The sequence below is a fragment of the Mucilaginibacter endophyticus genome (assembly GCF_003351025.1).
Classification (GTDB): Bacteria; Bacteroidota; Bacteroidia; order Sphingobacteriales; family Sphingobacteriaceae; genus Mucilaginibacter; species Mucilaginibacter endophyticus.
The window spans coordinates 517,598-632,940 of record NZ_QPCG01000003.1 but is presented as its reverse complement, the minus strand read 5'-3'; the positions used below and the strand labels follow the sequence as shown (position 1 = coordinate 632,940).

The window sequence follows — 115,343 nt, the reverse complement described above, 5'->3', positions numbered from 1 at the left end:
AAATAAATGCGCCATAGCCGTAATCGGCCGCGCCAATGACCTGGTAGGCCTGGGCCATGGTAGGCACAAAATTATCTTTGCCAATCACAACTGCCAGATGCTGGGCAATAAAAGGTAATACCCGGCTGCCCATATCCTTTTCGGTAAGCCAAAGCGCGCCGTTTTCAGCAACGCCAAGTTGGGTGCGAAGTACCGTTAGTTCCACATCGGCAAAGTTGTGGCCGTCTTCGTGTTTAACGGTTTCGGCATAAATGTAATCGCTCAGCTCATCAAGGGCCGATATGATCTTTACGCCTGGCTTAAATTCATTATTGATGATGGCTTTGATCTCATCAAAACCATTCACCTCGTAAACGAAACTGCCGCCTGCTGTAGCTATGGTTTTGTATTTTGATACCAGGTCGGTTCTGACATCGGTTAGCGTATTCAATACTTCCATATCAGGCAATGGCAGTGCTGCCGGCTGATTGAATTTTACAGCGGCTAATATTTTTTCGCGGCTCATGAGTTTTTTGCTCCTTTCCTTTTGGCATACCACTCGCCAAATGATTCATCGGGTGCTTTAGGCATTTCCCTTTGGTTATACCAGGGGTTTAATTTATTGTTTACCGCGAATGGGGCATATTTAAATACCAGTCGACCGGTTTTGCCGCCCATGCGGTATAAAGCTGGCGAAGCCAGTGTTAAAGCCATAGCCTTCATGGCCATAGTTTTTGCTTTAGGCGAATATCCTTCTTTGACAATTACCTGCCGCCATTTATACAATTGGTCATGAATATCTATTTTAACCGGGCACACGTTACTGCACGAGCCGCATAGGGTAGAAGCAAAGGGCAGGTCGGCATATTTTTTCATATCCAGGTTAGGGGCCAGGATAGAACCAATTGGCCCGGCAACGGCTGTATGATAACTATGCCCACCACTTTTGCGGTAAACCGGGCAGGTGTTCATACATGCCCCGCATCGAATACACTTTAATGAGTTGCGGAATTCCTCACGACCCAACTGAATGCTACGCCCGTTATCAACAATAACAATATGGATTTCGCTGCCATCCTGCGGCTTGCTGAAATGGCTTGAATAGGTAGTGATCGGCTGCCCGGTGGCGCTGCGGGTAAGCAGGCGTAAAAACACACCCAGGTGCTTCCTTTCAGGAATGAGCTTTTCAATACCCATCGAGGCAATATGGATCTCGGCCAGGTGCGCGCCCATATCGGCATTGCCCTCATTGGTGCAAATCACAAATTCACCGGTTTCGGCAACAGCGAAGTTAACACCAGTAAGTGCCGCGCGACGTGTTAAAAAAACCTCACGCAAATGCTGACGGGCGGTTTCAGTCAATATTTTGGGATCCGATTCGCCTTTGGCCGAACCTAAATGTTCGTGGAAAATATCACCTATTTCTTCTTTCTTTTTATGGATACAAGGCAGTACGATGTGGCTTGGTGGTTCGTTGGCCAGCTGTACAATGCGCTCGCCAAGGTCGGAGTCAATTACGTCGATGCCCTGGTCCTTTAGGTAGTCGTTCAAATGGCACTCCTCGGTAAGCATCGATTTGCTTTTTACCATTTTGGTAATGCCACGTTGCTCAAGCAGGCTGTGTACAATCTGGTTATGTTCAGCTGCATCTGCCGCCCAGTGTACTATGATGCCATTTTTAGTGGCATTGGCCTCAAACTGCTCCAGATAGGTACTCAGATTTGAAAGCACGTTAAACTTTATTTGCGATGCCGTTTCACGCAGCAATTCCCATTCGGGGAGTTTATGCGCGGCAATATCCCTTTTGGCGCGTACCCACCACAGGGTTTCGTCGTGCCAATTTACACGCGGTTCATCGCGGTTAAAATCGGCAGCTAAATGCGGGTGATCTTTGGTGGTGGTAGTACTCATTGCATGCTGTGGTTTAAAATTTCGGCCACGTGAATTACTTTAACATCGCTGTTTTGGCGGCGTAAAATACCTTCGAGGTGCATAAGGCATGAAAGATCGGCCGAGGTGATGTATTGTGCCCCGTGTGATACGTGATCGGCTACGCGGTCTTTACCCATTTTTGCCGATACCGCTTCTTCAACCACACAGAATGTTCCACCAAAACCGCAGCAATCGTCCTGGCGGTTTAATGGTACCAGCTCAAGCCCGTTTACCATATCAAGCAGTTGGGCAGGTTTGCTGAAGGGCTCTGCAACCAACTCGCTCATCTGTGCTATGCGTAAACCACGCAGGCCGTGGCAGCTTTGGTGCAAGCCAACCCGGTAAGGGAAACTGGCCGACAGTTGTTTCACCCGTAATATATCAACCAAAAATTCGGTAAGCTCATAAACCCTTTTGCGGATCTCGGTTGCCTGCTCTTCTTTTCCATCGGCATGTAAATGCTCTTTGATATGCAGGGTACAACTTCCCGATGGACAAACGATATAATCGTATCCCGAAAAATTATCGACAAATAAATTATTGCAACCGCCGGTTAAATGCTCATAGCCCGAATTGGCCATAGGCTGTCCGCAGCAGGTTTGATTTTTAGGGTAGTGGACCTCACAGCCAAGTTTCTCCAGCAACTCCAGCGTGGCAATGGCCGCTTTGGGATAAAACTGGTCAACATAGCAAGGAACAAACAAGGCAACTCTCATCGTTTACACGTTTACTTTATTGGTTAAAGCAATATTAGCGTTTATAATTTGCACAACTATCCTTTGGTATCCTGTAAGCAAATTAAACGGCTATACACTAAACACCGAAAGTACAGCTAAGTGTGATACGAGTTTTCAATTTTATTTGCAAAATGTTGACGTTTATTTGCAGAAAAGGGACATTGTCTGAACCAGGATTTGGGGAGATTTATCGGAGTACAGGATTTTATTTTTGTCTGAACTCGAATTTTATGGAATTAAGGAATTGGCAGAATCTTTTATGTTCTGAACTAAAATGCAAATTCAATAAATTCTTTAATTCGCTTAATTCGAGTTCAGAAAAAAAGACTGCAAACTGCCTACTCAAAACTGCAAACTGAATTAGGGGGCAGGCGATCACTGCACATATGACAACTTCACATCCTTATAAGCAGGTTTCTGAAGTTGTTTTTTTAAGCCTTTAAAGCTTTCTGTAGGGCCTTGCGCGGCAAACATATTGATGAGCCAGGCAGGTACAGAACCTCCAGGATCAAGGTGCAGGGTGTAAACAATGCTTACATGGGCGCTGTCAACAGGTGTAATAACCCACCTGCCGGTCGAGTTTTCAACCCTTACAATGCCATCTTTGGCAGGTACCATGTTTGATATAACCGGCGCATCGATGGTAACCACTTTGGTTTTAGGATCTTGCGTAACTTTTAAATGCGCTACAAAATCGCGGTTATGTACCGGCCATGGTATGTTTACCTCCGAGTAATAATATATATCTGCGGGAGATACTTCTTTAATAACAGTGGCCGATTTGGTATGATAAACCCATTCGCTGCAGGTTTTAATATCCATTAGTACAGCCACCAACTGGGCCGCGGTAGCATTAAATGTGCATTCTACTTTAATGGCTTTGATCTTTGAATCGGGAATGTGACGGGTATAAACCCTGATGCCTTCCTTGTCGGTGCTTAGCGACCATGGCTCTTCAGGTCCTGCCACGGCGAATTTGGCAATAAATAATAAAACGATGATAGATAATATCCTGCGCATGGTATCGGTGACTGTAAATAAGGTGTGACAAATTTATATACAAAAACAGGCCGGGGTTGCCCCGGCCTGTCAGTAAATGGTCATTTGATATGTGCAGATATTAAAATATGAAAATGCTATGGCATTTGTGGTGATATTATTTTACCTGGAATACATAACTGCCCGCATTTATCTTGTACAACGCAGGGTTGTTAATTGCCTTGCCTGCAAGATAAACTTTACCAGCAGGGAAAGAGATAGTGGCACTTGAGTTTGCAGGTACGGTTACTTTATAAGTTACCCCGTTGCTGCTGCGCTGCCATGATGAAACAATATTACCATAAGGCCCTTTGTGGGTAGCGGTAAACTCATTTAAGCCCGGCACAAAGTGCGGTTGCAGCAGTACGTTTTTGAAACCCGGATGTTCAGGATCCGGATGGATACCTGCAATGCCTTTGTACAGCCATGCGCCAATTTCGCCAAACATGATGTGGTTAAGTGAGATATCCGATTTAGCATCTATCTGCCAATTCTCATACAGGGTGGTAGCGCCATTCACCATCCACCAACCCCATGACGGGAAGGTTTCCTGCGATGCTATTTTGTAAGCCACATCCGGATAACCGTTATCGCTTAGTGCGCTCAAAATGGCTTTAGCACCCAATATGCCTACGTCTAAATGAAAATTATCTGCCTCAACACGCTTGGCCAGGTTGGCTGCAACCTTGCTTTTCATGTTTTCGGGTACAACTCCCCAGTAAAGTGGTACGCTTAGTTCTGTTTGTAAGCCTTTGCCGTAAATACCGGTTGTGGTATCTAAATATTTAGCATTGATAGCGTTTTTAATCTTATTGGCCAGCGCCGAATATTTTACATAATCGGTCTGTTTGCCTAATATTTTGGCTGCTTTGGCCAGGATGCTGGCATCGGTGTAGTAATAAACAGATGAAGTTAACTCAACCGGCGAAACTGATTTTACCGGAACCCAATCGCCCAGGCCCCAGGTAGTAAGGCCGGTTGGATAAAGCTCATCAATGTGGTTTACGTATTTCTCGATGGCGTTATAGCTATCGGCCAGTAGCTTACTATCGCCATAAAACAAATAAATATTATACGGAATAATGGCGATGGTGCTTGTCCAATCGGGGCCGTTACCCCATTCGTAGCCCCAGCCACCGGTTGGGATAATAGATGGCAATACGCCGTTGGGCTGCTGTTCGTCGCGATGATCGGCAAGCCATTTTTCGTAAACGGTGATGCCATCAAAATTGTACAGGCCGGTTTCGCTGGCTATGTGCGCATCGCCTGTCCAGCCATTCTTTTCGCGCTGTGGACAGTCGGTTGGGTAACCAAACAAGTTACTTAAATAACTATTGTTAGTGGCAGTCCAGATTTGGTTAATAGTTTGGTTAGATGCTTTAACGGTACCAATAGGCTCCACATCGCTGTGCATAAAAAACGCTTTGATGTTGTCCTTACCAATCTGGATAGGTTTGCTGGCGCTTACCTCGATATATTGAAAACCTTTATAGTTAAAGCGCGGCGAAAAGGTTTCCTGGCCTTTGCCGCCTAAAATGAAAATATCTGTTTGGAAAGGGTCTTTATCATCGGTAGGGCGGTAGTGCAGGTCTATATTTGACTGATCGACATGCCCGTTCTTATTCAATCTTTCAGCATGTTTCAGACGGATCACCGTACCCGAATCACCTTTAACCGTAATCTGGCTTACACCCGAAATATTTCGGCCCATATCAAATACCCAAACGTCGCCGTCAAGTTTGGTAACACTTTTGGTGCTGATGGTATCAACCGCGCGGATAGGCTGCATAGCCTGCGACACGATGTTCATGGATGGGGCCGAACGGTTAATGACCGGCTTCCATTTACTATCGTCAAAGTTGGCGGTGTTCCAACCTGGTTGTTCCAGCCTGCCGTCATAATGCTCGGCAGTGTAAATACTGTTGAAAACGACAGGGCTAAGTGATGTTTTCCAGTCGGTACCTGATTTTACAGTTTCAACGGTACCATCGGTATAGGTGATCCGCAAATCCATACAAAACGCCGGGCGACCGCGCCATGGTGCCTGGTGAAAGAACCAAACGGCTGTACTCTGGTGGTTATACCAGCCGTTACCCAGTAAAACACCAACTGCGTTTTTGCCGTTTTGTAATTGTGCTGTAACGTCATAAGATACGTAAAGCGTACGCCTGTCAAACCGGGTATACATTGGATCAAGCCTGTGGTTGCCTATCTTTTTGCCGTTTAGATAAAGTTCATATAAACCCGCGACGGCGATATAGGCCCGTGCCGAGCGGATAGGTTTAGCTACCTTAAATGTATTGCGGAAATAGGGCGCAGGGTTAACCGCTATCCCTTTATTATCGCTTATCCATGAGCCCTTCCAGTTTTGCATGCTCATCATGCCGGTTTCAAAACTGGCTACCGGCGATAATGTAAGCTTTTTACCTGCCTTGTCCCAAAGCTGAACCCGCCAGTAATATTTAGTAAAAGGTTTTAGTTGCTGGCCACTATAAGTAGCAAGGTTATTTGATGAAGCTATTTTGGTGGTGGTCCACGCGTTGCCTTTGCCTGTTGAAACAGCAACTGAATCGGTACCTACATAAAGCTGATAAGCACTTTGGGCTGCACCCTGTGCTTTATCGTTCATTAACCAGGTTAAGCGGGGATGTACATTGTCGATACCTATGGGGTTTACAAGATATTCGGATTTAAGACCTGCAGCCCCCGGCGTTTGGGCTTGTGTTACTAAAAAAGAGCAGCATAATAAGGCAATGCAAAGCAATGGCTTACGTAAAGGGTGTTTCATGTGGTTAAGATAGCGGTTTATACAATATTGGCCAAAGGCTATGAAATGTTGTCGCAATCAACAATGTTAACCGGATAGATCGGGATTGGCATCCTGAACTGTCTTATTGTCTGAACTCGAATTAAACGAATTTTTTGAATTTATCGAATCATCCATTTTGCTGTAATTCTGAGAATTCAATTAATCTCAAAAATTCCGGTTCAGACAAATTCACGCTGCCAGTTTGTTGGTGCCGAGCGGTGGTGACATTAAATAATACACAATAACGCACATAAATACACAAATTTATACATTTGCACCATGAGCAAGCTTTGGCAAAAAACTACTAACGTTAACGAACTGGTTGAAAACTTTACTGTTGGTCGCGACCGCGAATTTGATGAGCAAATGGCGGCGTTTGATGTTTTAGGATCGTTGGCCCACACCCGTATGCTGCAAAGCGTAGGGCTGATGGATAGCTCCGATCTGGAGCTTGTTCAGCGTGAGTTAAAAAATATTTATGCCGATATCGCAAAAGGCGGGTTCAAAATTGATGAAAATGTTGAAGACGTGCACTCGCAGGTTGAGTTATTACTGACGCAACGCATTGGCGATGCCGGCAAAAAGATCCATAGCGGCCGTTCCCGTAACGACCAGGTTTTGGTGGACCTTAAACTATTTTTCCGCAGCCAGTTACAGGAAGTTGTTGAAAGCGCAGAAACTTTGTTTCGCCAGCTTATTGAACTAAGTGATCAATACAAAGATGTTTTATTGCCGGGTTACACACACTTGCAGGTAGCCATGCCATCATCATTCGGCCTGTGGTTTGGCGCTTATGCCGAAAGTTTGGTTGATGATCTGGAATTGGTTTTGGCTGCTTACCGCATCACCAATAAAAATCCGCTGGGCTCGGCGGCCGGTTATGGGTCGTCATTCCCGCTTAATCGTACTTTAACTACACAGCTTTTAGGTTTCGATAACCTGAATTATAACGTTGTTTACGCGCAAATGGGCCGCGGTAAAACTGAGCGTATCATAGCGCAGGCCATTTCAACCATCGCGGCAACGCTTGCTAAGATGGCTATGGATCAAACCCTGTACCTGAGCCAGAATTTCTCGTTCGTAAGCTATCCGGATGCTTTGACCACCGGAAGCAGCATCATGCCGCATAAAAAGAACCCGGATGTTTGGGAAATTATGCGCGGCAAATGTAACCGCTTGCAGGCATTGCCTACCGATGTAGCCATGATGACCACTAACCTGCCATCCGGCTACCACCGCGAACTTCAGTTGCTAAAAGAGTTGCTGTTCCCGGCCTTTGCCGATTTGAAACACTGCCTGCAAATGGCAACCTTCATGCTGCAAAATATCACAGTGAAAACAGATATCCTGGATGATGCTAAATATGCTTATCTGTTCAGCGTGGAAGAAGTGAACCGTTTAACCTTAAGCGGCACACCGTTCCGCGATGCTTACAAACAGGTTGGCCTGGCTATTGAAGCAGGCAATTTTAACCCTGATAAAACGGTGAACCATACCCACGAGGGCAGCATTGGTAACTTGGGTAATGAGCAGATCTCGGCTTCGTTTGATAAACTGATCAATAATTTTGACTTCGCAAAAGTAGAACAGGCAATAAAAGGGTTGGTAGATTAGTTATCTTAGTGTCAGGTTAATGCTTAATACCCTGATACTAAACCAATGAAAAAACCTTATTACATCATCCTGCTGATGCTCATCGGCCTGTTTTCCTGTAAACAAGATAATACAGTTACTATCAGAGGCAACATCAAAGGCCTTAAAAGCAAGTGGGTTTATTATAAACCTACATTTCCTATTGGAGGCAAATCCATCGATTCGGCCAAAGTCACTGATGGGAAATTTGAATTTAACTTTCGGCCTGATACCGCCTTCTTCGCTGATATTGTTTCTTTAAGTTATAAAGATGAAAAGGGGAAAAGAGAGTATATAGCTGTTGGTAATCCAAATGAACCCGCCAAAAATCATTCCCGGTACGTTGATTTTGTTGTAGGGACGGGAGTGACAACAATAACCGGTGATCTTTCTAATACTGAGGGAGCAATCCTGAACGGTGGATCGCAATCTGAGTCGTATTTAAAGAATATAACGTTGCCTTATATCCGCATAAGTAAAGACAGCGTTAGGAGAGCTGCCCAGATAGAAAGGGTGAAAAAAATTATTAATGAAAACCCCGACTCATATTGGAGTTTATCAGCATTGCATAATTTTAGATTTTACGTAGAACATGCCCAATTAATAGAATTATACAACTCTTTTGGCGATGCCGCAAGAACATCTTACTATGGTAGAAAACTGAAGCAGTTTATAGACAATCAACCTGCAAATAAAAGTCAGTTTGAGAACAGCATTTTCAATGATGTTGATGAAAAACCGGTAAACCTGGTAGATAACACTAAAAAACTAAATATGGTGATATTCTGGGCGAGCTGGTGCGGGCCGTGCCGTCAGGAAATCCCTTCCTTAAAGCGAATAGTATCTCAATTTAAGTCAGATAACATCAGATTTGTTAGCATATCGGTAGATGCAAAAAAAGAGAATTGGCTGCAGGCAATGAAAGCAGAAAATATGCCATGGCAGCAACTCATCATACCTCGACAAATTTTTCTCAAAGCACAGGCGCAATACAATTTAGGTTTGATACCACAAATTTATTTAGTTAATAATAAAAACGTGGTTGTGAAAAAAATTGAAGGTTTTTACGATGGTAACGAAGAACGTGTTAAAACTTTTATAGCCGATTATCTTGCGAAAAATTGATATTTGCCTGGTTGGTTAACAAGCCAGGCAAATCAAAACAAATCAACGGTCATGAACGGACAAAACAGAAGCGATATATACCCAGGCCTTGAGGTTGACATTATACTTAAAAAAGATCAGCGTACCGGTACGCTTACACGCGGCTTTGTGAAGCGATTGCTTACCAGCGCGGCTTACCACTCGCGCGGGATAAAAGTGCAGCTGGATGACGGACAGGTAGGCCGTGTGGCCTGGATTGTTGAGGAAGACGATTTTTAGTATCTTCATTTATTCTACACTAATCATCCGCATATTTACAGTGTAGCCTAAATGATATGTCTCAAAAAGCCAGAACAAAAACAAAAGTATTTTTCAGTCTTGATGCTCATCACCGCCTCCTGATCTCATTGGGAGCTGCAGCGATAACTTTATTTCTTTCTTGGGGGCATTTTTCGGCACCGGTAATTGCTTTGGTAACCTGGATAGCGTTTGGCATGTGCATCATCATTATGGATTGGATCATTATCCTGACCGCCAAACCGGCCGAGATCCGAAGGATAGCGAGTATCGAAGACTCGAGCCGTACGCTGATATTTTTGTTTGTGATCGTGGCTTCAATGGCAAGCTTGCTGGCAATAGTGTTTTTGCTGATATCTACTAAAAATCAATCGGACGAGGTAGTGACCGCCCGGGTTTTACTGGCTATGGGCTCGGTTATTGTATCCTGGTGGCTGGTGCATACCATCTTTACCCTGCGATACGCGCATATGTACTACGCTACCGATCCTGATGACGATAAAAAAATAAAGCCATTGGGTGGCCTTGATTTTCCGGGCGATCTGCAAGAGCCTGATTATCTCGATTTTGTTTACTTCTCATTCGTTATCGGCATGACGTTCCAGGTATCTGATGTCGAGATTTCTGCCCGTTCTATCCGCCGCCTGGCCTGGTTGCATGGCTTAATTTCTTTCGCTTTTAACACGGCTATTGTGGCGCTGAGTATTAATGTGATATCGGGGATGATATCGAAGTAGAGGCAGACGGCGGATTACCCATAAAGGCCTCCGGAGCAATTAACTTAATAACTAATGGAAAAATAGCTTGAGAAACTTTCCTCTTGAAAGTAATAGCCCATCATTGGACGGGAACGGAAAATGAAAGGCCGTATAGTTAACTCACCCGGTCTACGCTACGCTGGACCACCCTCTCTCCGGCTTCGCCGCAAAGAGGGAAAAGAAAATAAAAACAAATTCTCCTCTTTACGCTTGCGTAGAGAGGGGTGACAAGCGCAGCGATGTCGGGGTGAGTAGATATGCGCACTGATGTTAACGACTATGCCTTTTGATGGGCTATTCTCTCAAGAGAGGAATCGCGCAATTCTTCGCCTTTATGCTTTTGCGCAAGAGCTCCTGTGCATAAATTGTAACATTTAACTATCTCCACCCTCCACAATTTTCAAAGTAGTTAAATATTTTGTTACTTGTAATGCCTTTTATTTTAAACATTTATGCATAGAAGAAATTTCCTCAAAACCGGTTCATTGGCCGGACTAACGATATCTACTTTGGTAGCTGCTTCCTGCAATCAGCCATCTGCTACGAGCAAAGCAGATGATACTGTTGCTGCCGAAAACAGTAAGGACGATATATTTGAACTGAGCGAAATAACGATAACTGATCTGCAACAAAAAATGCAGAGCAAGCAGTTTACTTCAAGGCTCATCACCGAGCTGTACCTGAAACGTATAGATCAGATTGATAAAAAAGGCATTATGCTCAACTCCGTGATCGAGCTAAATAAAGATGCCTTGAATATGGCTGATGCAATGGATAGGGAACGCGAAAAAGGTAAAGTACGCGGTCCGCTGCATGGCATACCTGTACTCATCAAGGACAATATTAATACGGGCGATAACATGCATACCACGGCAGGTTCATTGGCTTTGGCCGATAATTTTGCTAAACAGGATGCTTTTATAGTGCATAAGCTTCGCGAGGCAGGAGCGGTGATATTGGGTAAAACCAATTTAAGCGAATGGGCAAATTTTCGGTCTACACATTCAACCAGCGCCTGGAGCAGCAGGGGAGGGCAAACTAAAAACCCTTATATTTTAGACAGGAACCCCAGCGGTTCAAGTGCCGGTACGGGAACGGCCGTTGCAGCTAACCTTTGTGTTATAGGCATCGGTACCGAAACTAATGGTTCTATTGTTTCGCCGGCGTCGGTTAATGGTTTGGTGGGCATTAAACCAACGGTAGGTTTATGGAGCCGGTCGGGAATAATTCCTATTTCTAAAACTCAGGATACCGCTGGCCCAATGACGCGTACGGTTAAAGATGCCGCCATATTGCTTGGGGCACTTACCGGGATAGATACGCTTGACCTGGCAACCCTTGGAAGCAAAGACAAAGTAGAGGCCGACTATACCAAATTTTTAGATGCCAACGGTTTACAAGGCAAACGGCTTGGTATCGAAAAATCGGCATTAAATGATAATCCGGCTGTTGTAGCACTATTGCAGGAAGCTATCAAAACCTTGAAAAGCAAGGGTGCTGAGGTGGTGGAGATAGAATTGAACAAAGAGTTGAAAACCATCAACAGTAATGAGTTTACAGTACTGCTTTATGAATTTAAAGACGGCCTTAACCAATACTTTGTTAATGCTAATAGCAAAATAAAAACGCTGGCCGATGTGATTGCCTTTAACAAGCAGAACGAGGCCAAAGCCATGCCATTTTTTAAACAAGAGATTCTGGAGCAGGCCCAGACCAAAGGCGATTTGAACAGCAAGGAATATCTTGACGCGGTTAAGCAAACCTTTACTGGTACCCGTAAAGTTATTGATGACATGCTGGCCAAATACAAGCTCGATGCTATTATCGGCACAACCAACGGTCCGGCAGTATGTATCGACCTGGTAAATGGTGATTATGATAATGGCTTCAGCTTTTCCGGGCCGGCTGCTATGGCCGGGTATCCGCACATTACCGTGCCTATGGGGCTGGCGCATGGGTTGCCAATTGGCCTATCGTTTTTTAGCACGGCATATACAGAAGGGGAGATCATTAAATTAGGATATGCCTATGAGCAGGCATCTAAAAAGCGGGTAGCACCTTTGTTTAAGCCCGATCTGTTTGCTTAATTTTGCGTTATGGAAGCAACGCTTACCGTTCCGAAGAAAATACTGGCCCGGCAGCATGAAATTACTGCAGACTATCTAAAGGCCATTGACAAACATCTTGACGATGTGCTGAACAACCGCGTATTGGATATGTACGAGATCCGTGATTTTGCCGATGAGATGCATATCCATCCTACACATTTGAGCAATACCATTAAGCTCACTACCGGCAAGCATCCTTGTTTCTTTTTCGAAGAAAAGATCATGGAAATTGCCAAAGCTTTGCTACAGGAAAACAGGGTAAGTGTAGCCGAAATAGCAGGCAGGCTTACTTTCGATCCATCAAATTTTACTAAATTCTTTAAACGTTTTGAAGGGGTAACCCCCAAACAATACCGTGAGCAATGGCTGATTGCTAAGCTTGAACCGTAAACGTGGGATGTGAAAACGTAAATCTAATTCTCTAACACAGCCCTTCTGCAATATTTGCTGCGATAATCCTGTGGGGTTAAGCCTGTTATCCTTTTAAATATCTTTCGGAAAGTCTTTAAGTCGTTATAGCCTACTTTATACATCAGCTCGCTGATGTTATGGTTGGTTTTCTCCAACCCTTTTTTTACCGATTCTATCTTTACCTTTTGCAGGTATTCCATAGGGGTGTTTTGGGTAGCGCTTTTAAAACGGCGGATAAAATTGCGCTTGCTCATATTGGTTTGCCCGGCAATTTCCTCTACCGAAATAGGCAGATGGTAATTGTTTTCAATAAATAATTGCGAGCGCATAATTTCCTGGTCTTCATGCTGATGCTGCCCTTCAAATACCTTGAAATGTGCCTGGCTGGTACGGTCAATGTCCAGCGAAAACATTTTACTGGCCCAGATGCCGGTATCCCGGCCGCAGTACTTTTCAATAAGGTATAGTACCAGGTTCATGCTTGAAAAGGCTCCGCCGCTGGTGTAGGTACCATCTTTATCGGTAGTCACCATATCGGGTAAAATATCTACCTGGGGGTAGCGGCGTTTCATATCGTCAACCGCAACCCAGTGGGTGGTGCAGGGTTTGCCGTTAAGTACCCCTGCTTCGGCTAAAAAATAGCTGCCAAAACACAGGCTGGCTACTTCGGCACCTTTATCATACATATTTTTGATAAAATCTATCAGGTTTTTGTTTTTACGCATCACCAAATCAGGCGGACCGTAAAATGCCGGGGCAATAACCAGGTCGATATTCTCGATCTCATCAATGGTTTTGAAACCGGTAAACTGGGCCGGAAAATAAAGCAGGTTATTGTTTATTTTTTCGCCTACAAGCATCACGCTGAAAGCTTCGGTTTTGCCGCTTTCTACCAAAAAACGGTTGGTATGCCTCACCATATCCAATACCCCGGAAATGGTTGAAAGATTGATGTCTTCGTGAATAAGCAGCGCTATTTCTCTCATTTGTTATAATTCAGGTTATTACAAATATATAAAAGCACCCGACACAAAAACATGCGATAAGCTTTAAAAAACGCTTATTAACTATAAAAAGCTATCATTTAATTAGTTTAAAATTAAGCGTTTAAACATTAACTAAGGATGTCGGCTATTTCTTCAAAGCCTTTTTCGCGGGCCAGATCGGCAGGGAGTTTACCGCCTTCCATGCGGGTAAAAACTTCGGCGCCGCTTTCAAGTAACAGGATAATGAGCTCGAGGTTGCCATTTTGTGCGGCCGAATGCAGCGGGGTAGCACCTGCTTGTTGTACAACGTTCACTTTAGCGCCGTTTTCAATCAGCATCCGGGCAATTTCGGTGTAATTACCGGCGGCAGCCGAATGAATGGGAAAAACGTTGAACCCATTATTTGATTGCAGATTTACGCTTGCACCCTTCAGCACCAGGTACCGCGCCACATCAAACTGGCCAAAATAGCAGGCCAATCCAAGGGCGGTAAAGCCGTCGTCAGCATAATCATCCAGCGTATTCGGGTTGCTGCTTACAAGTTGGGCAACAATATCAAATTTACCGGCGGCAGCGGCTTCAAATAAACTGATATCGCTTACGTAATTTAGCAGCAAATTGGTAACCTCGGGCTTTTTATAATAGCACGAAAGCATAAGCGGAGATACCCTAAGGCTCGTTTTTTGGGTAGCCAATGCCCGGTCGCGGCCAAGCAGGGTATTGATACTATCTAAATCGGCAGATGCAATGTATTCTTCCAGTCTTTCTATGCTCATTACTCGGTTAAGTAAAGCGTGACTATTAAGCCCGCTGTATATTTACTTGATTAAAGTTGCTTTTTATGTTAGAGGTAAATGTTGTTTTTCAATTATACTAAAAAATTAAAAATGTTACCAATAAGTTATATAATCTGTTAACTTTATATTCATTCGGCCTGTAATTTTGGGCAGGTTAATGAATCTTATATAAAATATTTACCGGGTGTAGCCGCAAAGTTTACATAGGTGAAATTTTACGTAAGTTTGCACATAAACGATTGTTACATCAGGATGCCGGCAAAAGGAAACCAGTTTAGAACTAATAATTTCAAGGGAGAAAATCAGCCACGCCAAACCGGTAAAGCTGAAAAGGAACGTGTGACAGGCAGGAGATTACCTAAGCTGCCCAGCTTTGATTTTGACTATGAAAATGGCAAAGCTGTTAAAATTGCGGGTTTGTTTTCGCTGCTTTTATCTGTTTTTTTCCTGATTGCTTTTACCTCGTACCTGTTTACCTGGCAGGAAGACCAAAGCTATATTTCCAAAACAAATGGTGGCTGGCATAACCTTTCAACTGGTACCACTATTCATGAAATAGCAGACCTCAACGATCAAACCGTCAGGGCACAAAATTGGCTGGGTAAGTTTGGAGCGTTGTTATCAAACCAGTTTATTTATGAATGGTTTGGTGTGGCTTCGTTCATATTTGTTTTTGTGTTTTTTGTCGCGGGATACCGTTTGCTTTTTAAGGCGAGGTTGTTTTCTATCCGTAAAACACTGGCATACTCATTATTCAGCATTGTTTTTATTTCGGTAGCGATAGCTTATTTTCACTCATTTATTATTGATTATCCGCACTACCTTGAAGGCGGTTTCGGTTTTTGGAGCAACCGTTTACTTGCAGCGCAGATAGGCGAGGCGGGCACCGGAGGCTTGCTGGTGTTTTTGGCGCTCACCGTATTGGTAATAGCCTATAACATCGACTTTAAAATACCTAAACGCAAAGACCGTCCGGTAGCACCAATGGAGGTTGAAGAAGTAGCGCCTGAACCGGTTGAATTGATTGATGAAGAACCATCGGAACCTCTTGAATGGCCTCGGGGAAATAATAAAATTCGTGAAACCCATGTAAGCAGTATTATGCCTGAACCAATGGTACAGGAACCGCTTACCCCTCCATCGCAATTCAGGCAGCCTCCTATGGAGCAGGTGCCCGAATATCATGAGCCTGTTGTATTACGTCCGGAAAATACCCTTAAACACGAACCGGAAGAAGAGGATGAGATCCCACTTACTATTGATACCAACAGGCCTCTGCCCGAACTGAGTGTTGAGCAGGCCGATGAAGCTAAAAAGGATGATTTGCTAAGCAAGTTTGGTGTTTATGACCACAAGCTTGACCTGGCTTCTTATAAACTACCACACATCGAGCTGTTAGAGAATCACGGTTCAAACAAGATCTCGGTTAACGCCGAAGAACTGGAGGCCAACAAAAACAAAATTGTTGAGACCCTGAACCACTACAACATCGAGATTGATAAGATCAAGGCGACCATCGGGCCAACAGTTACTTTGTATGAGATAATCCCGGCTCCGGGTGTAAGGATCAGCAAGATCAAGAACCTGGAAGATGATATCGCGCTAAGTTTGGCGGCTTTGGGTATCCGTATCATTGCTCCTATGCCGGGTAAAGGTACTATCGGTATCGAGGTACCAAACCAGAATCCGGAAATGGTTTCGATGCGCTCGATACTATCGACAGAAAAATACCAGAACACTACGATGGACCTGCCTATCGCTTTAGGTAAAACCATATCAAACGAGGTGTTTATTGCCGATTTGGCCAAAATGCCTCACTTACTGGTGGCAGGTGCCACCGGGCAGGGTAAATCGGTTGGTATTAACGCTATCCTGGTATCACTGCTGTACAAAAAACACCCGGCCGAACTGAAGTTTGTATTAGTTGACCCTAAAAAGGTGGAGCTTACGCTTTTCCGCAAAATAGAAAGGCACTTTTTAGCGAAACTACCTGATGATGGCGATGCTATCATCACCGATACCAAAAAGGTAGTAAACACGCTTAATTCGCTTTGTATTGAGATGGATCAGCGTTATGATCTGTTGAAAGACGCACAGGTACGTAACCTGAAAGAGTATAACGCCAAATTTGTGAACCGTAAGATCAGCGATCCGGAAAAACACCGTTACCTGCCATTTATAGTATTGGTAATTGACGAGTTTGCCGATTTGATGATGACCGCCGGTAAAGAGGTGGAAATGCCTATTGCCCGTATAGCGCAGCTGGCTCGTGCGGTGGGCATCCATTTGGTTATCGCTACGCAGCGCCCTTCGGTAAATATTATTACGGGTACTATTAAAGCCAACTTCCCGTCGAGGCTGGCATTTAGGGTACTTTCTAAGATAGACTCACGTACCATTTTGGATGCGGGTGGCGCCGATCAGCTGATCGGTCGCGGGGATATGTTGTTCTCAACCGGCAGCGATTTGATCCGTTTACAGTGCGCTTTTGTAGATACGCCTGAAGTTGAGGCTATCTCCGACTTTATTGGTAACCAAAAAGGTTATCCATCGGCCATGTACCTGCCTGAATACGTTGGCGAAGGTGAAGCCAGCAGCGGTGCCAAAGAATATGATCCCGATGACCGCGACCCAATGTTTGAGGATGCCGCGCGTTTAATTGTACTGCATCAGCAGGGTTCAACATCACTTATTCAGCGTAAAATGAAACTGGGCTATAACCGCGCCGGCCGTATCATTGACCAGCTGGAAGCAGCAGGAATTGTTGGTCCGTTTGAAGGCAGCAAGGCCCGCGACGTACTATACCCTGACGAGTACAGCCTTGAGCGTTACCTGGAAACGCTGCAAAAACCTATTAAAGATTAAACCAAGCAAAATTTAATTACTCTAATCCAATAACTATTAATGATTATAGTTGTTGTTGAATAAAACTTAATGAAAAAGATCATAGCATATACCATTTTAGCAATAAGTACATACAGCACGGCTTTTGCGCAAAAAGACAGCCAGGCAAAAGCGATTTTAGGTGAGGTTAGTCAAAAGTATCGTTCATACGATGTTATAAAAACTGATTTTACCCTGAGCCTCAATAACCAGCAAGCCAACATCAAAGAAACACAAACTGGTACATTGGTATCAAAAGCAAAATCCGGAAAATACAGGGTTACGCTGTATAACTCGGCAGCAAAACCCGAAGTTGATAAGGAAATACTAAGCGATGGCAAAAGCCAGTGGACATACCTGAAAAAAGATAAAGAAGTACAGGTAAGCGACGCCGATAAAAACGGCGACGGACTAAGCAATCCGGCCCAGATTTTTACCATGTATGAAAAAGGTTTCAAATACCTGTACACCGGCGAACAGAAGATAGCAGGTAAAACCTATCAAACTATTGAGCTTACTCCGGAAGATGATAAAAAAGCTATTTACAAAGTGAAGCTTACTATCGATAAGGTAAAAAAACAAATTTACAGTGCTTTACTGTTCGATAAGAACGGAAACAGGTATACTTATACCGTGCGCACCTTTACCCCAAATGTACCTGCAGCCGATGCAACTTTTGCATGGGATGCCAAAGGTCACCCTGGTGTTGAACTTGTGGACTTGAGGTAAGTTTGCTTAGATGTGAGATTTGAGACGTGAGATATTTCAAAGGGGAAGGTAAAACCTTCCCCTTTTTTGTTTCTTTTAATTTTTCGCCGCCGCTCGTCTCCTGGCTATAAATTGAAAAATTGTCATTTCGAACGAGGAACGAGGAGAAATCTTATACAAGATGCTGAGCGAACTATTCGGGCTGAATTTGCGTGGCGTATAAGATTTCTCTTTCGCCCCGACGCACGATCCCTGCCCTCTGCTCATTCGAAATGACAATTTTGGAGATAACGCCAATAACGGCCTATTGGGGTGCTAAGGCGGTAGCTGTTTTAAATTGCCTTTAACTTCCCTAACACAGCTTCAACTCTTTCCTCCACAGTAGTGTCACCTTCAATAACCAACAAGGGCGTTTTTAAGTTCTTCATCCAGTTTTTGTGCGAATGCAGGCTGCGATTGTTGGTGATAAGTTCATCATAGCCTCGTGCCCATTCAATAAATTCATTATAGAGCCTGTTCCGCTCTCTGTCGGTATGGATGATATCGCCGTAGCGTTCAAACTCCCTTTCCTGCAAACGCCGGATCCTGATGGCAGGCGGGATATATAAGAATACCGACAGGTCAAATTGCCAATTATTGTTCCAGTTGATAACCGAGCCGCCGAGGATCCAGTTTTTGTCATCGGCCATTTGATTGTTGATCATGGCGTTTCTCTCTTCGGGCGGTCGCCGGTTAGTAAAAGGAGGATTGGAAGGGAACCAGAAATAGTGGTCACTATCGAAATAAGGGTAGCTGAGTTTTTCGCTCAAAGCATTACCAAGCGTAGTTACTCCTGAGCCTGATGCTCCAAAGATGTTGATGTGCATAAAAGCAGATAGAATGTTCGGCAAGTAACTAAAATTCCGCCAAAGATGTGATGTGGAGTAGATTGAAAATAAGCTATAAATCAATTGATTATAGTTGGGTTATTATTTTACTCAATACATTGAGTAAAATAACTCAGTGTATTGAGTAATTTCAGATAGTTAATATTGATGCTCTTCTGATAAACATGATTCAGCATAACCTATAATATCCTGCTGTTTTAATTCTTCTAAGCGGGCTTTGACTAAAACGTAATTGACCGAAACGGGGACGTCTATGGCAAAATATTTATTGCCCATCCCTTCCCAGTTACATCCCAGTTCTTCAAATGGTTTACCAATGTTTTTGAGCTCTGCGGTATCATCCATCAAAATTACGTGGATAGTTGAATTGCCCGAATACTCCCGGGTTTCACGGTAAGTGAGCATTTTTTCATCTTCATCAAACTCAGCAAATATGATATCGCCCGATGCTGTAATGGGTATATAAAAAGGAATGTTATTTAACTCGTAGAGTCCTTGAACCTCGTCAATTACTTTAGTCCACATGGTTTCTACAGTAATCTCTTCTAATATATCGCTATAAACCCTGAATAGTACTTTAACGTATTTATCATCACTCATAAAACAAACTTACTCATTTCCCATCTTAACCCGCCGTTCCATTACCTCTTTCCAAGTAGTTAAAATAAACCCTTTTTGTTTCAGGTAAGCTTTCAGCCGTGGATCAGTCATGGCCAGCAGGTCGCCTTTGCGTTTCTGGCCTTCGTTGCAGATGTTTTTAAATTCGGGTGATGGATTGGTGCAATGCATCAACACCATGGTTAAGCCAGGTGAAAATCGGTCGAAGTTTTCGATATAATGGTCGGTGTACCATTTTTGTAACTCCTTATCGGTAATCTTGTCAATATCGGGCATAACCCAGTCGTAGCTTGAATTATCAAGATCATCCAATACCGGGAGACCACCTTTCCAGGCCAGCTCGCCAAGCTCACGTACTTTAGCCAGTTCTGCCGGTTCGGGAATGGTCATGCCCTCGGTATATTTACCATCTTTTTTGAGCTGGGCAATGATAGCGTTTTTAGCTTCAGCACGGTAAAATGCATCTTCGCCGCCCGGCAGCATTACCGGTATTTTTTTTTCGATGCCCAGGTTTATATATTTTTCGAGGAAAGCGGGTTTAGCAAATAGTGTTCCCATGTGCGAGTCGAGATGTGTTGGCGTAAAGCCCATGGTTAAGGCACGGTCAAGCTGGGCGCGTATTTCGTTATCAATTTCATCTGCGGTAGCACGGAAATATACGGCGGCAACTCCCGGCCAGAAAGCCCCCTCTTTATCCACCAGTCCAGGCACCGCGGCTTTACCGGAAAGTGGTCCCCAGCGGTAATTTTGCCATTCGGAAGTTAGGGTTAAATGCAGGCCGGCATCTATGCCGGGGTGTTGATCCATATAATGTTTAAAATCGGGCACCCAGGGGCAGGGCATCATCACACTGGTTGATGTGGCTACACCTTCACCAATGGCTTTTTCAACGCCCTCATTTGATTCATGCGACATTCCTGCATCATCAACATGCAAAATAATTACACGGGCGCCTTTGGGCCAGCCAAGCTTTTCGGCATAGGTTTTTGTTTGCTGGGCGCAAACGGCAATGCTAAAAACAATACCGGCTGTGGTGAGCAGTAAGTTCTTCATTTGGATAGTTTTAGGATATAAAAGGTAAATAAAAATAGAAATTTATTTAACAAATGTGACATGCAAATGCCAATTTGGGTACTTTAAATACCCCTGTTTTTACTACTTTTGAAATTAATGCTCCCCGCAACAAACCATACGCTCGAGAAACTGGAAATGCTGTTAAAAACGGCAGGTTACAAGGTACGCTATGAAAAAGGTAACTTTAAAACCGGGGCATGTTTGCTGCTCAGCAGTAAAATGATCGTAGTGAACCGTTTCTCTAACCTGGAAAGTAAGATCCTTGCTTTAACAGAACTGTTACGCGAACTTGAGGTTGACTACAAGCTGCTTGATGATAAACAGATTGCATTTTTGCAGGAAATTAAACAAACAAAACTGCAGCTGTGACCATAACATTTTTAGGAACCGGAACATCGCAGGGCGTACCTGTTATAGCGTGTAATTGTGAGGTATGCCTCTCTACGGATAAGCATGATAAACGCCTGCGCAGCTCTGTTTTAATTGAAGTCGAAGACAAGGTTATTTCAATTGATTCGGGTCCCGATTTCAGATACCAAATGCTACGCGCCAATGTACAGCATCTGGACGCTATAGTTTTTACCCACGAACATAAAGACCATGTTGCCGGGATGGACGATATCCGGGCGTTTAACTATAAGCAAAACGCACCAATTGATATTTACGCGGATGAACGGGTTCAAAAAGCTTTGGCGCGCGAGTTTCCTTACATTTTTGATGGCACAGGTTATCCCGGTATTCCGCAGGTAAAAATGCATACTATCGCGCTTGATCCGTTTATGATAGGTAACGTTGAGCTTATCCCTATCGAGGTATTTCATTACAAGCTCCCTATAAAAGGTTTCAGGATTAAAGATTTTACCTATCTCACCGATGCCAAAACTATCCCGGATACCGAAAGGGAAAAAATAAAGGGCACAAAAACGCTGGTGATAAACGCCCTGCAAAAGGAAACCCATATCTCGCATTTTACACTTAGCGAGGCCATTGCTTTTGCAAATGATATCGGTGCTGAAACAACCTATTTTACACATATCAGCCACAGGCTGGGCAAGCATGCAGATGTATCCAAAGAACTGCCTGCGGGTATCGAACTGGCGTATGACGGGTTAAAATTGACTTTTTAACATCGGCACAAAACCATCGCCCCTTTTTCTTCGTAGTTATGAAAATAAAATAGCCCCTAATTTTATTTCTATATGGAATATCTTGTATTTATTAGCACCGCTAAAAAGCTAATGAGCGATGCTGAACTATTGGACCTGCTGCAATCGGCCAGGTCAAAAAACTCCGAAAACAACATTACCGGAATGCTTCTTTATGGCGAGGGCACCTTTTTGCAGGTTCTTGAAGGTGAAAAGGACGATCTGCACAGGGTTTATAACGCCATCCAGGCCGATTTCAGGCACCGTAATATCATTGTGATGATAAGCGGGATACTTAACGAACGGATTTTTCCAAAATGGTCGATGTCTTTCGCGTCAGTAAATGCGGATGTGCTTGAAGTGGTTGAAGGTTATTTAAACCCGGCAAAGATGAGTTTTGCAGCTGATGTTAATAATCACCCCACGGTTAATATGGTAAAGACTTTTGCAGACAGTAACAGGTTGGCGACACCCGTTTTTACCCTGTTTAATTAGTTGTTTAGGTTAGAAACCGGATTGATACATTAACATTTTTGTGCTTTTTTTGTATTAACTCTTCGTATATTGAGGAGGTAATATTGACCCTAATGTCATGGAATACCTTGTTTATGTCAGCACCGCTAAAAAATTCATGAGCGATGCAGAACTGTTGGATCTGTTACAGGCAGCACGGATAAAAAATGCCGAACATAATGTGACAGGTATGCTCCTTTATAGCGAAGGCACTTTTATTCAAGCCCTTGAGGGTGAAAGGGAAAATCTTTACGCTATCTATAATGCTATTACGCTTGACTCCCGCCATCGTAATATTATCCTGATGGTATCCGGGAGTGTTGAAGAAAGGATTTTCCCTAATTGGTCAATGGGGTTTGCTTCAGTAAATGCGGATGTACTGGAATTAATAGAAGGCTATTTAAATCCATCAAACAAAAACTTTATTGGTGATAGCAATCATGCTACCATTTTGATGCTCAAAACTTTTGTGAAAATCAACAAGTTATCCTTATCATTTTAAAGATTAATTGTTTAAGCCACGACCGGTTTTATGCTGAAGATCATCTATCCGTTTAGATGCTTCGGCTTTGGTTAGTGATTCATCAAATTCTTCGCCGGCTTCATCTGATAACGTTTTGAGATAGGAGTGTTGTGCACCTGTCATGGGCTCATCGCCGGTAGTCCATTCATCGGGATCTTTGATGGTATTTGAACCTTTGGCTTTATTTTGGTTGATTATCTCTTCATCATCCGACTCATCAAAAAAGCCGTTATCAGGGATATCATTAGGATTAACAGTCATAACTATTGTTTTATAATAACAACCGCCGCGGTATCGCATTGTTTTATTGAATGTCTGTAGGAGTTTATAACTCAATAAAGCTCACCCTGTCAATAGTGCCCTTATATTGTTTTAAATGGCCTTTGTCTCCCGCATCAACTACGCCACGAATGGTTACCTTACGTTTATTCATTTGGGTAAACTGACCATCGTTATAGGTAAATAAACCGATATGTGTACCGGGAAGATAAAGCGGACAATCCTGGCTGAAATCAATCCATAACGCATTCTCCAGGTTATGACTTGAAAAAAGACTGTCGTTAAAAAGTGCCGATTGCTCATTTCCTTCCTTGTACTTGCCGCTCACCTCAACATATTGCTTGTCATATTTTTCAATGTGATTGACCAATTCGGTGAAAGAAACCTTCTTATAATCTTTGGAGATATTACAATCGCTTTGAAAGATTTTTTTTTGTTTGGCGCATGCTCCAAGCAAAATTATCAGCGGAAAAATCCGAAGTAGATTTTTGATATGGATAAACGCCGCAGTCATATAAATCAGGAGTGTTTAAGATAGCGAAAATATCTGTCACTAAACCTTATAACAGATATTTTACAGCAAGGTTACAGATACGGTGACTAATATGGAATTTATATTTGCTAAAACGTTTCGGCATCTTGCTTATTAGCTTTATGCTGTTATTTTTGTACATCAACATTAACCTGAATTAAACCTCCCATGAAATTAAAACTGATAGGCTCCTTACTCCTGTTAGCGTGTCTTGGTGCGCAAGCCCAGCAAAAAGTTATCCCGTTGTATCCCGGCGCTGCCCCCGGATCCGAAAGTTGGAACTGGAACGAAGCCGAAAGCGAAAACAATGCTTTTAACACCAAAGTAGTTTACAATGTTACCCATCCGTCGTTAAGCGTTTTCCTGCCCGATTCAACTATTGCCACCGGTACCGCCGTGGTTATTTGTCCGGGCGGTGGTTTTCATACCCTTTCTATCAATAGCGAAGGGTATGATGTTGCCAAATGGCTCAACAAGCAAGGTGTAGCTTGTTTTGTACTCAAATACCGGCTGGCGCACAGTTTAACCAACGACCCGGTAAAAGAACTGATGGCCAAGATGAGCCAGAAAGATTTCCCGAAACAGGTAGCACCAATTATCCCTCTGGCTGTAGCCGATGCGCGTACGGCGATTGCCTATGTGCGGGAACATGCTGCAGAATATCATGTTTCGCCGCAACGCATCGGGATCATGGGCTTTTCGGCAGGTGGTACGCTGGCTGGTGCAGCCGCATTTAATTATACAGCCTCCAATAAACCCGATTTTGATGCGCCCATTTATGCCTACGTGCCGCCCGAATTGCTTTCAAAGATCCCTGACGACGCGCCGCCGATGTTTATTGCCGCTGCTACCGACGATCAACTTGGTCTTGCGCCACACAGTGTTGAGCTGTACAGCAAGTGGCAGGCATCAAAACATAGTGCCGAATTGCACATGTACCAAAAAGGCGGTCACGGTTTTGGCATGCGTAAACAAAACCTGCCTACCGACAATTGGATAGAACGCTTTAGCGACTGGCTGGAACTAAACGGCTTGCTAAAACCGGTTGACCCTAAAATAAAATCGGTAAAAGAAAGGAACGAGCAATGGGAAGCCTACCATAAGCAATGGGAAGACGCTTTTCATAAAGACTGGGCAAATATGGGCCGTTACAAGGCTGATAATGATAAAATAAAGGCATTGGCCCCTAACCCTAAAAGTGTAGTTTACATGGGCGATTCCATTACCGATTTCTGGCTCAACAGGGACTCGACGTTTTGGAATGGTAAGCCCTATTATAACCGTGGCATCAGCGGGCAAACCACTACTCAAATGCTGGTGCGTTTCCGTGAGGATGTAATTGATCTGAAACCTGGCGCGGTAGTGATATTGGCGGGGATTAATGATATTGCTCAAAACAACGGGCCAATAGCTATTGAAGACGTTTTTGGCAATATTCAATCCATGGCCTTGCTGGCAAAAGCCGCCAATATTAAAGTTGTAATATGTTCGGTATTGCCTGCTTATGCTTTCCCATGGCGTCCGGGTATGGAGCCTGCTCAGAAAGTTATCCAGCTTAATACCATGCTTAAAACCTTTGCTGATGCCCAGAAAATGGTTTATGTAGATTACCACAGCGCCATGGCCGACGAACGTAAAGGTTTGCCGAAAAACCTTGCTGCCGATGGTGTGCACCCTACGTTAGAAGGTTACCGGATAATGGGGCCGCTGGTAGAGAAGGGTATAACGGAAGCGTTGAAAAAGAAGTAAGTTCATTATCACAATTACTTCGTTGTTCGTTATGGTAATTAAAAACAATTGTTATTCTGAGAGATTTAAATCCGTTGGTCTGTGGAGGTAAAATGACAAAAGGTGGGCTGAATAGGTTATCGACTGTTTCAGGGTTGCCACTCCAGAGAAAAACCAAAGTTTATCAACGATCTTTCCCGGTCGTTGATAAACTTTGGTTTTATAATTTATAGCCTTTAATTCGTTAAGTTGTTTGTATACAAGAATAGTATCGCTGCTATCATTGTTGCATACGACGTTACTTTAAGTGCTTAGGGATAAAATATCCTTTCTATTTATTCAATTTCTCTCCTTCTTTAATCACCGCCTGGTTTACTTCCCTCACCCTTTCTATTTCCATTTTTTCAATGGCCCTGTCATAGGTTAAAACACCGTTTACCTCATGTTCAACGTCGGTGGTTTGGGTGTATATGGCTACGCTTAATCCTTTATATTTCATAAGTTGCTCTACTTCATCCAGCAAAAACACGTACCGGTCAGTAAGTCGGGCTTTGGTTGGTTCATAATCATAGGCATTGTTGTGTACCGGCCACATGTGCCCACGTACAAACAAACCAACACCTCCAAATTCGCCCAGCGAGGCAGCCCTGTGATCATCAGGGACAGACGCGCCATACGGCCCGACGTAAATGTGTGTATCTACATAATCGCCGTTGCCAGGGTCGCCATAAGGCTTTTGATAATCGGGATTATTATTAAAGCCAGAGTTTCCATTAACCAGGCGTGACGGATCGTACTGCTTAACCCAATTGGTGATATTCTTTACATCAAACGCGCCCCAGTTTTCGTTAAAAGGTATCCAGGTAATAATAGATGGCGAGTTATAATGATCGTCGATAATAGCTTTTAACTCTTTACGATAAACTTTTCTGTTTTGCGTGGTATCTTCATTTTGGTACCATATGGCAGGCATATCCTGCCAAACCAGCAAGCCCATTTTATCGGCCCAATAGTAAAAACGCTGCGGCTCGGTTTTCATGTGTTTGCGGATCAGGTTGTAGCCAGCCTTTTTAGTATACTCCATGTCAAACTTCAGCGCCTCTTCCGTTGGCGCGGTTAAAACACCATCGGGCCAGTAACCCTGATCCAGCAGGCCAAGCTGCATAATGAATTTGCCATTAATTAGCGGACGGATCACACCGTCGAGCTTGCCCAATTTAATATCGCGCATACCGAAATAGCTTTTGACCTCATCGGCCTCGCTGCCATCGGCATTGTAAAGCGTAAGCTTCAGATCATATAAAAAAGGAGAATCAGGCGACCATAAAACAGGGTTTTCGATGGGAAGATAAAAATAGGTTCCCCCGGTCGCGCTAACCTGCGAAACCTCTTTGCCGTTGTTAAAGGCAACGGCCTTGAGTTTACCTGTGCCAACAGTATTAACATACACCTTTAGGCGTTTGCCCTCCAAATCGGGCAAAAGGCGGATGTTTTTTATGTACGATTTGCTCACCGGCTCAAGCCAAACGGTTTGCCATATGCCAGATGAAAAAGTATAGTCGCCACGCGGTCCGTTTTTACCTGAGGGCGTTTTGCCGTCGTTAGGGTCATTAGCAGCAACAATAAGGGTATTACTGCCTTTCTTCAAATATGGGGTGATATCAAAGCTGAATGAATCATAACCGCCCGAGTGTGAGCCAGCCTTTTTACCGTTCACAAAAACGGTAGCATCGTGATCAACCGCGCCAAAATGGACAATAACCTGCTTGTTTTGCCATTTTGAAGGGATTTCAAAGCTGCGGCGGTACCACATGTTGATCTCTTGTTTGCGCTGAACACCAGATAGCACTGATTCTGGGCAATAGGGTACCAATATTTTATCCGCTTTACCCTCAAATGATGCCGGCGTTTCGGGATTTAAAGCATTGGGAGCGTCTTGGCCACCACGATAGTCCCATTTGCCATTGAGACAAAGCCAATCGGTACGTTGCAGCTGAGGCCTTGGATATTCTGCTAAAGGGATCTCGGCCTGCATGGCGGCGTTTGTCCACTGGGTAGGCAGTTTTGCTTCCTGGGCAGATGTGATGCAGCTGCCTGCTATCAGCATGGAAACCAGCATAATTGCTTTGCTGTAAATTTTCATGAGTAAAATGTTATAATTGATGAGGTTATGCCGCCCAAAATAGGGAATAAATAACTGTTATCATAACATTAAAAAACGTTTGTCATGCTGAGGAACGAAGCATCTTCTTCGCTCTGAGTAGCGGCGCTGTATATAGCAAAGAATCCTTCGCTGCCATAACCTGTGATATAATTAAAAACGGGTGTCATGCTGAGCCAGTCGAAGCATGGTGGGTAGGGCCTCTGCGCGCGTGCTTCGACTGGCTCAGCATGACAGCCCCTCCATACCTAATGTTGTTTCAGCTTCGCAAAGATCGTCAAGATGACGATCTTATTTATCTACCCCTTAACATACACCGGCAACTCTTCAATAAACTGATAGGTGCAGTTTTCATGGTCGATGGTGCAGTAATAATGCTGCAGGCCGTTGCTTACTGCCAGCAGGGATACCTTATGCACCATATTATACCGGGCTATCTGGTCGAAGGTTTTTTGATCGATAGTTACTGAAGGTGCTTTACATTCCACCATTAAGATGCGTTGCCCATCGGGATTGAATACTACAATATCAGTGCGCTTTTGCAGGGTATTAAGCTTAAGGCCGCCTTCCAGTTTGATGAGTGAGCGGGGGTAGTTTTTTTGTTTAATGAGATATTGTACAAAATGCTGGCGTACCCATTCTTCGGGTGTAATGATGATGGTTTTCTTACGGATCTCGTCAAAAAGGGTTAATGTGCCGTTATCGTCGCTTATTTTGAAAGGGTGAGGGGGCAGATTAAGCGGTTGGAGCATTTTGAAAAGTCTGAAGTATTAAGTTATTAGTCTTAAGCTGGGGTTCAAAATTAACAAATATATCGTTGGGCATTCTTCTAAATAAAAATACATTCCACTTTTGGCTCGGTACTTAGTACTTTTGAAGTTCAAAATATGACTGCTGCCGAGATATTAAAGGACCTTAAGAACCGTAAGTTTAAACCGCTGTACCTGTTGCATGGTGAGGAGCCTTATTTTATCGACCTGGTAAGCAATTATGTTGAACATCATCTGCTTCCGGAGCACGAGCGTGGTTTTAACCAAACCGTGGTTTATGGCAAGGATACCGATATCATGACCGTACTTAACGCCGCCAAGCGTTACCCCATGATGGCCGATTACCAGGTTGTGCTGGTAAAGGAAGCCCAGGATATGAAATGGGGCAAGGAAGATGATAACAAAAAAAGTATCGACCCGGTATTAAGTTATCTCGAAAATCCGCTGCCGAGTACCATACTTGTTTTCTGCTACAAATACGGCAAGTTTGACAAGCGTAAGAAAACCTACAAAGCCATCGAAAAAAAGGGGCTCATCTTTGAATCGGCCACTTTGTATGATAATAAAGTACCGGCCTGGGTTGAAGGTTATGTAAGCGAAAAAGGCTATAAAATGAACCAGCAGGGATCGGCCATGATTGCCGAGTACCTGGGAAACGACCTCGCCAAAATTGCCAATGAACTTGAAAAGCTGATGCTAAACGTTAGTGCCGGACAGGAAATCACACTGAAGCATATTCAGGATAACATTGGCATCAGCAAGGAGTATAATGTGTTTGAGCTGCAAACCGCGCTTACCAAAAAGGATGCCTACAAGGTAAACCAGATCATCAACTATTTTGAAGCCAATCCCAAATCAAACCCCATTGTGCTGGTATTAGGTAACCTGAACAACTTTTTCAGTAAAGTACTGGTTTATCATTATGTAAAAGATAAAACCCCGCAAAACCTTGCTAAAGAGATGGGGGTGAATCCATATTTCATAAAAGATTATGAACAGGCTGCCCGCAACTATCCGCTTGGTAAAGTTTTCCAGGTGATCAGTTACCTGCGCGAATATGATCTGAAAAGCAAAGGTGTTGAATCAAACGCCCCGCATGGCGAGTTGATGAAGGAACTGATGTTTAAGATTTTGCATTAACACCTACTCATTTAACCGTTATGACCCTATCTTCACTATCAAGAGCCAATACAGCATCCACCCTTATTCGTATTTCAGCGGCTTTATATTTGGTTTATTACTATTTAAGCGGTAGCAGATCGGCTTCTTTTAATCTTGCCTTAGCTACCTGTATTGCACTGGGGATATTACTGCTGCTTGCGCTTTTTATCAGGCAGGGACACAAATGGGCTAAATGGGTATTACTGGGTTTATTGCTTTTAACCATAACGCCCGATGTTATCAATCTTCCCGCTACGTTTAAGACAAACATTATTGCAGGTTGCATAGCTATCATTATTGATGTGTTGCAAATAAGCGCGCTTGTTTTGCTTTTTAAAAAGGATAAAGAGAGGCCGGCGGCCGAAGATACCGGGGCGTTATAAAAAGTTCTCCAAAATCATTTCTAATTAATTAAATCCCGTAACATTTTTGTTAAGTGTAGCGCTACTTAGTGTTTGACCGTATACACGTATTTATTCATGAAAACTTCATTTTGGGCCGGTACACACCGTTTTTTGGCCTGACTTTCTATTATCCTGACTTTCATGTAATTGATTATTTACAATGTAACAAAAATATTCAGCCTATTAATCTCTAAGTTCACTTGTCCTAAGCGCTTTTTGGGGCTAATTAACAAGCTTAACTAACTTAGAAATTACGGTCATGATACTTTTATTTTGCGGATTATCGGGTGCGGGCAAAACAACTTTAGCAAAAAGTGTAGCCGCCGAATTAAAGAGTCTGAATATTAAAATTGAGATCATTGACGGTGATGAATACCGGGCGGCGCTTTGCCGCGATCTGGGCTTTAGCAAAGAAGACCGTAATGAAAACATTCGCCGCCTGGGGTTTGTTGCCAGCCGCTTTAGCGCGCAGGGCATAGTTACTATTGTTAGCGCCATAAACCCTTATGATGAGATCAGGCAGGAACTTGGCGAAAAATATGATCATGTAAACATTGTTCATGTAGACTGCCCGGTTAATAAGCTTATAGACCGCGATACCAAAGGCTTGTATAAACGAGCGCTCCTTCCCGATGGGCACCCCGATAAATTGAATAACCTGACAGGGATTAATGATACGTTTGAAATACCTGTTAACCCCGACCTGTATATTGATACCTGCAATTATACCATACAACAAAGTACCTCTTCACTGCTATATTATATTATAAACAATCTGCATCCTGTTAAAAAGCAGACCAACAAGATACCGAGCTATACCTCATAAAAAAGGACGCTTATAACTGATTTATGCAAAAAAGAGTACTGATCATTACCGGAATGCACCGTTCCGGTACCTCGCTTATTACCCAGTGGTTAAGTAAATGCGGCCTGCAAACCGGCGAAAAACTTGTGCCCGGCAGTTACGGCAATGTAGAAGGGCATTTTGAAGATATCGAGTTTTTGAAAATGCACGAAGAGATCCTGGCCGATCATAACCTGCCATCATCGGGGCTTACGGTAGAGCATGTGGCCGAGTTTACCATTTACGAAAAAGAAAAGCTTAAAAGCATTATTAAGGTAAAACAGCAGCTGTATGATCAGTGGGGATGGAAAGATCCGCGTACTTGTTTGTTTTTGGATGTATACAAAGAGTTACTGCCGGATGCCTGTTACCTGGTGATCCTGCGCGATTATCAATCGGTAGTAAGTTCGCTTTTAAGACGCGAATTTAAATGGGTAGATAACAAATACATGGCGCGCAAATATTTTTCAAGATTGGTGTGGACGAAGTTCAGGCGGGCCCGCCGCATGGTTCAGTTTTGCAATGATCATGCTACCGAATATCTAAAAGTCTGGATAGCCTACAACCAGGATATCCTGAAATGTATTGAGACTTTACCTCGCGATGCTTTTGTTGTGGTTAACTACTCCATGCTGAAAGATGAGGACGAGCAGGTTTTTGAATACCTGAAAAACAAGTGGAACCTGGCTTTAAAATACTCCAGGTTCAGGGATATTTTTAAAGAAAACCTTATTGGTCCGGATATCGATTTAAATCAATTTATTACCGATAAGGCCCTCGTATCCCAGGCCATAGCATTACAGGGTAAACTTAAAGGATATATGCTTGCCGATTGACAGGTAAAAATCCTTTGCATTTAATTATACACATTGGTGAAAAATTGAAATGATACCTGTGTAATAAATTGTGAAAGCAATCCAATTTCTTGTACAATCGTTCTTGTGATTTGATAATCAGCTGATTATTTCTTCAAATTCGTTTTACGCAACATTTTTAAGCGCTGGTTGCGGCGCTTAGTTTAACCAACGTAAAACTGGGAGGGGGATATGAAAGCTAAGTTTCTTTGCTACTTGCCCTACAGGGTAGTCACAGGGCTTTTGATCATCATGTGTTTACACTCGCCGGGCTTTTCTCAGGCCGGAAAGGCTGGGTCGTTGACTTATTTGAAGGCCCGCAACGGTATTGGCGGCTTTACTTTGGGCGGGGTATTAACCGGCGAGCAGGAGCAGAGCCTGGCCTATCTTGACGGAGAGGGCAGTAAGCCGGATGCGGATAGCTGTATCACCTATGAATATCATTCCGAAAAACCAATAGAGTTGGAAGGTGGCTTAACTGCAAGCCATATTTGCGTACGCACCTATGACCACAAAGTGGTGAATATTTATGTTTTTTTTAACCGCGACCAGGGATACAAAATGCTCAGCAAGTTTTTGCACTGGTATGGTACCTTCACGGCAAAGCCCAATGATTACCAGGACGTTTATATGTGGGAGTCGCGCACGGTAAAACTACTGCTAAGCTTTCATCCCGATGATGAACAGGGGATAGCGGTTTATACCTCGGTTCCGCTAACCAATACTTTAAATGCCAGGAATGCCAAAAGGTTATCCCAGTTGTTGACGAGTAATCAGTAAATACTCCCCCCTACATCACCACTCCAACCCGTAATATAATTGTAACAATGCCCTGATCACTTGCCGGGCATTTTAGTTTCTGCCTCCTTTTTTACATTTTTACGTAACAATAAATTTATACCGTACAAATGCAACATTGGTTAGTTAAGAGTGAGCCCTTTAAATACAGCTGGGAGAAATTTAATAAGGATGGTCGTACTTTTTGGGATGGTGTGCGCAATTACCAGGCACGCAACAATCTCAGGGAAATGAAAGAGGGCGACCTTGTTTTATTTTATCACAGTAACGAAGGAAAAGAGATAGTAGGCATAGCCAAAGTAGTAAAAGAAGCTTACCAGGACCCTACAACCGATGATACCAATTGGGTGGTTGTTGACCTGTCGCCGGTTGAGGCCCTGAAAACCCCGGTAACCCTCGAGCAGATCAAAGCCGATCCTCAATTGCAGGATATTGGTTTGGTTAGGCAGGGACGCCTGTCGGTAATGGGCGTTAAGCGCGAAGAGTTTGATCATATCTTAGCGCTGGGCAGTAAATGAAATCACCAGGCAATTGTCTTAATCGTTTTGTTAAACCTGGCCTAACCGCCGCATTATTGATATTACCCGGACTTGTAAGCGCACAGGAGGCTTTTAAGGAGTTTCCGGATTTATTTACTGTTCCGTACAGTTATGTTGCAAAGCATGTAAAACAGCCGCCGGTAATTGATGGCGATGTGGAAGACGCGGTATGGCAGCAAGCTCAATGGACGCAGGATTTTCAGGATATTGAAGGCAGGCTTAAACCGGCACCGCCATTGCAAACCAATGTTAAAATGCTTTGGGATGATAGTTACCTGTACGTTGCCGCGCGAATTAAAGATCCGCATGTGTGGGCTACGCTTACCCATCATGATGATATTATTTACCTGGATAACGATTTTGAACTGTTTATTGATCCCAATAACAGCACACATAAATACTTTGAAATTGAGGTAAATGCCCTCAATACCATATTCGATCTGTTTTTGACCAAGCCTTACCGTAATGGAGGCGCTGCTGTAACCGGATGGGATACACACGGCCTGCGTTCGGCAGTAAAAGTTCAGGGCACATTGAATAGCCCTTCGGATACTGACAAGGGCTGGACGGTTGAAATGGCTATCCCTTTTAAGGCTATAGCCGGTGGGTTTAACAGGGCGAAAATAAAGGACGGTACCATGTGGCGGATCAATTTTTCGCGGGTGGAGTATGATACCAAGGTGCAGAACGGTAAATATGTAAAGCTGCAGGATAACAATGGCAAGGATTTACCCGAGCATAATTGGGTGTGGAGCAACCAGGGGCTGATTAACATGCATTACCCCGAGCGTTGGGGCTACCTGCTGTTTACCGAGCGTGATGATGCGAAGTTTGAGATGCCTTATAGTGAAGAGCAAAAGAAGCACCTCTGGCTGGTTTACTACAAACAGAAACAGTGGTTTAAAGATCATCACGAATACCTTTCTTCATTAAAAGATTTGGGCATCGAAAATAAAGTAACGGTAACGGGCAATGCCAACGAGCTTAAACTGGAAGCTACCCCTCACCAGTTTATAGCTTATATTACCGATACTAAAACCAATGCTACCTATTCAATTGACCAGGATGGCCTGGTACAGCAGCTGATAAATCCCTAAACTCCATGAATAAGCGCGAATTTTTAAAAGCCGGTTTACTGGCGGGTGTGGCCGCCCAGTTACCTTTAGTAAGCAATGCCGCTGTTGAAGCCGCCAAAAGCAGCAAGAAAAAGGCTATGAAAAACTGGGTATGGATCAATCCAAACCCAAAAGATACCGATGATGAACTGGCTACCCGCTATGCATCATACAAGGCATCGGGCATAACAGGCATATTTTTTGAAAACGACAGCGAGCGTCATTTTCGCGCTGCCAAAGCTAAGGGATTAGAAGCCCACCGTTGGATGTGGACCTTTAACCGTGCCGAACTGGTTAACGAGAAACCAGAATGGTACAGTAAAAACCGCAAAGGCGAATCATGTGCCGATCATCCGCCTTATGTACAGTATTACCGCTGGCTTTGCCCGTCGCGCCCAGAAGTGCAGGAGTATTTAACCAAAACCGTTGATGATATTTTGGCTAAAGATTATATCGATGGTATCCACCTGGATTATGTGCGTTATTGCGATGTAATACTGCCGGTAAACCTTTGGGATCATTACAAAATTGACCAAACCAAAGAGCTGCCCGAATATGATTTTTGCTACTGCGACGTCTGCAAAGCCAAATTCAAAGAAGAGTATAACCAGGACCTTGATCAGATTCAATATCCTGAGGCCAGCCTTTCATGGCGATTGTTCAGGTATAACAATATTACCCGCGTAGTTAACGGCATCTCGACTGTTGCGCATCAGCATAAAAAACAAATAACCGCGGCTGTATTCCCAACACCTGAAGTGGCCCGCCGTAACGTAAGGCAGGACTGGACAAATTGGAACATGGATGGTATTTGCCCTATGATATATCATGGCTTTTATAAAGAAGGTGTTAGCTGGATAGGCAACGCCGTAGCCGAGGGCGTTCATTTCCTTGCCGGCAGGTTCCCGCTGTATGCAGGTTTATATTTATCCGATTTTAAGAGTGATGACGAGATCCGCACCGGTATCCAGGTGGCATTGAAGAATGGTGCTATGGGGGTGTCTTTCTTCGGTAATGTAAGGCCTGAGGTACTGGCGATACTGAAGGATGAAGTAGCGGCGTTTAAGGCATCGTAAAATCAAAGTATAAACGAAAGAAAAAGATATGTCATTGCGAGCGAAGCGTGGCAATCTCGTAGCCAATGTATGGCCTATTTGCATAGCTACGAGATTGCTTCGTCGTTCCTCCTCGCAATGACATTTTTTGTTCTTTTTAGCTTGGGCAGTAAATCTTTCACCCTTAACCTTTTCCCGTTCGCCTTGAAAGCTTATCCCCGCATTTTGTCCAATAGGTCACTTAACGTAGTCGCTTCGGCTTCGGTAAGATTATTACTCAGGATTTCTTTTGTTTTAAACTCAGCATCCATTTTTGAGAGCGTTGCGAGGCCTTCGTCGCTGATACGGATATCAACGGCACGCCTGTCTTTATTGTTGGTGCAGCGCGAAACCAGGCCTTTTTGAACAAGGCGGTCAACAATGCGCGACGCGTCCGACATCTTATCAATCATCCGCTCCTTTAGCAAATTGATCGTAGCAGGCTTGGGGTACTGGCCGCGTAATATCCTCAGTATATTAAACTGTTGTTGGGTAATATTATGTTTCTCAAAGTGACAACGGAAGTAATTAGCCAACCAACCCTGCGTATATGCCACGTTAATAGCTACTTTATGGTAAGCATCTTCAAAATTTGTACTTTGTATTTCGTCTTCTATCCGCATAGTAGTAGTAATGAATGGGATACAAATATGTTTAAATATTTTTAATTTAACATCGATTTATTTATCGTTGTCGCCTGATTCTGTGTTGTTTCCGGCTAATTTGACCTTGCCGTAACCCCAGGGACAATGCTTGCATTTGTTTTTACAGCAGTAACCACGTTTTAAATGATAGGCTTCGGTAAAAACAAAATTGCCATCTTCGTTAATATAGTAATCAACACCCTCCTGCAACATCAGTTCAGAATTTTTACAAAGATATCATCTTTAAAATAAGCTTTCAGATGATCGCCTTTACCGTGAAGTGTCCAAACCTGTTTAGGCTTGGTATTGGCGATGGTCTGCAGAATATCATTCCAATCCACATGGTCGGATATAAAGAGGGTATCCTGATTATTCACCTGCAGATTTTTCCAGCCTGAGGCAAAAAGACGTTTAACACCTGTCGCCCGGATATAGCTATCAAAGGTAAAAGGAGGGACTATGTATACGAACTCGTCCTGTACTTTCATCAATTTACGCCCGTAGATCTGGTACTTGCCGGGCGCGAACCCCATTTTTTCATAAATGGCATTAATGGGCATTATTTTATGGTGTACCAGGATCTTTTTTTGCGGCGCATGTTCGGTGATCAAATTGATGAGCCGCTGACTTTTACCGAGCGCGTAAGCCCCCAGTAAGATATTGCTTTTGATATCATTGATCTTGCGGATCTCGGCAACAGGATCGGGGTGGATAATTTCCGGATTAGCAAAGGTACTTTCGGTGATCAGCACATCAGTTGTAACCCATTCAATAGGCTCGCAGGTGGCGTCAGGTTGTAGTTTGTAATCGCCGGTGTATAAATAGTTAGCGCCGTCGTATTCCATCAGTATCTGCGCCGAGCCAAGCATGTGCCCGGCGGGGATCAACGTTACAGTAACCTTGCCTATTTTAAAAGGCTCGTTAAAAGCCGCGATATTAAAAACTTTGGCTGCCGTGCGGTCATACCTCAGCTGCATGATGCTTGCTGTGGCACGGGTGCAGTAAACATTGCTGTTGCCGCTTATGGCATGATCTGCATGGGCATGGGATATTACGGCCGTTGTTGCAGGCAACTGCGGGTCGATGTAAAAGTCGCCGTATTTGCAGTACAGCCCTTTTTCGTCAAAAGAAACAAAATCGTCGAGTATCATTGTTGCTGAGCGAGCGATAAATACAGTTCATGCAGGGCTATTACCTGGGGTATAACCAGCTGTTTACCGTCGTTAATAATTATATCATTGGCCAGCTTAATTTTTTCATCCTGCGATAGCTGGCGGGCTTCCCGGCTTTCAACATCGGTACGACTGATGCCATCGCGCTCTATAACACGGTTAATGCGGGTTTCAAGGGGCGCGGTGATCATGATGGCCCTGTCGCACATTTTATAGGAGCCGCTTTCAAATAAGATAGCCGCCTCGCGGATCACGTAAGGTGCGTCTTTATACTTGTTATCAAAGCTGTCAAATGCCCTGAATACAGCAGGATGTACCAGCGCGTTTAGTTTTTCCAGTTCGGTTTTGTTATTAAAAACAATGGCTGATATGTACTTGCGGTTAAGGCTGCCATCTTCAAAATAGGCTTCGGCTCCAAAAGTTTGTTTGATGCCTTCAATAAGTACCTGATCGGTAACCATTACTTTTTTGGCTTCGTCATCGGCATAAAAAACAGGGATGCCAAGTAATTCAAATACTTTGGCTACGGTTGTTTTACCGCTGCCTATGTTACCCGTTAAACCTATTTTGAGCATTATTTTTTTATGTAGAAATCAATGTTTGATGGGAAGATCTTCACCACCCGGCAAAATGGGGGAGTATGAATGAGTTTTACTGGCAGGTTGCTGTAGCCTTTATCGCGCCACAAATCAAGATCAGCAACTGCCTCAAACAAATCCTCATCCATATCGGCGTAGCGGCTCAATGAGGTGGTGAAAGTCACCTTTATCTTCTGCGGAAATACCTTTACGTTATAATAGCTATTGTTATTGATGAGCTTTACCGGGATCTCAAGCGTTTTCTCGGTGAACTCATCAACAGGGATAATAGCCTGTACCGACCGTGGATAAACATTCAGGTTACCTTCGTTACTGGGTTTTAAATTAACCCGGGTATTGATGGTTTCGTTAACGTTATTGAATTTAAGCGAGTCGGTTTTCCACGAGGTTATGTCCTTTAAGCGTTCGATAGGGCCGCTTACCGTTACATAAGCCGGTCGCACGGTAATATTCCCCGACACCGCAAATTGCTTTTGATAACTGATACCCATAGTAAGCTGAACAGGCACCTTTTTTACCAGGCGGTTGCTGAAATCAAAGTAGAGGGTATCCGGATCAATGGATGAAACACGGTTGGCAGGGTCTTTTCCTTTGTTAATCTGCTTAAGCTGCATGCTGTCGATAACCACGTAGTTACGGGTTTCGAGCGAGCGGAGATCGACAACTAATGGTTTATTATCGCTGTTGATTTTTGAAAACAGCATTTGCCATCCATTACCTTGTATGGTAGCATCAACCGTATCAGGCTGCAGCGAGTGAAAGGCGCGTTTCTGCGGGGCGTTTTTAAAGGTTAAAACCTTTTTTACCTTGTAAGGAAGAGGGTCGGATAGCGTAGTAAAAATCCAGGCAACAATAGCCAGCGACAAACAGGTAAAAAATACCGAGAGCCGTCTGCGTTCTGTTGCCGATAATTTTACTATTGCCATGTTTTTAGGTTAAAGGCGAAAGGTTAAAGGTGAAAGGTCATGCACTTTCGTGTATTCCTTTTCCTTTAACCTTTCATCCTGTTTATTCATTTGAGTGAAGTTTAGGGTATCAGAACGAGCGGCTTCTGCCTTTCGCCTTTAACCTTTTTCCTTTCACCTCAACTATGCTTTCTTTTCAACCGCTGGTGTATTCAAAGCTTTTGAAGCTTCGAGTGATATAGCCGATTTGTCAAAACGGATTTTACCGTTTTCAACCTCAACTAAAAAAGTGGTATCGTTTAAGTCGACGATGCGGCCGTGAATACCGGCTGTGGTTATAACCCTGTCGCCTTTTTTCAACTCTTCAACGTATTTCTTCTGATCTTTTTGCTTTTTAACCTGCGGGCGGATCATGAAAAAATAAAACACTACAATGATCAGTACCATTGGTACCAATTGCGTGTAGCTGCCCAAACCGCCTGAGGCTTGTAATAAAATAGTAGCTATCATTTGTTTAAATTAATTGTTATTTTTTTAAAACCTCGCCAATTAAATGTACCATAGTTTCGGCAGGCTGAGTGTTGGCTGTAATGGTTATTTGTTTATCCTGTAAGCCACTTTTGCCGGCACTGTTAAAGGTAACCCCAATAACGGCGCTTTCGCCGGGTTTAACGGGGGCTTTTGGCCAGGTAGGAGTAGTGCAACCGCAAGTAGCACGGGCGTTGGTAATAATCAATGGCGATTTACCGGTGTTGGTAAACTTAAAATCATATGATACCTTATCGCCCTCTTTGATCTTGCCAAAATCATGGCTTTCTTTTTCAAATTTAGCTACGGGCGCGTTGGCTGCTGTTGCAGCGCTATCCGCATTAGTTGCCGACGCGTTATCAGCTGTGCTGCCATTGCTGCTGTTGCAGGCTGATAATAACATGCCTGCTGCTACTAAGCTTAAAAATAGTTTTTTCATTTTTTAATATTATTCTATTAAGCCGCGGCCTATCTTTTTGATCTTGTTTTCGGCTTTAAGCTCTATTAAAATCTTGTCCAAGATACCGTTTATAAATGAATTACTCTTAGGCGTACTAAACTCTTTTGATATTTCAAGATACTCGTTTATGGTAACCTTAACCGGGATCGAGTTAAAATTAATAAACTCGGTAATAGCCATTTTCATCAGCAAGGTATCCATCATGGCAATACGCTCCGGCTCCCAGTTTTGGGTTTTGGCGGCTATAAGCTCATGGTAAGCGGCATCGTACCTGATGCTTTGCTGAAACAGGTTTACAACAAACTCACGGTCTTCAACCCAGTTGCCGGTAATTTCGGCAAGCTGGTTAAGCTTGTAATCATCGTGCGAAAAGTTTTTGAACGTTTTTGCAATAAGCGCCTGAAGCACATCTTTATCAACAGGCCAAAAAATAAACCTGTCTTCAAAAACCTGCTCGGCCAGTGATGATTTAAGAATAACTTTTTTGAAAATGAATTTGATGATATCCTTGTCTGTTTGCAGGGTATCGCCTGTTTTGGCAAGATACTCGGCATACTCAGGCGAGTTTTTAAGGATAATAAAAAGTGATTTAGCAAGTTCTGGCTCAAAGGTCCAGTCAACTTTGTACTTTTTCCAGGCTGTAATGTATTCCTTATTGTCATTCAGGCTCAGGATGAACCTGTTGGTGAGGATTTTAAGGTTTGCATTTAAGTCTTCGGCGGTTGGGAGGTGTTTGTTGGCGCGTTCTTCTGCGTCATTAGCGGCAAAACTTACCACTTCATTAATTAATGATAGCATCCAGATATACATTTCGTAAACCTGGTCTATGCTGCTCAGCATATTTTTTTCAAATAGCTTAACGTCTTTGGTATCTGACTGATGATACGCGTACAGTGCCTGTAATACCTTTACCCGGAGGTGCCTTCTGTTTAACATTTTTGTAAGAACGATTTGGTTTGCTTAGTGCAAACGGTTTATATAAAATTTAATTGTTTTAATAGGATGATTTTACTTTCCTGATATCCTCAATGCGTTTTTCGGCTATTTTATTAGCCGCGTTAATGGTTGGAATATTTTCGGCCTTTGAAAGTTTTAGCACATTACGCGTGGCCTCGTAAATGTTTTCGGTAAGCTGTAATGTGCGCTTTTTATTAAAATTCATCAACTCCGAATACCCGGTGATGATACCACCCGCATTGATCACGTAATCGGGTGCAAAAAGTACACCTTTATCAAGCAACATTTTACCGTGAACAGCTTCATCAAGTAACTGGTTATTTGCCGATCCTGCTATAATGCCACACTTTAATTTAGCAATGGTTTGCGTATTTACGGTACCACCCATAGCACACGGAGCGTAAATATCGGCATCAATATCAAAAATGTTATTATTTGATACCGCCTGCGCGCCATATTTCTTGGAGATCTGGATAACCCGCTCCTCGTTGATATCGCTGGCATAAACCTTTACGTTTTCGTCCCTTAACAAGCGTACCAGGTTTTCGCCCACATGGCCAATACCCTGAACTATTACCGATTTACCAGTTAAGCTATCGCTGCCATACATTTCACGCACGCAAGCTTTGATACCCATCAGCACGCCCAAAGCAGTAATAGGAGATGGATCGCCGCTGCCACCAATGTTTTCCGGCGCGCCGGTAACATGGCTGGTTTCCATTTTAATGTACTCCATGTCGCGCGGGTTGGTACCCATATCTTCAGCAGCAATAAATTCGCCATTAAGGTTTTTTATAAACCTGCCGAATTTGCGCAATAAAGCTTCGGTTTTATCCTGACGAGAGTCGCCGATGATAACCGAATAGCCGCCACCGAGATTAAGCCCCGCGATAGATGCTTTATAGGTCATGCTTTTGGCTAAACGCAATACATCATTAAGTGCGTCGCCTTCGGTTTTGTAAGCCCACATGCGCACGCCACCAAAAGCCGGGCCCAACGTTGTGTTGTGGATAGCGATAATAGCTTTCAGATTGGTGTCAGGATCGGTACAAAAAACAACTTTTTTATGCCCAAAAGCGTCAAGCTGGCTAAATATGGATTCCGTTGGATGTTGTTCAGGCATTAGTACGCAAAGTAAATGTCTATAAGCGCACAAAAGTAGAGGTTTTTTTTAATACTGGCAAAGATATTAAGTTACAGTATGTATGAAAACGCTATTAAATACAAAATATGGGCCTTTTATGGGATATTAAAATTTATGATTTCAAGTGGGTTATAAAATAAATTTTGAAAACAGGACATTTGTCTGTATATTGGTGGTCATTATGGCAGAAGTGGCTAATCGTTCCAAAAAATTAAGTATAGCGGATCTTAAAATAGCATCGCCTGATGAAGGGTATGTTTTTTCTTTTCTTTTTCCTGAGGATTATGTTAAAAATAAGCTGAATTGTGATGGGGATAGCAATATAATTGATTGTATCAGAGGCGGTATACCAAGACTGGCAATTGATAATATTTTGGAAAAAACCAATGTTTCAAAAACTCAACTTTCTAACATACTCCATATTAGCGCCAGGCAGCTTAACCGTTATGGGAAAGATGATCTTTTATCGCCCGAACAATCAAACTTTCTGTATGAGTTTACGCGTATTTATGTTCGGGGAATCGATATTTTAGGAGATACCGCAACTGTTGATAAATGGCTTGTGCGTCCAAATATGGCATTGGGAGATAAACAACCGTTAGAGTTGCTTGATACGAGTGAGGGTTTAAGGATGGTTAACGACGTGCTTTCGCAAATAGAATATGGTTTTTATTCATGATCCTTTACCGTATTACAAGAGAAAAGTATGCTCATGACCTTTCGGGCAGGGGAGGAGTATTATCGTCCGCTCGCTGGCACGACCATATCCCGGTTGTATATTCGTCAGTTAATTCATCAACAGCTATACTGGAGGTATTGGTACATTTGCAGCCCGAGGAAATTCACAATGATCTTGTGATCATGAGCATTTCTGTACCGGATACAGTCAGTAGTGAAGAATTAGACCCAACCGAATTACCCGTTGGCTGGAACAGCTATCCGGCACCTGTAATCCTAAAAAGGATAGGGAATGCCTGGCTTACATCAAAAAGCGCGCTGTTGCTTTATATTCCAAGTGTGATAGACCCTTTGGCTAAGAATGTATTGATAAACCCCATGCACCCCGACGCTTCTATGTTGAAAATTGAGGAAGTGCAGCCTTTTACCTTCGACAAGCGATTGGTCAAAAAGGGATGATCGTACTGACAGTGTTATGTCAGTGTTCAACTTTGTAAAAAACGGGTGTTCAACTTTTTGTTTTGTAATTTTATAAGTGTTTGATTATTAGAGCGTGCGTGTTTGATTAGGGTTTTAAGGCGCTTTGCTGTATTTGTAATTTGTTGATTATCAAAAGTGTCTGTTTTTGAAAAATCTGCAAGCGTTCATACTTTTAAAATTGAACATGGATAAGATTGTAACAGAAACATCAATGTAACATTCTTACATCCTCCCGACTTTTCCATCCAATCACTCTCCTCAAATTTTAATACTTTTGAATTATCGGATTTGCTGAGCGTTTAAAGACTTAAGACTTCCTGCTTCAGACTTTCGACTTACAATAAATGAAAGACCTCGCATACCTTAATAAATTCTTTTACAAATACCGCTGGCGACTCATCCCCGGTGTGATGTTTGTGATTATATCTAATATTTTTGGTGTATTGCCTGCGCAGGTTGTTCGAGTGGCCTTTGATCTGGTTACCGAAAATATCGGAGCTTATCAGCTTTTTTCGGGCTTCGACAGGCAAAGTTTTATCTATGATATTTTTGGTACCAGCCTGTTTTTGTTTGGCACGCTGGTATTGGTGCTGGCATTGTTGCGGGGCTTGTTCCTGTTTTTTATGCGGCAAACCATCATCCTGATGTCGCGACATATCGAATATGATTTAAAGAACGAGATCTACAGTCACTACCAGGAATTATCACTTGCCTTTTACCGCCGCCATAACACCGGCGACCTTATGAACCGTGTAACCGAGGATGTGAGCCGGGTGCGCATGTATCTTGGGCCGGGTATTATGTACACCATCAATACGGTGGTATTATTTGTTATGGTAATATATGCCATGCTTACGGTTAATGTGCAGCTGGCTATTTTTTCGGTATTGCCGCTTCCCATTTTGGCTGGAGTAATATACTACGTAAACAACGTGATCAACCATCGCAGCGAGATGATCCAGGAACGCTTATCGGCCTTGTCCAGTTTTGTACAGGAAAACTTTTCAGGCATCAGGGTAATCAAATCATATGTACGTGAAAGCTTTGTGCGCGAAAGTTTTGCCAAAGAGAGCGAAGACTATAAAGTGCATTCCATGGAGCTTGCTAAAGTGCAGGCCATGTTTTTCCCGATCATGCTGTTATTGGTAGGCCTGGCCAACGTGATAACCATGTATGTTGGCGGTGTAGAAGTCATAAAAGGTAATATCACCTCGGGCAATATCGCCGAGTTTATTGTGTACCTCAACATGCTCTCGTTCCCGGTTATTTCACTGGGCTGGGTAACCTCATTGGTGCAACGCGCCGCGGCGTCACAAAAACGCATCAATGAGTTTTTGCATGAAAAACCGGAGATCATTTCGCCGGTTGCGGACAACCATCATGTAGAGGGATTGATTAAGTTTGATGACGTATCGTTCGTTTATCCTGATACCGGTATTCAGGCCTTAAAAAATGTTTCTTTTACGGTAGAGCCGGGTCATATGCTGGCTATTATAGGTCGTACAGGCTCGGGTAAATCAACTATTGCCAATTTGGTAATGCGTATGTATGATACTACCGGTGGGGAGATCACAGTTGATACTAAGTCGATAAAATCACTTGGCCTCGAAAATTACCGCTCGCAGATCGGCTTTGTACCGCAGGAGGTTTTCCTGTTTTCGGATACCATAGCTAACAATATAGCCTTTAGCGCCGATGTGCTGGATATGCCGGTTGTTGAACAAGCTGCCAGAGATGCCGCGGTATACAATAATATCATTGAACTGGAAGAAGGTTTCACAACCCTGATTGGAGAGCGTGGGGTTACCTTATCAGGCGGACAAAAGCAGCGTGTATCTATTGCCCGGGCTATATTTAAACATCCCCAGATTTTGATTTTTGACGATTGCCTTTCGGCAGTTGATACCCGTACCGAAGAAGAGATCCTAAATAACCTTGGCCGGGTAATGCAGGGTAAAACCAGTATTATTATAGCCCACCGCATTTCAACCATTAAAAATGCCGATAAGATCCTGGTGATGGATAACGGCGAAATAGTTGAACAAGGTAACCACGAATACCTAATGCAGCTTAAAGGTACCTACTTTGAGCTTTACGAAAAGCAACTGCTGGAAGAAGAACAGGATGCGTAATGGCTTACAACAACAGTATTTTTTAAAACATAAAACGCGATGTCATTTGGGGCTGTAGGGGAGGAGTGAGGAGAAATTTTATACGCCCTGCATACTTTGCAGGCATGATGTATAAGATTTCTCTTTCGCCCCAACGCACATTCCTCCAATTGTTCTATCGAAATGACATGGTTTTTTTAAAGTTGTTCTGCGAAATATCCCCCAATAACCTTTCTCTTTTTTCCAACGCTGTCTCTAAATGACCACCCACACAAAAAAATGACACTTTTGTTTCAAAAAATTCAATAATAACGAATAAAATACTTGCACTTTGAAATTTTATTTATATTTATGCCAACCAAAACTAATTACAGGTAAATATATATGGGAGATTTTGACAATAGAGAGCGTGAAGAGGTTTATTCAAAGAAGGTGAGAGCTGGGAAGCGGACCTATTTTTTTGATGTAAAAGCAACCCGTTCAAACGATTATTATGTTACTATTACTGAAAGCAAAAAGCGTTTGGAAGATGGGGTGTTTGTGAAACACAAGATCTTTTTATATAAAGAAGACTTCGAAAAGTTTGCTGAAGGTTTGAAGGATACCATCGACTACATTAAATCAAACCAGGAAGTAGTTGAAAAACGCTATGAGTACAGCGAAAACCCTGAAATTGCCAGGGCTTCGGCCGATGAGGATTTTTCTTTCGAGATCTAATACAGAACAATACTAAACTAAAATAAAATTAAAGCCCCGCTCCTGATTAGGAAGCGGGGCTTTTTTATAAGCTTAATATTTAGAAAATGTTATTGGTGCATAGCGGCTCCCATGCTGGCCGCAAAAGCAATAACACATATAATACCCAGTACATACAGCGCTATAATAACTATGGTTACAATACCCCAAAGTTTAAAAAATGACTTCAATTTTTTCAAACCTGCTGTAAGGTGAATCGAATCGCTGAAGTTGATGGCCGCTTTTACCTTAGTTGCAAACTGATAAAGATACAATGCAAAGAAAAAGTAAAGCAGATCAAGTAAAACGTAAACTACTGTTATTCCTCCGCCCATGCCTGCCATCATTGCCGTTGCCGGGTTATACGGCTGCATTGAGGCAACTTTGCTCATTATAGTACCCATTGAAAGGGCAAGTAACAAAAATAAGCCACAAAATATAAAGCCAAGGATTCCCAGGAAGGTAGCCCATTTGCCTGATGTTAGTAAATAGCTTTGCGCCTCTGGCGTTAAAATAAGTTCGTTTTTTGGTGTAAGTGGGGCTTCGTAGGTTTCTACCGGAGTTTCCATTTTAGTGTTAAGGTTTTTAATTATTTTAACACTAAGATAAATATTATAACCAAATACTCAAATCTGCTGTTATTTAATTCTAAAATCCTGTTTTTATAAAAGGATTCCCCGCATAAATAATACCGCTATGGTAAAATAAATGATCAATCCGGTAACATCTACCAGTGTCGCCACAAACGGAGCTGATGATGTGGCCGGATCGGCACCGAGTTTTTTAAGCAAAAGCGGCAGCATTGATCCGGATAATGATCCCCATAAAACAATACCAATAAGCGATGCTCCAACTGTAAAACCTACCAGCATCCAGTGCGGGCCGTAAATATTGCTGAACATGCTCCATGCGGCTATTCGTAAAAAGCCTATTAAACCCAGGCAAACACCAAGCATCAGGCCGGATAAGATTTCCCGGCGCATTACCCGCCACCAATCGGCAACGGTTACCTCGCCAAGGGCCATGGCTTGTATGATTAGGGTTGAGGCCTGTGAACCGCTGTTACCGCCGCTGGAAATAATGAGCGGGATAAAATAGGCCAATACTACTACTTTGGATATCTCATCACCGAAATAACCCATGGCAGTGGCCGTAAGCATTTCACCTAAAAACAAAATGATAAGCCAGCCAACACGTTTTTTTACGAGTTTAAATAAATTGATATCAAGGTATGGTTCATCCAGGGCTTCGGTACCACCTATTTTCTGGATGTCTTCGGTGTATTCTTCATTAGCTATCCATAGGATATCATCAACGGTTACAATGCCAAGCAGCACATCGTTATTGTCAACAACGGGAAGGGCCGTGCGGTTATTCATCCTGAAAACGTTGATGGCTTCTTCCTGCGGATCGCTGGCGCTAAGAGAAATCAGGCGACCGTCCATCAGTTCGCTTACTTTGGTTTCTGGTTTTACCAATAATATCTCACGGATCCGGATATCATCCAGTAAAACACCGTGCTCATCAATTACATAGATAACATCAATGGTTTCGGAATTTTTACCGTAACGGCGGATGTGCGAAAGTACGCGGCTTACATCCCAGGTACGTTTAACGGCGATGTAATCGGGCGTCATCAGGCGGCCAACGCTTTCTTCTTCGTAACCTAAGAGGATCAGCGCTTCTTTCCTGTTTTCGGGCGAAAGTTTCTGGATGAGTTTTTGAACCGCGTCGCCATGAAGCTCGCTGAAAAGTGCGGTACGGTCATCCGGTGGAAGTTCATTGATCAGATCTTCAACCTTTTGGCCCGAAAGTTTTTTGATGATACGTTCCTGTACCGGGAACTCGAGGATCCGGAATACGTTGATCGCCCGGTTAAGCGAAAGGATTTCGATGAATTTGGGGCCATGTTCAGGAAGTTCGCCAATCAGTTCTTCAACATCCGATATGTTGAGGTTGTTCAAATATTCCTGTAATTGGGTGTCGTCTTGTTTTTCCAGTAACAATTCTACTTGCTCAACCATTTCTTCCATATATAGGCCCTCCTTTTTTACATCGGTTATAAAATATTTTATCCTGTTTTTTCCGAGCGCAAAAGTCGTTTATTTTTTCAAATTATAAGGCAAAATTTTCTGTTATCTTTGCAGCCGAATTTTGAGGTGAGTGGTTGACTGGGTGAATGGTTGATTAAGTTGGTTTTACGCCTGCTTTTTCAGTCTTAAAGCCACCAACTTAATCATCGCAATCAACTTAATTAACTACAAAAAATGGGTTTACAATGTGGTATAGTAGGTTTGCCGAATGTGGGTAAATCGACACTTTTTAATTGCTTATCAAATGCTAAGGCACAGGCGGCTAACTTTCCGTTTTGTACTATTGAGCCAAATGTGGGTGTAATTACAGTGCCGGATGAGCGCTTAACAAAGCTTACCGAAATAGTTAACCCGAAAAGTATAGTGCCAAACACTATAGAGATAGTTGATATTGCCGGTTTGGTTAAAGGTGCCAGCAAAGGCGAAGGTTTGGGTAACCAGTTTTTGGCCAACATCCGCGCTACCAATGCCATTATACATGTATTGCGTTGCTTTGATAACGATAACGTGATCCACGTTGATGGTTCTGTCGACCCGATTCGCGATAAAGAAATTATTGATACCGAATTGCAACTGAAAGATCTTGAATCTATTGAGAAAAAGATCCAGAAGGTTGAAAAGATGGCTAAAACCGGTGGCGACAAAGAGGCTAAGAAAACCTTTGATGTTTTAACCGTTTACAAAAATCACTTGCTTGAAGGTAAATCAGCCCGTACCGCTGCCGTTGAGGAAGAAGACAAAGAATACGTAGCTGATCTTTGGTTGCTTACCGCTAAACCTGTGTTGTATGTTTGTAATGTTGATGAAGGTTCTGTTAGTAATGGTAATGCTTATGTTGAGAAAGTAAAAGCAGCCGTTAAAGATGAAAATGCTGAAGTACTGATCATCTCAGCCCAGATAGAATCTGAAATTTCACAATTGGAAACTTACGAAGAGCGCCAGATGTTTTTGGATGATCTTGGTTTAACGGAGTCAGGTGTTAACAAACTGATCAAAGCGGCTTACAGGTTATTAAACCTGGCTACTTACTTTACCGCAGGTGTGCAGGAAGTACGTGCATGGACTATCACCCAAGGCTTTACCGCGCCACAGGCAGCAGGTGTTATCCACACCGATTTTGAAAAAGGCTTTATCCGTGCGGAAGTAATTAAATACGACGATTTTGTAAAATTCAACGGCGTTGAGGCTACTATAAAAGAAAACGGTAAATTGGGTGTTGAAGGTAAAACTTACATTGTGCAGGATGGTGACATTATGCACTTCAGGTTTAACGTTTAGTTTTAAGTCATAAGTGCAAAGTCGAAAGTCTTAAGTCGGAGTTCAAAATGGAACCTAACTTAAGACTTTCTGCTTTTACGAAGTTTGTGACTTGCGACTATTGACTTAACACTTCTGACTTCAAACCGCCGATGGCGCTACCCCATAAGTCTTTTTAAAAGCGAAAGAAAAATGAGAGAGATCTTTAAAACCCACGTCCATGTACACGTCTGATACTTTGTGTTTCTTTTCCTTGATCAGGAAGTAGGCATCTTTTAGTCGCTGGTTTTGGATCCAGCGGTTAGGTGATGTATTAAAGATCCGTTCGAAATCACGCTTAAATGTTGCCAGGCTGCGACCGGTTAAGTAGGCGAAGCGGTTAAGATCAACATTGAAACGATAGTTTTGGGTCATAAAGGCCTCAAGGTCTATTTTGCCTGGCTCACTAAAATCAAAAAGGATATTTTTCAACTCAGGATTGGTTTCCAGCAATATCATTACGGCTTCTTTAACCTTGTGCAGCGTAAGTGCCGGGCTGATCTCGTCGCTGGTTTTATCCATATAAGGGCTTAATGATCTGATGTAATTGTTGAACAGGTCATTAGGTTTCAGCAATAATGCGCTTTCGCCGGTATAAGGGCCATCTGCTTGTAAGTCAAGCTCGGCGCTCATACTTTGCAGGGTAGCCTGATCCATACCAATGGTGATGGTTTTAAACTCACCACCCTGAGGAGGGTGTTTTACAAATTTGGCCAGTTCGTTCCGTTTCAGAAAACGGTAATCGCCCTGTTTAAAATAATAGTTTTTACCATTAACGTAAATCTCAGAATCGCCCGAGAGAATATAGCCGAATACATGGTCGGCAATGAATTGCTCGCCGGCCCTGCTCACCTGTGAGTAGCAGGAGTAAAGTATGCGTGGTGATGTTTTTGGATTTGACAAAGGCATGTTGCTCAAATTTATATAATATTTCTATATACCCCAAGGTAGTGTTATCGCGCCTGTTTTTGTGATTGGTAGTAGATGTCGTATGTACGATAAAATAGCGGCCGTGAGGACACTACAAGTGTTGAGTTGATGAAAGTTGCCTGGAAAAACAAATAACAACCATGTCATTGCGAGCGAAGCGTGGCAATCTCGTAGCCAATGCATGTCCGATCTGCATAGCTACGAGATTGCTTCGTCGTTCCTCCTCGCAATGACATAGCTTTTTATGTTAATATTCCTGGCAATCCCTCATCTTCACAATACCTATAATGAGGACACGACCGCTGGAAAATGTTGATTTGCTGATGGCCGTGAGGACACGACCATTGGCGGATATATTAGCTTTTTTGAGCAGCTATTGCCTTACCATAATCGGTATTCATAAAATCACCTGCTTCGTCATGATCTGTTGATTTGGTAACCGGCAACCATTTCTCAAACTCAGCTTTGCGTGCTTCGTCGGCAAGGGTTAGCAAGGCGGCAGCTTCACTACCCAATACCAGGTGCATTGGCGGCTCCGGATGTTCAACCAGGTCGATCATCACTTTGGCTGCCTTTTCAGGATCGCCAACCGGAACAAATTTACCGCTCGACATGTAATCCGCGCGTGCATCAACAGTTTGCTCATAGCCTTCAACCTTTGGCGCATAGCTCATCGAGTCGCCGGCCCAATCGGTACGGAAGCCGCCCGGCTCAACACTGGTAACCATGATGCCAAGCGGTTTTACCTCTTTATACAAAACCTCACTGAAGCCACTCAACCCAAATTTTGCAGCCTGGTACATACTTAAACCGGCATTGCCTATACGACCTCCAACCGAGCTGATCTGCAAAATACGGCCCGAACGCTGTTTGCGCATATAAGGCAATACCGCACGGGTGATCTCGATAGGAGCGTAAAGGTTTGTTTCGAGTTGGCTGCGTACCTGCTCATCGGTAAAGGCTTCAGTTGCACCAATGATGCCGAAACCGGCATTGTTTACCAATACATCAATTTTGCCAAAGTGTGCTACTGTATCGGCAACTGCTTTATGAACTGCCGGGTAATCGGTAACATCTAATTTTATAGGATAAACCTGACCAGGATATTTATCTGCCAGATCTTTTAATTGTTCGGGGTTACGTGCTGTAGCGGCAACATTATCGCCGGCTGCTAAAACTGCTTCTGTAAGGTTGCGACCTAATCCACGGGCGCTGCCTGTTATAAACCATACTTTTTTCATAGTCTTATCTTTATTTTGATAACACAAAGTTAGGCTGATATGCAGCGCGGCGTTTTGTTAGAAAGCTCAAGTTGCTTTGTTAAAAAGGTCATGAACCATGATTAACTTGATTGAAGGATTTCTTGATGTTCGTGTTGGAAACGCCTTTTAATTCCCTCCCAAGGGAGGGGCGCGTTGGGATGTGTAGTGGCTGGGAGGGGTTTACACGCAATTAAAACAAATGGACTGGCGATAAAACCCCTCCCTACACCCTCCCAAGGGAGGGAATCGCACAAGCCCTCCCATTTTTTTCGTCCAAACATTGGTTACACTTAAAGTTAGGTATCAGGAAATCCTTCAATCAAGCGAATCATGGTTCTTTAAAAGAAGCTGATCATCTTATCCATGTATTCTTCAATAGGCATGGTGCCGCGCATATTCATGAGCATGTTACCCATGTTGCCTATTACTGTGCGGAACTTGTTGCTTTTGCCGGTGGCAAGATCATCTATGGCATTAACAATCTCCATTGGGTCGTCCAGCTGTGATTCATCCCTTGAGCCCATCAGGTTTTGAAGCTTGTTGGTAAGCCCGTCGTAAGCGGTTATATCCGGATTTTGGTTCCAGACAACGCTGTCAACAAAGTTATTACCTTTTGAACCGCCCTGTTCAATCAGCCTTAAATGGATGTTAAGTGGTTTTAGTTCATAATAAAGTCCTTCGGTAAGGCCTTCAAGCGCAAATTTCGACATGTTGTATAATGAACCAAGCGGCACGGCGGTAGTGATCCCCATAAATGAACTGATATTAATGAACGTACCGCCTCCGTTTGCCCTGAAATGAGGCAGGAACGCACGGATAACGTTGATTGGTCCACGGGTGTTAACCGCGAATTGCCAGTCGATATCTTCTTCCTTAGCAAGCTCCAGCGCACCATAAGTGCCCATACCGGCATTGTTCACCACAACATCAATTTTGCCAAAAGCGGCAACGGCTTCTTCGGTAGCGGTTTTTACCTGCTCCAAATTGGTTACATCCAGTTTAAATATTTTGATGTTAGGGTATTGAGTTAGCTCGGTTTCCTTTTCAGGAGTGCGCATGGTAGCGGCTACGTTCCAGCCCTGTTTTGCAAAATGTTTAGCGGTTAATTTGCCCAGCCCGCTGCTGGTTCCGGTTATAAAAACTGTTTTTGACATGGTATTTTACTTTTTTATGCAAAAGTATAATGGAATTGGTATAATTTTGTAACCAGTTACACAGAGTATACCAGTATGGAAGCGGGAATAACGTCACACCAACGTAATCATGCCGATGAGCGGCAGGCATTACAAGACACCATGTATGTTATTGGCGGTAAATGGACGCTGCCAATCATTAATTCTATTTGCAATGGAAACAAGCGTTTCAGGGAAATTGAGCGGAGTATCCCTGGTATTACTACGCGCATGCTATCGCGCGAGCTAAAAACCATGGAAATGAACAAGCTCGTTAAGCGTACTGTAACCCCAACGTCGCCGGTTTTAATTGAATATGAATCTACCGAGTACTGCCGTAGTTTTGGTAATATCATTTTGGAGATGATAAAATGGGGCAAAGAGCACCGGGAGATGTTGCGCAATACCGATAAGCAGTAATTGGTGATTTTATTACAAATTGTAACAGTTAAGTTATCTTTAACCGTCATCTGCAATAAAAAACTATTTTCACCGGGTAATGAAACATCTCTCCAAATTAACCTGCAAAGGCCTTTTCTTTTTGGCTTTTATATTTTTAATTACACCGGTATCGGCACAAAAAAAGCAATTGCCTAATATCATTTTTGTACTGGCCGATGATATGGGATACTCTGATTTAAGCTGTTATGGCAACCCGGTGATTCGTACGCCATTTTTAGATAAGATGGCACAAAAGGGGGTGAGAGCAACTAATTACGTGGTAAGCAGTCCAACCTGTACACCATCACGTGCTTCATTACTTACAGGACGTTATGCTTCAAGGATGAATTTGCCTTACCCAATCGGGCCGGGCTCGTCATTGGGTATTCCGGATCAGGAAGTTACCATTGCCGAAATGCTGAAGCAGGCAGGCTACAAAACAGCCATGATTGGTAAATGGCACCTTGGTGACCATGCAGCCTATAACCATCCGATGGCCCAGGGTTTTGATTCATATTATGGTTTGCTGTATAGCCACGATTACCGCTCGCCTTATATTAAAACTGATACAACCATCAAAGTATTTCGTAATCATAAACCAGAGATTTTGAAACCGGCAGATTCATCGCTGATTGAATTATACCAGCGTGAGGCCATTCGCTTTATTAAATCACAGAAAAAGGGAGATAAGCCATTTTTCTTATACCTTGCACACAACATGCCGCATTTGCCGGTAGCCTTTGCATCATCTGCAAAAAATAAAAACCGCAGCGATGGCGGCCGTTTGGGTGATGTGGTTGAGCAACTGGACGAAAGCCTTGGCCAGGTTTGGGCCGAGCTTGAAAAACAGGGCTTGGCCGATAATACTATATTTATGTTTTCGAGCGATAATGGTCCGTGGATAGATTTTCCTGACCGCATGCTGGGCGATAGTGCTACCAGGCACTGGGATGCAGGTACCGCGGGTGTTTTTCGTGGTAGCAAGGGATTAACATACGAGGGCGGTGTTCGTGAGCCGTTCATTGTATACTGGAAAAACCATACCCCGGTTGGCGCAAATATAACCAGTATGATGAGTAATTTGGACGTGTTGCCTACGCTTGCCAAATGGACAGGCGCTTCATTGCCTAAAGGCCGTACACTGGATGGCCAGTCAATAGCCGATGTGTTAACAGGCCAGGCACCTAAGCATCCCGAACACCGGCCTATTTACTACTACAATAATAGTGTTTGCGAAGCTGTACGCATGGGCGACTGGAAGTATCGTGAAGTAAAGGCCAACAATAATGTTGGTGGTGTGGCAGGCTCACCGCTACCTGCAAAAACCGAGCTGTTTAACCTGGCCTATGATCCCAGTGAACGTACCAACGTAATCAACGAATATCCTGAAATTGCCCAAAAACTAAAAGTTCTTTTTGATCAGTATCCCGGGATGAAAGAAAATTAAGACAGAGAACGAATTGTATACTTAATAGCATGGTATGATGTAATGATACTTACTATTAAGTATGCCTTGTTTTGGGCAGCAAAATGTCCTTTCCTTATTAATGCCGGTTAATAGAATGCCTGCCACGCTCCTTATACATAGCTGAAAAATTTGCAATGCCTGTATCTCATACAGGGCCTCCGGCAATTCATCAATAATTGCATATTGCCGCTGTGTTTTACCTTAACTGGGCATAACTCCATTTTGAAATGTTGACAGGACTGACATTTTAGTGAAAAATCCTGCCACCCGGCAGTAAAAACCTAATAGTATCGTAAAAAATAGCTTCTTTTGAATTTGCCTTTTCACAACCTGTAGCTATTGTTGTTGACCATTAAGTGTTGACATACCCCTGCAAGCAGAAACAGAAATTTATATGGAAAGTATAAACGAGATTTTTGATTTGGAATGTTTCTTTCACCTGTCGCCCGATTGGTTGTGCGTGGCCGGATTTGACGGGTATTTTAAAAAGATCAACCCTGCCGTTTCAAAAACTTTGGGCTACACCGAAAGTGAACTGTTTGCAAAGCCTATTGATTCGTTTGTTTTTGTTGATGACAGGCGCATTACTGCCAGCAAGCGGGAGAGTATAATTAAGAATAATCCGCTGTATGATTTTGAAAACAGGTATGTAACCAAAAGCGGAGAAATTATTTGGCTTTCGTGGACATCGATGCCGGTACAAAGCCAGCAACTGGTTTTTGCCATTGCCAGGAATATTACTGATAAGAAGAAACTGGAAGAATTTAGCCGGACATCTGTAATATTTAATGACAGGGAAGAAAGAAAATCAGCTTCGGTTCAAAATAGGGATGCAATAGATGGGGTTAATAATTCTGCCTTTTTTGCTAATTTAAAGCCAATCAGCCAGCTTTCCATTGCCGATCAGTTATGGCTTTATGAGCTTGAAACATTGGTAAGGAAATATATTGGCAAAGTTGATTTGAGCATTGTATTGCTAAGCAACGAAATGGGTTTAAGCGAAAGGCAGCTGCACCGCCGCATAAAAAATACCACAGGTATTACGCCCAATAATTACATCCGCAGAATCCGTTTACACATGTCTATGGAAGCGATAAATAGCGGCAAGTACCGTACTGTGGCCGAGATATCTTATGTTGCCGGCTTTGAAACACCTGCATATTTCAGAAAGCTGTTCAAAGAGTTTTACGGCCGCGATGTTGCTGAACTACTGCAATAATTTAAACTGCGCAGTTATTATTTAACCCTTTTCATGGGGAATGGTATAGCTTTTTGCTTACCCTTCCGTATGCCTGATATTTCGGCTACTAATGAGTCCTTACTGATTTGCGTATAAGTTATTTTTTGCGGAAAGTCGTGCTCCGGATTTTCAAAAACGAGGTGTTTACTATCTACCGAAGTGAGTGTAAACGTTACCGCTTTGCCATCGTTTTGATTTTTTACCGTTGGGATATAATATAGTTTACCGGAATGCTGTTCTAACCTGATATGCTCGGATGATACCGTGTCTGCGCCTGCTAACGAATAACTCCGGCCAAGAAAGATGGAATCATTTAGCTTTTTCCATGTTTCGATATCCAGTGTTTTTGCCGATTGGTTTTTCCAGCTACCGATAAGCCATTTGGCTTGCCTGATAGGCGCTGTTTTTTTCTGCCCAAAAGCGTTATGGGAAAATACCATGCAGGCTATAACAAATAACTGTATTTTAAAATGACGAAGCAGGATCATTGAGTTAGTGGCTAAACGATTGAAGTTACAAATTAAAGCGTGTAAAACAAAGATAAGCCTGTATATGGCAAATCAGGTTTGATTGTCGCAAATGCCCCTGATGGTTGTCGCGTACATAGCCTTACTATTATGCTTCTTTTCAAGATATTTGACAGAAACCAACAAAACATAGTCATGGAAAACCAGGCAGCCAGTAACACGGAAATTATCAGTATAAAAGAAACTCAAAAGATACTTGATGTTAAATGTGCCATGCTAAATGGCTCAACCCTTGAACAGGTGATGATGAATAATGCAAGTTTTAAGGATGTATGCATTACCGGGCTTAAAATTGAAGATGCCAACCTGAGCGATCTGGAAATAAAATACGCGCAGCTTGGCGGAGCTTATATCCACGACATAGGTATGCCGCCCGAAGGTCACCCGGCTTATGACCCTGACGCGAAGCAACGCCCGCTTAAATTTGAAAATTGCGATTTGCAGGGCAGTACCATAACTGATTGTAACCTGAGTAATGTCAGCATCTCTGATTGTAACCTAAGCGGCATGAAAATTAATGGTATCGAAGTTGCTGACCTGCTGAAAGCATATCAACAGAAATAGATTTACGAATAAATAAAAAGCCCTGCTAAGTTTTTAAACTTAGCAGGGATAAAAGCTTTGGGCTTTATGCTTTCAGCTTTAAGCTCTTAATTAGTGCTTGTCCACACGTTATCCTTCTTATTACTATCAGGATCATAAGTGGTACCCAATACTATTTTTTTAACCGCTTTTTTTGCGGTGAAGTTGACAGTTGTTGATTTATTGCCGCTTGCCCAAACAGCTATGCTTTTATGTACCAGTTCGGTAGTGCCGTCGGCATAGGTAAGGGCTAAATTAACCGGGATAGGTTTGCTACCAATTTGGGTAATGGTAGCGGTATATTTTAAGCCGGTGTTAGTCACTTTGCTTAGGGCCAGGTCGGTTACGCCATTATCAAAAAACCAGGCTTTCCAAAACCAGTTAAGGTTCATGCCCGAGCCGGTGTTCATGCAGTTAAAAAAATCGTAAGGCATAGGGTGCTTACCGTGCCATTGTGCTATATAGTAATGCAAGGCTTTGGTAAACAATTCGTCGCCAAGCATATCCTTTACATATAAATAACCCAGCCCTGGTTTCGGATAGCTGTCGGTAAAGCTGGCTGTTCCGGTGAGCATAGGAGTAAGGGTCATTACAGGAACATCAACTTCATGGCCGGCGCTTTGTTCAACTGCAGCTACACCATATGGGTCAACTATTGAATGATCGATCTCCGGACTTACCAGCCATTCGCCAATGGTTGCCCAGCCTTCATCCATCCAGCCATATTTGGTTTCGTTAATACCCATATAAAAAGGGAACATGGTATGGAAAATTTCATGGTCGGTAAGTTCAATGGCATCGGCTTTGTCTTCAAGCGGGTTATCATTTACCATCATCGGGTATTCCATCTGGTCAAGGCCATCAAAAACAGTTTCGTGCTGATACGGATAAGGCCATTTCGGGAATTTATAGCTCATAACCTCAACCGTTTTACGGGCGTAGTCAACTACTGCATAATAATCTTTGTGTTTTTCATTAAACACGGCATCTACGCGGGTACGTCTGCCGGTTTTAGGATCAACTACCAGGCTTGATGCTTTCCATAAATAATGATTGCTGGTGGCAAAAACGAAATCAGTAACACTGTCTGCCTCAAACTTCCAGGTGTTGGTTGTATTGTTTTTGGTGATGTTGCCTGCTTTGACATCTTCTTCGGTAATGATATCGGTTACTTTATCACTTGCACCGGCAGAGGCAATACGTTTAACAATGCGGTTGTCGTAAACATCATCGGCGTTTTTCAGATCTCCGGTTGCCCAAACTTTGTAATCGCCCGGAACGGTGACTTCGGCGCTGAAATGGCAAAAATCGTTGTAAAACTCTTGCGGACCTGTATATGGATAGTCGTTCCATCCATCAATATCATCGTATACTGCTATTCTCGGGAAAAAATAAGCGATAAAGAACGCGCCGGTATCAACCTGGCCGGTACGGATATGTGAACCCTTGTTTAAGATATATGCATAACTGATATCAAAATGTACTTTTTGTTTGGGAGCGATAGGTGTAACCTTCTGCGTCATGTTTGTGCCGTTGATACGACGGGTTTTGGCGCTATCGGGCGTTTTATTATCAATAGTAAGGCTTTTGATCTGCACACCATCGGTAAGGTCCTCAGCCGAAACCGGCATTTGGCGTATTACTCCTTTTTTATACAGGTTAGGATACAGTTTAAATTGTACCCGTTTTAAAGTATCAGGACTATTATTGATATAATCGATGCCAACGGTACCGCTCACCAGCCGGGTTTTAGGATCGAAATTTACCTTGATCTTGTAATCGGCAGTGTTTTGCCAGTAGTTTTTACCGGGAGCGCCGGTTGCAGTCCGTGTGCCTTTGGTATAGGTTTTTTGCAGGTTTACGGCTATGGGTAAGGTTTGCTGAGCCGATACAATGCTTGTGCCAAATAGTAAAATAAATGGCAATAATTTTTTTATACTGATCATTTATGCAGATGTATATAAGTTATATTTGAGGTAAATATAATAAACCGTTACTGAACCTGGTAAGCGATAATTTTGTATCACCGGTGTGTTACAGAACAATTTAGTAAGGTTTTGAGGAATTTACCATTTATATATAATATCCATGACTGCCGAAAAAATGATCATCGTAACCGGTAAGCAATACCTTCAGCTAAAACAAAATTTAGAGAGCAGCGAAGGGCTTACCTATAATATAGGCACAGATAAACACCCGGAAGTGGTTAAGATCACGAACATTTATATGGATACTGATCCCGACTTTACCCGTAACCCGCGCCAATTTGCAAGTATGCACGAGGATTTGAATGTGCAAGTGAAACTGGAGTATGTAGTTGAGTAAGCCGCAGATATTCAACGCTACAATATTACGCCTGTTTTATTTGTATGCACCGTTAGGTGCTACCTGTTTGTAGGATATATAAGGAAAATTTTTTGCGCCGTAGGTGCTACCCCATACTATTGTATAAATGGGTGACACCTACGGCGCAAATATTTATAGTTGTTTTACTTCAAATAGGTATCCACGGCTGAGACTCAGAACTTTTTAGCAAGAACTATTTACCATCCCCCCTTAAATCCCTCGGTAAGGGCGTTCTGATAATTTTCCATATCAAACGAATATAGGTATGGGGCCTTATGCGCGCCACCTTTACGCGGTTCTTCGGAGCGGTTGAGGATGCCAAAGCCCAGTATCCTTCGTTGAAAGTTACGTCGGTCCAGTTTTTTACCTAAAATGGTTTCGTATAACTTTTGTAACTCGGGCATGGTAAATTCCCGGGGCATCAGGTTATAACCAATAGGCTGATAGTTAAGCTGGAGGCGCAGTGCATCCAAAGCACTTTTATAAATCTTTTCGTGATCGAGCTGCATTTCGGGCATATCGTCCAGATCACGCCAGGCACAAAGCTCCGAAAACTGATCGGGGTGAGGCGTAACGTCAAAAAAATCAACCAGCGCATAATAGCCTATCGAAATAAAACGGCCCGAAAACCAATTTTCTTCTTTGGGCAGCATACCTACATACATATCATTGTGAAATTTTGAACGATCAGGGTCGCCAAATACACGGAATTGCTGCAGGAATATTTTATCCAGGCCCGTACGTTCCTGCAAGATCCTTACGGCGGCATTATCTATATGTTCTTCATTAAGTACAAAGCCGCCGGGCAGGTACCATTTTTCTTCGTCGTTGGTTTTTAATAGCAGCACTTTCATTTGCCCTTCGTGAAATCCAAACACAACACAATCAATAGAAATGTGGTTCACGTAGTTTTTACGGGCGTCCTCGCTATACTCAATAAGTTGCTGTTTACTTAACATTTGTGCTATTGTACAAATAAAGTTTGATTTTTTAATTATAATATTTACAATTGTGTACTTAATACACTATGAAAAATGCCATAACATGCCATTTTAAAAAACGTCAAAAATATTTGCAGGCGCAATGAAATGCCCTGATTATTAATCATATTTGTTAACCAATTATTTACTACCCACATAATTTAAAAAATGAAAAAGTATTTTTCAAGCAGGCTTGTTATAGCTGCGATGCCGTTTTGCGTGGCATTGATGCCCCTTAACAAGGCATGGGCACAATCCCAATCCGAAGACGCGAAAATGAACGCCTACGTTAAAGGCCTGATGAGTAAAATGACCCTTGATGAAAAAATAGGGCAGCTTAACCTGGTAACCATTGGGGCGGCAACAACAGGATCGGTAGTAAATAAAGGTGTTGAAGAAAGCATTAAAAAAGGATCGATAGGTGGTGTGTTTGGTGTGTGGGGCACAACGCAAACCCGCCAGATCCAGGATATAGCCGTTAAAAACTCAAGATTACACATTCCGCTTATCTTTGGTTTGGATGTGATCCATGGCCACCGTACCATTTTTCCTATTCCGTTAGGTATGTCGGCAACGTGGGATATGGCTTTGATCAAACAATCGGCACAAATTGCGGCTAAGGAAGCTACAGGCGAAGGTTTGAACTGGGTGTTTTCGCCAATGGTTGATATTGCCCGCGATCCGCGCTGGGGCCGTATCTCTGAAGGTTCGGGCGAAGACCCATGGTATGGCTCGCAGGTTGCTAAGGCAATGGTGCAGGGTTACCAGGGTTCAAATATGAAAGACGCGGATGCTGTAATGGCCTGCGTTAAACACTTTGCATTGTATGGTGGTGCAGAAGCCGGCCGTGAGTACAATACTGTTGATATGAGCCGTATTAAAATGTACCAGGATTACCTGCCTCCTTATAAAGCAGCAGTAGACGCCGGTGCAGGAAGCTTTATGAGCTCATTCAATACTGTTGATGGGATACCTGCAACAGGAAACCAATGGTTGTTAACCGATTTGTTAAGAAAACAATGGGGCTTTAAAGGTTTTGTAGTATCTGATTATACTGCCGTTAACGAAATGACTGCCCATGGTCTTGGTGATTTGCAAACCGTATCGGCCCTTGCGCTTAAAGCAGGCCTGGATATGGATATGGTAGGAGAGGGCTTTGTAAAAACCTTAAAAAACTCGCTTACCCAAAAGAAAATAACCCAGCAAGACATTGATCTGGCTTGCCAGCGTGTATTGGAGGCCAAGTATAAATTAGGTTTGTTTGCTAACCCATACAAATCAATGGATGCCGACAAGGAAGCAAAAGAAGAATTATCTTCAGCCAATCGTGCGGCTGCAAGGGAAATTACCAAACACTCATTTGTTTTATTAAAGAACGATAATCAAACCCTGCCGCTTAAAAAAGGCGGAAGCATCGCGTTAGTAGGCCCATTGGCCGATAACCACCGTGATATGCTGGGCACCTGGGTTATTGCCGGCGAGTGGCAAAAATCGGTAAGTGTAATGGAAGGTATCAAAAATGTTGTAGGTAACAACGTTGCCATTAACTACGCTAAGGGTGCTAATATTACTGAAGACAGCCTGTTCATCAAAAGGTTGAACTTTGGCCCGGGTATGGTTTCTTTGGATGCCAAGCCTGCCGATGAATTGTTAAAAGAAGCCGTTGACGCTGCAAAAAAATCAGATGTGATAGTAGCTGTGGTTGGTGAATCACAAAGCATGTCTGGCGAGTCATCAAGCCGTTCGGATATTGATATTCCTGAAAGCCAGAAAAATATGCTGAAAGAGCTTTCAAAACTGGGCAAGCCGATGGTAATTGTATTATTTAACGGTCGTCCGCTTACTTTAACCTGGGAAGATAAACATGCCAACGCAATACTTGATGTTTGGGCACCGGGCACCGAAGCCGGTAACGCCATTGCTGATGCATTGTTCGGCGATTATAATCCGGCAGGTAAGCTTACTGCTACCTTCCCACGCAGTGTAGGGCAGATACCTATTTATTATAACCATAAAAACACAGGCAGGCCATACAGTGGCGGTCCGTCAAAGTTCAAGTCAAATTATCTTGATATTTCAAATGATCCGCTTTATCCATTTGGTTACGGCTTAAGTTACACCACTTTTGGTTATAGCGCGGTTAGCGTAAGCAAAAACAAGTTAAAGGGTAACGAAACCTTGACCGCGACTGTTACGGTAACCAATACAGGTAAATATGCAGGTGAGGAAGTGGTACAATTATATATCAGCGACCCTGTGGCAAGCATCAGCCGTTCGGTAAAAGAGCTTAAAGGTTATCAAAAAATAAACCTTCAACCGGGCGAGTCAAAACAGGTGAGTTTTTCAATTACACCAGAGCAATTGAAGTTTTATAACAGCCAGCTTAAATACGATTGGGAATCAGGCGAATTTATTGTGCAGATAGGAACAAGTTCGGCCGATACAAAAAGTGCATCAGTTTGGTGGACTAAATAACGCCATTTTTAGTATAATACATTTTTAGCACTTTGTTAAAAATAGCAAAGGTATTTTTTGATAAAGAAAAATATCCAGACAGCACCGGTAAATAAATTTTACCGGTGCTGTTTTGCTTTTGAGAAAATGTGTAAAATGCTGTCCTAATGATGTGAAATCGATTGCAATAAATGTTGTTTGAACATTTATTGACCAAAAAGTACAACTTGTGTAAATGTATAATTAACATTTATTATTGATGGTTTGATAATAAATGTTGGCATGACAGTATTTGCATGGTATGATGATATTTTAACACTTTGATAAATTATGCCAACTCAGGCTCTTGGGTTAAAATCAGATTAAAATTTTGAAATACAGAGGCCTGTTTTACTGATATCTATTACTTCGATAACTTTTGGGGAACTGTTAAAGAATAATAGCAACATTTTTACAATACGATATTTTGAAAAAAAATCTTTATTTATTATAAAAATGTTAATGAAAAGTTTGTTGCTTGTAATTTTAGTGGTTAAATTGATCTATAAATAATTAATTTGTAAATCTGCTTTTTTTACTTGTGTATACAGTACACACTAATTACATTAGTTCCATAGCCAATATAAATTTCTGTTTTAGCAGAAAGCGTTCAAAATCTAATATTATTATAACATTTTAACTTTGATGTTGCTTCAGCAGCGGGAGCACAGAAAAGAAGGTAACACGGATAAAAAGTTTAAAATTTATACGAGAGAAGATCATATGATAAAACCTTTACATTTTTTACTTTCCGGCACTTCATCTTCAATCAATCTGTTTAACAGGGCTCATCTCACAACTGCCCCGTTTAAACCGGTTGCCCGCAAGTGTGCAATTTTTCATTTTAAAACATAGCCACTCCAATTATCGACCAAAAAGCTTAAATCAAATATATTAATCAACTAAATCTCAATCTCATGTTTAAAAGTTTACTCCTAAAAGGAAGGTACTTGGGTTTGCTGCTATGCTGCCTGGTATCTTCATTGGTAGTTACAGCACAAACAAAGTACAAAGGTAAAGTTATCGGCTCCGACGATAAGTTACCTATCGTTGGCGCATCTGTACGCGTCAAAGGTACGAGCACTGGTACTGTAACTGACGTTAATGGTGATTTCACCTTAACACTGAGCCCGGGCAATACCCTGGTAGTTAGTTACATCGGATACCAAAGCACCGAAGTTAAAGTAGGTACCGATTTAAACCTGCGTGTTACATTACAATCGGGCAGCAGTACACTTAACGAAGTTGTGGTAACTGGTTACACCGCTCAGCGTAAAAAAGATATCACCGGTTCGGTATCGGTGGTTAACGTTGCAACAATGAAATCAGTACCTGCATCAAACACCGCCAGCTTACTTCAGGGTACTGCAGCGGGTGTTACAGTAGTAAACTCTGGTAACCCGGGTGCTAATACTACGGTAAACGTTCGTGGTGTAGGCTCTATTTTCAGCACGGCGCCACTTGTGGTGATAGATGGTGTTCAGGGATCGTTAAATGACGTAAACCCTAACGATATCGAATCGATCCAGGTATTGAAAGACGGTCAGGCATCAATTTACGGTGTGCGTGGTTCAAACGGTGTTGTTGTTGTTACAACTAAAAAAGGTAAAAGCGGCGCTGCAACAATCTCTTACGATGCGTACTACGGTACTCAAAGGCCATTAAAAGATGGTTTCAAACTTGCCGATACCAAAACTTATGTTGAGGCTATTTATCAATCATATAAAAACAGCCCTAACGCCGATGGTAGCAGTCCTTTAGCCAACGGTAACGTACAATATGATCCCGGAAAAACCGGTACCTGGACAATTCCAGATTACATTACGCCAGCCGGCGGTAAGGAAGGTGATCCAAAAACCAACCCATCAACTTATTTGTTAAATCCCTTCACTACTGATAATCAAATCACCCGTGCCAATAAACAAGGTACCGATTGGTTTCACGAGGTATTTAAACCAGCTCCAATACAAAGCCACAACATTACTGCAAGCGGTGGTAGCGATAAGTCTACTTACCTGATGTCTATAAGCTACCTTAATCAACAAGGTACTTTAATTGACACTTACTTTAAAAGGTATGCAGCCAGGATAAACACTAACTTTGCTGTTGGCCCGCACATTCGCGTAGGTGAAAATGCTTACATCTTCTACAAAAGAAGCCCTAACCTTAGCAATAACCAAAATGAGGGTAACGCTATATCATACATCTATCGTGAACCACCAATAATCCCTGTTTATGATATCATGGGTAACTATGCCGGTACCCGTTCAGGTAGCTTAGGTAACTCAAGCAACCCGGTTGCCGTTCAGGAACGTACAAAAAACAACAGGAACAATAACTGGGATATAACCGGTAACGTTTATGCTGAAGCCGACTTCCTGAAACACTTTACCATCCGTACCCAATTTGGTGGTGCAGTTGATAACTACTATTACTATTACTTTACAGTACCTGCATACGAAAACTCTGAAGGTAACACCTCAACCAATGGTTTTACCGAAGTTGCAGGCTACAACAGCCAGTACACCTGGACTAACACATTAAACTATAAACAGCAGTTTGGTAAACATAATATTAGCTTATTAGCTGGTTCTGAGGCTATAACTACTTACAGGCGTGGTATCCGCGCAGGTGGTGGTAACTATAATATCTCGTTTGACCCTAACTATGTAACCGTAGCTAACGGTGCTAACCCGCCAAGTAACGGTGTTGACCAGCTTTTTGATTCTGGCCTGCTTTCATATTTCGCAAAATTAGATTATCAGTTTGACGAAAAGTATATCATAGGTGCAACAGTACGTCGTGACGGTTCTTCTTATTTCTCTCCGGGCCATCAATGGGGTACTTTCCCTGCGGTAACCGCTGGTTGGAGGATTTCAAAAGAAGCATTCCTGAAAGATGTTAGCTGGCTTAATGACATGAAGATTCGTGCAAGTTATGGTAGCTTAGGTTCACTTGCCGGTGTTGAAACCCGCTTAAGCAACGCTTACAGCTTATACGCTCAATCAAACGGCAACGCCAACTATGATATCACCGGTACAGGTAACTCAACCGTTACTGGTTTATATCGTATACAACAAGGTAACTTAGCTACATCATGGGAAACAGATAAAATCAAGAACATCGGTTTTGATGCAACTTTGCTTAACAATAAGTTGGATTTCACTTTTGAGTACTTCCAGAAATCAGTTACCGGTTTATTATTCCAATCAGGCGACCCTGCAATTGCACTTGCTCCGGCTGCGGTTTCAAACTTACCATATGTTAATGGTGGTAATATCAAAAATAAAGGTTTTGAGATTGTTACCAGCTATCACGGCAACGTAGGCAGCGATTGGAAATATGATCTGAGCCTGAACGTGAGCCACTATTCAAACACTGTTACCAATTTGAATGGCCTTAAATACCAGGATCGTAATAGCGGTGGTTCAACCCGTATTCAAAACTTTGTAAGGTTACAGCCGGGTCAGCCTGTAGGCGAGTTTTATGGATATAAAGTTATCGGCTTATACCGTGATGCTGCTGACATCGCTGCTTCACCAACCGACGTTAACGCAAGACCAGGTTTATTTAAATATGCCGACGTAAATGGCGATGGAAAGATCACTTCTGATGACAAAACATTCATCGGTAACCCTAACCCTAAATTTACAGGTGGTTTTACATTTAACCTTAGTTACAAAAACTTTGATCTGAACGCGTTTGTTTATGGCTCATTCGGCGGCAAGATTTTCAATTACATTAAATACTGGACTTATTTCCCACAAGTATTTACCGGTAACGTAAGTGCCGATATATTAGGTCCTAAAGTTTGGAAACCGGGTGCTGATAACAGCCAGGCAACTATCCCGGTATTAACCCGTACTGCTAACGCAGATAATACAGGTGATCCAAACTCATGGTATGTTGAAAGCGGTACCTATGTTAGGTTAAAATCATTAACATTGGGCTATACTGTACCTAATTCACAAATCAAAGCTTTGGGTATTAAGAGACTGAGATTTTATTTGTTAGCTAACAACTTATTCACCATTACTAAATACAGCGGTTTAGATCCTGAGCTTCAGCCTTCAACCCTGACAGATAATACCAGCTTCGGTATCGACTTTGGTAACTATCCTGCCGGTCAGAAGATATACAACATTGGTGTTAACGCCTCTTTTTAATGTGTGACAAATTTTTAATATAAAAGTTATGAAAAAAATTCAAATGAAACTGATCATACCAATAGTGTTACTGTTGGTGTGCCTGGTGTATGCGTGCCGCAAGGATATGCTTAACAGGCCGATACTTCAGAGCTTAAGCCCGAATATTGTGGCCAATAAAACAGGTGTTGAAAGTTTGTTGATTGGTACATATTCTTTACTTGACGGTGTGGGCGGTAATGGCGGCGGTATTAACGCGGCCGGTTCAAACTGGTTGTTTGGTAGCGTTGCCGCGGGCGATGCCTACAAAGGTTCAGAACCATCAGATGGTGGTAATGATGCCTTGCCTGTTGGTAACTTTACCTATTCAACCTCTAACGCTTACATTAAATCAAAATATCAGCTTTGCTTTAACGGTGTAAGCCGCGCTAATGACGTTTTGCGTACACTTCCGTTAGCAAAAGATATCGGTGCTGATGACGTTAAAAGGATTACTGGTGAGGCTCGTTTCTTAAGAGGCTACTACTACATGGAGCTTAAGAAAATGTACAACATGATTCCTTATATCGATGAAACGCAAGCTGATGCTAACCAGCCTAACGATAAGGATATCTGGCCTAACATTGAAGCCGATTTACAGGCAGGTATTGATAATATCCCTGCTACTCAATCGCAAAAAGGCCGTGCTAACAAATGGATTGCTGTAGCTTACATGGCAAAAGCCAAAATGTTCCAGCACAAATTTGCCGAAGCCAAAGCTTTGTATGATAACCTGATACCTAACGGTACCAAACCAAGCGGCGACCACTTTGCATTAAATGATAACATGCAGAAAAACTTTAGTCCGCAGGCAGGTCAAAAAAACAGTGTTGAATCAGTTTTTGCTGCTCAGGCTTCTGTTAACGATAACTCAGGCGGTAATAATGGTAATACTGGTGATGAGTTGAACTTCCCTTACAACAGCGGCCCTGGTGCATGCTGCGGTTGGTTTAACCCTTCACAGTCTTTGGGTAACTCGTTTAAAACCGATGCTAATGGCTTACCATTGTTTACTACTTACAACACTGGTAAAAAAGTAAGCGGTAAAACCGATCCATATACCGGTACTGTAGATCCACGTATTGATGTTACTATGGGCCGTCCGAATGTTCCATACCTTGATTGGGGCAATCCTCCGGCAAGCTGGATCCGTGACCCTACGGATGGTGTTTTCAACCCACGTAAAAATGTTTATTCATCTGCCGAAAAAGGCACTAACTCAAGTACCGAGAACTATTGGGCCGCTAACGAAGTTACCTCAAACAACGTAAACTTAATGCGTTGGAGCGATGTACTTTTGATGGCTGCCGAAGCTGAAGTTGAAGTGGGAAGTACAGATAAGGCACTGCAATATGTTAACATGGTACGTGCCCGTGCTGCAAATCCTGTTTGGTGGGTTTACAAAAACTCTCCTTATGATCCGTCAAAATCTGAGTATACTGTAAAAACAGACCCTGCCGACAATTATTTGGTTAAACCATACCCTGCAGGCGCGTTTGCTGATAAAACCTATGCCCGTACAGCTATCCATTTTGAGCGTAAACTTGAATTGGCTATGGAAGGACAGCGTTTCTTCGACTTACAACGTTGGGATCAGGGTACAGGCAGCATGGCTGATGAGATCAATGCTTTCTTTGCATATGATATTAACACTAACTCACAGCTTAACGGTGCTCACTTTACTAAAGGTAGAAACGAATATTACGCGATACCTCAAAGTGAAATTGACCTTTCTGGTTCAACAGGTGCATCAAAACTGAAACAAAATCCTGGTTATTAATTAACTGTTGATTTTAAAATATTTAACTTTAGGTGGAGATATTTATCTCCACCTTTTTTTATAGTTTACTAACCAAATAATGAAGTACACCTTTCCCCTTGTTTGCCTGGTTGCCGTTTTATTTAGTGCATGTAAAAAAGCTACACTTTTTGAACAGATCCCTTCCTCGCACTCTGGTATTACCTTCAATAATAAAATTGTTGAAAACGACACTATAAACCCCTTAACCAAACTTAATTTATACAATGGGGGCGGAGTAGGGATAGGCGATTTCAATAATGATGGTTTGCAGGATATTTACTTCGTTGCCAACACAACATCAAATAAGCTATACCTCAACAAAGGGGACATGAAATTTGATGATGTAACCACAGCGGCAGGCGTTGGCGGCAGCGGCGGATGGGGTAGGGGAGTGGCCGTTGTTGATATTAACAACGACGGACTCATGGATATTTATGTGTGTTATACCTTGCTTGATGATTCGGTTAAGCGCACTAACCTGCTTTATGTAAACCAGGGCATAGGTAAAGATGGTGTGCCACATTTTAAAGAAATGGCTAAGGAGTACGGCCTCAACGTAAGGCTGCACTCAACAATGGCCTCGTTTTTTGATTATGATAATGATGGCGACCTGGATATGTACCTCACGGTTAATGAGGCCGTGGCCGGGGATAATCAAAGCACTTTCAGGCCAATAATTACTAATGGAACCCACCGCAGTACAGGGCAGCTTTTCCGTTGCGATTGGGATCCGGTACTGAAGCACCCCGTTTATACCAATGTATCAAAACAGGCGGGCATAGGCACCGAAGGATATGGCCACGCGGCTACCATTGTTGATATTAACCGCGATGGATGGAAAGACATTTACGTAACCAACGATTTTTTAACAGATAACATTTTATACATCAATAATGGTAATGGCACCTTTACCGATAAGGTACAGGAATATTTTAAACACACCGCGTTCAGCTCGATGGGGCAGGATATTGAGGATGTGAACAACGATGGCCTTGCCGATGTTTTTGAGGTTGATATGAACCCCGAGGATAACTACCGGAAAAAGATGTTCATGCCGCCAAACAACTACCAGATATTCCAAAATTTCGACCGGTATAAATACCAGTATCAATATACCCGTAATACGCTGCAACTAAATAATGGTCCGCGAATTGGAGGCAATGACTCTATTGGCGATCCCTCATTTAGCGACGTGGCCTTTTTAAGTGGTGTTGGCCAAACAGACTGGAGCTGGGGGCCTATGATAACTGATTTTGATAATGACGGCTATCGCGATATTGTGATAACCAATGGTTATCCGCGCGATGTAACTGATCATGACTTTATAACTTTCAGACAAATGGCTTTTTCGGTAGCGTCAAACCAGCAGGTGCTTGACCAAATTCCGGTTGTGAAAATACCCAATTACGCATTCCGCAATACCAACGGTGTACAATTTGAGGATGTAACCAAAAGTTGGGGACTGGGCGTTCCTTCGTTTTCAAATGGTTGCGCTTACGCCGATCTGGATAACGATGGCACCATGGATATGGTGATTAACAATATTAACGACGAAGCATTTATCTACAAAAATACTTCCCGTAAAAACGCGCTAAACAATAGTAATTACTTACATATACAATTTCATGGCGGCGCTAAAAACCTGAACGGGCTTGGTGCTTTTGCCGATATCTACTATGATCATGGCAAACATCAGTATTATGAAAACACACCGTATCGCGGCTATTTATCAACCATCCAGAATATTGCCCATTTTGGCTTAGGCAATGTTTCCAGGCTCGATTCGGTGGTGGTTCGCTGGGACAACGGTAAAAAGCAGGTATTAACCAATGTTAAAACCAATCAAACAATTCAGGTTAAAATTGCCGATGCAAAGCTTGATTACAGTAACAAGCAACCGGCTATAGATAATGTTGCGTTATTTAAAGACGTCACCAAATCGGCAGGGATAACTTATAAACATAACGATCAGGACTATATCGACTTTAACGTTCAAAAGCTGCTTCCGCATAAGCTATCTGAATATACGCCAGCTGTTGCGGTTGGCGATGTGGATGGTAACGGTTTTGATGATATGGTTGTGGGCGGTACTACCAAATATCCTGCGCAATTGCTGTTGCAACAGGCCAGCGGCAAATTTATTCAGCGCGATCTGGTACCTCAGCCTAAAACTATTGCACCCGTTGGTAATCCTAATGATATGGCGCATATGATATCGCCGGTGCGTGTTAAAGATGAAGGCATGTTGCTTTTTGATGCCGATGGTGATGGCGACCTTGATTTGTATGTAGCCAGCGGGGGGTATGAAAGCGAACCGGGCTCATCAAACTACCAGGACAGGCTTTATGTTAACGACGGAAAAGGTAATTTTAAACTACAGCCGGATGCATTGCCCAAAATTCTGACCAGTAAATTGTGTGTAAAAGCCGCTGATATAAACCGCGACGGTAAAATGGACCTGTTTGTATCAGGTCGCGTTAATCCATGGAATTATCCTAAGCCGGTATCAAGCTTTATTTTGCGTAACGATAGCAAAAACGGTGTTGTTAAATTCACGGACGTATCTGCGTCGGTAGCTAAAGAATTAAATAACATCGGCCTGGTTTGTGACGCCACCTTTACCGATTTTAATAACGACGGCTGGCCCGATCTGATCCTTACAGGCGAGTGGATGCCGATTACTTTCCTTAAAAATGATCATGGCGTTTACAAAAATGTAACGCAAAGTACTGGTGTTGAAAATAAACTTGGCTGGTGGAATACTATTGCCGCCGGCGATTTTGACCACGACGGCGATACCGATTATATTGTAGGCAACACCGGTTTGAATACTTTTTACAAAGCAAGCGATCAGTACCCGATTTATATTACAGCCAAAGATTTTGATAATAACGGCAGCTACGATGCTTTCCCATCTGTTTTTCTGAAAGATCAGGAAGGTAAGCTTCAGGAATTCCCGGCTTTTGGTCGTGATGATATTGTGAAGCAGATGATCAGTATGCGTATTAAGTTCCAAAACTATCGCTCATTTGCAACCGCTACAATGGATTCGGTGATAACGCCTAAAATGCGCGAAGGTGCGATCCGTTTAAAAGTGAACTACCTGCAGTCGGTTTATTTACGTAATGATGGAGCTGGGAAATTCACCACCATTCCGCTGCCTGTTGAAGCACAGATGTCTGAACTATGCGGAATTACTGTTGATGATTTTGACGGGGACGGCAATCTGGACGTTGCACTAAATGGTAATGACTACGGTACCGAAGTGGCAACCGGCCGTTACGACGCATTTAACGGTTTGCTACTTAAAGGCGATGGTAAGGGAGGCTTTAAACCACTCAGCATTATGCAAAGCGGTATTTATATTCCTGGCGATGGTAAGGCATTGGTTAAGCTTAAGGGAGCCAGGGGCAATTACCTGCTGGCCGCTACCCAAAACCGGGATACCATGAAATTATTTGAGCTGAAAAGACCGGTTAAAACATACAGCCTGCAACCGCTTGACGCGTTTGCAACCGTAAAATACAAGAATGGTAAAACCGCCAGGCAGGAGTTTTATAATGGCAATTCTTTCTTGTCGCAATCGGGCAGATTTATTAATATTGATGATAACATGGCTTCCGTAACCATAACCGACAGCTATGGCCATCAACGTAATATACCAATTAATTAAACTATTATAAATGAGAATCTTGAGGATATTCATAGCCGCTGCAAGTTGTGCCCTTTTGTTAGGTTGCGGAGGTAAGGCTAAAAAGATACCACTGATTAAGGACGAAGACGTTATTCATAACAACGTTGATCAGCTTACGCAGGTTATTATATATGATGTTTTTACCCCTCCGGTAGCCAGTCGTATTTATGGATATGCTACATTGGCTGCTTATGAGGCGCTTCGTTACGAAAAGCCAGAATATAATTCTATCACCGCACAGCTTAAGGCTTTTGGTCAGCCGCCACAGCCACAACAAGGAGCAAAGTATAATTATACACTTGCCGCTACAAACGCTTTTTTCACAGTGGCTCATAAGGTTACCTTTTCGATAGATTCATTGAAAAAGTACGAGGCTAAGGTTTACGCCATGTATAAAGATAACCTTGATGATTCAACCTATGCACGTTCCATGGCGTTTGGCGAAAAGATTGGTAAGTACATATTAAAAAGGGCATCGGTTGATAATTATCCTCAAACCCGTGGCAAACCCAGGTTTTTAGGTAATGATAATCCAGGTAACTGGCATCCAACACCACCCGATTACCTGGATGGAGTTGAGTTTTGCTGGGGTACCATGCACACCTTCGCGGTTGATACTTCAACCATGTTCCCATTGCCGCCGCCTCCTGCTTTTAGTGAAAGCAAGGATAGTCAGTATTTCAAACAAACCATGGAAGTGTATAACCAAAGCAAAAACATCACCCCTGAGCAAAAAACTATTGCCAAGTTTTGGGACGATAACCCTTTTGTTATTGAGCACAACGGGCACATGATGTTTGCTAATAAAAAGATCACTCCAGGCGGCCACTGGATAGGTATAACTGCCATTGCCTGCAAGCAAACCCATGCCGACGCGGTAAAGACTGCACAGGCTTATGCGCTAACTTCAATAGCATTGTTTGATGCCTTTATTTGCGGCTGGCAGGTTAAATACGAAACCAACTACATAAGGCCTGTAACCATCATCAACGATAAAATTGACCACGATTGGCTGCCTATGCTGCAAACCCCTCCATTCCCTGAATATCCGAGCGGGCATAGTGACATCAGCGGCGCTTCGGCAGTAGTGCTTACGCATTTATTTGGCGATAATTTTGCCTACCAGGATACCAGCGACCTGCGTTACATTGGGATGCAGCGCCACTTTGATTCCTTCTTGAAAGCTGCCGATGAAACTTCTGTTAGCAGGTTTTATGGAGGTATCCACTTCCGTAACAGTGTTGACCAGGGCGCTGTGCAAGGCCGTCAGGTGGGTGAGTATATCTGGAAAAAACTGAAACTAAAAAAATAGCGGCTTAACCATCTTATGACTATTAAAAAAAGCACGTTAACCATATCATCCCTGTTATCATTTTCTGCAATAATTGCCGGTTTGGCGCTTTTTAATAGCTGTAAGCACAAACAAGCTTACCAACCATATAAACTTACCGGCAACGTTATAGTTGATGGTAAAAATCTGGTGCAGTTAAAATGTACACGTTGTCACTCATTAGTGCCTGTTGATGCGTTGCCTAAAGATGTTTGGATTAACCATACGCTGGTTAACATGGCGCCGTTGTTACATATTTCAACTTATGGTGGTTCGTCTTATTTTAAAAATGATCCGCTTGATACTGCAGGTGCAACCATTGCCGAGTGGACTGCTATTTTAGATTATTATAAAAAAGCAGCTCCCGATACAGTGTTTCCTGCTAAAAAGCCCGTTTCGCTGATTAACGATTGGGCGGGTTTCACACTTAAAAAACCTGCACCGGTGAGTTATACAAGCTTCACTACTATGGTGGCCACCAATCCGGCTACGCATAAATTGTACAGTGCCGACGCGGTTGATGAAAAACTGAACATCTGGGATAGTAATTTAAAAATGGATTCCATCGCCAAACTTCCATCAGCAGCGGTTGATGTAACTTTTGGCAAGGATAGTTTGGGGAATAATGTGGGCTTTTTCTCCTGCATAGGCCGCATGGCGCCAATTGATTTTCCAAACGGTAAAGTAGTGAAGGTTAATCTGGATGCCAAAGTAGTTAATAACGACCAAACCTATGTTGCGTCAGATCTGCCACGTCCGGTTGGTACAGTATCCGGCGATTTTAATAAGGATGGATTGCAGGATATAGTGGTTTGCGGTCAGGGTAAGTTTAAAGGCGGGGTTTACCTGCTTAAGCAAAATAAAGATCATACTTATGATCAGCAGATTATTTACAACAAGCCGGGAGCGGCACAAGCTTTAGCCGGCGATTTTAATAATGACGGCTGGACGGATGTTATGCTGCTGACGGGTAGTGGCGATGAAGGCCTTTGGCTTTTATTAAATGATAAAAAAGGGGGTTTTACCACCCGTAACCTGCTGCATTTTCCACCGGTATATGGTTCAAGTAGTTTTCAGCTGGTTGATATGGATCATGATGGCAAACTTGACCTGGTATTAACGTGCGGTTATAATTATCGCGATTCGCGGATCTTGAAGCCTTACCATGGCCTATATATTTTTACCAATACCGGCGATTGGAATTTTAAACAGCGTTGGTTTTACCCGATAAACGGTTGCACCAAAGCAATAGCTGCCGATTTTGACGGTGATGGCGATATCGACATCGCCACCATAGCCTTCTTTGCAGATATGAAGAACACGCCTGCCGAAGAATTTATTTACTTTGAACAAAGCAAGCCGTTTGATTTTAAACCGCACGCCCTGCCAATTAGTCAATACGGCCACTGGATGTGTATGGAAATGACAGATCTGAATAATGATGGCCAGCCCGACCTTGTTTTAGGTAACTATGCTGATGGCTTTATGTTTCAGGACGGTTTTAAACCTAATTGGGACAAGCACCTGCCGTTAATAGTACTTGAAAATCACACCAAGAAGTAACGCCATATCCAAACTACAGATGAGGAAAGCAGGAGGTGGGAAAGTAAAGAGGCTAAGTTTATTGTTGCTCATAACTATAATGTTTGCCGCTGTGATAGCTGCGTTGAACAGTTGCGGCGATCATGAAAAGACTGACGAGGAGCTTTTAGCTGATGCCAGAAAAACTGCTGTTAAATATTGTGGCAGTTGTCATGAAGCTCCTGATGCCTCATTATTGGATAGTGCAACCTGGGATAAATATATTTTGCCGGCTATGGGGGCAAAGCTCGGGATGCGCCCCTTTATGGATCAATACATAGCCGGGCCAACTGCTGTGCTTTCTCTTGCCGATTGGACAAAAATTGCTGTTTATTACCGTTATGCTTCTCCTAAAAAGTTGAAAATACCGAAGCCAGACGCTGTAATCGATTCGGCTATATTTTCGGTTAAACGACCTGCCTTGATTAATACCACATCGGGAGAGGCCATGACCACCATGGTTAAATTTAACCCTGTTGACAAGCATTTTTATACAGGCGATGCCGGTAATAAACTTTACCGCTGGAGTACTGATCTAACGGCTACGCTTGTCAAAAAGTTCCATTCGCCCATTACCGACGCTACTTTTTATCAATCGGCAACAGAGCCTAACAGCGCTGTTGTTACCTGTATAGGTATACTTCCGCCAAACGATCAGCTTAAAGGGACGTTAACACACATTGATCTCAGCAGAAAATCAAAAGATACAACTTTAATGGAAGATAGCCTGCCACGCCCTGTTAAAAGTGCGGCAGCTGATTTTAATAAAGATGGCCTGATGGATTATGTAAGTTGCGGTTTTGGCCGCGATAGAGGGGGCTTGTTCCTGCTGCAGCAACAGGCCAATCATTCTTTTAAAAGGAAGGTTATTCGAGCAATTCCTGGCGCTGAAATAGTTTACACGGGTGATTTTAACGGTGATGGCTGGCCGGATATAGCCTGTTTATTTGCCCAGGCCGATGAAGGTATCTGGCTGTTTTTAAATGATAAAAAAGGTGGTTTCATTACCCGCAATATTATGCGTTTCCCTCCTGTATATGGTTCAAGCAGCTTTCAGTTGGTTGATTTTAACCACGATGGTGAATTAGATATTGTATATACCTGTGGTGATAATAATGATTACTCGCCTGTATTCAAGCCTTATCACGGAGTTTACATTTTCACCAATCAGGGCGACTGGAAATTTAAACAAACCTATTTTTACCATATCAACGGTTGTTCAAAAGCCATAGCTACTGATTTTGATCATGACGGCGATCTTGACCTTGCGGTGATCGCATTCTTTCCCGATTACAAGTATCATCCCACCGAAGGCTTCACTTATCATGAGCAGTTGCGCCCGGGTAAATTTAAAGTTCATGAAGTGCCAGTAAATTTGCTGGGGCGCTGGATCTCCATGGAGGCCGGAGATATCGATGGTGATGGAGATACCGACCTTGTATTGGGCAATTTTTCGGTAGGGGCACAGGGGCTCATGAACCAGAAAGATTATAAGCCCAACTGGGATTTATATGAGCCGATTATTGTGCTGCAGAATAAAACCGTTCATAAATAGTAGACCAACAACGGCGCAAGCATGCTGTAGGCTTCCAGCTTACATTACTGATCCACCAATACCGCATCCTCCTCAGCAACTTTAACTTTTTGCCTGGCAAGCGTCAACGCAAACAATGCACCGGTTGATGCCATAATTACACCTACAATTTCCGGAGAAGTAAAGCCAAGTCCCCAGGCTATAGGCAGGCCGCCCAGGAAAGCCCCTAAAGCGTTGCCGATGTTAAAGGCGGCTTGTGTAGCAGCCGCGCCAAGCATTTCGGCGCCTTTGGCCGTGTTGATCATCAGTGTTTGTATAGGCGAACCTATGGCCATTGAAAGGCCTCCGGTTATGAATGTCATTACCAGCGACAGGATCTGATTTTGCGCAACAAAGAAGATCACGATTAATGATATAGCCATGGTGATCATCAATATTAAACAGGCTTTTACAGGCGAAACTTTATCTGCCAGTTTACCGCCAATAAAATTGCCTACTACCATTCCCAGACCAGCTAAAACCAATACATAAGGAACACTGCTGGCCGCGAATTTAGATACTTCGGTCATGAGCGGAGCTATATAGCTTATCCAGGCAAAAAGACCGCCGGTGCCAATAGCCGTAAGCCCGATGATAAGCCAAGCCTGCTTTTTTTTAAAAAATGTAAGCTCAGATCGGATGTTGCCACTATTGTTGGGTGCTAATTGTGGCAGCCATAATTGGATAAATGTTAAAGTGAGCAGGCCGATAACAGCAATCATTCCGAAAGTATACCGCCATGAATAATGGTGACCTATATAAGTACCCAAAGGAACAGTAACCAGGTTGGCAATGGTAAGGCCGGCAAACATAATGGATATGGCCTGCGCTTGTTTACCTTTTTCAGCAAGGCGGGTAGCTACTACCGAGCCTACTCCAAAAAACGCCCCGTGAGGTAAGCCTGCTAACAACCTCGAAAATAACAATACATAATGATTTGGCGCAAAGGCCGAACAGGCGTTGAAGACTGTAAAAATGATCATTAATACGGTCAGGATTTTTTTGGGAGGATAGCTGCTGGTAAAAGCAACCAGTAGCGGTGCGCCGATGACTACGCCTAATGCATAGGCCGAAATAAGATGCCCCGCAACCGGGATACTGGTATGAAAATCATTGGCAATGTCTGGCAGCATGCCCATCATTACAAATTCGGTAGTGCCTATGCCAAGGCCGCCTAAGGTAAGCGGTAGTAAACTTTTTTTCACGTTGTTTGGTATTAAAAGATGTTGATGCCTGCTTCCCTGTATGCCGATAGTTGTTCATCGTCGGGAGATACATCGGTAATGATAGTGGCCAGTTCTGTAACCGGGCCTATGTAGTAAGAGTCGGCTTTGTTTATTTTTTCTAAAGTGGATAAGGCGATGGTTTCTTTTGATATTTCGATCATCGTTTTCTTGATCTCGGCCTCTTCGTAATCGCGGGTTGTAATGCCTATGGTAGGGTGTACGCTGCAAATCCCAAAAATGCACAGATCGGCCCTGATGTTCCTGAAAGCATTGATGGTTTCGTGACCGATGGTGGTGAAGGATGATTTGTACAGCCGACCGCCTGCAAATATCACTTCAACGGTTGGATGGTCTTCAAGGGCATTTGCTACCGGGAAACTGTTGGTAACTACGGTTATCCTTAAATCATCCGGCAGGCTTTCGGCAACGGCCAGTGTTGATGTACCGCCGTCAAAAATTACCACTTGCCCGTCTTTTAAAAAGCTGAGCACTTTAGAAGCGATCACCTTTTTGGATGCTACGTCGTGCTTTTCCCTTGCCCGGTAATGGTGCGGGATGGGGGAGTGGGCTACGGCGCCGCCCCTTACGGCTGTTAACAGCTTTTGATCGGCCAGTACTTTGATGTCGCGGCGTACGGTATCTTCCGAAACATTGAGCTTCTCGCTCAGTTCGGTAAGCATAACCTTGTTATCTTTTGATACGTGATCTAATATGATCTGGAGTCTTTCTTCTCTTACCATGCTTGCAATATGATGCAAAGTTATAAATAATTTGCAAAATATTGCAATATTGTTTTGTTTTGTTGCATGAAATTGCATGAAAGAAAAACTATCGCAATCGACATGGACGGCGTTATGGCCGATGTCGAGCCGCAACTGATCAAATATTATGAGCAGTTGTATGGTATTACAACAACCATTGAAGCTATCGACGGTTTATCACACGCGGAGGCTTTTCCACTGGATGCCGCAACAAAAGCTTCCCTGAACCTGCCCGGTTTTTTCCGGACGCTGCCTGTGATGCCCGGTGCTATTGAGGCGGTTAAAAAGCTGATGGAAGACTATGAGGTGTACATTGTATCGGCTGCTACCGAGTTTCCACTATCATTATTCGAGAAGCTGGAATGGCTACAGGAGCATTTTCCTTTTATCAGCTGGCGTAATATTGTGCTGTGCGGCGATAAAAGCATCATCCATACCGACTACATGATAGATGACCATAGCAAAAACCTCGATTATTGCAGCGGTAAGGCCATCATGTTCAATGCGCATCACAATAAGCACGAACACCAGCACGTACGCGTTCACAATTGGGATGAAGTATTAAACTTGTTTGAACTGGAAAAATCCGCTGCTGATTTGGTGTAATTTAATCAGGGAAGAATCGATAGGTTGATAGGGCTTGATATAGAATTGCCAGCATTGTTTGGCTAAAGCCAATAATTTTCGGCTTTTTTTTACCGTTGGTTAAAACCAACGGCAATGAATGCCTTGCATTTTGAGTAGCTTATGGTAGCTAAGTGCTTTAAGTTTTACGTGTTCCGCTTTTATATTTACCGGCAGATAGGACTTCATAGCCGTTGGTTTTAACCAACGGAGTAATGGCAGTCTATAAGAGAGCTTTAGCCTAAACCCAACTGCATAAATTGGCTAAAGTCAATCCTATTTCAGCTTTTTACGGTTGGTTAAGACCAAGGCAATGAATGTTTTGCATTTTGAGTAGCTTATGGTAGCTAAGTGCTTTAAGCTTTATGTGTTCCGCTTTTATATTTACCGACAGATAGGACTTCATAGCCGTTGGTTTTAACCAACGGAATAATGGTAGTCTATAAGAGGGCTTTAGCCTAAACCCAACTGCATAAATTGGCTAAAGTCAATTCTATTTCAGCTTTTTTACGGTTGGTTAAGACCAAGGCAATGAATGTTTTGCATTTTTAAGTAAGCAAAAACTAAAAGCTTTAGGCTTTAAGCTTTTACAAGGCTATTTAGTATCTATCCGGTAAATAAGCGACGCCGACAAGTTGGTGCCTGCGCCGGTATTACGGCCGGTAATAAACGTGCCCCCTGTTAAAAACATCGACAGGCTTTTGGCAAAGGAATGCCCGTAGCTTAACGCTACCTGGTTAAACGCGAAGTTTTTGCTGGCGCTCGGGTTAACATTAAATTCCTTGTTGATACTGGTGGCGTAAAATCCGCCTACGCTTAATGAAATTTGCTCGTGGAATTTTTTATCGAGTGTTAGGCCGTAAGTGGCGTTGTACCTGTCCTGGAAAACACTTTCGTAGCCAAAATATTCACGTACGCCATTCTCCAGAATAAAGAATGAGTTTTTACCAAACAGATGCCCGCTGCCAGCAAAGGCCAGCCTGAGTTCGGCTCCTTTTTGGTTATAGCCCAAGGCAGTATTGCTATACATTGGTACAATGGCTGTACCCTGTAAGCTGAAATAATATTTATAATTAATATTGGCCAGGTAATACCTGATGCCTACTTCCAGGTCCTGAAAGCCGGAACTTTTACTGGTACCGAGATCGGTAGCGAAAGTATTCATAACATAAGGGGCCAGTACCGATAGGGTAAACCGGCGACTTAAGCCAACCTCCGAGTATAGCGCATAGCTCCATGATGTAAACTTGCCATTATTGGCAAAGGCGCCTTTATGGCTGTTTTCGTCCCAGGCTTTATTGGCAAAAAAGTAAGTTGCTGATGGCGTAAGTGTGATCCTGCCCGGGCGCACCGGGAAACCACCGCCATAACTTTTAGTAGGTATAAAAGCAGCAAGCGTAATAGCTGTAAACAGAAAATATTTTGAAATATATAACTTCAGGCCCATGGTTTAAACGTGCTAAAATAAACCAAATGTATCACGCATCCAACGGCCCTCGTACTCTTTGTACTCAACGCTCACTTCGTGGCCCAGATTTTTAAATATGATCATGTGCTTATCGCCATTCAATGAATTGTAAACGGCATAGCCATTGGCAGGGGGTACGAATGGGTCAAGTAAGCCTAAACCAATAAGCGTAGGGCATTTTATCCGGCTTGCAAAGTTTTTGGTATCGTAATAATCAAGGTTGTTGATCACCTGGTCAAAGCTTACCCCGGCTTTGCTGTTGCAGTATTTCCTGATATCGTTAATGGGCCATGTTACCGCGCCAACCAGGTTATGTACATCGCTCATGATAGGGTTTTGTGCCGAACATAAAGCTATGCGGTGATCAAGACCTGAAACAGCCAATGACAGAAAGCCACCCATACTGCCACCACTCGCAAGGATCTGATCATGACGAAGATTAGGCTGGGCAAAAATGAAATCCACAGCTCTAACACAATCCATAATTACGCCACGCATCACATATTTGTTTTTATCCTCAATATGATAGGAGATAAAGGCATCACGCTCGGTATGTACCACATCCTTGCTGGTACCCTGACCGCGGGTATTCAGGGTGATGATCACCAGGTCCGGGTCGTCACCAACTATGGGCTGCAGGTTAACCTGGTAGCCCGGCAAACCCAACAGTACCGAAAATTTTTTGTCTTTATTTTTAGTGATAGGCACCGTCATAAAACCACGGATGAGAATATCATCAAGCGATTTCATTTCAATTTGATAAACCTTGCGATTTTCCGTTTGCCTGTCAGGTAGCTCGGTGAGCTTGTAGTTGGGCTTCACTTTAGCCAATTCATCTTTGGCGGTTTGCCAAAACTGGTCGAAATCGGCGGGTTTAGCATATTGCGACCTGATATCGTCTGGCTTAATCCCGAAAGCGCGACGGGTGGTATCGTCATAGTCGCTTACGTTGATCATCATGTTAAGCTTGTAAAAGCCCGCCTTCAAGCCCGGAACATCAAAGTCATATTTGGAAGTGCTCTTTTTGGCGAGGTTTACCGGTTTCGACAGTGTTTTAATAACCTGCCCTTTTTCGGTAGTAATATTGTATGAGATGGTACCTTCCTGGTTGGTATCGTGGTTATTTTTTATCTCGAAACTGAATGACGCGGTTGAGCCGAAGGTGCCGTTTTTATCGTTGATGTTAAGTACGGTTGATACGTCTTCAGCATCGTCTTTGTCCTGGGCCAGTACGGGCCTCGCGCCGTTGAATAATAAAAAACATGCAGCTAAAACAAGATAGTACGGTTTAAATTTAGTTGTGATCAGGAAGTTAAAACAGTTCATTAAAAAAAGTACAATTTATGGAATCCGAAACTTTTCCCGGATCCAAAGATTTTGAAACATAAAATAATTCAGGTCAACCTCGTGGGTTGAGTTTGGTACACTTACCCACTCCTTATTGGTTGTACCCAAATGGTTATACAAAGACATGCTGCAACGCGGCGGACAAAATTGGTCAAGCAAGCCTATCCCCATCAAAACCGGGCATTTTACCATTGGTGCAAAGTTTTGCGGATCATAATAATCAAAGTTTTCAAAAAACTTATCCCAGGTAAATTCAGCACGTGAGGCCTTATACCGTCTGAACATTTTGAACGGCACAACCTGTTCTTTATACGAAGCCGAAATATTGTAATTATCCCGGATATCGGCAAATAAAGGCACCTGCATGGTTAATACTTTAACCCTTTTATCAAGTGCCGCGGTCACCACTGCCAATGCGCCACCCTGACTGCCGCCCTCTACATAAATTTTTGAGGTATCAATGCCAAGGTTACTGTGCGAGTAAAGGAAATCAAGCCCGCGCAGGCAATCCATGTAAACGCCGCGATAAATGTACTTGTTCTTATCTTCAATATTGGTAACATTATAATTATCGGTGTTAATGTGCACCACATCCTTACTGTTGCCATTACCACGCACGTTGATATCAAAAGCGATATAATCATCATTGTCCATGTTTGGCTTCAGCTCAACCACATAGCCGGGTACACGGTAATGTACCGGAAACTTGCGACCATCGGTAGGGATCACCAACCAACCACGGATCAGTAGGTTATCGTACGACTTCATCTCAACCAGGTAAACCTTTTTGTATTTGGTGGATAGGTCCCTGCGTTCCAATACTTTGTATTGCGGTTTTACGTCGGCCAGTTGCTGGCGAGTTTGCAGCCAAAAGCTGTCAAAATCGGCAGGTTTGTGTAACTGTGAGGTAATGGATTCTGGGTTTAATCCAAACACTTTACGCACGGTATCATCATAAGCCGACAGGTTAAACATAAAATCGATATGATAAAACCCGGGGTTTTTGGCATTAACTTTTACGTTAAGGCTTTTTGACGAACCCGCGCCGATAGAAAAATCTGACGAGTCTTTGAATACAGGCTTGCCTTCGTCGGTGGTGATAACGTATTTGAATTTACCTTCCTGCTTATCTTTATAAGTGCTTTTGATGTTAAGCTTGTAGCTGATCTCATCATTACCTTTAAAAATGCCGTTCTTGTTACGGGGTTTGGCCTCGATGAACATTTCGCCGTCGCTGTCATCCTTATCCTGGGCGAAAACGTTGGTTGATGATAGCAATAAAAGTGTTGCTGCAAAAAATATAATGGGGGTAAAACTGATATTAAACTTTTTCATCAACATCATATTTTAAATATTAACTGTAATGAACCTCCGTAACCTACACCGGTATTACGGCCAATTGGGGTGTAATAACCGCCTAAAAAGGTTGAGAACCTGCGGCTGAACTGGTGACCGTAATTAAGCGTCGGCTTAAAAAAAGAATAGTCGCGGGCGTTGTTGATATTGGCATTGAATGCTTTGTTTGAGCTGATAGAACGCAGGTACAAAAGCTCCAACCCAAACTGATCATGCCTGCTTACCGGGTAGCCTACCATAGCGCTCAGGCTTACCTGGCTTGGCCCCTGCTCATCAAAATATCTGCGGAAAGAAAGCTCTGTATTAAAATAGCCTTTTGATGCAATGCTTTTAGGCAAATTGCCGCAGTACATCAGCTTGGCTTCGGCTCCGTAATTGCCGTAGCCCAAATCTGACAGCGGATTTTTTCTGTTATAAAGCGGCGCTATACCCGATACCTGGAAACTCAGGAAACGCACATAATTAAAGTTGACCAGGTTATAGCTCAGCCCCATATACAAATCGCCAAGACCGCGGTTGGTGATAGTTCTGCCGTCAAATAACCTGTTTTGTGAATATACAAATGGTACACTGGCTATAAGGTCAAGCCTGCGCGATAAGCCATAGCCTACATAAAGGTTGGCCGAGTAGGAGGTAAAGCTGGCTCCCGGATCCCCTTTAATGCGTCGTCCGTCGATGTCAAAACGGTCGGTTTGGTGATAAAGGAACATGGATGGGATAACAAGGTCCCTGTATTTGCCAATAGGCCATCCTGCATACAGCTTTTGTGGCAGCAGCATACCTGTTAGCAGTAAGATGCTTAAAATGCAGCGTAGTTGTTTCTTCATTGATAGATAGACATAGTTTTAGGTAGCACTGTTAAACTATCGATTTTTCACGTATGGCCTTATGCTTAACCAAAAAATCAGACTTGCGGATGTAATGGTTAAGCGGTTCTTCTATTAATTTGAACAGCGTTATTGAAATGATATTTAAAACGATGAACGCGTATAAAAGGTTTAAACTATCGTACTCAAACGGCGAATGCCAATCAACTCCCCACTTGTCATACAGCTCAAAAACGTAATCGTTAAGGTTGTTCATAACATGGTGTATAAAGTTGTACATGTAGCCCAGGTGGATAAGATAAAATATGTATGAGCTTTTGCCCAGCAGTTCGATAAAAGGATGCGCTAAAAACTTTTTAAGCAGTGTAGTTTCGGTGAGCAGGCCGTAAAAGAATATCGTTATAGATATAGCCAGGAAATAATTATTGGTGACAATGCCCCATGGATTATGCAAACCCGCTTCATAGCCTTGTGGAATGGTTAATGTCGACATGATCCAAACACAGAAAAAGATCAGGAAGAAACCGAGGTAAGTAAACTTCTTTTTACTGCTGCCATCCAGTTTTTGCTTACGAACAATTAGCGCCAGCTGAATGCCCGCGAAAAACTCAAAGCAACGGCCCAAAAAGGTATACAACATCATAAACGTAAAGTTGCCGAAGAAGCCAAACCAGTTAAAATGACTAAAAATGAGCACCAGCGAAACACCTAAACCTGTAACCGCTATGGGCTGGATATAAAACTTTTTGTATTTGGTAGCTGTCAGGAAAATGAATGGGGCCGAAAAGTAAAAGCATTCTTCCACCGTAAGCGACCATCCCTGCGCTATGCCTGTAAACTTAAACTGATCAAAAAAGCCACGCAGAAAAACGATGTTCATGAAAAACATCACTACAGGATTTTGCCCACCAGTTACCGTTTGGTTTTGCGTGAAATGATAAGCTATGAATGCACCAATAGTGAGCAGGGCGTACATGGGATAGATCCGCGCCACCCGGTTTTTCAGGTATTGCAGAAACCACTCCTTGCTTAATTTAAAACTGTCAAAATACCGGAAAGCGATCAAAAAACCCGAAAGCACAAAGAAAATGGTAACCCCAATATGAAACTCGTTAAAGAAACGTTGCACGGAGTGGGGAAATTTTTCATCAAATACATACGCAAAATGCGAGATAAAAACCAGGTAAGCCGCCATGGCCCGCACACCGGTTAATGCAGGAATATAATTGGATTGCGCTCTTTGTGACAAAACAGACGTATTTTAACTTTTAGATCAATTTAATTATACGTAAATATTTGCAAAAGGGATACCAATTGTTAAATAAGTAAGGGTTGAATTAAGTAGCAGTGGCAGTTTTTAGTAGCAGTTTTAAAATCAGTAGCAGTTTTGAGTGGCCGTGGCAGTTTTTTGATTAGAAGTTAGGAGGATGTGGTTTGCTTATTCGTTAAATCAGGACCGGGATTTGGGGGGATTTGCCGGATTGATGGATTTTTCTTACTTCCCCCGATCCGTGTCCTCACGGATCGTATTGGATGATAGTTAATGAACGAATGGCCGTGAGGCCACGGCCACGGGTGGCAAAAAAATCCTGCCAATCCTTAAATCCTATGAATCATGGTTCAAATATATTTGCTTCCCTGTACCACGCCTTTGCTCAAAATCCTTTGATCGATATAATACTGGATCTCTGATTTTTTTAATCCCCAGTTGGGGGCAATGAGCAGTTCGCGGTCGCTGAGACCGAAGAGGCGTTGGATTACGATATCCGGGCGAACAAGCGGGAGCAGCTCGCACAGGAAATCGGCATATTCTTCTATGCCAAACAGGTGAAACGGTTCGCGTTTATATTTCACGCCCATTACCGAGCCCTCAACAATATGCAGGTGGTGGAATTTTACAAATTTGATCTGCCTGAAACGATTGATCTCATCGGCATATTTCAGCATCATTTCTTTGGTCTCCCATGGGAAACCGAAAATGGTATGCACGCAAATATCCAGCTTTGAATTCTCGACCAGGCTCAGGGCTTTTACCAGTTCTTCATGGCTGCAGCCGCGGTTAATCTGGTTCAGGGTATCGTTATAGATACTTTCCATCCCCATTTCCAAATCAACATCAAAACGGTCGGTATAGCTTTCCAGCAGGGCAATCTTTTCAGCGTCGATACAATCGGGACGGGTTCCTACCGAAAGACCTACAATATCCTCGGTGCCGTAGCTCAGGGCTTCGTCATAAAGCATTTTAAGGTAATGCGCCGGGGCGTAGGTGTTGGTATTGGGCTGAAAGTAAATAATAAACTTATCGGCCTTGTTGCCTTTACGGGCACGCTCCATACCTTCCTCAACCTGCTGGCGCACAGTAGGGGCATTACGACTAACCGATGGCGTAAACGAATCAACATTACAATAGGTACAACCACCGTAGCCTTTTGAACCATCGCGGTTAGGGCAGGTAAAACCACCATCAACAATTACTTTAAACACACGATGGCCTTTGTATTTTTCCTTAAGCCATGGCCCGTAATTGTTATAGCCTTTTTCCCAGGTTGTTATTGTTTGCTGTTCCACTTTGCTTTCTTTTTGATGATTTCAAGATTGTATCGTGATTATCATCGGTTAAAGGGGCAAAGATAGTGAATTTTGATGAGGTAGAATTTACATCCAAAACCCTCACCATTAATATAATCGTTTACCAGTTTATAAATGATTAGCTTTGAAAAAACACGTTCTTTAATTAAAAGCTTATGAGCCTAAAAAAGCCGGGAGATAATCCCCATACCAGAAAATCCGTTCCCACCACTCCACAAATTATTCACCCCAATTTAAATATTAAATAGATGGCCGCTAAATCATCAGAAATGCAGGCCCGTGAGTTTGTATATGACCTTGACAATTGTGCCAGCGAATATGGGTTTGGCAAAGAGGACTTTTGGCAAGTAAACCTTGTTACCGAAAAGGATAAACTAAAGCTGGAAAAAACGTACTATCCAATCATGTCGGTGCCTGTGGCCGCGGAAACCATTCCCGTAATCCTTTCCCTTGTACAGGGCAAACTTGTTAAATTTAATGGTATGGAATTGCCTGCAGGTAAATCTGTTGCTATTAAAGATACGCAACAATACCTGGTGGCCTATAACCTCAAACGAACTTTTTGATTATAGTTGGGTCTTTAATTCACCTTCAAATAAGTCTTTTTATATGTAGTAAGGATCTCGGTTATTTTGGATGGATCGCGTTTTTCAAACAGATGGATGATCCATACTGTAAAGCGTAACATGCCCACTGGGTTAACAATACCCAGGCCTAGTTTATTAATGTCGTTATCCCTGCTGGCTATCTGCTTGGGGTAATCATCTCCGGTACGGGTAAACAGGTCTTCGGCAAAGCACCAGGCGCCGTCGCGGGCGTTGCTGAGGGCAAACTGAATGAGGATGGAGTTATTTTGCGCATGCAGACCGGCTAGCGATAACAAGGGCGAAATCTGGTTCAGTTCGCTGATCACCTCGTAAGTAAGGGCCGAAAGTATGGTGTTGATGGAATTAAAATCCTTATGAACCTCGGTTAACGGCTGGTTAAGTTTGCGGGCTACCTCTACAACGGCAACACCCAAATCAAGATTGATATGCGCGTTCATGCCTATAAGCAGGTGCTGCAATACCAATTTTGATGATTTATCAAAAATGCCGAACGCCAGCTGCCAGCAATTGGAATAAGGCTGTTTCTGCTGCCAGGAATGATAGGCGGCAATATACCTGTTAGCGAAGATCACATCTAACTGCTCCATACGCGCCGGGTTTTCAAATTCGCCGTTTTGGATGCCTTCCCTTACCTTGCAGGTAACCTTATGGTACAGCGCGGCGAAAAAACCGGCCCGGCTGTCTGTTTTTATGGCATCGGCAATAATGGCTTCCAGTTGTTCAATGATCTGGTCAATAGTTTGAGCTTTTGCAGTAGGTTCCATAGCGGGCAGATAAGTCCAGGTAAATAATTGCAATTTAAAGGTAGCAGTTTTGTTGATAGCTTGTACATCAGGTTTTTATGTTGAACAGGCTAAACACAATTAAAAATACGCCGATGAGCAGCAAACCCCAATACACATATCTGAAAAATGAAGCATTGCCCAGTTTATGATTGAGGTATCGCCCTAAAAAAATCGCCGGAAAAACAGCCGGAAGCGATACCATAAAATATTTTAATACTTCGGTGGTGATTAGTCCTTTAAAAATATAACCCATTACCCCAATTAAGCTTGCCGGCAAAAAATAGCCCTGAAGTGTGGCCCTGAAATCTTTAGCGCTCCATTTGCGCATGTTACCATAAACAACCAGCGGTGGCCCGTTAACACCATAGGCTCCTCCCAAAACTCCCGACAAAAAACCACAGATAAATAGCCAAAATTTGCTATCATGATGAAGTTGAAAGCTGTTTTTACCAAACATGGCATATAACGAGTAAAGGATGATGAGCGTGCCCAGCCCGGTTTTTACCCAAAGCTCGTTACCATATATCAAAATAAGTACACCAATGGGTATACCGGGTAAGGCAAAAAAGATGAGCCATTTTGCGCTGTTCAACTGGATTTTGCTATGATCCTGGATCACCACAACCAATGCAACCAAAACAGAAATAAGTACCGAAAGCGGAACGGCAACACCAAGAGGAATAAATATACTTAGCAGCGGTACAGCTACCAGCGATTCGCCAAAGCCAAAGGTTGAACGTACCAGGGTGGCAATGAAACTGATGATAAAAATGTAAAGAAAAACAGTGTACATATTGATGTTTATTAAACCTATTGATCATTTGCCTTAGTGGCATAATGATCAATAGGTTATTATTTTTTATGATTTAATTGGTGCCTCGCTTTGGAGCCAGAACGGAATCGACAGAAAACATACCACCTCCCGAAATCAGTAGCGAGATAAGCGCGGCGATGTACAATAAATTGATCTCATATCCCGGCGGACCGAAAATTGGTCCGTCGGGAGTTAAGCCGATGGTTTTTACCGAACTGTAACCATAATTAATTTGGATGCCGAACATGGCTACAAGCATGATACCGATAAGCGGCAAGGCGGTGATGCTTACCGCAAACCCGATAAACATGGCCAAGCCGCCGATCAGTTCTGTTAAGGTAGAGATCCACGCCAAAGCATGAGGAAAAGGTACATGGATTTGAGCCAGCAGGTTTCCGAAGGCTTCGGGGCCTTTAATCAGTTTGGCCCAGCCGTGTGCCATGAAACCGAAGCCAACAGTCATCCGCAAAAGCAGGGGAGCCATTTGCCGGTAATTTTTGCCGGCTATAGAAAAAATAGGATTGATCATGATTTTTAAATAACTGATATGCGGCGATCATTCAGCTGCGTTACACGCTAATGCAGCTGCGGATTGCAGCAACAATAGCGGCACCAACCGAATGACCATCAAAAAAATGTGAAATACAAATAGCCGCGAGGGCTAAGATGGAATGCATTAATCAAACTACGGCGCAATTGACTGCCGGGCGATAAGCATTTGAAAAAGGGTGGATTCAGATGAGCAATGCCCTGTTTGCCAAATAAAGCGGAATAGCGCTTAAGTTACAGACAGGGGTGTAAGGGTATAAAACAATAAGCTTTTTTAACAGGACAATCCCTGCAAAAAATACTACCGCTACAACAACCGCCAGCAGTAAAGGGACTGCTGTTTTTGATACAACCTCCTGGTAGGGGATAATTTTATCGCCGCTATTGTAGGCGTTGCATACATCCTCAACAATGGCCTTAATATCGCGCGGTGCCTTTTGCTCCTTGTTTTGAGATGCGTGGCTGGCGAGCGAGCACAAAACATTCCTTACCGGGCAATAACCAAGCACCAGGAAAACCACCATCATCATTAGGCTTAGTGCCTGGCGTAGTGATTTAATGTTTTTGCTTTGTGTCATTGCTTTGATAACAATTGGTTGTTGTATTGATTAAAGCGGTATCACAAAGATAGCATGTTTTGAAGAAGTGTTTTGTAACAAGATGATGAGAGAGGGCTGGAGCTAACAGGAGCCGGTAGCTCATACATTGACACTTAAGATGGATTTATGAGGATTGGGCCGTGCGATTCCCTCCCTGGGAGGGTGCAGGGAGGGGTTTCAGCGAAATACGTTCCATTTGTTTAAATGGCGTATAAACCCCTCCCCGCCAACACGCGATCCTGCCGCACCCCTCCCAAGGAAGGGAATTGCTTTTTAACAGACTATTATTTTCAATAAAGAACAATACACGCAACTTCCCCGCACAGAATAAACAAAATGTATTGTCTTATTAATTAATGAGTTATATTTATAACCGGATTTCTTAATGTTCTACATCAACCTTTACCTATGACTACAGAACAGTTAACAACAGACATAGACGACCTTAAAAAAGAGCTTGCCAAACTCAAAGAAACTTCGGACGAGGAGAAGAAGAAGGATTTTTGGCTCAAGTTTTTTTCTTCCATCTTTTTGCCGCTGGCTATCACGGCATCGGGCTATTGGTTTTCGCAGGCCATCAAAAAGCAGGACATGGAGCAATCGCGCGATCATGATGCCGTGGCTAATCAGCAGTACCAGCAGCAGATGCAGCTATCTATCCAAAACCAGCGCCTGGAAACCTATAAGTTTGTTACCCCACTGCTGGATATTATGGTGAACAATCCCGATCCGCAGAAACGGGTTTACGCAGCCAAAGTTATTACCGAAGTATTACCGAACGATGCCCCGGAGCTTTTAAAAACGGCAATTACTTCCGATCCGGCAAATACCAAAAAATATCAAACCGCTTTAGATAGTACGCAGGGTAAACTGGTGGCCGGTCTGTTTTCTGAAAACGCCTCCACCCGTACTAACAGCGCCAACGATATTATGGTAAACTGGTATAAAACCGCAAGCATTGTACCCCAACTGGTGGACTACGCATCACAAAATATGAACAACGCCAATGGGATATTTAATACCGTAGTTGTGCTGCAAAATATGCACGGCAGCGTTTTAAAAGTTAACAAAGCCAAAATCCAGGATTTTTTACAAAAGGTAATGAAGCTGGATAATATGCATAATACCGTAGCGAACGCCAAAGATTTGTATAAAGCTTTGAATACTTTGTAGCCGTTTAGGTATTTTTAGTCGATTTATCTTCTCTCTTTTTTATAAAAACCATCCATAAGGCCACATAATGCCGTTTCTCAGGCAGATGTGAGTTAAAAACCATTTTAACTTTATCGGCTGTTTATAGGATATAATAATAAAATCCTAAATTTTTAACCATTGGGTAATGATAATCATAAAAATGCGTCTACAGTACTATAAAGCAAGGTTTTAGTAAAACTTTAAGGAATTTTTTCCGTTCTTGTTATAGTATTAATTAATTATTCACCTAAAAATTAAACAATATGATTACGTTATTGATAGCACTTACTGCAAGTGCGATATGCGGGTTTTTTATAGCGCACAGTACAGATGAAAATGAATGTTAAATGTAATAGGTTAAGCGTAGTAATTATGTAAAAGGCTAATCGGAAACGGTTAGCCTTTGTTGTTAGGTGGCAAATAAAATATATTATTGCTATTATTCTATTCTTTTGGCATCCAAGGCGGTACTTTGTAGCAAATATACTTACGTTAAAAAATCAAAAAATTGGGACACCCCATTTGTTACAAGATCCGGGTGTAAGCTAAATACCACCCTGGTTTGCATAATAACACTGATCAGCAGGCATGCCATCCATACCGCAAACCATTTAAGCGGCAGCCTGGTATCGGTAACGGCCTTTAAAAAGAATAATACCATCACCAGCATGGCTAAGGCCATGGCAAAGGTAAATTGCTGCCAGCTGCTAATGGGGAAAAACCTGAACGCGTAGGTGGAGTACATGGCGCAACTGCCCGCCAGCGCGGCAAATGCCGTACGCCTGATAAAAATCCATTTATTTTCTTCAAGCATCACGAGGGCGGCTATAGTGATAACCACCCATTTACTCGCGGCTACAATGTTGGATAATAATATAGCCCCGGGCGTGGCCACGTAGCCAAACTTTTGCTCAATAAACCAGGCAGTAATTATAACAGATACAGCAAAATAAAGGATAGCGGTTACGGCGTTCCAGGTGTTGTTGGGCATTTAAATTAGGGTTCGGGGGATTAGGGTGATAAATGTATGTATTTATAATTTAATACGAAAGGAGCCTTTACCTAAAATCCTTGTTTATATATCCCCCCCTAAACAACAATAGCGACAGGATTACCCGTCGCTATTGCCTTATATTATATAGGTGTAATTAATTACAAACCGAAAGCTGCTTTAACCTGGTCAACGTAATCAAGTTTTTCCCAGGTAAACAGTTCAACTTCGCGCTCCAGTTTGCTGCCGTCGTGGCCAACAAAAGTTTTGGTAACAACTTCGTTTGGTCTGCCGAAGTGGCCGTAAGCCGCGGTTTCGCTGTAAATTGGGTTACGCAGTTTAAAGCGGGTTTCAATAGCGTAAGGGGTCATGTTAAAAATGCCTTCCACTTTTTTAGCGATCTCGCCGTCGTGCAGGTCAACTTTAGCAGTACCGTAAGTGTTTACGTAGATACCCATTGGCTGTGCAACGCCTATAGCGTATGACACCTGTACCAGTACCTCATCGCATAAACCGGCAGCAACCAGGTTTTTAGCAATGTGGCGGGTAGCATAAGCAGCCGAGCGGTCAACCTTTGATGGATCTTTACCAGAAAAAGCACCACCACCGTGAGCGCCTTTACCACCGTAAGTATCCACAATAATTTTACGACCGGTTAAGCCGGTATCGCCATGCGGACCGCCGATCACAAATTTACCTGTTGGGTTAATGTGGTATTTAATTTCGTCGTTAAAGAAGTGGGCATATTTAGGGTATTTAGCCTTAACACGCGGGATCAGGATGCTGATGATATCAGCTTTGATCTTAGCCAGCATAGCTTGCTCTTCTTCAAAATCGTCATGTTGGGTTGAGATAACGATGGCGTCGATACGTTGCGGTTTGTTGTCATCGCTGTACTCTAAAGTAACTTGTGATTTTGCGTCCGGACGAAGATATTTGATCTCGTTGTTTTCGCGGCGGATAGCTGCAAGCTCAATTAATAAGGCGTGAGCGATATCAAGGGCAAGCGGCATGTAGTTGTCGGTTTCAACTGTTGCATAACCAAACATCATACCCTGGTCGCCGGCACCCTGCTCTTCTTTAGCGGTGCGGTCAACACCCTGGTTAATATCGGGCGATTGTTCGTGGATGGCCGAAAGCACACCGCATGAACTGCCGTCAAACATATATTCGCCTTTGGTGTACCCGATCTTGTTGATCACCTCGCGGGCAATCTTCTGTACATCCAGATAGGCTTTTGATTTTACTTCGCCGGCTAAAATAACCTGGCCTGTGGTTACCAGCGTTTCGCAGGCAACTTTCGATTCGGCATCAAATGCTAAAAAATGATCAATCAGCGCGTCCGAGATCTGATCAGCTACTTTATCCGGGTGACCTTCTGATACGGACTCTGAAGTAAATAAATATGACATAAAATTTAAATAAGTAAAATTAAAATCGAGTGGGAGGGCTTTAAGACGGATCGAGCGGTAAAAAGAAGCATGGTTTTAGCACTTTTTTACGTGGTTGCAATCCGGCCCCATCGTAAAAGGAGCATTAAATCAGTCCACATTCGGGCGGTAAAAATAAAACAAATTTCACAAAGCCGAAAATACATTTACTTTTGGCGATTGAAATAATATATATAGTTGAAACGGAAAGCGTTATTTATAATAAACCCAATTTCGGGCGGGAAGAAGAAGGACGGGGTGCCCGAACTGATCAAGGATACTGTTGATGCAGCTGTAATGGAGCCGGTTATAGCTTTTAGCGACGGCGTGGCGCATGCAAGGGTTATCGCGTCAGAAGCAGTTGGTAAGTTTGATACCGTGGTGGCAGTTGGCGGCGATGGTACAGTTAATGAGGTGGCATCGGCCATTGTGGGTACCGATACCTCGCTTGGTATAGTGCCTTTTGGCTCAGGTAACGGGCTTGCAAGGTTTTTGGGCATTCCGATGGATACCAAGGAAGCTATTAAAAACCTGGCGACTGGCCGAGTAGAAGTTATTGATTCGGCCAGAATTAATGGGCAAGCTTTTTTTAATATGGCGGGTATGGGTTTTGATGCCCATATCAGCGAGATCTTTTCGCATGGTAAAAAGCGTGGATTTATCAGTTACATTAAATCATCTATAAAAGAGGTGATTGGCTATCAGCCGCAAAACTATCATCTGGATATCGACGGTAAGAATTATGATTACAAGGCTTTTATGCTTAGTATAGCTAACTCATCGCAATATGGCAACAATGTTCATATCTCGCCTAAGGCAAGTTTGCAGGATGGTTTGCTGGATGTTTGTGTGATCAAACCATTCCCGTTATGGAGATTCCCGGAAATGAGTTTGCGCATGCTGGTTAAAGCAACCGAAAGTTCAAAATATGTGAAGATCATCCGCGGAAAACAGATCCTGATAAAAAGAGAACATACCGGCCCCATCCACCTGGACGGCGAACCGCAGATGGCAGGTACGGGTATAGATATTAATATCCTGCCAGAGTCGTTAAAAGTAATAGTAGGCCCCACATTTAAAAATTAATAGTATGGCTAAGAAAAATTTTACAGGCGTAGTTTACTCAACCGACCCTGATTTTCAATACCAGGAAAATGGGGGAGGGGATGCCGAAACATTACCACCACAGCAACAAAATCTTAAAATATACCTTGATCGTAAAGGCGGTAGTAAACTGGTTACACGTATCAGCGGCTTTATAGGTACCGATGCCGACCTGGAGGCGGTTGGGAAAAAGCTGAAATCTAAATGCGGAGTTGGCGGTTCAGTTAAGGATGGTGAGATCCTGATTCAGGGTGATTTTAGGGACAAAGTGTTAACTTTACTCCAAACCGACGGCTATAAAGCTAAAAAAGCAGGCGGATAACATTAAATAAACATTATAAACCGTAGTTTAACAGAATTATTTGAAAGGCGCAGTTTTAAACAAAAGGCAAAACTATGTGTTACAAAGCTTGCATCGTAGTTAAATATAGCAGCTATGTTTTAGCAACTTTGAAAAAAAGTGCCCGATTTTAGCTTGGTAACACAAATTTTATATGTTATCACTTGCTATTTTTAAAAAAAATGGTTTTCATTGCAAATAATTGTGTTGGTAACACACAATAAATTTGTATTGTTGCGTTTATAAACACCAACAATACACAGAATGATATTCTGTATTAAAAAATTGTAAAGAATAACATAAATGGTTTTTTTAATTCAATAAAATTCTATTTTTGTTATTCCCAACAAACAGCGCATTTTAACTAACTTATAAAATAAACAAAAACAAAAACTAAAAATTCAAAAGTAATGGCAAACGCACCAACAAAACCAACTACTCCTGTTAAGAAAGAAAGCTCAAGTGCATCGGGCATGTTTGCTTCTTTAACTATTCCAATCTGTCTGGCAGTAGCTATTTTAATATTCGTTTTCATCCTTGGTGATCCAAGCCACTTCAAAGGCGGCGACGTAGTTAACGGATACCCTTCTGATATCTTCGGCACAATCCACAAAGGTGGTGTAATTGTACCTTTGATCATGTCATTTTTATTAATGGTTATCGTTTTCTCAATCGAGCGCTTCGTAGTTATCGGTAAAGCTTCTGGTACTGGTAGTGTTGACGGCTTTGTAAGGAAAATTCAAGCTCTTTTAAATGCTGGTAACATTGCAGGTGCTTCTGCAGAGTGCGACAAACAAAAAGGTTCTGTTGCAAACGTTATCAAATCAGCATTGAAAAAATATGGTGAAATGGAAGCTGAAACAGGTCTTGACGTAGATCAAAAAACTTTAGCTATCCAAAAAGATATCGAAGAAGCTACAGCTTTGGAAATGCCAATGCTTGAGCAAAACTTAACTATCATCGCTACATTAGTATCTATCGGTACATTAACCGGTCTATTAGGTACGGTTGTGGGTATGATCGGTGCGTTCTCTTCATTAGCAACAGCAGGTGTACCTAACCAGGTTGAACTTTCTTCACACATCTCTGAAGCTTTGATCAACACTGCATTCGGTATCAGTACTTCAGCTATCTCAATTATCATGTACAACGTGTTTACATCAAAAATTGATAAATTGACTTACGCTATCGACGAAACTGGTTTCAGCATCGTTCAAACATTTGCAGCTTCGCACAAAAACAAATAAAAATATAGTAGTGCTTATGCCTCATGCACAATAAGTTAGGGGCAAAATAGTTAATACTGAAACACTATATATTTTTAAGAAATTTAACATGGCAAGGATAAAAGTCCCAAGAAAGAGCACCGCAATTGACATGACCGCTATGTGCGACGTGGCGTTCCTGTTGCTTACTTTCTTTATATTAACTGCAAAAGTAAAAACCGAAGATCCGGTACCTATCGATATACCAAAATCTTCAATCCAGCAGCCGGTACCAGAATCTGACTTTGCTACAATCTCTGTAGGTGCTCAAAAAGCATTCTTCGGTGTTGAAGGTGTTGATATCCGTAAGGAAACATTGAACCAAATGGGTTCAATTTATCACATGACTTTTACTCCTGAAGAGCAAACAAGGTTCTCTACCATCACTTCATTTGGCGTGCCAATGAGCCAATTAAAGCAATTTATCGCTTTGACTGCTGATCAGCAAAAGAAATATGCCCAGCCGGGTATACCTCGTGATTCTGTATCAGGTGAATTAACTAACTGGATCCGCCAGGCCCGTATAGCTACAAAAGCTTTACATAACAAGGAGCTTCGTTTAGCTATTAAAGGTGATAGCAAAGAAGAATACCCGGTTATTAAGGATGTTATCGGTATTTTGCAAAAGCAAAAAGTTAACAAGTTTAGTTTAATTACGGATTTGGGAAGTGCCGGTGGTGCTTCTAAAAAATAAAAGATCATGGCAGAATTAGATACCTCCGGGGGAGGCAAACACAAAGGCGGGAAGGTTCGCAGTAAAAAGCAATCAACCCGTGTAGATTTAACCGCGATGGTGGATTTGGCTTTCTTGTTGATCACCTTCTTCATCATGACCACTACGCTTGCGAAAGCAAAAGCGATGGACTTGGCCATGCCTGATAAAGATGAGAAAACGAAGGATCAGATGGATATCGCCGCTTCACGTTCAATGACCATTTTATTGGGCAGCGACGACAAATTGGAGTGGTATATCGGTGAGCCAGGAAAAACCCCGCCAACAATTGACAATTTCGGTCCGGATGGATTGCGTAAAACGTTAATTGAAAAAAGCAAAGAAGTACAGCAAAAAACAGGCAAATTTATGTTTGTTGTTATTAAGCCAAGCGATAAGTCAAAATATAGAAATATGGTGAGCACGCTTGACGAAATCAACATTGCCAATATTCAAAGTTATGGTATTGTTGATATATCTCAACCGGAGATTGACCTGTTGAAGAAAGACGGCCTGTACAACGATAATAAATAGTATTAAATAACGTTATTAATTTCCATTAAAGCCTTAACAGATGTTAGGATCAAAATTAGACATACTAAAGCAGGAATGGATCGACGTTGTTTTTAGTAATCGTAACAAGGCCTATGGCGCTTACGAGCTAAGGAAAGACAATTCAAAAAATACAAGTAAGGCTTTAATTCTTGCTATTGTGTTCTTCGTTTTTGTGGTTTCTTTGCCTACTATCATCAACAAGATCAAAGGTCTTATCCCTGAGAAAGACCAAAAGGTGAAGATAACAGACGTGGTTCTGTTACCTCCGCCACCGGTTGACCAAACCAAAAAACCACCTCCGCCGCCACCTGAACCACCAAAACCAAAGGTAGACCAGGTACGTTTCCCTCCTCCGGTTGTAAAACCAGATAACGAGGTTAAGGAGAAAGATCCACCAACAGTAAAAGAACTTGCTGTGGCAGATCCAGGTCAGAAAGACCAAAAAGGTGATCCTAACGCCGACATCAGGATTGATGAGCCGGTAGGTAACTCAGACGTTAAACAAGTGGTAGAAGCCGATCCTAACCAGATCTTTACTTCGGTTGAGCAAGTTCCTGAATTTGCCGGCGGTTTAGAGAAATTTGGTCAGTACCTGAGCAAAAACATCAGGTATCCGGCTGTAGCACGTGAAAACAATACACAAGGTCGTGTAATTTGTACTTTCGTTGTGGAAAAAGATGGTTCTTTAACAGACATTAAAGTTGTTAGGGGCATCGGCAGCGGTTGCGACGAGGAAGCGGTTCGTGTATTGAAAAATTCACCAAAATGGAAACCTGGTATACAAAACGGTCGTCCGGTACGTGTACAGTACAGCGTTCCAATCAGCTTTACTTTAGCATCTGAAGAATAAAGAATGCCATTTAATTACAATAAAGAGCAAAAATCGCCCAAAAGGCGGTTTTTGCTTATTTTAGGAACCGCTGCATTTATTTGCTTCGTGGTTTTAGGTCTCATGATCATGTTCTGGGACGCCCTCCCGTTGCAGATGCAACATTATCAACGTTTACTTTTCGGTGGGTTCATTATATGTTACGCGGTTTTAAGGTTTTCAAGATTGTTTAAGAAGGATCAGTATGAAGATTAAATTACAGGTTGTATATGTATCGGTTTTAGTTGCTTCATTAGCCGGTTTACAGGCATGCAAGCAAAAGCAAGTAAAATCTGTACCAACCGATAGCTTCAACGCCGGAAAAGCAACTTTTGTGGCCGATGAATCGTTTTCGCCTATAATGGGACAAGAAGAGTATGTTTACAGAAGCCGGTACCCCAACGCCGATCCTGTTTTTGTTTATAAAACTGAAAACCAGGCTGTAAATATGTTGTTAAATGACAGTGTAAGGGTTGCGGTATTATCGCGTGATCTGGATACTGCGGAACGTAATATAATTACCCGCCGTTCGTTGAGTGTTGAAGTTGTGCCATTTGCGGTTGATGCCGTTACATTAGTAGTGAACAATGCATCAAATGATACTACCATTACAATAGCCCAGTTAAAGAAGGAACTTAACGGGCAGGGTAATGGAAATAAAACTATCGTTTTTGATAATCCAAACTCAAGTTTGGTAAGATATTTGAAGGATTTCTCTGGTAATAAGGAGTTTAAGCAGAAAAATATTTACGCGCTTAAATCGAATATTGAGGTTATTAAATACGTAAGTGAGCATCCGGATGCATTGGGAATTATAGGGTTTAGCTGGCTTAATAACCCGGAAAAGGCTTACGCTGATTATGTTAATAAGGTGAAAATTGTAGGTGTTAAAGACGAGGGCAATAAACAGTATGCCAACGAGTATTTTAAACCTTCGCAAGAATCGCTTGTCTTAAAACAGTACCCTTTGAGCAGAACTTTATATATGGTTAACTGCTCAAGTAAGAACGGATTAGCGGCCGGATTTGTTACGTTCTTAGCGAGTGATGTGGGGCAGAGAATTATTTTAAAATCAGGTTTATTGCCTGATTCAATTCCGCCAAGAGAGATAAATTTAAAAAGTAAACTATAACTAAATAAAGATGAAAATGATCAGTAAAATAGCTAAGGCTTCATTAGGACTGGTATTTTTAGGTTCATCATCAGTTTTTGCGCAAAGTCTTGCCGACGCCAAAAAAGCTATTGACGCCGAACAATATCAGAAAGCAGAGTCGATGCTCAAAACGCTTACTACAACTCAGCCAACTAAAGACGAGAACTTCTTTTACCTGGGTTGGGTGTACATTAAACAGGACTATTCTGATTCGGCGAAAGTCGTTTTCAATAAAGGGATTGCTGCAAATCCAAAATCAGCATTAAACTATGCAGGTTTAGGTGCTGTTGCCCGTTTAGATAAAGACAACTCCGGTGCTACTACTAACTTTAACCAGGCTATTTCTTTAGCCGCTAAGGATACAAAACCTTATACTTATGTAGGTTTATCTTATTTATTGCCTACAACTACTGATAAGAAAGTAGCCCCTGCCGATGCTGATGCTGCTATCGCTGTACTTACCAAAGGAAAAGCTATCAATGCAAAAGACGTTGATTTGCTTATAGCTTTAGGTGATGCTTACCGTTCAGTTTTAAAAAGCAACGAAGCTTACTCAAACTACTCTGACGCTTCTACACTTGATCCTAAAAACCCTGCGGCTAAAGTTGCAACAGGTGTATTGTACAAATTCGCTAACAACTTTGACGGTTCTGAGCAACAGTTTAAAGATGCGTTGGCTATCAATGCTAACTATGGCCCTGCTTACCGCGAGTGGGCTGAAACCGACTTGCGTTGGTCATTAACTGATCCTAAAATGGCTTCAGCTAAAATCAAAGAAGCGGTTGATCACTACAAACAATATTTGAGCTTAACCGATCAGTCTGTAGAGTCACAAATGCGTTATGCAGACTTCCTGATCCTTGCAGGTGATTACAAAACCTTACAACAGGTTGCTACTGATTTGTCAAAATCAGCAAGTACAAATGCAAGGGTTTACCGTTATTTAGCTTATGCAGCTTACGAAAACAAAGATTACTCAAACGGCTTAACCGCTATCAATACCTGGTTCCAGAAAGCAGATCCAAAACGTGTTATCCCTCGTGATTACTTGTACCTGGGCCGTTTACAGATTGCTCTTAACCAGGATTCTGTTGGTATTATCACACTGCAAAAAGCGCTTACCCTTGATAGCACTCAAACCGATGTTTATGCTGAGATAGCTAAATCATATTTCCGCCAAAAGAAATATGCACAGGCTGGTGACGCTTACAGGGAAGTTACCGTTAAAGGTGGTCATAGTGTTAAATTAACCGACTACTTTTACGAGGGTATCAGCTATTACTATGGCTATGATACAAAAACACCTAACGATTCGTTACTTACCCGCGCCGACAGCGCATTCAGCTACGTGATTGCTAAAACAGCGACTGCACCATTTGCTGATGCATTCTTGTATCGTGCGCGTGTTAACGATCTAAAAGAAAAAGATCGTAATAACATTTCAGGTTATGCGAAGCCATACTACGAAAAGTATATTGAAGTAGTTAACGCAAAAGGCGCCCCTGACGAGAAAACTAAGAAGAATTTAGCAGAGGCTTATGCTTACCTGGGTACTATTTACCAGTATAAAGAAAAAGACGATGCTAAAGCATCTGAAAACTTTGCTAAAGCGCGTGAGCTGGATCCTGCCAACAAAAGTGCTGCAGCCTATTTTCAACACAAAGGTGGTGCCGGAAAAGGTAAATAATAAAATATCAAATTGATTGAAGAGGCCTCTTGAAAAAGAGGCCTTTTTTGTTTGCCTGATTTGGGAATTGATTTTTGAGTGCCAGTTTGCTATCAAGATTAATAATGAATTACAGAAATGATTGATAAGCTTGTAAAACACACTTTTTTATTATTAAGGCATTAGTATATTTGCAGCATGGAAGCACAAAGTTTACCGGTTAATTATTTACCCATCATATTTCAAATGGTGGTTGCTTTAGGGTTTGTGGTAACAACTATGTTTGTAACACACAAAATTGGCCCTAAAAGGAAAACAAAAGATAAGCTGACCCCGTTTGAGTCGGGTATTGAGGTGGTAGGTAACGCCCGTACACCAATCTCCATTAAATACTTCCTGGTAGCTATCCTGTTTGTGTTGTTTGATGTGGAGGTAATATTTATGTATCCGTGGGCTGTAAATTTCAAGGCTTTAGGTACTACCGGCCTTATAGAAATGTTCATTTTCATGGCTACGCTTTTACTGGGTTTTATCTACGTAATAAAAAAGGGTGCTTTAGATTGGGATTAAATTTAGATTGATTCTAAATATACCCCCTGTACACCCGTAGTGTACATTTTACATCGTTATTATTGTAAATTTGCTCTCATTATCTGCATTTAGCAGATAGTGTTTTTCTCTATCAATTTAGTTCAATGAGTGATATTCAATTAGTTGATGCCCCTGCCGGAGTTGAAGGCGCCGGGTTTTTTGCTACCTCGCTTGATAAAGTAATAGGTATAGCTCGCTCAAATTCATTATGGCCTTTACCTTTTGCTACTTCATGCTGCGGTATTGAGTTTATGGCCACCATGGCATCTCACTATGATCTTTCGCGTTTTGGTGCAGAGCGTTTGAGCTTTTCACCACGTCAGGCAGATTTGTTGATGGTTATGGGTACCATTGCTAAAAAGATGGCCCCTGTACTTCGCCAGGTTTATCTACAAATGGCCGAACCACGTTGGGTTATGGCTGTTGGCGCTTGTGCTTCAAGCGGTGGTATATTTGATACTTACTCCGTTTTACAAGGTATTGATGAGGTTATCCCGGTAGATGTTTATGTACCAGGCTGCCCGCCAAGGCCGGAGGCGATTATTGATGGTTTTATGAATATTCAGGAACTGGTTAAAACAGAATCTCTCCGCAGAAGGAATGAGCCTAAATACCAGGAATTGTTAGCTAAATACGGAATCCAATAATGGCTAAGATACCTAACGAACAGCTTATAAAGGCTATAGCCGATAAATTTGATACTTCAGTAACGGTTATTGGTGAGCCGTACGAACTGCTTACTGTAGAAACCGGTCGTGAAACAATCATTGATCTGCTATCGTTTCTGAAAACAGATCCTGAGCTTAAGTTCACTTTCCTGACAGATATTACAGGTATCCATTACCCTGAGCAGGAAAAGCCGATAGGCATTATTTATCACCTGCACAGTTTAACAACTAATACCCGTATCAGGATCAAAGTGTTTTTAGAAGGCACTGATGTGCACATTCCAACAGCTACTGTACTTTGGGATGGTGCTAACTGGATGGAACGCGAAACTTATGATTTTTTCGGGGTTATTTTTGATGGGCATCCTGATCTTCGTCGTATTTTGAACGTAGATGACATGACCGCTTTCCCAATGCGCAAGGAATTTCCGCTGGAAGATCCTAACCGTGTTGATAAAAAGGATTTCTATTTCGGAAGATAGTAAAATATAGAATTAAGAAATTGAGAATCGAGAAACAAGAGTTTGAGAATTAAGAAGTAAGATCAAGTCTTCATTCTGATTCCTGCCTTCCTTGCTCTTAGACGCTAATAACAATACTGATGCAAAATCATCCTGTATATACAGATAACGATCCGCAAAGCGAGCTATCGACCCTGAATCTGGGCCCAACGCACCCGGCCACCCATGGTGTGTTTCAAAACGTGCTCCAACTTGATGGCGAACGTATCGTTAGCGGTGTATCAACCATTGGTTATATTCACCGCGCATTTGAAAAAATTGCCGAACACAGGCCATTTTACCAGATCACTCCACTAACCGACCGTTTAAATTATTGCTCTTCGCCTATTAATAATATGGGCTGGCACATGACGGTTGAAAAGCTTTTAAATATTCAGACTCCTAAACGTGTTGATTACCTGCGCGTAATTGTAATGGAGCTTGCCCGTATTGCCGATCACATTATCTGTAACGGTGTATTGGGTGTAGATACCGGCGCTTTTACTGGCTTCCTGTACATGATGGAGCACCGTGAGGCTATTTATGAAATATACGAGGAAGTTTGCGGTTCACGTCTTACCACCAATATTGGTCGTATAGGCGGATTTGAGCGTAACTTCAACAGTCGTGCTTTTGATAAACTCCGCGCGTTTTTAAAGAACTTCCCTAAAACTCTTAAAGAGTTTGAAAGCCTGTTTAACCGTAACAGGATCTTCGTTGACCGTACCCGTGATGTTGCTGCTGTATCTGCAGAAACAGCTTTGAGCTACAGCTGGACCGGCCCGCTTTTGCGTGCTGCAGGTGTAGATTACGACGTAAGGGCCATGAACCCATATTCATCATATGAGGACTTTGATTTTGAAGTACCGGTAGGTGATAATGGCGATGTTTACAGTCGCTTTTTGGTTCGTAACGAAGAGATGTGGCAAAGCTTAAGAATTATTGAGCAGGCATTAGCCAAACTTGATAAAGAACCAAGCGATATTTTCCACGCTGATGTACCTGAGTTTTACCTGCCTCCGAAAGAGGAAGTTTATAACAACATGGAAGCCTTGATCTATCACTTTAAAATTGTGATGGGCGAAATTCCAACCCCAACTACCGAGGTTTATCATTCGGTTGAGGGTGCTAACGGCGAACTTGGTTTTTACTTGGTAAATGACGGTGGCCGTTCGCCATACCGTTTGCATTTCCGCAGGCCAAGCTTCATCAATTACCAGATGTATGCGCCAATGAGCCGTGGTATGTTATTATCAGATGCTATTATTAACATGAGTAGTTTAAACGTTATAGCCGGAGAGTTAGATGCTTAGAGTTGACGAAGCTCAGGAACCGGTTGAATTTTCGCCGGAACTGATCACCAAATTTGATGAAATAGTTAGCCGTTATCCGCAGGGAAAACAAAAATCGGGCTTATTGCCAATCCTTCACCTGGTACAGGCGGAGTTTGGTTGGGTAAGCGCGCCTGCAATGGATAAAGTTGCCGAATATTTAAGCATCCTGCCTATTGAGGTGTATGAGGTTGCTACGTTTTATACCATGTACTTTTTACGCCCGCAGGGCAAGTACGTACTGGAAGTTTGCCGTACAAGCGGCTGCTGCCTGGTAGGTGCCGAAAAGATCATGGATCATATTGAAGAAACCCTTGGCGTAAAAGAAGGTGAAGTTACTCCCGACGGCTTATTTAGCTGGAGAGGGGTGGAGTGCCTTGCTGCCTGTGGTTTTGGCCCTGTATTACAAATTGGCCCTGAGTATACTTTTTATGAAAACCTGACCAACGAGTCGGTAGATAAATTGATCAGTGATTTAAAGGCGAAAGCTAAGAACTAAGCTATGGGACGGAAATTACTTTTAGAACATATAAACGTACCCGGCATCAATACATTTGATGTTTACCGCTCAAAAGGTGGCTATGCTTCTGTTGAGAAAGCATTAAAAACCATGTCGCCCGAGGCGATTGTTGAAGAGGTTAAGAAATCGGGCTTACGTGGCCGCGGTGGTGCAGGCTTCCCTACAGGTATGAAGTGGAGTTTTTTGGCTAAACCCGAAGGCGTAGCACGTTACCTGGTTTGCAACGGTGACGAATCTGAACCCGGTACTTTTAAAGACCGTTATCTGATGACTTACATCCCTCACTTATTAATTGAGGGTATGATTGTATCAAGCTTTGCGCTGGGTGCAAACACATCATATATCTACCTGCGCGGCGAAATGATGCCACAGGTAAGGATCCTGGAAAGAGCTATCGCGGAAGCAAAAGCAAAAGGCTTTTTAGGTAAAAACATATTAGGTACAGGTTACGATCTTGAACTTTACGTTCAACCCGGTGGTGGTGCTTATATCTGCGGTGAGGAAACTGCTTTGCTGGAATCATTGGAAGGTAAACGTGGTAACCCACGCATTAAACCACCATTCCCGGCTATCGCTGGTTTATATGGCTGCCCTACGGTAGTAAACAACGTTGAATCAATTGCTGCTGTTGTACCTATCATTAATGAAGGTGGCGATGAATATGCTAAAATAGGTATCGGTCGTAGTACTGGTACTAAATTGATTTCGGCAGGTGGTAACCTGAAAAAACCAGGAGTTTATGAAATTGAACTCGGTGTCCCTGTTGAAGAATTTATTTATTCGGATGAGTATTGTGGTGGTATTGCCAACGGCAAACGCTTAAAAGCTGTTGTTGCGGGTGGTTCATCAGTGCCGATTTTACCGGCTAACCTGATCCTGAAAACCATTAATAACGAAGCCCGTTTGATGAGCTATGAGTCATTATCAGACGGTGGTTTCGTAAGTGGCACCATGTTGGGTTCGGGTGGTTTCATCGCTTATGATGAGGATGCGTGTATTGTACGTAATACCTGGAATTTTGCCCGTTTTTATCATCATGAAAGCTGCGGACAATGTTCGCCTTGCCGTGAAGGTACCGGCTGGATGGAAAAAGTATTACATCGTTTGGAGTATGGCCATGGCAAAATGAGCGACATGGACCTGCTGGTTGATGTATCAAAGAAAATAGAAGGAAATACCATTTGTCCGCTGGGTGACGCGGCAGCATGGCCGGTGGCCAGCGCTATCCGCCATTTCAGGGATGAATTTGAATGGCACGTAACTAACGCAAGCGAAGCAACTTCAAGAAATTATGGTTTGGCACATTATGCTGATCCGTTGAAAGTTGTTGAGACCGCGTAAAACGCCCCTCTAATCTCTCCGCCAGTTAGCGGAAGACTTTTGAAATGCATATTATCCATATCCCATATTGGGGATCAGGATTTAGAATTTATAAACGACGTTATTATTAAATGTCAATGAAAGTAACAATAGACGGAATAACCGTTGATGTAGAACCCGGAACAAGCATCCTGAATGCCGCAAGGCAGATAGGTGGCGATATTGTTCCGCCTGCAATGTGCTATTACTCTAAGCTGCAGGGCAGCGGCGGTAAATGCCGTACCTGTTTGGTTAAGGTTACCAAAGGATCAGAAAAAGATCCGCGCCCTATGCCTAAGCTGGTGGCTTCTTGCCGTACCGGTGTTATGGATGGTATGGAGGTACAAAATATTACTTCGCCAGAGGTTGTTGAAGCCCGTAAAGGCGTGGTAGAAATGCTGCTGATCAATCACCCGCTTGATTGTCCTGTGTGCGACCAGGCCGGCGAATGTCATCTTCAGGATCTTGGCTTTGAACACGGCGCCGCTAAAACCCGTTACGAGTTTGACCGCCGTACATTTGAAAAGATCGATATCGGTGATAAGATCCAGCTACACATGACCCGTTGCATCCTTTGCTACCGTTGTGTGTTCACTGCCGATCAGATCACTAACACCCGTTTACATGGTATCCTGAACAGGGGCGATCATTCAGAAATATCTACCTACATCAGCAAAGCTGTTGATAACGATTTTTCTGGCAACGTGATTGATGTTTGCCCGGTAGGCGCTTTAACTGATAAAACCTTCCGCTTTAAAAACCGTGTATGGTTTACCAAACCGGTTGAAGCACACCGCGATTGCGATAAATGCTGTGGTAAAGTTACCTTATGGTACAAAGGCGAAGACGTGATCAGGGTAACGGGCCGTAAAGATGTTTATGGCGAGGTTGAAGAGTTTATCTGCAACACCTGTCGTTTTGATAAAAAGAAAACTGCCGATTGGGTAATTGAAGGTCCGCGTAAGGTATCTCATCAATCAGTGATCAGTGCTAACCATTACGAGTTTACGCCACTGCCGGTTGTTAAAACCAACCCGGTATTGATGGAGGCTAATAAAGAACAATTTGAAAGGGAGACCCGCTTATAATGGAAACTACCGATTTAATATTCAGGATCGTACTGATCGTTGTGATTTTCGCTATCAGCCTGGTTGTAGCTATGTACTCAACTTATGCTGAGCGTAAGGTTGCCGCATTTTTCCAGGATAGGATAGGCCCTAACCGCGCCGGCCCGTGGGGTATTTTACAACCCCTTGCCGATGGTGGTAAAATGTTTTTAAAAGAAGAGATCATCCCGACCAATGCAACCGGTTTCCTGTTCATTGTGGGCCCTTCATTAGCTATTTTAACTGCTTGTATTGGTTCTGCTGTTATTCCATGGGGATCAGCTATTGCTATCGGCGGTCATACATTTGATCTGCAGGTTACCGATATCAACGTGGGTGTACTATATATTTTTGGTGTAGTATCATTAGGTGTTTACGGTATCATGATAGGTGGCTGGGCATCAAACAATAAATACTCCTTGTTGGGTGCTATCCGTGCTGCTTCGCAAAACATCAGCTACGAGATTTCGATGGGCTTATCTATCATCGCCCTGCTGATGCTTACCGGTACTTTAAGCCTTAAAGAAATTGCCGAGCAACAACATGGTTTTGCCTGGAACGTTTGGAGACAGCCACTTGGCTTCATACTGTTCCTGGTGTGTGCTTTTGCCGAAACCAACCGTTCACCGTTCGACTTACCTGAGTGCGAAACCGAACTTGTAGGTGGTTATCACACCGAGTACTCATCAATGAAATTAGGTTTTTACCTGTTTGCCGAATATATCAACATGTTCATTTCATCGGCAGTAATGGCTACCCTTTACTGGGGTGGTTATAACTACCCAGGCATGGATTGGGTTGCCGCGCACGTGGGCCCAACCATCGGTCCGCTGATTGGTGTTGTGGTGTTATTTGGTAAGATATTCTTCTCTATCTTCTTCTTCATGTGGGTACGTTGGACAATCCCGCGTTTCCGTTATGACCAGTTGATGGATTTGGGTTGGAAAATATTAATTCCATTGGCTATTGCCAACATCGTGCTTACAGGCGTGATTAGTACATTACTTAAATAGATTGGAGTTTTAAAAAAATGGAATCATTAAGCAATAAACGAAAAGCACTGGAAGTTAAGCCCCTCAATTTTTTAGAGCGTGCTTACCTGCCGGCTATTGTAGGCGGTTTATCCACTACAATGAAACACTTTTTCAAAAAGCCGGTAACCATCAGCTATCCTGAAGAGAAGCGTGAATTTTCGGAAAACTTCCGTGGCATGCACTCTTTGAAGCGCGATGAAGACGGTAAAGAGCGTTGCACAGCTTGCGGCCTTTGCGCATTATCATGCCCAGCCGAAGCTATTACCATGACAGCTGCTGAGCGTCAGAAAGGTGAAGAGCACTTGTACCGCGAGGAGAAATACGCCGCGGTTTATGAAATCAACATGTTGCGTTGCATTTTCTGCGGTTTGTGCGAAGAGGCCTGCCCTAAAGAAGCTATTTATCTTGACGGTGATATTGTACCTTCTGACTATTTAAGGAAGGATTTTATTTACGGTAAAGACAAATTAGTAGAAGCACCCTTAAATCAATAAAGAAGTTTTATACCTTTGCCCTACCTAAAGGGTAAAGGTATTTTGTAAATAAAAACATGAGTACATTTTACTTCATCGCATTTTTGTCCATATTCTTTTCGATATTGGTAATCTCGGCCAAAAATCCGGTACATAGTATCCTTTATCTGATCCTTACCTTTTTTACTTTCACCATCCACTACATTTTGCTTAACGCTCAATTTTTGGCGATTGTAAATTTCATTGTATACATGGGCGCTATATTGGTATTGTTCCTGTATACGCTGATGCTGATCAACCTTAACAAGGAGTCGGAACCTGTAAAACCATTTATGGTTAAAGTAGCAGGTGTTTTTGGTGGTGGCATATTAGCTGTAGCTGTAGCCTCATCGCTTAAACTGATTGGAGCATCAAACCCTGTATTGTTACAAAACCCCGATCTGGGCCTTGTAAAAAACTTAGGTAAAGTATTGTTCAACGAATTTTTATTGCCATTTGAAGTGTCATCGGTACTGTTGCTATCGGCAATGGTAGGCGCGGTATTATTGGCCACTAAAGAAAAGGAACCTAAAGCAGCATAATGGAAAGTTTAACAAATACTATGCACGCCGTGCCGCTTAATCATTACATATTATTAAGCACCATCATTTTTGCTATAGGCGTAATGGGCGTATTAATCCGCCGTAATGCTATCGTGATCTTCATGTCGGTTGAGCTGATGCTTAACTCGGTTAACTTGCTGCTTACCGCGTTTTCGGTATACAGGGGTGATGCTACCGGACAAGTGTTCGTGTTTTTTATCATGGCGCTGGCCGCTGCCGAAGTTGCGGTGGGCTTAGCTATCATCGTGATGATTTACCGTAACACCAACTCAATTGATATCAACGTACTGAACAGGTTAAAGTGGTAGATCTGTGATTTCGGATTTCGGAGTTTCGATTTCGGATTTGATAAGTTCTAATAAATATTAAAAGCGTCATTGCGAGGTACGAAGCAATCCCCAACTATACAGAGATGTTCGGAAGGGGGGCTTAATCCTGGTAATGATGGATCTGATAATTTAAAACGTATAACGTAACACGTAAAACGTACAACATCGAACATGGATAAATATATCTGGCTTATTCCTATATTACCGTTAGCCGGTTTTGTTATAAACGGACTTGGCCGTAATTCATTATCAAAAAGTGTAATTGGCTTTATTGGCAGTTTACTGGTACTGGTATCATTTGGTTTAAGTCTTGCCGCTTTCTTCCAGGTAAAATCAACTGGTGTACCCATCAACGTTAACTACTTTACTTGGTTTGCGGTTGGTGCATTAAAATTCCCTTTCGCATTCCTGATAGATCAGTTAAGTGCTATCATGCTGCTGATCATTACGGGCGTTGGTTTCCTGATCCACCTGTATTCTATCGGTTATATGCATGATGACGAAGGTTTCGGAAAGTTTTTCGCTTACCTGAACCTGTTCGTTTTCTTCATGCTATTGCTGGTTTTAGGCTCAAACTACCTCATTATGTTTATTGGATGGGAGGGTGTAGGTTTATGCTCATACCTGCTTATCGGTTTCTGGTTCACAAACCCGGATTATGCGGATGCCGCTAAGAAAGCGTTTGTAATGAACCGTATTGGTGACCTTGGCTTTTTATTAGGGATCTTCACTATAATTTACGTTTTCGGTAGCATCCAGTTCGCGGAGGTCTTTCCAAAGGTGGCTACTATGAAATCAGGCGCTACTCCGTTATTGTTTATTACCATATTGTTATTTATCGGTGCCTGCGGTAAATCAGCGCAGTTACCATTGTTTACCTGGTTACCAGACGCGATGGCCGGCCCGACCCCCGTTTCGGCCCTGATCCACGCAGCTACCATGGTTACAGCTGGTATCTATATGATTGCCCGTTCAAATATCTTATATACTTTATCACCTTTTACCATGGAGCTGATAGCTTATATAGGTTTAGCAACGGCACTTATCGCGGCACTCATCGCGTTAACGCAAACAGATATAAAAAAGGTATTGGCTTATTCAACTGTATCTCAATTGGGGTACATGTTTTTAGGTTTGGGTGTTGGTGCTTATACCGGTGCTTTCTTCCACGTGTTAACTCACGCTTTCTTTAAAGCTTTATTGTTCCTTGGTGCTGGTTCTGTGATCCATGCGATGAGCGGCGAGCAGGATATGCGTAAAATGGGTGCTTTAAAAGGAAAGATCAAAACCACCTTCACCACCATGATGATTGGTACAGTAGCCATCGCAGGTATCCCTCCGTTTGCAGGCTTCTTTTCAAAAGATGAGATCTTAGCACATGCTTATGCGCATAGCCCTATATTTTGGGCTGTAGGTGTATTAACCGCTATGTTAACCTCGTTCTATATGTTCAGGATGATGTACCTTACATTTTACGGAAAATTCCGCGGTACACATGAGCAGGAGCACCACTTGCATGAGTCGCCTCCAACAATGACTATTCCGCTTATCGTATTAGCCATCCTTTCAATTTTGGGCGGTTTTATAGGCGTGCCGGAAGTATTACACGGACATCATGAACTGGCACATTTCCTTGAGCCTGTTTTCCATAAATCAAACGAGATTTTAGGCGAGCATCATTTGTCTGAATCACTTGAGTATGCGTTAATGGCTACTTCGGTAGTGTTGGCTTTCGCTGCCATGGCCTATGCATACATGAAATATGCCAAAAATGGCAGTGTACCTGTTGCGGATACAGAAGAGCGCCCTGCACTCACAAGCCTTTCATACCATAAGTTTTACCTGGATGAGCTTTATGACCTGATAGTTCGTAAACCGCTTGATTGGCTTTCAACCTTCTTCTATAATGTGATAGACAAATTAGGTATTGATGGTTTAGTGAACGGGATAGGTAAAGGAACAATTGAAACCAGTAAAGGTCTGCGTTTGCTGCAAACCGGTAATGTGGGTTTCTACATATTCATCATGGTACTGGGAATTATTGCGGTACTTCTGTATAGCGTATTTGGATTAACTAAAATATAAACGATAAGCGTTTAGCAACATAAAAATGACCGTTAGTATATTACTTTTTTTGCCAATAGTTGCCGCTGTTATAACTGCCCTGCTTAAAAATGGGATAGCAAAACATGCAGCATTATTTTTCTCTGTTGCCCAACTGGTAATAGCGCTTATATTTTTAAGCAAATTTGTTCCGGATGCATCAACTCAGTTTGTTATTGATGTGCCATGGATCAGCAGTTATGGAATTTACTTTAGTGCCGGGATCGACGGCATCAGCATGGTACTGGTTTTACTAACCACAGTACTTGTGCCTTTAATTATTTTAACAACCTATCAGCATCAATATAAAAATGAAGGCGCTTTTTATGGCCTTATTTTATTTATGCAGGCAGGCATGTTGGTTGTGTTTACCGCCCTCGACGGATTTTTATTTTACGTTGGATGGGAAGCCGCGTTAATCCCGATCTACTTTATATGTGCTCTTTGGGGAGGTGAAAACCGTATTCGTATCACTATCAAGTTTTTCATCTACACCTTCGCGGGGTCACTGTTTATGCTGGTTGGTATTATCTACCTGTACCTGCAATCACCTGATAAAACTTTTGATATCCACAATTTCTATAAAATGACTTTGGATGTTAAACACCAGAGCTGGATATTCTGGGCATTTTTCCTGGCCTTTGCTATCAAAATGCCTTTGTTCCCCTTCCACACCTGGCAGCCGGATACTTATACCGAAGCTCCATCAGGCGGTACCATGATGTTATCAGGTATCATGCTTAAAATGGGCATTTACGGTGTTATCCGCTGGATGATCCCAAATGCTCCGCTTGGGTTCTTTAATTTCCAGGTGTTAGCTATTGTCCTTGGAGTTATAGGGGTAGTATATGCTTCAATCATTGCCTTTAAGCAAAAAGACGGTAAGCGCCTTGTTGCTTATTCATCAATAGGTCACGTTGGCTTAATTGCTGCTGGCATTTTTGCATGGAACATTGCCGGCGTTCAAGGCGCCATGATCCAGATGCTGAACCACGGTATCAATGTTGTTGGTATGTTCTTTATCTGGGATATCATTAGCCGCAGGTTAAATACCCGCGAGATTGACCAGCTTGGCGGTATTGCTAAGGTGGCCCCGAGATTTGCAATCGGTTTTCTGATTATACTGCTGGGTACAGTAGGCTTACCGCTTACCAATGGTTTTATTGGCGAATTTCTTTTATTAAAAGGAGTGTTTGATTTTGGTGCACATCATTATGGTGGCATTGCACTTGGCGCGGTAGCGGGTTTAACAATTATTTTTGGAGCGGTTTATATGTTACGCATGTACAAAAATGTGATGCAAGGCGAAACCAACCCACTTACAGCAACTTTTGCTGATGTTAGCGGTACCGAGAAATTTACCCTGTGTTTAATTTGTGTACTTGTAATTGCATTAGGTATTTATCCTCAGCCTATTCTGCATATATCTGAGGCTGCGGTAACGCAACTGGTAAACCAGATAGGTTCAAAGTTTACAATGTAGGTTTAAGATTTTAAAGAAAAGAATGAATACTATAATCATCATATCTGTTTTACCTATAGTGCTTCTGTATTTAGGGTTATATAAAGCGCAAAAGGCTTTGCTTCCGGTTACCGTTATAGGCTTACTGGCTGCTTTAGCTTGCGCAATTTGCCAATGGACTGCAAAAGACATGGCCGCGCCGATTTATACCGGCATGCTGTTGTTCAATAATTTTTCTGTTGTATTTTCAAGTGTTACCATCGTATCAACTATACTGATCCTGTTATTATCAAAAGGTTACTTTGAACGCATTAGCAGACATACTGCCGAGTATTACGCTATTATCCTGTTTTCATTAGCAGGTATCATCGTAATGGTATCTTTCAATAACCTGGTGATGCTGTTTATCGGTATTGAGATCATGTCGGTTAGTTTATACATCCTGGCAGGTATCAAGAAGAGTGATTTCGCATCAAATGAGGCTGCTTTAAAATACTTCCTGATGGGTGCTTTTTCAACCGGCTTCCTGTTGTTTGGTATGGCGCTGTTATACGGATCATCTGGTTCGTTCAATATGGATGCTATCAGGGAATATGTGGTTAACCATCCTCATATCGACCCGATGTTCTATACAGGTATAGCGCTTTTAATTGTAGGTTTATGCTTTAAAGTAGGCGCTGCTCCATTCCATTTCTGGACTCCGGACGTATATGAAGGGGCGCCAACATTGATCACTGCATTCATGTCTACAGTGGTTAAAACTGCAGGCTTCGCGGCATTCCTGCGTTTGTTCTCTGCCTGCTTCCAGCCATTATCAGATTTCTGGACACCAATATTACTGGTAATTACCATTATCACTTTATTTATTGGTAATATCACCGCGCTGTATCAGCAAAGCTTTAAGAGAATGCTTGCGTTTTCAAGTATCTCACATGCAGGCTACCTGTTATTTGCAATAGTATCATTAGGTGCTGCTTCAGGTAACTCGGTATTCGTATATGCTACGGCTTACTCAATTGCTTCAATTATAGCATTTGGTGGTTTGATATTAGTACAGCAACAAGGCGGAAGCGATAACTTTGAAAGCTTTAACGGACTTGGCAAAAGGAACCCTTTCCTGGCATTTGTGTTAACAGTTGCCATGTTGTCATTGGCAGGTATCCCGCTTACTGCAGGGTTTATTGGTAAGTTCTTCATGTTTTCGGGAGCGGTAAGCCGTTACCATATAGGTTTGGTTATTATAGCCGTAATTAATGCTATCATTAGTATTTTCTACTATTTCAGGGTTATTATAGCGATGTATTTCCGTGCCGACGAACGCGCCGAACTTACAGTGCCGGTTTACTACAAAGTTGTATTCGCGCTATCAGCCCTGGCTACAATTCTTATAGGTGTTTATCCCGATCTTATAGCCCGTTTCATATAATCAGTAATGATAACTGCAAATTGATATAATATTTGTAGTTTTACAGATATAGTGAATGGAAAGTTTTTGGGAATACCTTCAAAATTTAACTGACGCTCAATCCATAATAAGCAGGGGTGGTTTTTATCTCTTGCTTATTGTTGTTTTTGCTGAAACCGGTTTATTTTTCGGTTTCTTTTTGCCCGGCGACTACCTGCTGTTTATGGCCGGTTTATTATGCGCGGCGGGTAAGGTTGATGTATCTATAACCACACTGGTACTATCGTTAATAGGGGCCGGGGTATTAGGAAATTTTACCGGTTATTGGTTTGGCTACCGAACGGGGCCGGTGTTATTCAATAAAAACGACTCGCTCTTTTTCAAGAAGCGCTACGTAGTGTTAGC

Annotated in this window: 109 protein-coding genes (2 of these 109 running past the window's edge); 64 read left to right on the top strand and 45 right to left on the bottom strand. The window is 42.6% G+C overall.

What is annotated here, in order from left to right; all coding sequences use genetic code 11:
• The 5 genes from DUL71_RS15935 to DUL71_RS15915 form a co-directional block, all read right to left on the bottom strand.
• Positions 1 to 505, bottom strand: the 5' portion of a protein-coding gene (locus DUL71_RS15935; RefSeq protein WP_114939025.1) for a LutC/YkgG family protein. 89 nt of this gene lie to the left of the window's left edge; the window shows 505 of its 594 coding nt (coding positions 1-505); it begins with the start codon at positions 503 to 505; its stop codon lies off the left edge, out of view.
• Positions 502 to 1,890 (bottom strand): lactate utilization protein B, encoded by a 1,389-nt coding sequence (locus DUL71_RS15930; protein WP_114939024.1) that lies wholly within the window; start codon positions 1,888 to 1,890, stop codon positions 502 to 504. Before DUL71_RS15930 ends, DUL71_RS15935 begins: the two co-directional genes overlap by 4 nt.
• Entirely contained in the window at positions 1,887 to 2,627 is a 741-nt protein-coding gene (locus tag DUL71_RS15925) for a (Fe-S)-binding protein (RefSeq protein WP_114939023.1), read from the bottom strand. The genes DUL71_RS15930 and DUL71_RS15925 overlap by 4 nt, the downstream gene beginning before the upstream one ends.
• A 396-nt stretch (positions 2,628 to 3,023) precedes the next feature.
• Positions 3,024 to 3,668: an START domain-containing protein gene (locus DUL71_RS15920; RefSeq protein WP_114939022.1), complete on the bottom strand. Its 645-nt coding sequence runs from the start codon at positions 3,666 to 3,668 to the stop codon at positions 3,024 to 3,026.
• A 136-nt stretch (positions 3,669 to 3,804) separates the two neighbouring features.
• Positions 3,805 to 6,474: an alpha-L-rhamnosidase gene (locus tag DUL71_RS15915; protein ID WP_114939021.1), complete on the bottom strand. Its 2,670-nt coding sequence runs from the start codon at positions 6,472 to 6,474 to the stop codon at positions 3,805 to 3,807.
• Between the two features lie 300 nt (positions 6,475 to 6,774).
• On the opposite strand from DUL71_RS15915, the gene argH reads away from it, so the two are divergent.
• The 6 genes from argH to DUL71_RS15885 all read left to right on the top strand — a co-directional run bounded on the left by argH (position 6,775) and on the right by DUL71_RS15885 (position 12,784).
• On the top strand, positions 6,775 to 8,109 hold the full coding sequence (gene argH / locus DUL71_RS15910) for an argininosuccinate lyase (RefSeq protein WP_114939020.1): 1,335 nt from the start codon (positions 6,775 to 6,777) through the stop codon (positions 8,107 to 8,109).
• A gap of 45 nt (positions 8,110 to 8,154) precedes the next feature.
• Complete coding sequence (locus tag DUL71_RS15905; protein WP_114939019.1) at positions 8,155 to 9,252, top strand: TlpA disulfide reductase family protein; 1,098 nt, start codon at positions 8,155 to 8,157, stop codon at positions 9,250 to 9,252.
• A gap of 51 nt (positions 9,253 to 9,303) precedes the next feature.
• Positions 9,304 to 9,510 (top strand): YwbE family protein, encoded by a 207-nt coding sequence (locus tag DUL71_RS15900; protein ID WP_091211944.1) that lies wholly within the window; start codon positions 9,304 to 9,306, stop codon positions 9,508 to 9,510.
• Positions 9,511 to 9,566: 56 nt separating this feature from the next.
• A complete protein-coding gene (locus tag DUL71_RS15895; protein ID WP_114939018.1) occupies positions 9,567 to 10,265 on the top strand; it encodes a DUF1345 domain-containing protein in 699 nt (232 codons plus the stop codon).
• A 473-nt stretch (positions 10,266 to 10,738) separates the two neighbouring features.
• The gene (locus DUL71_RS15890; RefSeq protein ID WP_114939017.1) at positions 10,739 to 12,373 is read left to right on the top strand and encodes an amidase; all 1,635 of its coding nucleotides are present in this window, start codon (positions 10,739 to 10,741) and stop codon (positions 12,371 to 12,373) included.
• 9 nt (positions 12,374 to 12,382) lie between these two features.
• Positions 12,383 to 12,784: a helix-turn-helix domain-containing protein gene (locus DUL71_RS15885; protein WP_114939016.1), complete on the top strand. Its 402-nt coding sequence runs from the start codon at positions 12,383 to 12,385 to the stop codon at positions 12,782 to 12,784.
• 23 nt (positions 12,785 to 12,807) lie between these two features.
• On the opposite strand, the gene DUL71_RS15880 is transcribed toward DUL71_RS15885, so the two are convergent.
• Positions 12,808 to 13,791, bottom strand: a complete 984-nt coding sequence (locus DUL71_RS15880; RefSeq protein WP_114939015.1) for a GlxA family transcriptional regulator — start codon at positions 13,789 to 13,791, stop codon at positions 12,808 to 12,810.
• 128 nt (positions 13,792 to 13,919) lie between these two features.
• On the bottom strand, positions 13,920 to 14,567 hold the full coding sequence (locus tag DUL71_RS15875) for an ankyrin repeat domain-containing protein (RefSeq protein WP_114939014.1): 648 nt from the start codon (positions 14,565 to 14,567) through the stop codon (positions 13,920 to 13,922).
• Between the two features lie 273 nt (positions 14,568 to 14,840).
• Between DUL71_RS15875 and DUL71_RS15870 the strand changes: the two genes are divergently transcribed.
• The gene (locus DUL71_RS15870) at positions 14,841 to 17,453 is read left to right on the top strand and encodes an FtsK/SpoIIIE family DNA translocase (protein ID WP_114939013.1); all 2,613 of its coding nucleotides are present in this window, start codon (positions 14,841 to 14,843) and stop codon (positions 17,451 to 17,453) included.
• Between the two features lie 69 nt (positions 17,454 to 17,522).
• Entirely contained in the window at positions 17,523 to 18,200 is a 678-nt protein-coding gene (gene lolA1, locus DUL71_RS15865) for an outer membrane lipoprotein periplasmic chaperone LolA1 (protein WP_112572469.1), read from the top strand.
• 311 nt (positions 18,201 to 18,511) lie between these two features.
• Here lolA1 and DUL71_RS15860 read toward each other — a convergent pair whose 3' ends face one another.
• The 3 genes from DUL71_RS15860 to DUL71_RS15850 form a co-directional block, all read right to left on the bottom strand.
• The gene (locus tag DUL71_RS15860) at positions 18,512 to 19,045 is read right to left on the bottom strand and encodes an AAA family ATPase (protein ID WP_114939012.1); all 534 of its coding nucleotides are present in this window, start codon (positions 19,043 to 19,045) and stop codon (positions 18,512 to 18,514) included.
• Positions 19,046 to 19,204: 159 nt separating this feature from the next.
• Positions 19,205 to 19,666, bottom strand: coding sequence for a DUF4265 domain-containing protein (locus DUL71_RS15855; protein ID WP_114939011.1), 462 nt, complete (start codon positions 19,664 to 19,666; stop codon positions 19,205 to 19,207).
• A gap of 9 nt (positions 19,667 to 19,675) precedes the next feature.
• On the bottom strand, positions 19,676 to 20,737 hold the full coding sequence (locus tag DUL71_RS15850) for a polysaccharide deacetylase family protein (RefSeq protein ID WP_114939010.1): 1,062 nt from the start codon (positions 20,735 to 20,737) through the stop codon (positions 19,676 to 19,678).
• A gap of 117 nt (positions 20,738 to 20,854) precedes the next feature.
• Here DUL71_RS15850 and DUL71_RS15845 point away from each other — a divergent pair, with 117 nt between their 5' ends.
• From DUL71_RS15845 to DUL71_RS15830, 4 genes are all read left to right on the top strand, one after another.
• Complete coding sequence (locus tag DUL71_RS15845) at positions 20,855 to 21,127, top strand: hypothetical protein (RefSeq protein ID WP_114939009.1); 273 nt, start codon at positions 20,855 to 20,857, stop codon at positions 21,125 to 21,127.
• Positions 21,124 to 21,885 (top strand): MBL fold metallo-hydrolase, encoded by a 762-nt coding sequence (locus DUL71_RS15840; protein WP_114939008.1) that lies wholly within the window; start codon positions 21,124 to 21,126, stop codon positions 21,883 to 21,885. The genes DUL71_RS15845 and DUL71_RS15840 overlap by 4 nt, the downstream gene beginning before the upstream one ends.
• A 72-nt stretch (positions 21,886 to 21,957) precedes the next feature.
• On the top strand, positions 21,958 to 22,398 hold the full coding sequence (locus DUL71_RS15835) for a BLUF domain-containing protein (protein ID WP_114939007.1): 441 nt from the start codon (positions 21,958 to 21,960) through the stop codon (positions 22,396 to 22,398).
• A 97-nt stretch (positions 22,399 to 22,495) separates the two neighbouring features.
• On the top strand, positions 22,496 to 22,918 hold the full coding sequence (locus DUL71_RS15830) for a BLUF domain-containing protein (RefSeq protein ID WP_114939006.1): 423 nt from the start codon (positions 22,496 to 22,498) through the stop codon (positions 22,916 to 22,918).
• A 3-nt stretch (positions 22,919 to 22,921) separates the two neighbouring features.
• On the opposite strand, the gene DUL71_RS15825 is transcribed toward DUL71_RS15830, so the two are convergent.
• Together DUL71_RS15825 and DUL71_RS15820 are read right to left on the bottom strand one after the other, a co-directional pair.
• A complete protein-coding gene (locus DUL71_RS15825; protein WP_244228772.1) occupies positions 22,922 to 23,200 on the bottom strand; it encodes a DUF3072 domain-containing protein in 279 nt (92 codons plus the stop codon).
• Between the two features lie 64 nt (positions 23,201 to 23,264).
• Positions 23,265 to 23,732, bottom strand: a complete 468-nt coding sequence (locus DUL71_RS15820) for a hypothetical protein (protein ID WP_114939005.1) — start codon at positions 23,730 to 23,732, stop codon at positions 23,265 to 23,267.
• Between the two features lie 186 nt (positions 23,733 to 23,918).
• Between DUL71_RS15820 and DUL71_RS15815 the strand changes: the two genes are divergently transcribed.
• Positions 23,919 to 25,499, top strand: coding sequence for a GDSL-type esterase/lipase family protein (locus tag DUL71_RS15815; protein ID WP_114939004.1), 1,581 nt, complete (start codon positions 23,919 to 23,921; stop codon positions 25,497 to 25,499).
• A 310-nt stretch (positions 25,500 to 25,809) separates the two neighbouring features.
• Here DUL71_RS15815 and DUL71_RS15810 read toward each other — a convergent pair whose 3' ends face one another.
• Positions 25,810 to 27,621, bottom strand: a complete 1,812-nt coding sequence (locus DUL71_RS15810) for a glycoside hydrolase family 2 protein (protein WP_244228771.1) — start codon at positions 27,619 to 27,621, stop codon at positions 25,810 to 25,812.
• Positions 27,622 to 27,938: 317 nt separating this feature from the next.
• Positions 27,939 to 28,391, bottom strand: a complete 453-nt coding sequence (locus DUL71_RS15805; RefSeq protein WP_114939003.1) for a type I restriction enzyme HsdR N-terminal domain-containing protein — start codon at positions 28,389 to 28,391, stop codon at positions 27,939 to 27,941.
• A gap of 135 nt (positions 28,392 to 28,526) precedes the next feature.
• Here DUL71_RS15805 and holA point away from each other — a divergent pair, with 135 nt between their 5' ends.
• The 8 genes from holA (at position 28,527) to DUL71_RS15765 (ending at position 35,200) form a co-directional block, all read left to right on the top strand.
• Positions 28,527 to 29,549: a DNA polymerase III subunit delta gene (gene holA, locus DUL71_RS15800; protein ID WP_114939002.1), complete on the top strand. Its 1,023-nt coding sequence runs from the start codon at positions 28,527 to 28,529 to the stop codon at positions 29,547 to 29,549.
• 20 nt (positions 29,550 to 29,569) lie between these two features.
• Complete coding sequence (locus tag DUL71_RS15795; RefSeq protein ID WP_114939001.1) at positions 29,570 to 29,953, top strand: hypothetical protein; 384 nt, start codon at positions 29,570 to 29,572, stop codon at positions 29,951 to 29,953.
• Between the two features lie 280 nt (positions 29,954 to 30,233).
• On the top strand, positions 30,234 to 30,800 hold the full coding sequence (gene cysC / locus DUL71_RS15790) for an adenylyl-sulfate kinase (RefSeq protein WP_114939000.1): 567 nt from the start codon (positions 30,234 to 30,236) through the stop codon (positions 30,798 to 30,800).
• 23 nt (positions 30,801 to 30,823) lie between these two features.
• On the top strand, positions 30,824 to 31,654 hold the full coding sequence (locus DUL71_RS15785; protein WP_114938999.1) for a sulfotransferase: 831 nt from the start codon (positions 30,824 to 30,826) through the stop codon (positions 31,652 to 31,654).
• 210 nt (positions 31,655 to 31,864) lie between these two features.
• Positions 31,865 to 32,452, top strand: a complete 588-nt coding sequence (locus DUL71_RS15780) for a hypothetical protein (protein WP_154402410.1) — start codon at positions 31,865 to 31,867, stop codon at positions 32,450 to 32,452.
• Between the two features lie 128 nt (positions 32,453 to 32,580).
• Positions 32,581 to 32,988 carry an EVE domain-containing protein gene (locus DUL71_RS15775; RefSeq protein ID WP_112567325.1) on the top strand — a complete coding sequence of 136 codons (408 nt, stop codon included), beginning with the start codon at positions 32,581 to 32,583 and terminating at the stop codon, positions 32,986 to 32,988.
• Positions 32,985 to 34,106, top strand: coding sequence for a carbohydrate-binding family 9-like protein (locus tag DUL71_RS15770; protein ID WP_114938997.1), 1,122 nt, complete (start codon positions 32,985 to 32,987; stop codon positions 34,104 to 34,106). The genes DUL71_RS15775 and DUL71_RS15770 overlap by 4 nt, the downstream gene beginning before the upstream one ends.
• 5 nt (positions 34,107 to 34,111) lie before the next feature.
• Entirely contained in the window at positions 34,112 to 35,200 is a 1,089-nt protein-coding gene (locus DUL71_RS15765) for a family 10 glycosylhydrolase (protein WP_114938996.1), read from the top strand.
• Between the two features lie 191 nt (positions 35,201 to 35,391).
• On the opposite strand, the gene DUL71_RS15760 is transcribed toward DUL71_RS15765, so the two are convergent.
• The 9 genes from DUL71_RS15760 to DUL71_RS15725 all read right to left on the bottom strand — a co-directional run bounded on the left by DUL71_RS15760 (position 35,392) and on the right by DUL71_RS15725 (position 41,606).
• Entirely contained in the window at positions 35,392 to 35,841 is a 450-nt protein-coding gene (locus DUL71_RS15760; RefSeq protein ID WP_112567334.1) for a MarR family winged helix-turn-helix transcriptional regulator, read from the bottom strand.
• Between the two features lie 57 nt (positions 35,842 to 35,898).
• On the bottom strand, positions 35,899 to 36,075 hold the full coding sequence (locus tag DUL71_RS32185; RefSeq protein ID WP_161964447.1) for a C1orf53 family protein: 177 nt from the start codon (positions 36,073 to 36,075) through the stop codon (positions 35,899 to 35,901).
• Positions 36,075 to 37,013, bottom strand: coding sequence for an MBL fold metallo-hydrolase (locus tag DUL71_RS15755; RefSeq protein ID WP_114938995.1), 939 nt, complete (start codon positions 37,011 to 37,013; stop codon positions 36,075 to 36,077). Before DUL71_RS15755 ends, DUL71_RS32185 begins: the two co-directional genes overlap by 1 nt.
• Complete coding sequence (gene coaE, locus DUL71_RS15750) at positions 37,010 to 37,609, bottom strand: dephospho-CoA kinase (protein WP_114938994.1); 600 nt, start codon at positions 37,607 to 37,609, stop codon at positions 37,010 to 37,012. The genes DUL71_RS15755 and coaE overlap by 4 nt, the downstream gene beginning before the upstream one ends.
• On the bottom strand, positions 37,609 to 38,559 hold the full coding sequence (locus tag DUL71_RS15745) for a CdaR family protein (protein WP_114938993.1): 951 nt from the start codon (positions 38,557 to 38,559) through the stop codon (positions 37,609 to 37,611). The genes coaE and DUL71_RS15745 overlap by 1 nt, the downstream gene beginning before the upstream one ends.
• 162 nt (positions 38,560 to 38,721) lie before the next feature.
• Complete coding sequence (gene yajC / locus DUL71_RS15740; protein WP_114938992.1) at positions 38,722 to 39,048, bottom strand: preprotein translocase subunit YajC; 327 nt, start codon at positions 39,046 to 39,048, stop codon at positions 38,722 to 38,724.
• Between the two features lie 16 nt (positions 39,049 to 39,064).
• Positions 39,065 to 39,505: a DUF1573 domain-containing protein gene (locus DUL71_RS15735; protein ID WP_114938991.1), complete on the bottom strand. Its 441-nt coding sequence runs from the start codon at positions 39,503 to 39,505 to the stop codon at positions 39,065 to 39,067.
• Positions 39,506 to 39,514: 9 nt separating this feature from the next.
• The gene (gene nusB, locus DUL71_RS15730; protein ID WP_112567352.1) at positions 39,515 to 40,462 is read right to left on the bottom strand and encodes a transcription antitermination factor NusB; all 948 of its coding nucleotides are present in this window, start codon (positions 40,460 to 40,462) and stop codon (positions 39,515 to 39,517) included.
• Positions 40,463 to 40,520: 58 nt separating this feature from the next.
• Positions 40,521 to 41,606 (bottom strand): Glu/Leu/Phe/Val family dehydrogenase, encoded by a 1,086-nt coding sequence (locus DUL71_RS15725; RefSeq protein ID WP_114938990.1) that lies wholly within the window; start codon positions 41,604 to 41,606, stop codon positions 40,521 to 40,523.
• 202 nt (positions 41,607 to 41,808) lie between these two features.
• On the opposite strand from DUL71_RS15725, the gene parS reads away from it, so the two are divergent.
• The 4 genes from parS to DUL71_RS15705 all read left to right on the top strand — a co-directional run bounded on the left by parS (position 41,809) and on the right by DUL71_RS15705 (position 45,613).
• Positions 41,809 to 42,306 carry a type II RES/Xre toxin-antitoxin system antitoxin gene (gene parS, locus DUL71_RS15720; protein ID WP_114938989.1) on the top strand — a complete coding sequence of 166 codons (498 nt, stop codon included), beginning with the start codon at positions 41,809 to 41,811 and terminating at the stop codon, positions 42,304 to 42,306.
• Positions 42,303 to 42,764, top strand: a complete 462-nt coding sequence (locus DUL71_RS15715) for an RES family NAD+ phosphorylase (protein WP_114938988.1) — start codon at positions 42,303 to 42,305, stop codon at positions 42,762 to 42,764. Before parS ends, DUL71_RS15715 begins: the two co-directional genes overlap by 4 nt.
• Before the next feature lie 365 nt (positions 42,765 to 43,129).
• Positions 43,130 to 44,917, top strand: a complete 1,788-nt coding sequence (locus tag DUL71_RS15710) for an ABC transporter ATP-binding protein (protein WP_114938987.1) — start codon at positions 43,130 to 43,132, stop codon at positions 44,915 to 44,917.
• A gap of 363 nt (positions 44,918 to 45,280) precedes the next feature.
• Positions 45,281 to 45,613, top strand: a complete 333-nt coding sequence (locus DUL71_RS15705) for a DUF3276 family protein (protein ID WP_090528014.1) — start codon at positions 45,281 to 45,283, stop codon at positions 45,611 to 45,613.
• A gap of 89 nt (positions 45,614 to 45,702) precedes the next feature.
• On the opposite strand, the gene DUL71_RS15700 is transcribed toward DUL71_RS15705, so the two are convergent.
• A complete protein-coding gene (locus tag DUL71_RS15700) occupies positions 45,703 to 46,200 on the bottom strand; it encodes a DUF5362 family protein (protein WP_114938986.1) in 498 nt (165 codons plus the stop codon).
• A 93-nt stretch (positions 46,201 to 46,293) separates the two neighbouring features.
• Positions 46,294 to 47,664 carry a magnesium transporter gene (gene mgtE / locus DUL71_RS15695; protein WP_114938985.1) on the bottom strand — a complete coding sequence of 457 codons (1,371 nt, stop codon included), beginning with the start codon at positions 47,662 to 47,664 and terminating at the stop codon, positions 46,294 to 46,296.
• Between the two features lie 234 nt (positions 47,665 to 47,898).
• Between mgtE and ychF the strand changes: the two genes are divergently transcribed.
• Positions 47,899 to 49,002, top strand: a complete 1,104-nt coding sequence (gene ychF, locus DUL71_RS15690) for a redox-regulated ATPase YchF (protein WP_114938984.1) — start codon at positions 47,899 to 47,901, stop codon at positions 49,000 to 49,002.
• Between the two features lie 120 nt (positions 49,003 to 49,122).
• Here the strand turns inward: ychF and DUL71_RS15685 are convergent, their stop codons facing one another.
• The 3 genes from DUL71_RS15685 to DUL71_RS15670 all read right to left on the bottom strand — a co-directional run bounded on the left by DUL71_RS15685 (position 49,123) and on the right by DUL71_RS15670 (position 52,366).
• Complete coding sequence (locus tag DUL71_RS15685; RefSeq protein ID WP_114938983.1) at positions 49,123 to 49,929, bottom strand: helix-turn-helix domain-containing protein; 807 nt, start codon at positions 49,927 to 49,929, stop codon at positions 49,123 to 49,125.
• A 377-nt stretch (positions 49,930 to 50,306) separates the two neighbouring features.
• Positions 50,307 to 51,191, bottom strand: a complete 885-nt coding sequence (locus DUL71_RS15680) for an oxidoreductase (protein ID WP_114938982.1) — start codon at positions 51,189 to 51,191, stop codon at positions 50,307 to 50,309.
• Positions 51,192 to 51,550: 359 nt separating this feature from the next.
• On the bottom strand, positions 51,551 to 52,366 hold the full coding sequence (locus tag DUL71_RS15670) for an SDR family oxidoreductase (protein WP_114938980.1): 816 nt from the start codon (positions 52,364 to 52,366) through the stop codon (positions 51,551 to 51,553).
• A 75-nt stretch (positions 52,367 to 52,441) separates the two neighbouring features.
• Between DUL71_RS15670 and DUL71_RS15665 the strand changes: the two genes are divergently transcribed.
• The 3 genes from DUL71_RS15665 to DUL71_RS15655 all read left to right on the top strand — a co-directional run bounded on the left by DUL71_RS15665 (position 52,442) and on the right by DUL71_RS15655 (position 55,512).
• Complete coding sequence (locus DUL71_RS15665) at positions 52,442 to 52,804, top strand: winged helix-turn-helix transcriptional regulator (protein ID WP_112567384.1); 363 nt, start codon at positions 52,442 to 52,444, stop codon at positions 52,802 to 52,804.
• A gap of 79 nt (positions 52,805 to 52,883) precedes the next feature.
• Complete coding sequence (locus DUL71_RS15660; RefSeq protein WP_114938979.1) at positions 52,884 to 54,272, top strand: sulfatase family protein; 1,389 nt, start codon at positions 52,884 to 52,886, stop codon at positions 54,270 to 54,272.
• Between the two features lie 415 nt (positions 54,273 to 54,687).
• Positions 54,688 to 55,512, top strand: a complete 825-nt coding sequence (locus DUL71_RS15655) for a helix-turn-helix domain-containing protein (RefSeq protein ID WP_114938978.1) — start codon at positions 54,688 to 54,690, stop codon at positions 55,510 to 55,512.
• A gap of 17 nt (positions 55,513 to 55,529) precedes the next feature.
• Here the strand turns inward: DUL71_RS15655 and DUL71_RS15650 are convergent, their stop codons facing one another.
• Entirely contained in the window at positions 55,530 to 56,021 is a 492-nt protein-coding gene (locus tag DUL71_RS15650) for a DUF6265 family protein (protein WP_114938977.1), read from the bottom strand.
• Positions 56,022 to 56,195: 174 nt separating this feature from the next.
• Between DUL71_RS15650 and DUL71_RS15645 the strand changes: the two genes are divergently transcribed.
• Complete coding sequence (locus DUL71_RS15645) at positions 56,196 to 56,624, top strand: pentapeptide repeat-containing protein (protein ID WP_114938976.1); 429 nt, start codon at positions 56,196 to 56,198, stop codon at positions 56,622 to 56,624.
• Positions 56,625 to 56,710: 86 nt separating this feature from the next.
• Here DUL71_RS15645 and DUL71_RS15640 read toward each other — a convergent pair whose 3' ends face one another.
• On the bottom strand, positions 56,711 to 58,588 hold the full coding sequence (locus tag DUL71_RS15640; RefSeq protein WP_114938975.1) for a M1 family metallopeptidase: 1,878 nt from the start codon (positions 58,586 to 58,588) through the stop codon (positions 56,711 to 56,713).
• A 142-nt stretch (positions 58,589 to 58,730) separates the two neighbouring features.
• Between DUL71_RS15640 and DUL71_RS15635 the strand changes: the two genes are divergently transcribed.
• Entirely contained in the window at positions 58,731 to 58,967 is a 237-nt protein-coding gene (locus DUL71_RS15635; protein ID WP_112567402.1) for a hypothetical protein, read from the top strand.
• 218 nt (positions 58,968 to 59,185) lie between these two features.
• On the opposite strand, the gene DUL71_RS15630 is transcribed toward DUL71_RS15635, so the two are convergent.
• Positions 59,186 to 59,947 carry an NUDIX hydrolase gene (locus DUL71_RS15630; RefSeq protein WP_114938974.1) on the bottom strand — a complete coding sequence of 254 codons (762 nt, stop codon included), beginning with the start codon at positions 59,945 to 59,947 and terminating at the stop codon, positions 59,186 to 59,188.
• Positions 59,948 to 60,136: 189 nt separating this feature from the next.
• Between DUL71_RS15630 and bglX the strand changes: the two genes are divergently transcribed.
• The 7 genes from bglX to DUL71_RS15585 all read left to right on the top strand — a co-directional run bounded on the left by bglX (position 60,137) and on the right by DUL71_RS15585 (position 76,606).
• Positions 60,137 to 62,443, top strand: coding sequence for a beta-glucosidase BglX (bglX, locus tag DUL71_RS15625; RefSeq protein WP_114938973.1), 2,307 nt, complete (start codon positions 60,137 to 60,139; stop codon positions 62,441 to 62,443).
• 935 nt (positions 62,444 to 63,378) lie between these two features.
• Positions 63,379 to 66,627 (top strand): SusC/RagA family TonB-linked outer membrane protein, encoded by a 3,249-nt coding sequence (locus DUL71_RS15610; protein ID WP_114938970.1) that lies wholly within the window; start codon positions 63,379 to 63,381, stop codon positions 66,625 to 66,627.
• A gap of 28 nt (positions 66,628 to 66,655) precedes the next feature.
• Positions 66,656 to 68,425, top strand: a complete 1,770-nt coding sequence (locus DUL71_RS15605; RefSeq protein ID WP_114938969.1) for a RagB/SusD family nutrient uptake outer membrane protein — start codon at positions 66,656 to 66,658, stop codon at positions 68,423 to 68,425.
• A gap of 79 nt (positions 68,426 to 68,504) precedes the next feature.
• Positions 68,505 to 72,119, top strand: coding sequence for a VCBS repeat-containing protein (locus DUL71_RS15600; protein WP_114938968.1), 3,615 nt, complete (start codon positions 68,505 to 68,507; stop codon positions 72,117 to 72,119).
• 10 nt (positions 72,120 to 72,129) lie between these two features.
• Positions 72,130 to 73,452 carry a vanadium-dependent haloperoxidase gene (locus DUL71_RS15595; protein WP_114938967.1) on the top strand — a complete coding sequence of 441 codons (1,323 nt, stop codon included), beginning with the start codon at positions 72,130 to 72,132 and terminating at the stop codon, positions 73,450 to 73,452.
• 15 nt (positions 73,453 to 73,467) lie between these two features.
• Positions 73,468 to 75,033: an FG-GAP repeat domain-containing protein gene (locus DUL71_RS15590; protein WP_114938966.1), complete on the top strand. Its 1,566-nt coding sequence runs from the start codon at positions 73,468 to 73,470 to the stop codon at positions 75,031 to 75,033.
• A gap of 19 nt (positions 75,034 to 75,052) precedes the next feature.
• On the top strand, positions 75,053 to 76,606 hold the full coding sequence (locus DUL71_RS15585; RefSeq protein ID WP_114938965.1) for an FG-GAP repeat domain-containing protein: 1,554 nt from the start codon (positions 75,053 to 75,055) through the stop codon (positions 76,604 to 76,606).
• Positions 76,607 to 76,650: 44 nt separating this feature from the next.
• Here DUL71_RS15585 and DUL71_RS15580 read toward each other — a convergent pair whose 3' ends face one another.
• Positions 76,651 to 77,829 carry an MFS transporter gene (locus DUL71_RS15580; RefSeq protein ID WP_114938964.1) on the bottom strand — a complete coding sequence of 393 codons (1,179 nt, stop codon included), beginning with the start codon at positions 77,827 to 77,829 and terminating at the stop codon, positions 76,651 to 76,653.
• Positions 77,830 to 77,840: 11 nt separating this feature from the next.
• Complete coding sequence (locus tag DUL71_RS15575; RefSeq protein WP_114938963.1) at positions 77,841 to 78,590, bottom strand: DeoR/GlpR family DNA-binding transcription regulator; 750 nt, start codon at positions 78,588 to 78,590, stop codon at positions 77,841 to 77,843.
• Between the two features lie 66 nt (positions 78,591 to 78,656).
• Here DUL71_RS15575 and DUL71_RS15570 point away from each other — a divergent pair, with 66 nt between their 5' ends.
• Positions 78,657 to 79,217 carry a 5' nucleotidase, NT5C type gene (locus tag DUL71_RS15570; RefSeq protein ID WP_114938962.1) on the top strand — a complete coding sequence of 187 codons (561 nt, stop codon included), beginning with the start codon at positions 78,657 to 78,659 and terminating at the stop codon, positions 79,215 to 79,217.
• A gap of 613 nt (positions 79,218 to 79,830) precedes the next feature.
• Here DUL71_RS15570 and DUL71_RS15565 read toward each other — a convergent pair.
• The 6 genes from DUL71_RS15565 to mnmL all read right to left on the bottom strand — a co-directional run bounded on the left by DUL71_RS15565 (position 79,831) and on the right by mnmL (position 86,801).
• Positions 79,831 to 80,682, bottom strand: a complete 852-nt coding sequence (locus DUL71_RS15565) for a hypothetical protein (protein WP_114938961.1) — start codon at positions 80,680 to 80,682, stop codon at positions 79,831 to 79,833.
• A 12-nt stretch (positions 80,683 to 80,694) separates the two neighbouring features.
• Positions 80,695 to 82,029, bottom strand: a complete 1,335-nt coding sequence (locus tag DUL71_RS15560; RefSeq protein ID WP_114938960.1) for an acetylxylan esterase — start codon at positions 82,027 to 82,029, stop codon at positions 80,695 to 80,697.
• A gap of 15 nt (positions 82,030 to 82,044) precedes the next feature.
• Positions 82,045 to 83,385, bottom strand: a complete 1,341-nt coding sequence (locus tag DUL71_RS15555) for an acetylxylan esterase (protein ID WP_161964446.1) — start codon at positions 83,383 to 83,385, stop codon at positions 82,045 to 82,047.
• 5 nt (positions 83,386 to 83,390) lie between these two features.
• Positions 83,391 to 84,233 (bottom strand): hypothetical protein, encoded by an 843-nt coding sequence (locus tag DUL71_RS15550; protein WP_154402409.1) that lies wholly within the window; start codon positions 84,231 to 84,233, stop codon positions 83,391 to 83,393.
• A gap of 31 nt (positions 84,234 to 84,264) precedes the next feature.
• Positions 84,265 to 85,482: an acyltransferase family protein gene (locus tag DUL71_RS15545; protein ID WP_154402408.1), complete on the bottom strand. Its 1,218-nt coding sequence runs from the start codon at positions 85,480 to 85,482 to the stop codon at positions 84,265 to 84,267.
• Between the two features lie 371 nt (positions 85,483 to 85,853).
• Complete coding sequence (gene mnmL, locus DUL71_RS15540) at positions 85,854 to 86,801, bottom strand: tRNA modification radical SAM protein MnmL/YtqA (protein ID WP_244228292.1); 948 nt, start codon at positions 86,799 to 86,801, stop codon at positions 85,854 to 85,856.
• A gap of 269 nt (positions 86,802 to 87,070) precedes the next feature.
• Between mnmL and DUL71_RS15535 the strand changes: the two genes are divergently transcribed.
• A complete protein-coding gene (locus tag DUL71_RS15535) occupies positions 87,071 to 87,388 on the top strand; it encodes a hypothetical protein (protein WP_114938956.1) in 318 nt (105 codons plus the stop codon).
• 14 nt (positions 87,389 to 87,402) lie between these two features.
• Here the strand turns inward: DUL71_RS15535 and DUL71_RS15530 are convergent, their stop codons facing one another.
• From DUL71_RS15530 to DUL71_RS15515, 4 genes are all read right to left on the bottom strand, one after another.
• Positions 87,403 to 88,194 carry a DUF5995 family protein gene (locus DUL71_RS15530; RefSeq protein WP_114938955.1) on the bottom strand — a complete coding sequence of 264 codons (792 nt, stop codon included), beginning with the start codon at positions 88,192 to 88,194 and terminating at the stop codon, positions 87,403 to 87,405.
• Between the two features lie 67 nt (positions 88,195 to 88,261).
• Entirely contained in the window at positions 88,262 to 89,008 is a 747-nt protein-coding gene (locus DUL71_RS15525; RefSeq protein ID WP_114938954.1) for a sulfite exporter TauE/SafE family protein, read from the bottom strand.
• A 73-nt stretch (positions 89,009 to 89,081) separates the two neighbouring features.
• The gene (locus tag DUL71_RS15520) at positions 89,082 to 89,558 is read right to left on the bottom strand and encodes a DoxX family protein (protein ID WP_114938953.1); all 477 of its coding nucleotides are present in this window, start codon (positions 89,556 to 89,558) and stop codon (positions 89,082 to 89,084) included.
• A gap of 205 nt (positions 89,559 to 89,763) precedes the next feature.
• Positions 89,764 to 90,156 carry a hypothetical protein gene (locus DUL71_RS15515; RefSeq protein WP_114938952.1) on the bottom strand — a complete coding sequence of 131 codons (393 nt, stop codon included), beginning with the start codon at positions 90,154 to 90,156 and terminating at the stop codon, positions 89,764 to 89,766.
• A gap of 429 nt (positions 90,157 to 90,585) precedes the next feature.
• Between DUL71_RS15515 and DUL71_RS15510 the strand changes: the two genes are divergently transcribed.
• Entirely contained in the window at positions 90,586 to 91,350 is a 765-nt protein-coding gene (locus DUL71_RS15510; protein WP_114938951.1) for a hypothetical protein, read from the top strand.
• 508 nt (positions 91,351 to 91,858) lie between these two features.
• On the opposite strand, the gene DUL71_RS15505 is transcribed toward DUL71_RS15510, so the two are convergent.
• Positions 91,859 to 92,362, bottom strand: coding sequence for a hypothetical protein (locus DUL71_RS15505; RefSeq protein ID WP_114938950.1), 504 nt, complete (start codon positions 92,360 to 92,362; stop codon positions 91,859 to 91,861).
• Between the two features lie 161 nt (positions 92,363 to 92,523).
• On the bottom strand, positions 92,524 to 93,774 hold the full coding sequence (metK, locus tag DUL71_RS15500) for a methionine adenosyltransferase (protein WP_114938949.1): 1,251 nt from the start codon (positions 93,772 to 93,774) through the stop codon (positions 92,524 to 92,526).
• Between the two features lie 216 nt (positions 93,775 to 93,990).
• Here metK and DUL71_RS15495 point away from each other — a divergent pair, with 216 nt between their 5' ends.
• From DUL71_RS15495 to DUL71_RS15380, 23 genes are all read left to right on the top strand, one after another.
• Positions 93,991 to 94,878, top strand: a complete 888-nt coding sequence (locus tag DUL71_RS15495) for a diacylglycerol/lipid kinase family protein (RefSeq protein ID WP_114938948.1) — start codon at positions 93,991 to 93,993, stop codon at positions 94,876 to 94,878.
• A gap of 4 nt (positions 94,879 to 94,882) precedes the next feature.
• On the top strand, positions 94,883 to 95,218 hold the full coding sequence (locus DUL71_RS15490) for a translation initiation factor (RefSeq protein ID WP_114938947.1): 336 nt from the start codon (positions 94,883 to 94,885) through the stop codon (positions 95,216 to 95,218).
• A 428-nt stretch (positions 95,219 to 95,646) separates the two neighbouring features.
• Complete coding sequence (locus tag DUL71_RS15485; protein ID WP_114938946.1) at positions 95,647 to 96,483, top strand: MotA/TolQ/ExbB proton channel family protein; 837 nt, start codon at positions 95,647 to 95,649, stop codon at positions 96,481 to 96,483.
• A gap of 88 nt (positions 96,484 to 96,571) precedes the next feature.
• A complete protein-coding gene (locus DUL71_RS15480) occupies positions 96,572 to 97,195 on the top strand; it encodes an ExbD/TolR family protein (protein ID WP_114938945.1) in 624 nt (207 codons plus the stop codon).
• Positions 97,196 to 97,201: 6 nt separating this feature from the next.
• Entirely contained in the window at positions 97,202 to 97,747 is a 546-nt protein-coding gene (locus tag DUL71_RS15475; RefSeq protein ID WP_112575908.1) for an ExbD/TolR family protein, read from the top strand.
• A 40-nt stretch (positions 97,748 to 97,787) separates the two neighbouring features.
• Positions 97,788 to 98,618 (top strand): energy transducer TonB, encoded by an 831-nt coding sequence (locus tag DUL71_RS15470; RefSeq protein ID WP_112575909.1) that lies wholly within the window; start codon positions 97,788 to 97,790, stop codon positions 98,616 to 98,618.
• 223 nt (positions 98,619 to 98,841) lie between these two features.
• Positions 98,842 to 99,768: a PstS family phosphate ABC transporter substrate-binding protein gene (locus tag DUL71_RS15460; RefSeq protein WP_114938944.1), complete on the top strand. Its 927-nt coding sequence runs from the start codon at positions 98,842 to 98,844 to the stop codon at positions 99,766 to 99,768.
• Positions 99,769 to 99,778: 10 nt separating this feature from the next.
• Positions 99,779 to 101,476: a tetratricopeptide repeat protein gene (locus tag DUL71_RS15455; protein WP_114938943.1), complete on the top strand. Its 1,698-nt coding sequence runs from the start codon at positions 99,779 to 99,781 to the stop codon at positions 101,474 to 101,476.
• A 177-nt stretch (positions 101,477 to 101,653) separates the two neighbouring features.
• Positions 101,654 to 102,025, top strand: coding sequence for an NADH-quinone oxidoreductase subunit A (locus DUL71_RS15450; protein WP_090533920.1), 372 nt, complete (start codon positions 101,654 to 101,656; stop codon positions 102,023 to 102,025).
• Between the two features lie 125 nt (positions 102,026 to 102,150).
• Positions 102,151 to 102,693 (top strand): NADH-quinone oxidoreductase subunit B, encoded by a 543-nt coding sequence (locus tag DUL71_RS15445; protein ID WP_091175781.1) that lies wholly within the window; start codon positions 102,151 to 102,153, stop codon positions 102,691 to 102,693.
• A complete protein-coding gene (locus tag DUL71_RS15440) occupies positions 102,693 to 103,196 on the top strand; it encodes an NADH-quinone oxidoreductase subunit C (protein WP_114938942.1) in 504 nt (167 codons plus the stop codon). The genes DUL71_RS15445 and DUL71_RS15440 overlap by 1 nt, the downstream gene beginning before the upstream one ends.
• Positions 103,197 to 103,315: 119 nt before the next feature.
• Positions 103,316 to 104,527 (top strand): NADH-quinone oxidoreductase subunit D, encoded by a 1,212-nt coding sequence (locus DUL71_RS15435; RefSeq protein ID WP_208644902.1) that lies wholly within the window; start codon positions 103,316 to 103,318, stop codon positions 104,525 to 104,527.
• The gene (locus DUL71_RS15430; RefSeq protein ID WP_112575915.1) at positions 104,520 to 105,044 is read left to right on the top strand and encodes an NADH-quinone oxidoreductase subunit NuoE family protein; all 525 of its coding nucleotides are present in this window, start codon (positions 104,520 to 104,522) and stop codon (positions 105,042 to 105,044) included. The genes DUL71_RS15435 and DUL71_RS15430 overlap by 8 nt, the downstream gene beginning before the upstream one ends.
• A 3-nt stretch (positions 105,045 to 105,047) precedes the next feature.
• Complete coding sequence (gene nuoF / locus DUL71_RS15425; RefSeq protein ID WP_112575916.1) at positions 105,048 to 106,406, top strand: NADH-quinone oxidoreductase subunit NuoF; 1,359 nt, start codon at positions 105,048 to 105,050, stop codon at positions 106,404 to 106,406.
• A 116-nt stretch (positions 106,407 to 106,522) separates the two neighbouring features.
• Complete coding sequence (locus DUL71_RS15420) at positions 106,523 to 107,512, top strand: NADH-quinone oxidoreductase subunit G (protein ID WP_394339788.1); 990 nt, start codon at positions 106,523 to 106,525, stop codon at positions 107,510 to 107,512.
• Complete coding sequence (gene nuoH / locus DUL71_RS15415) at positions 107,512 to 108,543, top strand: NADH-quinone oxidoreductase subunit NuoH (RefSeq protein ID WP_114938940.1); 1,032 nt, start codon at positions 107,512 to 107,514, stop codon at positions 108,541 to 108,543. Before DUL71_RS15420 ends, nuoH begins: the two co-directional genes overlap by 1 nt.
• Positions 108,544 to 108,560: 17 nt before the next feature.
• Positions 108,561 to 109,058 (top strand): NuoI/complex I 23 kDa subunit family protein, encoded by a 498-nt coding sequence (locus DUL71_RS15410; protein WP_114938939.1) that lies wholly within the window; start codon positions 108,561 to 108,563, stop codon positions 109,056 to 109,058.
• Positions 109,059 to 109,114: 56 nt separating this feature from the next.
• Entirely contained in the window at positions 109,115 to 109,618 is a 504-nt protein-coding gene (locus tag DUL71_RS15405) for an NADH-quinone oxidoreductase subunit J family protein (protein ID WP_112575920.1), read from the top strand.
• On the top strand, positions 109,618 to 109,947 hold the full coding sequence (nuoK, locus tag DUL71_RS15400; protein ID WP_090533902.1) for an NADH-quinone oxidoreductase subunit NuoK: 330 nt from the start codon (positions 109,618 to 109,620) through the stop codon (positions 109,945 to 109,947). Before DUL71_RS15405 ends, nuoK begins: the two co-directional genes overlap by 1 nt.
• Positions 109,948 to 110,139: 192 nt before the next feature.
• Entirely contained in the window at positions 110,140 to 112,053 is a 1,914-nt protein-coding gene (gene nuoL, locus DUL71_RS15395; RefSeq protein WP_114938938.1) for an NADH-quinone oxidoreductase subunit L, read from the top strand.
• A 25-nt stretch (positions 112,054 to 112,078) separates the two neighbouring features.
• A complete protein-coding gene (locus DUL71_RS15390; RefSeq protein ID WP_114938937.1) occupies positions 112,079 to 113,554 on the top strand; it encodes a complex I subunit 4 family protein in 1,476 nt (491 codons plus the stop codon).
• Between the two features lie 22 nt (positions 113,555 to 113,576).
• A complete protein-coding gene (locus DUL71_RS15385) occupies positions 113,577 to 114,959 on the top strand; it encodes an NADH-quinone oxidoreductase subunit N (RefSeq protein WP_114938936.1) in 1,383 nt (460 codons plus the stop codon).
• Positions 114,960 to 115,014: 55 nt separating this feature from the next.
• Positions 115,015 to 115,343: the 5' portion of a DedA family protein gene (locus DUL71_RS15380; protein ID WP_114938935.1), read on the top strand. 307 nt of this gene lie beyond the right edge of the window; only the first 329 of its 636 coding nucleotides appear in the window; the start codon lies at positions 115,015 to 115,017; its stop codon lies off the right edge, out of view.

Coding starts and splice junctions, on each gene's coding strand:
- DUL71_RS15930 (WP_114939024.1), bottom strand. CDS start 1,890: ATGAGTACTACCACCACCAAAGATCACCCGCATTTAGCTGCCGATTTT.
- DUL71_RS15925 (WP_114939023.1), bottom strand. CDS start 2,627: ATGAGAGTTGCCTTGTTTGTTCCTTGCTATGTTGACCAGTTTTATCCC.
- DUL71_RS15920 (WP_114939022.1), bottom strand. CDS start 3,668: ATGCGCAGGATATTATCTATCATCGTTTTATTATTTATTGCCAAATTC.
- DUL71_RS15915 (WP_114939021.1), bottom strand. CDS start 6,474: ATGAAACACCCTTTACGTAAGCCATTGCTTTGCATTGCCTTATTATGC.
- argH (WP_114939020.1), top strand. CDS start 6,775: ATGAGCAAGCTTTGGCAAAAAACTACTAACGTTAACGAACTGGTTGAA.
- DUL71_RS15905 (WP_114939019.1), top strand. CDS start 8,155: ATGAAAAAACCTTATTACATCATCCTGCTGATGCTCATCGGCCTGTTT.
- DUL71_RS15900 (WP_091211944.1), top strand. CDS start 9,304: ATGAACGGACAAAACAGAAGCGATATATACCCAGGCCTTGAGGTTGAC.
- DUL71_RS15895 (WP_114939018.1), top strand. CDS start 9,567: ATGTCTCAAAAAGCCAGAACAAAAACAAAAGTATTTTTCAGTCTTGAT.
- DUL71_RS15890 (WP_114939017.1), top strand. CDS start 10,739: ATGCATAGAAGAAATTTCCTCAAAACCGGTTCATTGGCCGGACTAACG.
- DUL71_RS15885 (WP_114939016.1), top strand. CDS start 12,383: ATGGAAGCAACGCTTACCGTTCCGAAGAAAATACTGGCCCGGCAGCAT.
- DUL71_RS15880 (WP_114939015.1), bottom strand. CDS start 13,791: ATGAGAGAAATAGCGCTGCTTATTCACGAAGACATCAATCTTTCAACC.
- DUL71_RS15875 (WP_114939014.1), bottom strand. CDS start 14,567: ATGAGCATAGAAAGACTGGAAGAATACATTGCATCTGCCGATTTAGAT.
- DUL71_RS15870 (WP_114939013.1), top strand. CDS start 14,841: ATGCCGGCAAAAGGAAACCAGTTTAGAACTAATAATTTCAAGGGAGAA.
- lolA1 (WP_112572469.1), top strand. CDS start 17,523: ATGAAAAAGATCATAGCATATACCATTTTAGCAATAAGTACATACAGC.
- DUL71_RS15860 (WP_114939012.1), bottom strand. CDS start 19,045: ATGCACATCAACATCTTTGGAGCATCAGGCTCAGGAGTAACTACGCTT.
- DUL71_RS15855 (WP_114939011.1), bottom strand. CDS start 19,666: ATGAGTGATGATAAATACGTTAAAGTACTATTCAGGGTTTATAGCGAT.
- DUL71_RS15850 (WP_114939010.1), bottom strand. CDS start 20,737: ATGAAGAACTTACTGCTCACCACAGCCGGTATTGTTTTTAGCATTGCC.
- DUL71_RS15845 (WP_114939009.1), top strand. CDS start 20,855: ATGCTCCCCGCAACAAACCATACGCTCGAGAAACTGGAAATGCTGTTA.
- DUL71_RS15835 (WP_114939007.1), top strand. CDS start 21,958: ATGGAATATCTTGTATTTATTAGCACCGCTAAAAAGCTAATGAGCGAT.
- DUL71_RS15830 (WP_114939006.1), top strand. CDS start 22,496: ATGGAATACCTTGTTTATGTCAGCACCGCTAAAAAATTCATGAGCGAT.
- DUL71_RS15825 (WP_244228772.1), bottom strand. CDS start 23,200: ATGACTGTTAATCCTAATGATATCCCTGATAACGGCTTTTTTGATGAG.
- DUL71_RS15820 (WP_114939005.1), bottom strand. CDS start 23,732: ATGACTGCGGCGTTTATCCATATCAAAAATCTACTTCGGATTTTTCCG.
- DUL71_RS15815 (WP_114939004.1), top strand. CDS start 23,919: ATGAAATTAAAACTGATAGGCTCCTTACTCCTGTTAGCGTGTCTTGGT.
- DUL71_RS15810 (WP_244228771.1), bottom strand. CDS start 27,621: ATGAAAATTTACAGCAAAGCAATTATGCTGGTTTCCATGCTGATAGCA.
- DUL71_RS15805 (WP_114939003.1), bottom strand. CDS start 28,391: ATGCTCCAACCGCTTAATCTGCCCCCTCACCCTTTCAAAATAAGCGAC.
- holA (WP_114939002.1), top strand. CDS start 28,527: ATGACTGCTGCCGAGATATTAAAGGACCTTAAGAACCGTAAGTTTAAA.
- DUL71_RS15795 (WP_114939001.1), top strand. CDS start 29,570: ATGACCCTATCTTCACTATCAAGAGCCAATACAGCATCCACCCTTATT.
- cysC (WP_114939000.1), top strand. CDS start 30,234: ATGATACTTTTATTTTGCGGATTATCGGGTGCGGGCAAAACAACTTTA.
- DUL71_RS15785 (WP_114938999.1), top strand. CDS start 30,824: ATGCAAAAAAGAGTACTGATCATTACCGGAATGCACCGTTCCGGTACC.
- DUL71_RS15780 (WP_154402410.1), top strand. CDS start 31,865: ATGAAAGCTAAGTTTCTTTGCTACTTGCCCTACAGGGTAGTCACAGGG.
- DUL71_RS15775 (WP_112567325.1), top strand. CDS start 32,581: ATGCAACATTGGTTAGTTAAGAGTGAGCCCTTTAAATACAGCTGGGAG.
- DUL71_RS15770 (WP_114938997.1), top strand. CDS start 32,985: ATGAAATCACCAGGCAATTGTCTTAATCGTTTTGTTAAACCTGGCCTA.
- DUL71_RS15765 (WP_114938996.1), top strand. CDS start 34,112: ATGAATAAGCGCGAATTTTTAAAAGCCGGTTTACTGGCGGGTGTGGCC.
- DUL71_RS15760 (WP_112567334.1), bottom strand. CDS start 35,841: ATGCGGATAGAAGACGAAATACAAAGTACAAATTTTGAAGATGCTTAC.
- DUL71_RS32185 (WP_161964447.1), bottom strand. CDS start 36,075: ATGTTGCAGGAGGGTGTTGATTACTATATTAACGAAGATGGCAATTTT.
- DUL71_RS15755 (WP_114938995.1), bottom strand. CDS start 37,013: ATGATACTCGACGATTTTGTTTCTTTTGACGAAAAAGGGCTGTACTGC.
- coaE (WP_114938994.1), bottom strand. CDS start 37,609: ATGCTCAAAATAGGTTTAACGGGTAACATAGGCAGCGGTAAAACAACC.
- DUL71_RS15745 (WP_114938993.1), bottom strand. CDS start 38,559: ATGGCAATAGTAAAATTATCGGCAACAGAACGCAGACGGCTCTCGGTA.
- yajC (WP_114938992.1), bottom strand. CDS start 39,048: ATGATAGCTACTATTTTATTACAAGCCTCAGGCGGTTTGGGCAGCTAC.
- DUL71_RS15735 (WP_114938991.1), bottom strand. CDS start 39,505: ATGAAAAAACTATTTTTAAGCTTAGTAGCAGCAGGCATGTTATTATCA.
- nusB (WP_112567352.1), bottom strand. CDS start 40,462: ATGTTAAACAGAAGGCACCTCCGGGTAAAGGTATTACAGGCACTGTAC.
- DUL71_RS15725 (WP_114938990.1), bottom strand. CDS start 41,606: ATGCCTGAACAACATCCAACGGAATCCATATTTAGCCAGCTTGACGCT.
- parS (WP_114938989.1), top strand. CDS start 41,809: ATGGCAGAAGTGGCTAATCGTTCCAAAAAATTAAGTATAGCGGATCTT.
- DUL71_RS15715 (WP_114938988.1), top strand. CDS start 42,303: ATGATCCTTTACCGTATTACAAGAGAAAAGTATGCTCATGACCTTTCG.
- DUL71_RS15710 (WP_114938987.1), top strand. CDS start 43,130: ATGAAAGACCTCGCATACCTTAATAAATTCTTTTACAAATACCGCTGG.
- DUL71_RS15705 (WP_090528014.1), top strand. CDS start 45,281: ATGGGAGATTTTGACAATAGAGAGCGTGAAGAGGTTTATTCAAAGAAG.
- DUL71_RS15700 (WP_114938986.1), bottom strand. CDS start 46,200: ATGGAAACTCCGGTAGAAACCTACGAAGCCCCACTTACACCAAAAAAC.
- mgtE (WP_114938985.1), bottom strand. CDS start 47,664: ATGGAAGAAATGGTTGAGCAAGTAGAATTGTTACTGGAAAAACAAGAC.
- ychF (WP_114938984.1), top strand. CDS start 47,899: ATGGGTTTACAATGTGGTATAGTAGGTTTGCCGAATGTGGGTAAATCG.
- DUL71_RS15685 (WP_114938983.1), bottom strand. CDS start 49,929: ATGCCTTTGTCAAATCCAAAAACATCACCACGCATACTTTACTCCTGC.
- DUL71_RS15680 (WP_114938982.1), bottom strand. CDS start 51,191: ATGAAAAAAGTATGGTTTATAACAGGCAGCGCCCGTGGATTAGGTCGC.
- DUL71_RS15670 (WP_114938980.1), bottom strand. CDS start 52,366: ATGTCAAAAACAGTTTTTATAACCGGAACCAGCAGCGGGCTGGGCAAA.
- DUL71_RS15665 (WP_112567384.1), top strand. CDS start 52,442: ATGGAAGCGGGAATAACGTCACACCAACGTAATCATGCCGATGAGCGG.
- DUL71_RS15660 (WP_114938979.1), top strand. CDS start 52,884: ATGAAACATCTCTCCAAATTAACCTGCAAAGGCCTTTTCTTTTTGGCT.
- DUL71_RS15655 (WP_114938978.1), top strand. CDS start 54,688: ATGGAAAGTATAAACGAGATTTTTGATTTGGAATGTTTCTTTCACCTG.
- DUL71_RS15650 (WP_114938977.1), bottom strand. CDS start 56,021: ATGATCCTGCTTCGTCATTTTAAAATACAGTTATTTGTTATAGCCTGC.
- DUL71_RS15645 (WP_114938976.1), top strand. CDS start 56,196: ATGGAAAACCAGGCAGCCAGTAACACGGAAATTATCAGTATAAAAGAA.
- DUL71_RS15640 (WP_114938975.1), bottom strand. CDS start 58,588: ATGATCAGTATAAAAAAATTATTGCCATTTATTTTACTATTTGGCACA.
- DUL71_RS15635 (WP_112567402.1), top strand. CDS start 58,731: ATGACTGCCGAAAAAATGATCATCGTAACCGGTAAGCAATACCTTCAG.
- DUL71_RS15630 (WP_114938974.1), bottom strand. CDS start 59,947: ATGTTAAGTAAACAGCAACTTATTGAGTATAGCGAGGACGCCCGTAAA.
- bglX (WP_114938973.1), top strand. CDS start 60,137: ATGAAAAAGTATTTTTCAAGCAGGCTTGTTATAGCTGCGATGCCGTTT.
- DUL71_RS15610 (WP_114938970.1), top strand. CDS start 63,379: ATGTTTAAAAGTTTACTCCTAAAAGGAAGGTACTTGGGTTTGCTGCTA.
- DUL71_RS15605 (WP_114938969.1), top strand. CDS start 66,656: ATGAAAAAAATTCAAATGAAACTGATCATACCAATAGTGTTACTGTTG.
- DUL71_RS15600 (WP_114938968.1), top strand. CDS start 68,505: ATGAAGTACACCTTTCCCCTTGTTTGCCTGGTTGCCGTTTTATTTAGT.
- DUL71_RS15595 (WP_114938967.1), top strand. CDS start 72,130: ATGAGAATCTTGAGGATATTCATAGCCGCTGCAAGTTGTGCCCTTTTG.
- DUL71_RS15590 (WP_114938966.1), top strand. CDS start 73,468: ATGACTATTAAAAAAAGCACGTTAACCATATCATCCCTGTTATCATTT.
- DUL71_RS15585 (WP_114938965.1), top strand. CDS start 75,053: ATGAGGAAAGCAGGAGGTGGGAAAGTAAAGAGGCTAAGTTTATTGTTG.
- DUL71_RS15575 (WP_114938963.1), bottom strand. CDS start 78,590: ATGGTAAGAGAAGAAAGACTCCAGATCATATTAGATCACGTATCAAAA.
- DUL71_RS15570 (WP_114938962.1), top strand. CDS start 78,657: ATGAAATTGCATGAAAGAAAAACTATCGCAATCGACATGGACGGCGTT.
- DUL71_RS15565 (WP_114938961.1), bottom strand. CDS start 80,682: ATGGGCCTGAAGTTATATATTTCAAAATATTTTCTGTTTACAGCTATT.
- DUL71_RS15560 (WP_114938960.1), bottom strand. CDS start 82,029: ATGAACTGTTTTAACTTCCTGATCACAACTAAATTTAAACCGTACTAT.
- DUL71_RS15555 (WP_161964446.1), bottom strand. CDS start 83,385: ATGAAAAAGTTTAATATCAGTTTTACCCCCATTATATTTTTTGCAGCA.
- DUL71_RS15550 (WP_154402409.1), bottom strand. CDS start 84,233: ATGAAGAAACAACTACGCTGCATTTTAAGCATCTTACTGCTAACAGGT.
- DUL71_RS15535 (WP_114938956.1), top strand. CDS start 87,071: ATGGCCGCTAAATCATCAGAAATGCAGGCCCGTGAGTTTGTATATGAC.
- DUL71_RS15530 (WP_114938955.1), bottom strand. CDS start 88,194: ATGGAACCTACTGCAAAAGCTCAAACTATTGACCAGATCATTGAACAA.
- DUL71_RS15525 (WP_114938954.1), bottom strand. CDS start 89,008: ATGTACACTGTTTTTCTTTACATTTTTATCATCAGTTTCATTGCCACC.
- DUL71_RS15520 (WP_114938953.1), bottom strand. CDS start 89,558: ATGATCAATCCTATTTTTTCTATAGCCGGCAAAAATTACCGGCAAATG.
- DUL71_RS15515 (WP_114938952.1), bottom strand. CDS start 90,156: ATGACACAAAGCAAAAACATTAAATCACTACGCCAGGCACTAAGCCTA.
- DUL71_RS15510 (WP_114938951.1), top strand. CDS start 90,586: ATGACTACAGAACAGTTAACAACAGACATAGACGACCTTAAAAAAGAG.
- DUL71_RS15505 (WP_114938950.1), bottom strand. CDS start 92,362: ATGCCCAACAACACCTGGAACGCCGTAACCGCTATCCTTTATTTTGCT.
- metK (WP_114938949.1), bottom strand. CDS start 93,774: ATGTCATATTTATTTACTTCAGAGTCCGTATCAGAAGGTCACCCGGAT.
- DUL71_RS15490 (WP_114938947.1), top strand. CDS start 94,883: ATGGCTAAGAAAAATTTTACAGGCGTAGTTTACTCAACCGACCCTGAT.
- DUL71_RS15485 (WP_114938946.1), top strand. CDS start 95,647: ATGGCAAACGCACCAACAAAACCAACTACTCCTGTTAAGAAAGAAAGC.
- DUL71_RS15480 (WP_114938945.1), top strand. CDS start 96,572: ATGGCAAGGATAAAAGTCCCAAGAAAGAGCACCGCAATTGACATGACC.
- DUL71_RS15475 (WP_112575908.1), top strand. CDS start 97,202: ATGGCAGAATTAGATACCTCCGGGGGAGGCAAACACAAAGGCGGGAAG.
- DUL71_RS15470 (WP_112575909.1), top strand. CDS start 97,788: ATGTTAGGATCAAAATTAGACATACTAAAGCAGGAATGGATCGACGTT.
- DUL71_RS15460 (WP_114938944.1), top strand. CDS start 98,842: ATGAAGATTAAATTACAGGTTGTATATGTATCGGTTTTAGTTGCTTCA.
- DUL71_RS15455 (WP_114938943.1), top strand. CDS start 99,779: ATGAAAATGATCAGTAAAATAGCTAAGGCTTCATTAGGACTGGTATTT.
- DUL71_RS15450 (WP_090533920.1), top strand. CDS start 101,654: ATGGAAGCACAAAGTTTACCGGTTAATTATTTACCCATCATATTTCAA.
- DUL71_RS15445 (WP_091175781.1), top strand. CDS start 102,151: ATGAGTGATATTCAATTAGTTGATGCCCCTGCCGGAGTTGAAGGCGCC.
- DUL71_RS15440 (WP_114938942.1), top strand. CDS start 102,693: ATGGCTAAGATACCTAACGAACAGCTTATAAAGGCTATAGCCGATAAA.
- DUL71_RS15435 (WP_208644902.1), top strand. CDS start 103,316: ATGCAAAATCATCCTGTATATACAGATAACGATCCGCAAAGCGAGCTA.
- DUL71_RS15430 (WP_112575915.1), top strand. CDS start 104,520: ATGCTTAGAGTTGACGAAGCTCAGGAACCGGTTGAATTTTCGCCGGAA.
- nuoF (WP_112575916.1), top strand. CDS start 105,048: ATGGGACGGAAATTACTTTTAGAACATATAAACGTACCCGGCATCAAT.
- DUL71_RS15420 (WP_394339788.1), top strand. CDS start 106,523: ATGAAAGTAACAATAGACGGAATAACCGTTGATGTAGAACCCGGAACA.
- nuoH (WP_114938940.1), top strand. CDS start 107,512: ATGGAAACTACCGATTTAATATTCAGGATCGTACTGATCGTTGTGATT.
- DUL71_RS15410 (WP_114938939.1), top strand. CDS start 108,561: ATGGAATCATTAAGCAATAAACGAAAAGCACTGGAAGTTAAGCCCCTC.
- DUL71_RS15405 (WP_112575920.1), top strand. CDS start 109,115: ATGAGTACATTTTACTTCATCGCATTTTTGTCCATATTCTTTTCGATA.
- nuoK (WP_090533902.1), top strand. CDS start 109,618: ATGGAAAGTTTAACAAATACTATGCACGCCGTGCCGCTTAATCATTAC.
- nuoL (WP_114938938.1), top strand. CDS start 110,140: ATGGATAAATATATCTGGCTTATTCCTATATTACCGTTAGCCGGTTTT.
- DUL71_RS15390 (WP_114938937.1), top strand. CDS start 112,079: ATGACCGTTAGTATATTACTTTTTTTGCCAATAGTTGCCGCTGTTATA.
- DUL71_RS15385 (WP_114938936.1), top strand. CDS start 113,577: ATGAATACTATAATCATCATATCTGTTTTACCTATAGTGCTTCTGTAT.